Origin of the sequence: Bradyrhizobium sp. HKCCYLRH2047, from assembly GCF_051168175.1 — a bacterium.
Lineage (GTDB): Bacteria > Pseudomonadota > Alphaproteobacteria > Rhizobiales > Xanthobacteraceae > Bradyrhizobium.
Window position 1 is genome coordinate 1 of sequence record NZ_JBNPUM010000007.1, and the last position, 115,343, is coordinate 115,343.

A 115,343-nucleotide genomic window follows, 5' to 3' on the forward strand; every position below is an offset into this window, starting at 1 on the left:
CTGCAAAGGACATCCCCTCTTCACACCCCAAAACAACAACGCCGCGCTGAAACCTCAGCGCGGCGTTGTCGTTTGTCTCGGTGTCGTTTGTCTCGGTGCGGTCGTTCGCGCGGCGACATACTGTCTGGGTCGAAGCTCGAGCCCTGCCGAGATCTCGAGGCCAGCGTCCGCCGGCGACGACTCGCGGCGCGGCCGAGGGCAGGCTAGCGATGCGAGGATGACCATGCCGCATCGGTTCGCCTGCGCGGCCAACGCGATTGAAATGATCGAGAGGCGCGGATGGAAACGACCTCGGCGGCGCAGCCGCATCGCCTGAGCGCAATTGCGAGCTTTCATGCCCACATCTATTTCGATGATGCCACTCGAACCGAAGCCGCACAGCTACGGCAGTGGATGGCCGACCGCTTCCTCGTGACGCTCGGGCGTTGGCATGACGCGCTGGTCGGGCCTCACGAGCGGCCGATGTATCAAGTCGCCTTCGCGGTCGACGTGTTTCCAGTGCTGGTGCCATGGCTGATGCTCAATCATGGTCGCCTCAGCGTGCTCGTGCATCCGAACACGACCGAGCCGTTGGCCGATCACACCGCGCATGCGTTGTGGATCGGATCGCCGCTCGGCATCCGCAGTGAGAATCTTCCTTCGCACGGCGAGGCAGAGCTGGCGCGTGAGCCGAACACCACGCCGACGATCGCCGCCTGAGCTCGCGTGCCCACGGGTGACCGCTCCGTCTCGTCACGCTCGGAGCCTGGGCGGACTTGCCGGATTACAGCGTGCGCGCGAGATCGAACGCGCGGAGAATGACCTCGGCGGCATCGATGTCGAAATTGCTCGGGCCGAGCAGGCGCGGCGCCAGCGGGCGGCGGCCGGGCAGGGCATGTCCGCCACCTTCGACGCGATACAGCGACACGCCGCCGATCACCTGGCAATCGCGCCAGCTGAGTTGCGTGACGGAGGTGTCGCTGGCGAGATCCCGATGCGGCAGCGCGACGGCCTGGCGCGCGCCGCAACCGTCGCGCCGCGCAAAGAACTCCGCCGTCCTGTCAGCGCTCCACACCCGGCCGCGCCCGCCGCGCAGCCCGACCTCGCCGCCGCGATAGGGCACCATCGGATCAGCCGTGCCGTTGATCATCACCACCGGCAGCGGCCGCGCGGCGCAGGGCTCGATGCCTTCAGGCATGTTGGCGATCACCGTGCCGATGCCGGCAAACAGCTCCGGCGCCTTGCAGGCCAGGGTGAAGCTCATCATGCCGCCATTCGAAATGCCGGCGAGATAGATGCGCCGGGAATCGGCTGTGCCGTCAGCGACGAGCTGCCGCACCAGGGCGCGGATGAAACCGATATCATCGGGACCGCCGGAGCGGCCGTCGCGGCCGTCATTCCATTGCCGGTTGATGCCATCGGGAAAGACCGCGGCGAAGCCATGGGCCGCCGCAGCTTCGGCAAAGCCCGTCGTGCGGGCGGTGCCGGCGCCGCTGCCGAGCGCGCCATGGAGCACGATCACGGTCGGCTGCGGCGTCCTGCCCGCGGTCATCACCAGCGCATGGCGCGGACCGTCGCTTGTGTCGATGGTGATGCCGCGCTCCGCGGCGACGGCCGTGGTCGAGACGAGCAGAACGGCCGCCATGGCGGCCATGGACGATCGGAGATGTGACGTCATGAGCATCCTTCTCGGCTGTCGGGTGACTCCCGGCGGTGGCGCTTGTCTCCGGGGGCCGCGGTCAGCACGCGCAGCCGCGTGGCCCAGTTCCGCGCCGCCGTAAGGTCGCGGGCGATCGCAATCCATTCGCCAAATGCGATCCGCAACGGATTGAAGCTCGGTTCAACGCCGACGAGGCCATAGCGCAGCGTCTCGCCGGCCGGGGCCTCGGCGAAACTGCCGAACAGCCGGTCGAAAATGATGAGCACGCCGCCATAGTTGCGATCGAGACAGGACGCGTTGGCCGCGTGGTGGACGCGGTGATGCCGCGGCGTGTTCAGCACAGATTCGAGCGGACCGAGATGCGGCGCGAGCTCGGTATGGATGAAGAACTGGTAGAGCAGATTGACGCCGAGCATGGTGATGATGGCGAGCGGATGGAAGCCGAGCAGCGCCAGCGGCAGATAGAACAGGAAATGACCGGAGATCTCGCTCGTCCAGCCGAGACGAATCGCTGCGGTCAGGTTCAGACGCGTGGAAGAGTGATGCACGGCATGCGTGGCCCACAGCCAGCGAACCCGATGCGAGGCGCGATGGTGCCAGTAATAGACGAACTCGCTGGCGAGAAACAATGCGAGCAGGGCCAGCGGCCGGCTCGGATCGAAATCGAAGATCCTGTGGCGATAGGCGATGATGAAGGGAACGGCCGCGACGAGCGCGACCATTGCGCGGATCAGGTGCTGTCCGACCGCGACGGCGAACGAGGCTGCGGTCTCACGCAGGTCGTGAGTCTCGCGGCCGGCGAGCCGGCTGAGCCCATATTCCAGCGTCATGAAGCCGATCGCCGTCAGCAGCACGATCATGCGCGTCGACGGGGGCAGGGAAGAGAGGATGGGCATGGCGCGTGTCCGGCGTCATCGGATGGAGACGGCGCGCCGGCCCGCTCCGGAACAGCAGGCGGACCGGCGATGTCAATGCTTCCGGAGGGCCGCGGCCAGCGGCGCCGCGGCGTCCGCTCAGCGCGTGACGGTGCGGCTGTAGCTGTAGGAATTGCCGCGCGGTCCCGTGCCCTGGCCCTGCCGGGTGCAGCTGCCGTCGCTGCAGCTCGCGGAGCCGGAGCGCGACCAGCTGCGGCCGGCGGGACCTGTGCCGCCACCCTGCCAGGCGCAGGCGCCGCCGGAGCAGCTGCCGGAGCCGCCAAATGAGGTGGTGCCGCGCGGTCCGGTGACCGAGCCGCTGCGGGTCCAGGCATTCGCGTCGACCGCTGCTGCCGCCGAAAGCACTGCCACGAGCAGAAATGTCGCGATGGATGTCTTCACGTCAGTCTCCCAATTCGTTCGCGCGGGCGATCGCGTCGCCTGCAGAGGGATACTGCGCGTTCGATGTCGCGGCTTGATGCACCGCCGGTGTCGTTTGGTCGCGGTGATTGGCTGGATTGTAACGGCTTGTCACACGACGGCCGTCCGATGCCACGACATCGCGCGGGGCGGACTCCGGTCCGCCGCCCCCGACGCTCCGGCGCCCCTTCAGGCCGCTACCGGCCCGCCGTTGCGCTTCACCACCGGGTCTTGGTCGCCGTGTTGACGTTGATCACCGAAGTCGCCGTGTTGGACGTCGTCGTCGCCGTGGTGTTGATCAGGGTCAGAAGCTTGTAGTAGTCGACGACCTTGGCATTGGCGACGTACATCACGTCCTTGCTGCGCATCTGGAAGCCCGAAGCCAGCAGCATGCCGGAGGGATCGCGCAGGTTGATGTGATAGATCGTCGGGATGCGGTCGTAGATGAAGCGGCTGGTATCGACGCCGAGCTTCTGCAGCAGCGGGCGCTCCTCGTAGCGATACAGGAAGACCTCGGCCGGATCAGATTGCTGATCGTTCAGTCCGCCCGCCTTGCCGATCGCCTGGGCCAGCGTGAGGGTCTCGGTATCGAACGAAATCTCGGAATTGAAGCCGAAGACGTTCTGATTGAGGGCGCCGAGGGCCGTGAAAGTCGGGGATTCCCGCGTGATGTAGACGACGTCGTTCGGACGGATGAAGATGTTCTCGCGCGGATCCTGCACGACGCGGCTGAGCAGCACGCGCACGCGCTTGCCGTCCCGCTGCAGGGTCACATAGCTTTCGATGGCCTCGTGCTTCGGGCCGCCCGCACGTGCGATCACGGCCAGCAGGCGTTCGCCCACGCTGTTGAGGGCAAGCACGCCCGGCGTATTGACGTCGCCGAGCACGCTGACCACGCTGGAATGCTGCTGGTTCAGGCTGACCACGACCTGCGGCTCGAGCGCGCGCTTCTGCAGCCGGAAGACGATCTCCTGCTCGATCTGCGGCAGCGTCCGGCCGGCGGCGGTGATCTCGCCCGCATAGGGAACGCGGATATTGCCTTGCTGGTCCACCGCCTGCGCCGGCAGATCCACGAAGTTGCCCGGGCGGGCGCCGGCGGCCGTGGGCGGCGTGAACAGCCCGCCTGGGGCGGCTTCGAAAATGGAAACGTTCAGCACGTCACCAACGCCCGCGACCTGCACCGGCTTCGGCCGCTTGTCCGGGAATACGCCCTGGAACGTGATCAGATTGGGCTGCGACAGGAAGCCGATCGTTTCGGAGCTGACGTCGACCAGCGCATAGGGAAGCGCCGTGTTCGACCGCACGCTGGCCGTGGCATTGTCGTTCACGGCGTCGCTGGTCGGTCCTGTCCCGGGGAGCAAGGAACAGGCGGGCAGAAGCGCCAAGATCGCCAGGGTGAGGAGCGCGCGCGAGCGGCGGCAAAGGCCATGAAAGCTGCGCGGGTCCACTGTACTGCTGCGCACAGGAGACCCCCCGCCGCCGGTCGGCCCGGGCGGATTGATCAAGGCCTTCAAACGCGTCCCCGAATACAGCAAAAATACATTTCCCCACGCTGCTCCCTCCACCAAGAAGGGAGAACGTCCCACGTGTTTCAACCTACCCGGCGGCCATACTGGACGAAAGCGTACGGCCGTTCGGATTGGTCCGCTTTTGCCCGGCCGTGCCAATTAGGTCACAGTCTGACATCACCATATTACCGCCCCAAGCTGTCGGCGCCGCCGGAGGTCCCACGGTGAAGGGATGATCCATTCGACCTAACAGGGTCCGAACAATTTTAAGCACAAAGCCGTTGCGCAACGGTTAGCCCGAGTCGCTTGCTCGCGCAGGGGGCGACGACATCGCAGCCCGCGCAGCGCGTCGGTGAGCCGAGGCAGCCGGACAGCCGAGGGAGGCGGGACCGGCGCCGCCAAGGCGGCTGTAGCTGGCGAGATTCGAAGGCCGTGCGGGCGTCGGGACTGTAAGCGGCGGCCGGTTGTCCAAGGCCGCCGATCAAGTCTATGCTGCTGCGCCAGCCCTTGAGGCTCTTTTTGCAACGGAGCACGCAATTGTCGAACGTGATCAGGATCGCCGCAGCCGCTTTCGCGATCGCCTTCACGGGCCTATCCGATCCCGCGTCGGCGCGCGGCCTCTATCCGCTGACGGAGTGCGGGCCGGATCTCAGCAGACTCTGCCGGCTGCACGGGACATTCGAGGCCACTCCGTTTCATTATAATCTTGCGATTCATCCCGGGTGCATTCGGCGTGTCGCCGTCGAGACGCCCCAGGGCGTGCTGTACCGCCGCGCGGTGGTGTGCGGGGCGCCGGAGCGGCCCATGGTGTGGTAACCCGACCCCTTCCTCGTCGTCTCCGAAGGAGCTGGACGCTCCGCTCGGCCGAGTCATGGTCAAGCTTGGCGGCGAGGACTGATGAGGGCCGTGCTCGGCCGGTTCGGCCGCGTTCGGCAACGTCGATCGTCGCTCAGACGATTAAATGGGCAAGTTCCACACCGTATTCTTACGTAATCTAGAATTAAATTAATTGTGTAGAGACGATTCTGCACGGTCGGAGACATAAAAGGGTAGACTGAACAAACTAAAGCTTCAATTGTACCGGACGAAAGGTGCTTAAAAAGGTCTTTCTGGCAACGCGGTAGCATTTTACGGCAAACCGTAGCGAGTGCCAGAAGTATTTAATGTCTTGCTGTCAGATGGTAAATTAACTTGTCGCGAGTGGTTAATTTAATGCCGAAAATCGAATCCGTGCATCATCGCGATGACGGTTCGGCATTCGGGGAAGATGCCCTCAAAACTCGCCAACGAGTGGGGTCCGTCCTTGTGTGACGAGCTTGGTGCCGCGTTGATTGAGGATATTGAGATGGATGGCGGCGGTCGCGCTTTGAATGCCGTCCTGAAATCGCTGAATAAAATACGCCTTGCCAAATTACGTTTCGGCCGGCCAAGGTCGGGCCGTTCGCAGCAATCCGTGCTGCGGTCGCAGATCGAGCTTTGTGATGTCCTGCTCGATGAGATCCAATCCATCAGCACCAGCCTCGGCAAACGCGCGAAGAAGTCCGCGGCACCCAGGCGTCGCCCGATGGCCACGCGGCACGGCCGCGGGACGGCGCACGTGATTCCGCCCCGGCCGGCGGTGCCGGGTCGAACCAGGCAGCAGAAATAATCGCATCGGAATTTGATCGCTGCGGCGGCCGGCCGTCATGGCCGCGCCGCTTGCCGGCGCGAGGCGACAGCCGCTCGGCATTGACCCTGATGACGCGTCAGGTCGCCCCGTGCTGCTGTCGGCGGCCGCTCGACGGCCGGACGTCATCTGGACGTCCTTCAGCCGTCGTGTCGGGCAAGGACGGCGCTCCAAGACGGGCCCGAAACCATATCGCGGCGAGCCATGCGATGCGGCCGCTTCACCTGGCGCACAGGCCGCTGATGTCGCCTCCACGGACGATGACTTTGGACAACGGGTTTTCGGGATCGGCCGCCGGGTGTCCGCAGCCGTCCTCAACCTCACGGCCGATCGCAGCGGCAGTTAGTTCCGCTGCCGGTGTGTGCCTGTCTGACGCCGCGCGCCCCGCTGTCGGCGCGACGTGCGCAAGTCTGATCTGCGTGAGCGCACCTGAAGGATCCAATATTTAGGGAAGGCGTTTGATTCGCCGGAACGATGTCGGCTGCTTTGCGGCATATTCACGGTGGCGTGCTCAATTAAACCCGGTGGCGGCATTTTGTGCGCATGCAAAAATATCTCGATCCGGGTCTTCAGGGTGCTCGCTCGAAAAGGTTGTAAGTCCGTCGCGGCAGCTTTGAAAACCATGTCGTGGTGAGAATGTCAGCTATCAAATACGCGCAAGTTCGATCATCGAAACTACGTCACTTTGACGCGGTCTTGCCGTAGTATGCGACGAATCCGTTGCAGATCGTGTTGATTCGGTGGCTTCTTCCGGCGTGCAAACGAATGCTGCCGCAATCTCGAAGGCGGCGCGACATCGTTTCGGAAATGGGGTTGCGGGTTGAGTTTTATTTGAGTTACAACCATATGGCTTGGCCGGGTTGGTATAACTCAAATATTCAGTTTTTCCGACCGCGAGCCACTTGCGGAACGAAATACCGAATTATATGACGTTAATCCGGCAGGATAGAGATCACAGACAAAGGTCGCTGTATGTCCACCAAGAAGATCGATTTCGAGGCGATGTCTTTCGATGACCTCTGGTCTCTCCACGAGCAGATCAGTCAGATCCTTGCCGTGAGGATCACGTCGGAGAAGCGCGAGCTCGAACGTCGTCTGGCGGTTCTCAACCGCAGCCGCGGTGCCATCGAAGGTGCCGGCAGTGAGGGTGGGCAGTCCTACACCACGAGCGGCAAGGCGCGGCGCAAATATCCCCGGGTTCTCCCGAAGTATCGCAACCCGCAGACTTCCGAGACCTGGTCCGGCCGAGGCAAGCAGCCGCGTTGGCTGGTGGCGGCGATCAAGACCGGGCATCGGATCGAGGAGTTTGCGATCAATGGAGCGGCGGGCGGTTCGAAAAGTCGCCGTCAGCGGGCCTAATCGGGGCCGACTGAGTCAAGCCCGTCGATAGCCCGAGCGACGCGCAGCGTCGGTTCTGCACCTGATTCGCTCCCTCAACATCAGCGAACGACATGTGAGCGGTCTGACGCCCCCGCGTCGCGATCCGCAGTCTCGAGCCTGAGATCGGTCCGATCCGCCCGCACGGCTCCGCCGGTAGGCTTGCGATCATAATCCCTTGCGAATATGCGCTAATAGGCATTGTTGCCGCGGATCAGCTCGATCGGCGTCCTCAGCAGGATCGCGACGTCGAGCGACAGGCTCCAATTGTCGATGTACCAGAGATCGAATTCGACGCGCTGTTCGATCGACGCACGCGTGGGCGTCGGGCCGCGGCAGCCATGCACCTGCGCCCAGCCGGTCAGTCCGGGCTTGACGCGGCGACGGAATGCGTAGTTGCGCACGAGCTTGTCGAATTCGTTGTCGTGCGCCAAGGCGTGGGGGCGGGGGCCGACCAGCGACATGCTGCCGTCCAGAACGTTGAGCAGCTGCGGCAGCTCATCAATGCTGGTCCGGCGCAGCCAGGTCCCGAGCCGGGTGAACCGGCTGTCGCCGATCTGGGCCTGGACGATGGAGGGCCCGTCCTCGAGCACGGACATCGTGCGAAACTTGTAGATCTGGAACGCCCGGCCGTTGAATCCGCAACGCTGCTGCCGGAACAGCACCGGTCCGGCCGAGTCGAGCTTGATGGCGATCGCCACCAGCAGCAGCAGCGGCGACATCAAGGTCAGCGCGATGCCGGCCAGCATGACATCCATGAGCCGCTTGGTGGCGTGTTCGAGCGGGCTCAGCAGGCCGCGCTGCAGCTCGATGGAGACGGCATTGCCGAGCTCGCGGCACGGCCGCTTGAAGATGTCCGACGCCGCTCCGACCGGCACGAAGCTCACTGGAAACGGCAGGACTCTCAGCTCGGCGCCGAGCGTGCGCAGGTCGGACAAGGGTTCGGGATTGGCGCCGACGACGATCTCTTCGATGTCGGAGCCGCGCACATAGTCGATCACGCTGGACACGATCCGCTGCCGCTGATCCGGATCCGCACCGGGCTCGGGAAGCAGGAAATGCCGCTGGACGCGAAAGCCTGTGTCGGTGAGCACCTGGGTCAGCCCGGCGTTGTCCTTGCTTGCTTCATCGGTGATCAGAACGATGTTTCGGCCCGAGAACCGTCTCTCCGCCAAGCCCTTTGCCAGCAGATATGCGGTGGTGCGGCGATGCAGGATCAGCGCCGCGAGCCCGAACATCGCGAAGACGATGCTCGTGCCGCGCGAGAATTCGCTGCCGATCTTGAGCGCAAACAGGGCGCCGGCCAGCACGAGGAACGCCGTGACCCAGGTCAGGCAGGCCGCGCGGATCTGGCGCGGCAGGATCAGCAGCTCGGCCGGCCGGTACATCCCGCGGATCTTCATCAGCGAGACGAACAGCGCCGACACGAGGATCGCCAGGCCGAGCGATTTGCTGACGTCGTTGGCGCCCGCCGCATCCTGCAGGTGATACAGAAACCCGGACAGGACGCTCGACATGGTGATCGTCGCAATGTCCGCCACGATCGCGAACGGCTCCACCGAGTCGTAGTGGACGGGCCATTTGCGGCCCTGGAACTGCCGTTCCACTAGGACGGCCGGCATGCCGTTTCGATCGAGAGTCTCGGGCTGATCCACGTAATGCATGGGATGTCGGTGTTCGAAACTCGGTTAAATAGCGATTAGCCATTTATTATATGTTTTGGCATTTAATTTAAACAATGAAAAATTGCCATTGGAATTTATTCGCGCGGTCGGATTATCCCCCGATACCTGCGTCGCGGGCAGCGTGACGCCTGACGGTGGCGCTTAGGCGCCGAAAGATACCGCCCGTGCCCGCTACGGAAGCGGCTCCGGAAAATTAAGGTAGTAAAATTAATGTTTGAGGCGACGGATATTTCGATGCTTGCCGCCAAGAATGGCATTTAAAAAGAGATATAATTGGATTATTAATCCGGTGCCGGGCGCCCGTGACGCGGGTGGCGTCCGTAGCCGACCGGATGCGGAGGGAGTTTTTCCCTGCGCGGACGGAAGGGCGACACGAGGGCACGGCGAGCTGTCGTCGAGGCCCGCCGGCGAGGTTGAAGATAGTGCTGCTCATTTCAGAGATTGAGAACCCGAAGGACGTCGCGCCATGAAGGTCGTATTGTTCTGTGGAGGACTCGGGACGCGGATCCGGGAATATTCCGAGAGCATTCCGAAGCCGATGATTCCGATCGGCCACCAGCCGATCCTCTGGCACGTCATGCAGTATTACAGCCAGTACGGGCACCGGGATTTCGTTCTGTGCCTGGGCTACAAGGCTAATGTGGTGAAGGACTATTTCCTGAACTACAATCAGGCGGCGACCACCGACTGCACGATCTCGCAGTTCGGCAAGAAGGTCGAGCTATTGGGCGACCGCCCGCCGGACTGGCGGGTGTCGCTGGTCGACACCGGCATCTGGCGCAACATCGGCCAGCGACTGCGGGCCGTCCGGCACCTGGTCGAGGGCGAGGAGATCTTTCTCGCCAACTACAGCGACGGCCTGACGGACGCGCCGCTGCCGGAGATGATCGATCGCTTCAAGCGTAGCGGCAAGATCGGCTGCTTCATCGCCATCCATCCGCCGATCAGCTTTCACCTCGCCGAATTCGACGCCGACGGCACCGTGGGCCGCATGGCCGCGAGCAACGATTCCGATATCTGGATCAACGGCGGCTACTTCATCTTCCGCAAGGAGATATTCGACTACATCGAGGAAGGGGACGAGCTCGTCGTGCAGCCGTTCAAGCGGCTGATCGACCGCGGCGAGTTGATGGCCTACCGCTACGAAGGGTTCTGGCGGGCCATGGACACGCTCCGCGACCGCCAGGTGCTCGAGGAGATGATCGAGCGCGGCGACACGCCCTGGCATCTCGGCTCCAGTCTTCCGGCGGTGGTGAACGGATGAGGGCGTTGCAGCTCGCCGGTCGCGGCGACCGGCTGTCGGTCCTGTGTCTCGGCGCGCATTCCGACGACATCGAGATCGGGGCCGGAGGCACGCTGCTCTCGTGGCTCGACCAGGGCATCCGCCTGGATGTTCATTGGTGCGTGCTCAGCGGCAATGGCGAGCGCGGCGTCGAGGCGCGGGCGTCGGCCGATGATTTCCTCGCCGAGGTCGCCAGCCGCAATCTCGAGATCATGCAGTTCCGCGACGGCTTCTTCCCCGAGCAGGGCGAGGAGATCAAGGCCTGGTTCGAGCAGCTCAAGGGCCGGATCAATCCGGACGTCATTCTCGCGCACCGCCGCGACGACGCCCATCAGGACCATCGGCAGGTCAACCGCCTGGTCTGGAACACATTCCGCGATCATCTCGTCCTGGAATACGAGATTCCGAAATGGGACGGCGATCTCGGACGGCCCAACGTCTACATGCCCCTCTCCGAGCGGATCATGAAGCGGAAGGTCGCGCTGCTGATGACGCATTTCGGCAGCCAGCGCTCCAAGCAATGGTTCGATCCGGAAACGTTCATGGGCCTGGCGCGGTTGCGGGGCATGGAATGCCGCGCCGCCGAGCGCTACGCCGAGGCCTTCGTCGCGCGCAAGCTATCACTGGGGTGAACGGCGGCTGAAGCCGCCGCCTCGCCGCGAGGCCCTCGCACACGGTCTATCCATGCCCTATGGGCGAGGCGATGAGCGGCGCCCGGCCGCTTTGCCCGGCGGCGGCCTGCCGTCAGCCGGCCGCCCGCCGCGGAAGTTCGACGATCTCCTCTGCCGGCGGACGCTCGATCGCGGTGGCCGGCACCTTCTCCAGCCAGACCTCGCGCCACCATGCATAGATGCCGCGCGGGCAGAACAACCGGTTCTCGCTGTAGCGCGACTGGCAATAGACGCCGTCGAGGATGACGGCCGGTGTCTTCATCCGCCGGATGTAGCCGGTGCGCTCGTCGATGAACTTTTCGACCCGCGTCCGTACCCGGAACACCTTTCCGCAATAGGGCACCATCTCGGCGTCGAAGCCCATGCCGCGGTTGTTGGTCTGCTTGTCGATGGTGGCCAGGATCTCCTGGTGCGGGCGCACGCGGACGAGATCGCCGGGCTGCAGCCCGAGATCGGCGATCGGCGCGTCCTTGTCGGTCAGGAGGACGCCGCGCTTGCGCGGGAACGGTACGCCGCCCCACAGCGACTGGATGCGGTCGTAGATCCAGCGCGCGGGCCGGCCGAGCCGCGGACGGCGGGCCATGGTGGCGCCGACATAGGCGAAGTAGAGGAGGCCCTTGAACATCTTCGCGAGCGAGACATTGCCGGACGCGATGTCCTCGGCGTACTGCCGGGCATCCCACCATTTGAGCGGCTGGGTGTAGGTCGGGAGCTCGGTCGCCTGGCAGGCATAGCGGGGGCCTTTTCCCGGCTGCTGGTCCGGCGACTTGGTCGCATCCCACACCGCGCGCACCGTGCATCCGCCGGGCGGTTGAAGCGCAGCGGCGCGGTCCGGGATGGCCGCGGCGGGCTTGGCCGGATCGACCGGGGTCAGCCACGCCTCTTTCCAGAAGATCAGGCAGGCCGCCTGGCAGCCGCCATAGGCCTCGCCGTCGCAGCGATGCTCGAGATGCACGGCGTTGGGGAGGCGCCGTCCGAGCCACTCGCCGGTGTTGTATCCGGTGACCGTGTCGCAGGTCTTGTGGGCGCGCTTGTAGACCTGGAAGCGCTGGCCGCACCATTTGAACATCTGCGGCATGAACGGCAACCCTTCGAGGCGCCCGTTGGCATCGAGCGTCGCCAGGATCTCTTCCTTGCTGCGCACTTCGACCCAGTCGCCGGCGGATAGTGTCATGCTCTGTCTTTCAATGCTTCAATCAATGCGTCATCAGGCCGGGGCGTTCCCGCACGCGGGACGTCCTCATTTCCATGGATCGAATTAAAGCTGCCGAGATTTGCGGTCAACATTTGTTCCTATTGTGGCATTATTTAATTTGGTGGAATAAATTAAATGGGAGAGGTTGCCTGATGCCGCATCGATCGGCGCCGTCCGGATGGGGCACGGTAACAGGCGGATCGAGATGGCGGAGAAGGGATTTTTACCGAGTTTTGCGTATCCCGCCGGAGAAGGCGGGCGGCACCGCCGCTGCCGACGGATTCACTGGACGCCGGCTGGAATATTAAATTATAATCGATTGCAGGTGATTTAAATTTTGTTTTGGTTGGTATCGTAGAGGGTGAGATTTTGAAGGTCCTGATCACCGGAAACATGGGCTATGTGGGTCCGGTCGTCGCGCGGCATCTGCGGGCGCAGCGCCCGGATGCGACGCTGCACGGCTTCGACAACGCCTATTTCGCGCACTGCCTGACCGGAGCGCCCGTCGTTCCCGAGCGATATCTCGACGAGCAGATCCATGGCGACGTTCGCGACATGTCGCTCGACCTCCGCGGCTATGATGCCGTGGTCCAGCTGGCGGCGATCTCCAACGATCCGATGGGCAATCGCTTCCAGCAGGTGACGCTCGACATCAACCAGAACACCACCGTGTCGCTTGCCAGGAAAGCTGCGGCGGCCGGTGTGAAGAATTTCGTGTTCGCGTCGAGCTGCAGCGTCTACGGCATCGCCGACGGACCGCCGCGCAAAGAGGGCGATCCTCTCAATCCCATCACGGCCTACGCCAAGTCGAAGATCGGATCGGAGCAGGAGCTCGCCGCGATCGACACCGGCATGACCATCACCTGTCTGCGCTTTGCGACCGCCTGCGGCATGTCGGATCGGCTGCGGCTCGACCTCGTCCTCAACGATTTCGTGGCCTGCGCGCTCACCCGCCGCCAGATCAGCGTGCTCTCCGACGGCACGCCGTGGCGCCCCCTGATCGACGTGGCCGACATGGCGCGGGCGATCGACTGGGCGATCGACCGGCCGGCGGCGACGGGCGGCCGCTTCCTCACCATCAATGCCGGCTCGGACGACCGCAACTACCAGGTCAAGGATCTCGCCAACGCGGTGGCCGCGCGCGTGCCGGGGACCAGCGTGTCGATCAACACCTCCGCGCCGGTGGACAGCCGCTCCTACAAGGTCGATTTCGGCCTGTACCGCTCGCTGGCCCCCGATCATCAGCCGCAGGTCACCCTGGACCAGTCGATCCAGAACCTTGTCGATGGTCTCAAGAGGATGCAGTTCAAGGATGCCGAGTTTCGCTCGTCCGATCTGATCCGTCTCAAGGTCCTGCAGGACCACATGGAGACGGCCCGGATCAACGACAGGCTGCAATGGACGTGATCGCGCCGGCCGCGCCGGGCAGATGCTCGCCTCAGCCGGCAAGGACAGTGACGGAGACACCATGGAACTGACCCTTCCCACCGCCGTCGGCGTCGCGCCCAAGTGCCGGCACTGCGGCGACGACCTGACCCTCAAGCTGATCGATCTCGGCGCCTCGCCGGTCGCGAACGACTACATCGATCCGGCCAACTACATGCGGGCGGAGCCGTTCTATCCGCTGGAGACCTTCGTCTGCCGCGAGTGCCGTCTGGCGCAGACGCGCGACCTCCTGGCCGCGTCCGAGATCTTCCGCGCCGACTATGCCTATTTCTCCTCGCACTCGACCTCATGGCTCGAGCACGCGCGCCGCTATGTCGAAGCCATGGCCGATCGCTTCAAGCTCGGCCCGGCCTCGCGGCATGTCGAGATCGCGTCGAATGACGGCTATCTGCTGCAATACTCGCTCCAGAAGGGCATCAACTGTCTCGGCGTCGAACCCTGCGAAAGCGTTGCGCTGGCCGCGCGCGCCAAGGGCATCGAGACCCGGGTCGAATTCTTCGGCCGCGACTATGCGACCCGTCTCCGGGAGGAGGGCTGGTCGGCCGATCTCCTCACGGCCAACAACGTGCTCGCGCACGTTCCCGACATCAACGACTTCGTCGGCGGCGTCAAAATCCTGCTGGCGCCGGAGGGCGTCGCGACCTTCGAGGTCCAGCACCTGCTGACCTTGATGCAGCGGCATCAGTTCGACACCATCTATCACGAGCATTTCTCGTATCTGTCGCTGATCGCGGGCCTGCGCATCTTCGCCCAAGCGGGCCTGCGGGTGTTCGACGTCGAGCTTCCGGAGACGCATGGCGGCTCGATCAGGTTCTTCGTCTGCCACGCGGAGGCCGCTCATGCGGAGAGCCCGAACGTTGCCGATGTCCTGGCGCGGGAGCGGGCCTATGGGCTGCATGACGATGCCATCTACATGGCCTGGAACGAGCAGGTCAAAGAGACCAAGCGTGCGCTGCTCGAATTGCTGACGGCGCTCAAGCGCGACAACAAGAAGATCGTCGGCTACGGTGCCCCGGCGAAGGGTGTGACGCTGCTGAATTATTGCGGCATCCGCACCGATTTTCTCGACTTCACGGTCGATCGCGCCCCGTCCAAGCAGGGCCGCTATATGCCGGGTGTGCGCATTCCGATCCTGCCGCCGGAAGCGATCTTCGAAGCCAGGCCGGATTACGTCCTGATCCTGCCGTGGAACATCAAGAGCGAGATCAAGGCACAGATGGCGGCGATCCGCGACTGGGGCGGCCGCTTCATCGTGCCGGTCCCCAAGGCGACGATCGAGGAGTAGAGCAGGGCATTGCCGCACCATATGCGCGAAGAGTGTTGAGCCATGAGGTTTGTCCCGCTTGGACGGTCGGATGCGCGGCTGATCGAGCTGACCGTTCGCTCCGACGAGCGCGGCAGCTTCACGCGGACCTGGTGCGCGAAGACTTTTGCCGAGCAGGGCATCGCGTTCGTCCCTATGCAGGGCAACAGCTCGGTGACGCGTCTCCGCGGCAGCGTCCGCGGCATGCATTTCCAGCGTGCGCCGAAGCCTGACGCCAAGATCGTCCGCTGCAGCGCCGGGCTGATCCATGACGTCATCGTCGACATCAGGCCGAACTCGCCGACGCGCGGCGAGGTCTATGCCTGCGAGCTCGGCCCCTCGACGGCGCGGATGCTCTACGTTCCCGCCGGTTTTGCCCATGGATTCCAGACGCTGACCGACGACGTCACGGTCGAGTATCTGATGGGCGAAGACTATGTCGAGCAGCTCTCGGACGGCTTCCGGCACGACGATCCGATGATCGGCATCCGATGGCCGCAGCCGGTGACGGTGTTGTCAGCCAAGGATGCCGCTTGGCCCTCGCTTGCCGAACGGGGTCTTTGGTGAAGCAGCATGACGACAGCGCGGTATCCTGGGGGAGGGATCTGGCGGCCACGGAGCGGCCCGATCGTCTCGAACGTTCTGACGATTTGTCGAGGAGGATCACGGAATGACGAACATTTTCGTTGATGCCACGATGCCCGATGACGAGCGGCGCCAGAAACTGTATCAGGGCGCGCTGTTCCTGCATTCGCCGACGCCCTCGCTCAATGCGCTGGTCGCGTTCGCCAGGGAGCTGATCGAGGAGGCGTTTCATCCCTATGATCCCCGAACGGCGCAATTCGAGCTCCCGGTCGAGCGCTACGTCGAGATCCTCGCCAGGCTGAAGCCGTTCTTCATCCATCACGCCCGGTCGAAGGAGCTGGTGCAGGGCACGCTCCGCGAGTTCGGCTGCGATCCCGAGTTGACCTATTTCGACGTGCCGCGGCTGCGGTCGGCAACCAGCAACGACTATCTCACCACCGGGATCGCGTTCGCATTCCACCCTCATCGCGACACCTGGTACTCGGCGCCGCCGTGCCAGCTCAATTGGTGGCTGCCGGTGTATGACATCGCGCCGGACAACGGCCTTGCATTTCATCCGCGCTATTTCGATGAAGCGATCAAGAACGGCTCCAGGACCTATAACTACTACGAGTGGAACAGGACCTCGCGTGCGTCGGCGGCGCAGCACATCAAGACGGATACACGGGTGCAGCCGAAGCCGGAGCAGGAGATTGCACTGGATCCGCAGATCCGGGTGATCGCGCCGAGTGGCGGCGTCACAATCTTCTCCGGAGCGCATCTGCATTCGTCCGTCCCGAACACCTCGGGCGTGACGCGCTTCAGCATCGATTTCCGTACCGTGCATTTTGCCGATGTCAGCAGCCGGCGCGGCGCCGTCAACATCGACTCGGAATCGACCGGCACGAACCTGCGCGACTTCCTGCGGGTGGCCGATCTCGCGCGGCTGCCCGAGGAGATCGTCACGCCATACGATCAGGTGGAAGCTCCGGCGGAGCATCTGGTCTACCAGCCGACGATCGTGCCGCTGCCGGCCGGCGATCTCGCGGCCGATGCCGCGCAGGCGTCGGCCTAACCGATGAAGTAGGGCTGACGCGTCATGCTGGACATCCTCAAATCCCCGGCTGGTCCGAGAACGCCGGCGATCGATCTCCACGATCTGGTCGCCGAACTGTTTCCGATCAACCGCAGCCTCACCGGGGCGGGTGTCCGTCAGACGCTCGGCATCGTCGCGCGGAATGTCGGGCTTGCGATTCACGAGGTGCCGTCCGGCACGCCGGTCCTGGACTGGCACGTGCCGGCAGAGTGGAACATTCGTCGCGCGACGATCTCGACCCTGTCGGGCCGCGTTCTCGTCGACTTCGCCGACAACAATCTGCACGTGATGGGCTACAGCAAGCCAGTCCAGGCGGTGCTCAGCCGTGCCGAGCTTGCCAAGCACGTCCATACCTTGCCGGACCAGCCTGATCTCATTCCCTACCGGACCGGCTACTATGCCGACGATTGGGGCTTCTGCCTGCAAGATCGTCTGTGGCGGGGGATGACGGACGACAGCTACCGCGTCGAGATCGACAGCGAGCTCTCGCAGGGGGCGTTGACCTACGGCGAATTCTTCGTCCCCGGGCAGACGGACAAGGAAGTCCTGATCACCTGCCATATCTGTCACCCGAGTCTCGCCAACGACAATCTCTCAGGGATTGCCGTCATGACGGCGCTGGCGATGCGGCAGGCGCAGCAGCCGCGCCGACTCGGATACCGATTTCTGTTCCTGCCGGCGACCATCGGCGCGCTCGCGTGGCTCGACCGCAACGAGCGGAATCTCGGACGTGTTGAACACGGCCTCGTCCTCACCTGTCTCGGCGATTCCAGTGGATTTCACTACAAGCAGAGCCGGAGCGGGGCGAGCATCGATCGCGCCGTCGCGCATGTCCTGAAGCACTCAGGCCATCCTCATGAGATTCTGCCATTCAGCCCCTATGGATATGACGAGCGGCAGTTCTGCTCGCCGGGATTCGATCTGCCGGTCGGGTGCCTGATGCGCGGCGTGCACGGCACGTTTCCCGAATATCACACCTCGGCGGACAATCTGGATTTCGTCAAGCCGGACTGTCTCGAGCAGTCCTACGCGGTCATCGAGGAGGTGCTGGATCTGCTCGATCGCGACCGCATCTATGAGCGCGTCGATGGGCGAGGGGAGCCGCAACTGGGACGGCGCGGCCTGTATCGCGCGATTGCCGGCCAGCGCGAGGCGGGCGGGGCGACGCAGATGGACCTTCTATGGGTCCTCAACCTCGCGGATGGCAGGCACAGCCTGCTCGACATGGCAATCCGGGCCGACGTTCCGTTCGCGCGCATCGAGGCCGCTGCGCGGATCGCGCTGGACGCCGATCTCATCAGAACACCGGTTTCATCATCGTGACGTCGCCGCCTTCGTACAGCACCGTGCAAGTGGTCCAACAACACCAGAGTGAGGCGTCATGAGTTCGCAGCCGGGCAAGCCCCGTATCGCCGTCTTCTCACTCCGAAACATCTTCGGCAAAGCCCTCAACCGCGGTCCTCATGTCGAGTTCGAGGACATCATCTGCGAGGTCGATTCCGCCGAGCTGTTCGCGCCCGAACTCGACCCGTCGAGCCGACGGGCGAGCTTCGCGACCCGGCTGGGCTACCACGCGCCCGTGCTGCTGAATCCCGGGCTCACGCGGATCAAGCCGCAGCAGCAATACGACGTTCTGTTCGCGATCTGCGGGTTCCCGCAGGACCTGATCATGTTCGACGCGATCGAGGATCTGAGAGGTGCGTGCGGGACCTCGGTGTGTCTGCTGGACGAGCTCTGGATCAAGGAGATCGCCAAGCACCGGCATTTCCTGAAGATCCTCGCCAAGTTCGATGTCGTGATGCCGTTCCAGATCGGCACGGTGAAGCCGCTCGGCGAGGAGATCGGCAAGGCTTGCGTGCATCTTCCGCTCGCCATCGACGCGATCCGCTTTTGTCCCTATCCCGATCCGCCCGAGAGGGTCATCGACGTCTTCAGCATGGGGCGTCGCTCCCGTGTCACCCACCAGTCGCTGCTCGCGATGGCGCAGCAGAGCGGCCTGTTCTATCTCCACGACACGATCGGCGGCAGCCAGGCCATCGACCTCCGGGAGCACCGGACGCAGATGGCAAACCTCGCCAAGAGAAGCAGGTATTTTCTGGTCAATCCCGGCAAGTTCGACGAGCCGCAGGAGACCGGGCGGCAAGTCGAGTTCGGCTACCGGTATTTCGAGGGCGCGGCGGCGGGCGCCATCATGCTCGGCGAGCGTCCCGACAATGACCTGTTTCCGCGGCTGTTCGATTGGTCCGAGGTGATGATCGACGTGCCGCACACATCGCCCGACATCGACCGGGTCATCAGGGAGCTGGACGGCGATCCGGTCCGCCAGGACCGGATGCGGCGAACCGGCATGGCCCAGACCTTGATGCGGCACGACTGGGTGTATCGGTGGGAGACGATCCTGGAGGCCACGGGTCTGCAGCCGATGCCGGGCCTTGCTGCCCGCAAGGATCGGCTGAAGAGGCTGGCGGAGATGGCGGCTGGCTCGGGGATGGCTCGCGAGCAGGAATTAAATCGCATGCCGGTATTGTTGGCGCAGTGACGTTTCAATCCTTTCTCCGCCACAAAGTGGCGTCATCGCTCCAGCGGCCTCCGCGAGCTATTTTATACCGGCTGCGTTTTCGACGATCGGATTTTCATTGCCCTGGACGGATCTGTTTGGCCGTGACTGGGAACCGAAAGGTTGGTTACGATGATTGAAAGCGATTGAACGGAGATGTCGGAAGCCGTCGCCGCTTACTTCGAGGAACATCGGGAATCGAGCGATCTCGGACGCCGTGCGTTGCGCGGCGGCCTGATTTCCATCGTCATCCAATACGGCAATGCCGTGCTCCAGATCGGAGCGGCCATCGTCCTGGCCCGGCTGCTCGCGCCGGAGGATTTCGGGCTCGTCGCCATCGTCACCGTGCTGACGAGCTTCGCGCCGCTGCTGATCGACTTCGGCCTGCTCGATGCCACCGCTCAGCGCAGCAGGATCACGCCGGCCCAGGTCAGCGGCCTGTTCTGGGTCAGCACCGGCATCGGCGTTGCGGTGGCGATCGTCGTCGCGGCATCCAGCCCGCTGATTGCCTGGGTCTACGGTGATCCGCGACTGGAGCCGATCGCGCTTTGCGTCGCGATCACCTTCGTGCTGTCCGGGCTGACCAACCAGCATATGGCGCTGCTCCGGCGCACGCTGCAGTTCGGTCGCATCGGCCGGATCCAATTGTTCGGCACGCTGGCAGGGACGGTTGCCGCCGTCGCCATGGCGTTCGAGGGCTACGGCTATTGGGCGCTGGTCATTCGTCCCGTCGTGACATCGATTTGCGTCGTGGTCGCCGCGTGGTCGGCCTGTCGCTGGAGGCCCGGCGTCCCCGTTTTCGATGCTGAGGTGAGGTCGATGGTCCGGTTCGGGCTGCACGTGGTCGGCTTCACCGTGGCCTATACCTTGTCGCGGGCGGTGGACCGGATCGCGCTCGGGCTGCTCTACCGGCCCGATCAGGTCGGCTACTACCAGAATGCGATGAACCTGTACGACAACTCGATCTATGCGGCGCTCAATCAGACGCATGCGGTGGGAAGCTCGGCGCTGAGCAAGCTGCAGGCGAATCCGGCTGCGCTTCGGCAGAAGTACGAGGTGGCACTCTCGATGCTGGCGTTCTTCCTGATGCCGGCGGCGGCGATCCTCTCCGTCACCGCGGAGGACCTCACCGTCGTGCTGTTGGGGCAGAAGTGGCAGGCTGCGGGCGGGCTGCTCAGCATCATTGCGCTGCGCGGCATTTCGCACGTCGTCGAGGGCTCGCAGGGCTGGCTGCATCTGTCGCTCGGGAGGGCGGACCGCTGGCAGACCTGGGGCATCATCTCTCTCTTTGCGCAGGTCGTTGCGGTGCTGGCCGGACTGCCCTTTGGGCCGGTCGGCGTCGCCTGGGGCGTCGTGGCCGGATACTCGCTGATCGCTTTGCCGTCGGTGATGTATGCCGGACGTCCGATCGGGATCGGTGCGGAACTGGTGATCCGGGCCGTCGGTCCGCAGACCGTCGGCGCCGTTGCGACTGCGGCTGCGGGCTGGTGGATGCAAGCGGCGCTTCTCGGAGCCTATCCCGCGCTCGTGCGCATGGTTCTGTCCGGCTGCTTCTGCGGCTGTCTCTATCTCGCGATCGTGGTCGGAATGTTCCGGGTCCGCGAGCCGCTCAGGATCGCAGGTACGATCATCCATGATTTCGCCGGCAGGCGCTGAGATGGAACGAAGGGGCCTCGGACAGCACCGCACGTCGCGATTAACTATCGCAATCGTTAAATGCCACATATAAAATATCCCGTGATTTAAATGCTTTAAATGGTCATGGCCCGCGACAACCACCAAGGCTTGGATGTGATGGAGGTCGAGCCTGCGCCGCCGGCGCAGCGCGATCCCGAATGGTCGGTGGCCGGTTTCGCCGACCGACGGCGGCTCAGCATCCTCTGCGTCTCGCATATGCCGGCGAGCCCGCCGCGGTTCGGGGCACAGGCGCGCATGCACGGGCTGATGACCCAGCTCGCGCGCCGCCACGACCTCACGGCGGTGATGCTGGTCGATGACGCCTTCGACATCGACGAGTGCCGGCTGGCCATGCAGTCCTATTGCCGCGACGTGGTGCTGGTGCCGAACCCTTACGGCCGCGACGGTCTCGCGAAGCGGCTGCTGCAGCTGCGCTCGCTGGTCTCGGTGCGGAGCTTCGACCGGCTGCGCGTGGCCCTGCCGGAATTGCAGCGGGTGCTGGATCGGGTGCTGCGGTCCACGCGGTTCGACATCGTCAATCTCGAATTTCCCTATCTCGGTCACTGCCTGTTCCGTCAGGCGCCGGCAGGCGCAACGCCGCCGCGGCTGATCGTGGACTCGCATGAGATCGCCTACGATCTGGCGCGGCAGTTCGCGGCCACGGGGGCGAGCCTGGGCCGCCGGCTCTATGCCGGCGCGAACTGGCGCAAGCTGCGCCGCGAGGAGATCGCAGCCTATCGCCAAGCTGACGGCGTCTATCTCTGCAGCACGGACGATGAGAAGCGTCTGCATGACGACATTCCGAACGCCCGCACGGCGGTCATCCCCAATGCCGCCGATGTCGACTTCTATCAGCCGCGCGGTACAGATCCCGCGCCCGACGGCCGTACGCTGGTCTATTTCGGCCTGCTGTCGACGGTGCCCAACATCGATGCGGTCACGCATTTCGTGCAGGACATCTGGCCCCGCATCGCCGCGCGGCACCCGGATGCGCGCTGCAAGATCATCGGCGGCCGGCCGCCGCAGGCGTTGACGGCACTGGCCGGGCCGCGGATCGAGCTGACCGGTTTCGTGCCGGACCTGCGGACGCACCTCGCCGCCGCGGCGGCGGTGATCGTCCCGCTCCGTCTCGGTGGCGGCACGCGGCTCAAGATCGTCGAGGCCATGGCGATGGGCAAGGCGATCGTCTCGACCAGCCTGGGTGCCGAGGGCATCGAGGCCATGCCCGGGCGTGACATCCTCATCGCAGACGAGCCGGATGCCTTTGCAGATGCGGTCAGCGGGCTGCTCGCCGAGCCCGATCTCGCGGCGCGGATCGGCGGCGCGGCGCGGCAGGTCGCGGTCGAGAAGTATGCCTGGAGCGCGGCGGCGCAGGCGCTGGAAGACTTTTATTGCGAGATCCTGGAGGCAAGTTCGTGATGAAGGCCGTGCTCATCGGGGCAGGGCAGATCGCCCGCCAGCATCTTGCCTGCCTCAACACCTTGCCGGGCGTTCAGCTGGCCGGCATCTGCGACCTGTCGCCAGCGACCGCGGAGGCCGCGGCCGAGCGCTACGCGATCCCGTCCTGGTTCACCGATCATCGCGCGATGCTGCAGACGGTGCGGCCCGATGTGGTGCATGTGACGACGCCGCCGACCTCGCATTTCCGGCTCGCGATGGACGCGCTGGAGGCCGGAGCACATGTGATCGTCGAGAAGCCCGCGACCTCGACCTTCGACGAGTTGCAGACCCTGACGTTGCGCGCCAAGCAGACCGGCCGCCACGTCGTCGAGGACTACAACTACGTCTTCAACCGGGCGCCGCAGGACATCCTGCGCCGGATCGAGACCGGCGAGTTCGGCGCCGTGACCCATGTCGACGTGCTGATCTGCCTCGACATCCTCGGCCCCGACGGCTTTGCCGATCCGAACTCGCCGCATCCGGCGCTCAAATTGGCGGGTGGCGCGATCGCCGACTTCCTGCCGCATCTCGCCTCGCTGTCACATGCGTTCGTCGGCCCGCACCGCAAGGCGGAGACGGTCTGGAGCAAGCGCAAGCCGTCGCCGCTGCCGTACGACGAGTTTCGCTGTGTGGTCGAAGCCGAGCGCGGCACGGCGACGCTCGGCTTCAGCGCCAGCGCTCAGCCCGACGCGTTCTGGCTGCGGGTCTATGGCGAGCGGATGCAGGCGACCGCCAATCTGTTCGAAACGCGGTTGACCTTCGATGGCCCGCGCAACGTGCCGAAGCCGCTGCGCCCGTTCTTCAGCGGATTGGAGGAGGGCCGCGACATCCGCCGCGCGGCGCTCTCGACCCTGCTGCGCAAGTTCAAGGGCCCGGGCGCCTATGAGGGGCTGTGGGAGTGTCTGGCGCGCACCTATCAGGCGCTCGGCGCGGGAACGGCCCTGCCGATCACGATCGAGGACGTCCTCGCGGTCAATCGGATGGTCGAGGCAATGAAGCCGACCGAGCAGGCGGACATGAGGGAGCTGGCGATATGAGAGCCCTGGTCACGGGCGCCAACGGTTTTCTCGGCCGGCATGTCGTCGATGCGCTGCTCGCCCGCGGTATCGAGGTTCGTGCCATGGTCCGCCCGGCGACGCGCGTCGATGCGCTCGGCTGGCCGTCGTCGGTCGACGTCGTCAGGGCCGACCTGCGCACCTCGCGCGACCTTGTCGGCGCGTTCGAGAATGTGGACGTGCTGATCCATCTGGCGGCCGTGGTCTCCGGCGGCGAGGACGCGCAATTCGCCGGCACCGTGGGCGGAACCGAGCGGCTGCTCGAGGCGATGGCGGGCAGTGCCTGCCGCCGGCTCGTGCTGTGCAGCAGCTTCTCGGTCTACGACTACACGGCGACGCGCGATGTCCTCGACGAACGCGCGCCGCTGCAGCAGACACCTGACGTCTACACCCGTGGCGGATACACCGTCGCCAAATGGTGGCAGGAGCGGGTGACGCGCCGCTACGTCGAGACGCATGGCTGGGATCTCACCGTGCTGCGTCCCGGGTTCATCTGGGGTCGCGGCCACGGCTATCTCGCCGCGCTCGGCCAGCAGATCGGACGCCACCACGTCGTGATCGGGCCGCTGACCCGCATCCCGATGACCCATGTCGAGAACTGCGCCGACGTCTTCGCGCTGGCGGCCAGGGATTCGCGGGCGATCGGCCAGACGCTGAACGTCGTGGATGGTCCCGGCGAGCGGGTCTGGTCCTATCTGTCGGACTACATGCGCGGCACCGGCGCGCGCGGCTTGCGGTTGCCCATCCCTCATTGGCTGGCCAGCAGCGTCGTGCGGCTGGCGTTTGCGACCGTGTTCAGGCGGGCCACGAAAGTGCCGGCGATCCTGACGCCCAAGAAATTCGATGCGATGCTCAAGCCGCTGCGCTTCGACAATCGCAAGCTGAGGGAGACGCTCGGCTGGACGCCGCCGCTCGACTACGAACAATGCCTGGCGCGAACCTACGGTCCGCTGCCGGCGTCGGCACCAGCGCCGGCGTCCTGGTCGTCCGGAACGGCTGCTTCCATTTGAGGGCCGACAATGGTCCAGCGATGCCCGTGCCCTGTTAGTCCGCGATCTCGCGGGCGAGGCCATTCCGTGCCGTCCGTCATTTTGACGTCGCGCGTCTCAAACGGATTGTTCTGATGTGTGGCATCGCTGGGATCATCGGACGGGTGGACGACGACAACCGCGCCGCGCTGCAGCGGATGAACGACGCCATGCTCCATCGCGGTCCGGATGCCGGCGGAATTTGGACCTCGCCCGCGGACGAGCGTGGCTGGGGCGCGCTGCTGGCGCACCGCCGGCTCGCGATCCTCGATTTGTCGCCGGCCGGTGTGCAGCCCATGATCGACCCGGTCAGCGGGCACGTCATCGTCTTCAACGGCGAGATCTACAATTTCGCCGACCTGAGGCAGCGTCTGGTCGCCGACGGCCAGCATTTCAGCTCCACGGGCGATACCGCGGTGATGCTGCGCGCGCTCGGCCTGCATGGGCCGGAGGCGGTGGCGTGGCTGCGCGGCATGTTCGCGTTCGCCTGCTGGGATCCGAAGCAGCGCCGGCTGCTGCTGGCGCGCGATCCGCTCGGCATCAAGCCGCTGTACGTCGCCCGCGCCTCGAACCCGGACGCGGGGTGGTCGGTCGCCTTCGCATCCGAGCTGCGTGCTCTCCTGGCGTCGGGCCTTCTGGGCAGCGCCCAGCTCGATCCGCAGGCCGTCGCCAGCGGCGTCTGGAACGGTTTCGTGGTCGGCCCCGGTACCGCGGTGAAGGGCGTCGAGCTGCTGCCTCCCGGCCATCTCACCGCATTCGACGGCGTCGGCAACACCGTCCGCGATGAGGATTTCTGGTCGATCCCGGAGCGGGCTCCGGATCCGACGATGGATGAGGACCAGCTTGCCGAGATCCTCGAGGAGGGGCTGAGGCTGCACCTCGCCAGCGACGTGCCGCTGGCGGTGTTTCTCTCGGGCGGCATCGATTCCTCGGTCATGGCCAATCTGGCGCAGCGTGCGGCCAGGAGCCCGATCCACACCTTCACGCTAGCGTTCGAGGAGCAGGAGCTGAACGAGGGGCCGATCGCGCGACAGATCGCCGCCGCCATCGGCACCGAGCATCATGAGGTGGTGCTGACGGAGCAGCACTTCGTCGACAACCTCGATGCCGCGCTCGACAGCCTCGACCAGCCGACCTTCGACGGCTTGAACTCCTACTTCATGTCGCACGCCATCCGCGGCGCAGGCTTCACGGTGGCGCTGTCGGGGACCGGCGGCGACGAGCTGTTCGGCGGCTACACGTCATTTCGCGACCTGCCCATCCTGCAGCGATGGTCGGAGCGCACCGCCTGGGTGCCGGCCGGCGTCAAAGCCGCTGCGGCGAAACTGGCCGCGCAGATGCTGTCGCCGTCGCGCGGGACGGTGGCGCCGCAGACGCGCTGGGCCAAGCTGCCGGAGATGGTCCGGTGCGGCGACGATCTCCTGGCGCTGTACCAAATGGCCTATGCGCTGTTCCTCCCCGGCTTTCAGCGCGAGCTGCTCGCGCCTGATCTCGTCGACACGCTGAACGATGGGCTGCCCGCCGCGATGAGAGCGAAGATCACCGCGGAGACCCGTGCGCGCACCCCGCTGTCGGCGATCAGCGTCATGGAGCAGCGCCTGTTTCTCGGCGAGCGCCTGTTGCGCGACAATGACGTGGCGAGCATGGCGGCCTCGCTGGAGCAGCGGGTGCCGCTGGTCGATCAGGTGCTGTTCGAAAGCGTCGACCGGCTGCCCGATGCGACGCGCTACGCGCCGCTGCGAAGCAAGGCGATGCTCAGGCGGATCGGCCTGCGTGGCCTCGATCCGTCGTTGTTCGACCGGCCGAAGAGCGGCTTCGTGTTGCCGCTCGATCGCTGGATACGGCGCGGCCTGCAGGATGCGATGGACCGGACCCTGCGCGACCCGCAGGCGATTGCGCCGGTGGGGCTTGAGCCTGCGGCCGTGGAGCGCCTCTGGCGCGCCTTCCTCGATGGCGCGCCGGGGATCTATTGGTCGCGCGTCTGGTCGATCTACGTGTTCGTGCGTTGGTGCCACCGTCATCGCGTCTTCCACTGAGGCGCGATCGACATCAGGTGAGCGGGCTGCATCGAAGCGCGCGTGGTCAGGCTTCCGGCATGACGATTCCGCCGCACACTGGCACGCGAACGCCGGTCACGAAGCCGGCGAGGTCCGAGGCCAGAAACGCGATCATGTTGGCGACGTCCTGATCGTAGCCACGCCGCCCGAGCGGCACTGACCGCTCGTAGAGCGGCTGCACCTCGTCGCGGTCGCGGCGGTCCCTGTCGGAGATGACCCAGCCCGGGGCGACCTGATTCACCGTGATGCCATGCCCTCCGAGCTCCCGCGCCAGCGATCGGAGCATGCCGTCCATGGCGCATTTGGCCGCCGTGTATGGCGCGCGGTTGTGCAGGGCCAGGCTCGTCATCTCCGTGCCGAGAGAGATGAGGCGTCCCCATTTCCGCTCGATCATCGGTCCGGAAAACACCCGCGCGGTCGCCCAGGCCTGCAGGACCGAAGAGCGGAACACCTTGTCGAACTGGTCGGGTGTCTGCTCGACCACGGGACGTTCGTCGTACCATGTCACCGCATTGTTCACGACGATATCGACAGGACCGAGCGCGCGCTCGGTGGCGCGGCGCATGGCCTGCACGTCCTCGAGCTCGGCGACGTCGCCCGAGATCGTGCAGGCATGTTGCGGCTGAAGCTCGTTCAGCTCCTCGCACAGTCTTTCGGCGGCAGCCCGCGCCGTCAGATAATGGATCGCGACCTTCGCACCACAGGCCGCGAGCGTCCGGGCGATCGGCCGGCCGAGCTCTCCGGCCGCTCCGGTGACCAGCGCGACCTTGCCCGAGAGATTGATCTGGAGCGGGGACTTCAACGGGCGCAGCGCCGGATCGTCCGGCAGGGGACCGAGCGTGTTTCGCCGAATTCGTCGTGCAACCGCGCGCGCGATCCGCATCCACCCGTCCCCGAAAGTATTCATTCGCCCGGGTCGCAGTATTAAATGCGGGACTAATTATTTAAATTGCACAATTTGACGCATTTGTGCCGCAGCCGATCGAGCGGTGACGTGGGCCGATCCGCTCAGGATGCGCGCGGCGTCGGACTCTCGGCGAGACGGTTGCCGAGCGGCCAGTCTGCGCCGGACGCGTCATGCACCGCTCCGGCAGCAGGCGCAGGCCTGAACTTGTGCCGGAGCTGCCTGAAATACGGCTCGATGAAGCGCTCGATCGCCGCCGCGTAGATGACGGAGATCAGGAGCGCGAGCGGAAACAGGAGGTACGGCTTGGCGGCGATCGCGGGCAGGTTCTTGTCGATCGTTCGGATCACGACGTTGTGGATCAGATAGATCGCATAGGAATAGGTGCCGAGCGTCATCACCCAGGAGCGGTTGAGATCACGAAACAGCGGCGCGTCGGCGAAACGCACCGCGAAATAGAACAACGGCATCAGCGCCAGGCCCTGAAGGCTGTAGCGCGCGGTCTCCCGGAACACCGGATCACGGTAGACCAGCGAGACCAGCAGCGCCGCGACGGCGCCGGCCAGCAGCGCCCATTGGGCCGCCGACATCCGCCCCGAGGCAGAGCGCTGCCGCACCGGGTTCATGACCAGCGCCAGAATGCAGCCATAGGCGATCGAGTCGATGCGGGTGTCCGAGGCGTAATAGGTGCGGTCGGAGAAGAACCCAGGCGCATGCACGAGATGGAAGCGCCAGGCGAGGACGCCGAGACAGACGAGCCCGAGCAGCGCGCCGATGGTGCGCGGCCGCAGCGCCGATCCGAGCAGCAGCGTCATCAGCAAGGGATAAACGATGTAGAAATGCTCTTCGACCGCGAGCGACCAGAGAATGCCGGTGCCGTCGGGCACCGTGTTGCCGGGATCGAAGAACAGGCCGTAATAGTTGGCGAAATACAACACCTGGGCGGCCAGGCCCTTGACGGTCATTCCGCCGTCCAGCAGGCCGGCGGCGGTCAGGCCGTAGGCGATCGCCAGGGACAGCAGCAGAGGCGGCATCAGCCGGAACACGCGCCGCGCATAGAAACTGGGAACGTCGAGCCCCCCGGTTCGCTCATGCTCGGCCAGCATAAGCGTGGAGATCAGGAAACCGCTGAGGAAGAAGAAGATGGTGACGCCGAAGCCGCCGGGGACGATGGCCTGAAGTCCGGAATGGCCCAGCACCACGATCAGCACCGACAGCGCGCGGATGCCGTCGAGTGACGGAATAAGCGTGGATGCACTGCCCTTGATGTTCGTTCCGCGTGATGCCGCTGGCGCGGTCGCCCCGTCGCCGGGCGCCGTCATCGGCGGTAGAGCGGACGCGGCACGAAGGCGGCTGAGCTCGAGAATCTTGGCCATGCTGTCCAGACGGAGTCGGAGAAACACGTAGCTTCGTAATCGTCGTGTCAGTGCCGCGGCGATCGGTCGCCGAGCGTCATCGCGTGTCGGCCGCGGCGTGGCTGGCCCGCCAGAGCTGGGCCCGCTCCGCGTTGATCCGGGCGGTGGCGGCGCGCTTGCCCAGGCGCAGGCAGGCGTGCTGGTAGGCGCGGAGGAAGCGGCGGAATTCGAGATCGTCGTAGCGCGGCAGGCCCGTCAGCCAGCTCCGGAAATAGCCCCACAGCATCGCGGTGCTGCCGATCAGGGCGGGATAGGCCGGCAGGTGATAGACCGCCACCGCGAACTGATACAGCGGCGACGTTCCCATGAAGTACTGGCCAAAACCCTTGCGCAGCCGCCCGGTCCAGATGCCCTTGTGACTGGCGCCCTGCGGCCGCAGATGGATGAAGCGCAGCGCTTGGCTGTCGATGCTCTCGGCGATCCAGCCGAGCATGCGGCAGCGGTGGCAGTCGATGCCGTCCCACATCACCTGGCGCACGAAACCGCCGATCTCCTGGAAGCAGGCGACGCGGTAGAACTTGGTCATCCCGACCGACATCTCGTCGCCGCAGACCTCCGGCTCAAGCGCGCCGGTCTGGGGATGGACGAACCACGGCTTGCCCGAGGTGGTCCCGACCCGCGGATCGCTTTCCATCCGCTCCATCAGCAGCTCGAAGTAGCGCGCGGGCAGATCGAGGTCCATGTCGAGCTTGCAGAGATAGTCGAAATCCTCCAGCCGCACGCTCTCCAGCCCGGCATAGAACGCCTCGATCACGCCGGGCCCGACCTTGCGTCCGCCACGATCGGCGCGGCGGATCACGCGCAGATAGGGCAGGCGCTGGGCGTACTCGTCGAGAATGGCCGGGGTGTCATCGGTCGATCCGTCGTCCACCACGATCCACAGCGCCGGCGGCACCGATTGCGCAGCGACGCTGTCGAGAGTCCGGCGGAGGTATTGGGCCTCGTCCCGGCAGGGCGAGATGAGCAGGTAGCGGCGCGATGGCGTCACGTATCAAATCCCTTGCCGAAGGCGGAAGATTGCGACGAATCTCTGCCGAGCAGGGGCGTCGCCGGCCGCCTTTCAATAAATTAAATCGTGAATTAATATTATGTCAGGGCGCGTGTCAAAGTCATGGTGTTTTTAAATCGGCGCCCTCGTTCGCTGTGACCGGTCCTGCGAGAGGTTAACATGGATGGCATCGGCCCCGTGATCCCCGGCTGCACCCAGGCTTCGGCCCGGCCGGTCGCGCGTGGGACGCGCCGGATCGACGCCGCCTGCATCCGGGCGCTGCTCACGGCGGCGCTTGCCCTGCTGTCTGTCCGCGGCATTGCCGCAGCCGCCGAGCCGACCGCGTCCGCCGGGCCGTCACTGGCCGGCAATCTGCTGCCGGTGGAGCGTCTCGCAGCCTGGAATCCCGGGTTGATGTCAGCCGGCGGTATTCCGAACCGCACCATCATTTATCGCGCGCTGTCTCCGAGCGGGAGAGACGACAGCGGCGCGATCCAGGCCGCCCTGACCGCCGCGCCCGCCGGCCAGGTGGTGATGCTCGGCTCCGGGACGTTTATCGTCAACGAGCCGCTCCTGATCAGCCGGCCGGTGACGCTGCGCGGCGCGGGCGCGGGTGTGACCAGGCTGGTGAAAACCAACGGTGCACGGGCACGAACGTCGGCCGTGATTGCCGGCACCAAGGGAATCCTGACGCCGGTCGATCCGAGCACGTACAGCTATGATCCCAAGCCGATCATCATCGTCGGACCTTCGCGCTGGAACAATGGCCCCGACAGCAGCGCGTCGCAGGACCTGCTGGCCGACGGCGTTCAGGGAACGTCGACCGTGACCCTCGCCAACACCGCGAACCTGAAGCCGGGGGATTTCGTTCTGCTCGACGAGGTCTCAGGCGCATCGTGGCAGGCGACGCCGGCCGGCTTTCCGGCGGGAGCGAAGGTCTGGCAAGGCGATCGGGTCGCCTGGAACATGCACGATCCGGTTCAGCCGGGGGACGACAATGCCGGCGCGAATGCCGGAGGTCCATATGACCAGACCCCCGGTGTGCTGCCGAAGTCGATGTCGTGGTTCGCCCGGACCGACCGGGCGACCGCCGAGATCAAGGAGATCGCCTCGGTCACCGGCAGCACGGTGACATTCACCTCGCCGCTCACGATCAGCTATCGCAGGGATCACCAGGCGCAGCTCACGCCCTACAGCACCGACCCGAACAGCGGTCGCCACGCCGCCAATAATCGCGACATCCACGTTGCCAGGGTGGGTGTCGAAGATCTGAGCATCATCGGCGGGGCGGACGGCGCGTTGCGGTTCGAAGCCGCCGCTTATTCCTGGGCCAGATCCGTCGAGGTGACGCAATGGCTCGGCGAGGGCGTGGCGATCAACAATTCGTTCCGGATCGAGCTGCGCGACTCCTACATTCACGCCGGCTCGTGGCCGCAGCCGGGCGGGGCGGGCTACGCGATCAGCCTGGCGGCCGGCTCCTCGGAGGTCCTGATCGAGAACAACATCCTGGTCGATGTCTGCAAGAACATGGTGTTTCGGTCGTCAGGCGCGGGCAGCGTCGTCGGCTATAATTATGCCGACGACTCGTTCGATTTCGACAATCCCGGCTGGGTCGAGGTCGGCATCAACGCATCGCACATGGCCGGCGCGCATCACGTCCTGTTCGAAGGCAATCTGTCCCACAATGCCGACAGCGACTACACGCACGGCAACGCGATCTATCTCACTTTTTTCCGCAACCATCTCACCGGCCAGCGCCAGCGCTTCGTCGATCGCTCGGGCATCCGGGCCGTGGGTCTCGCCTACGGCTCGTGGTGGGATTCGTTCGCCGGCAATGTGCTGGGCCGACCCGGACGCATGGGCGGTTGGACCTACGACGATCCATCGATGCGGGACGGCACGGCCGCCTGGGGGCAGGGCGGTGTCGGCAACGTCTGGATGCTTGGCTACGACCCGGAGCGATGGACCATGGCGCCCGATCCGAAGACGCTGGCCACGGTGATCCGCGGCGGCAATTTCGACTATCTCACCGGCAAGGTGGTCTGGACCGACGCTCTCGCGGCGCAGCCGCTGCCGGCGTCGCTGTATCTCAGAGCCAAACCCGGCTTTTTCGGCGATCATCCGTGGCCCTGGGTGGACCCGACCAGCGATACCAAGCTGCATACGTTGCCGGCCAAGGCGAGATTCGAGGCGGGCGCGCCATTCGCGGCCGCGCCGGGATCAACGCAATAGAGCCGGCGTGAGACGTCCAACGGGTTTCCGTCAGGTGCGGACGCCGAGCCGCGGGCGCCAAGCCGGCCGTGCACGGCTCCAACGGGCAGGCCGCCTGTTCGCCGGCTGAGCGGCGGGCATGCTCTGTTGCGACCTCCGCCAGTATCGCGCGGCCTCGACCGTGACGAGCACGAACACCACCCAGGTCACGTCGAACGCGCGCAGCCACAGGGTTTCGAGCAGGTTGTAGAGCATGACGAACAGCGCGACGGACAGCAGGATCCACGCCCGCTTGTAGTCGTGCTTCATCACGCGGCCGATGACGTGAACGGTGGCCGCCAGAAAGACGAGGAGAAAGGCAAAGCCCACATAGCCCAGCTCCAGCATCGCATCGTAGTAGCCGTTGTGGGAGTTCGGCATGGCCTTCACCCAGCCGGGCGCATCGGTGATGCTTGGTGCGTCGGCGCCGACCAGCCAGAAGCTCTGATAGCCCCATCCCAGGAGCGGCCGCTTCGCGATCTCCAGATTCGAGAAGGCCCATATGGTCGTCCGGCCGGTGAAGCTGGAATCACCCGTCAGCAGATAGGCGATGCGGCCGGTCGTGAAGCCCGCGAGCTCGCCGACCACGAAGTAGCCGAGGATGATCGCCATCAGGATCAGAAGCGGTGCAACCCGCAGCGTTCTCGCAAGCGCCAGCGTCAGGACGGCCAGGATCGGGGCGACCAGAGCGAGGCCGAGCGCGGTCTTCGAACTGGACAAGAAGATCAGGACGACGGCAGCGGCGGCGACGATGATCCCAAGCGCGCGGCGCGTGCCGGGATAGAGCAGCTCGTGAACCGACAGCAGGAAGGCGATGGCAGCAAACTCGCCCAGCAGGTTCTTGCCCGAGAAGTAGCCCTGATAACCGATGTCGACCAGCGCGTTGCCGTACTGCGCGTAGGTCGCGTAGCCGCCGGGGATCAGCAGCACATTGAGGATCGCCCCCGCTGCAAAGCAGAGGAACATGCCGCGCAGGATGTCGGCGCTCGGCCTCGATAGCAGGGCGGGCAGCACGATGGCGGTGAGGACCATCGCTTCCTGGACGAAACGGACGAAGGCGAATTCGGGTTTGAATGCCCACGCAATGCTGGCGCCAGCCAATCCAAAATAGGCGCAGAGACTGATGATGTTGGGCGGAACGGCAAACCGCTCGCCGCGGGCGAGGCGTTGCATCGTAACGATGATGGCGACGGCCGCGAGAACAGGCCAGAAGACCCGGTTCTCGACCCTGCTCTCGAGCAAGCCCTGGAGTCCGGGCGATGGCGGGAAGCTGAAATAGATCAGCGGCTGAATGAGCGACGAGTAGGCGAAGGCGAGGACCGGAATCAGCGCGCAGACGTCGAACGTCCCCGCGGAGGCCTGCGGCCCGGCCGACATCGACGTGCTCGCTGCAATTCTCGGCATCAATCTCACTCGGATATTCGAACGGGGCGGCCCCCGGCAGCCGCCGGGAATACCGTCCATGATATTATCCAGAGATGAAATTAAATAAAAGAACCTTCGACGCGTGCTCGGAAGGTATCGCTGCGGACGCGCCGCAAATCTGCTCTGGCATTCACAAATAAATCGTATTAAATAAATCATGTGATTTAAAATTAAATAGTGGCTTTTAGGTCGCACGTTTTTCGGTCGGGGAGGTGCGGCAGGGGTCCGCGGCCCGGCATCCTCGTGCGGCGGGGCAGATTGAGGGAGAGCGGTTGATGCTGACCACGCATGAATTGCAGGAGCCGGGATCCTCCCTTTATCGCGTGGGGCGCTCCGGGGCGGGTCGCGATCGGCCGGAGGTCGATGCTGTCGCCCCGGCCGACGCCGCAATTCCCGACGACCTCGCGCGCGACGTCTATTGCGTCCTCGGAATACCGGTCGATGCCATCAACATGCGCGGCGTGCTGCGCCGCATCCGCGATGCTGCTCAACAAAGAACGCGGCTTCTCATTTCGACCCCCAATCTCAACTTCCTTGTCGCCAGCCAGTCGAACAGGAGTTTCAGGGAGTCGCTGATCCTGAGCGATCTCTGCACGGTGGACGGCATGCCGGTGGTCTGGATCGCCAGGCTGCTCGGGATTCCGATCAAGAGCCGGACGGCCGGCGCGGACATCTTCGACGCGCTGAAGTCGGAGGCCGCGCCGGCAAGCGCGCTGAAGCTCTTTCTTTTCGGTGGCCCGGAGGGGGCCGCCGAACGGGCCGCCCGGACGCTGAACGGTCAGTCGGCGGGATTGCAGTGCGTGGGCTGGTCGAACCCCGGTTATTTGTCGGCCGAGGAGCTGAGCCGGGATCACATCATCGACGAGATCAATTCCAGCGGGGCGGACTTCCTGGTTGCCTCGCTCAGCAGCGTGAAGGGACAATCATGGCTGCAGCGCAACCATGAGCGCCTCGAGATTCCAGTTCGCGCCCACCTCGGCGCCGCGCTCAACTTCCAGGCCGGCACCGTGAAGCGAGCACCGGCGTTCCTGCGCCGATCAGGCTTCGAGTGGCTGTGGCGCATCAAGGAGGAGCCCTATCTCTGGCGCCGCTACTGGAACGACGGCACGGCGATGCTCGGCCTCATGCTCACCCACGTGTTGCCGTTCGTGGTGTGGACCTGGTGGATGCGCCGCACGCATGAGCGGGGTGAGGCGCTGACCATCACGCAGGACTATGGGACACGCGCGGTCACGCTCAGCCTGTCGGGGCCCGCCGACTCGCGCCACGTCGACCGGGCCATTCCGGTTTTCCGCGCCGCGACGGCGTCCCGTAAGCCCGTCGCGGTCGATTTCTCCAACGTCTGCGCCATCGATGCGCGTTTCCTTGGATTGCTGCTGATGCTGAGGAAGCAGTTGGAAGCCCAGGGCTGTACCGCGACCTTCGTGGGCGTTTCGCCGCTGATGGCCCGCATCTTCCGCTTCGGCGGTCTGGACCGGCAATGAGAGGGGGAGGCCTGTCATCGGTGGCATCACGGCTTCAGCAGTCGATGGTTCGATGATCGCCGCCGCGACGCTTGCCCGCGTTGCGAAGGATTGTCGGAGTCGTCAGTCCCGCTGGCGCCCATCGGCCGATCGTCGCCCATGGTGCGGCGCATGTTCGGAGCTCGAGCGATGAGCGCAGCCGGCGGAAAGCGGCGCGAGCTTCTGATCGACTTCTATCGAAGCTGCGCGATGCTGTTCGTGTTCTATCATCACACGGCCAACGTCTTTCCGGACTCCGTCGATCTGTTCACGAAATTCAATCCCTTCGCCGAGCTGTTCGTCGTGATCTCGGGGTTCATGGTCGGGTACGTCTACCTGCACAAGGAGAGACACGGAGAACTCGTCGTCCGCGGCTTGAAGGTGCTCGCCGCCTATTTCGTCATCTCGGTGCCGGTCGCGATCGGCATGGCTGTTCTGGGGAACAAACGAGAGCCGGTGGGGCAGGCGATTTTCGACGTGCTGACGTTCCAGTCCGAGCCGACCGCCATCACGATCCTCAAATTCTACGGGCTGATCTTCCTGCTGCTGCCGGTGATCCTGCCGATGTTCAAGCGCAGCAGGCTCCTGGTGCTGGCGCTGTCTGCTGCGATCTTCGTGGCCTGCACCTGGTTCAGCAATACGAGCACGGCCGCCGAGCTCGAGAATCCGGCCGCCATACTGTTGCTGTTCTCGCTCCAGGCGCAGATGTTCTTCGTGGTCGGTATCTGGCTCGGAGATCTCCATCGGTCCAACCGTCTGATCGGACCCGCGTTCTACACGGCGCTGGCGGGGATCTTCATCTTCGGGCTGCTGCTCGATTACAGCCTCGGCTTTCCCAGCAACGGCGAAAAATACCCCTATCGGTTCGACAAGCTCCTCAACCTGCTTTGGACATTGCCGCTGCTGTTGGCGCTGCTGTGGGCGGTGTACGCGCGCACCCGGCGATCGCCGGCAGTCGCGCTCATCCTCAACGTCGGCCAGAACTCGCTGATCGCGTTCCTCGGGTCGGAGGTGGTGCGGCAATCGGTAAAACTCGCGCTCCTCCTGGGCGGCGTCCACCCGCAGGTTTACGGCCAGACCGTGATGGGTCTGTTCGATGTCGTCCTGGTGACCGCGGTGCTTTGGCTCTACCGGGCGCACTGGCAGAACCGCCAGACAATGCTGCACCCGCTCAGCGGGCCGTAGGCGCATCTTTCGCCTGAAAGTGTTGCTCCGATGCGCTTGTTCGAATCTTCCCGGGCGGCTTAGCTCATCGCTAACCATTGGCCGCTAGCCTCTCGAGACGCCCGAGGAGGCATGAACTGATGTGGGTGATAGCGCTTCATTTTGCAGCCGGAGTGGTTGCCGGGACGATGTTCACGGTGCGCACGCTGCTGGCGCTTGCCGCGATCGTCTTCATGGAGTGCATCGCCGCGTCGATCATCAGCGGGCTGCCGGCCGCGCTCTATGCCGGCGCCGGTCTGGTTGCAGTCCAGGTCGGCTATCTCTCAGGGATCTACGTTCGCAGCGCTCTGGAGCGTGCCGGCATCGCCCAGCCATCCATTCGCGCCGAGCACCAGCGCTGACGGCCGATCGATCTCCGTCATCGGTTGCCGTCCATGGCGCGCACCGGCCGGCGCGCGCCGATGGACCTACTCGGCCATCACGCTCCCGTAACGAGCATAGTATTTATGGTTGTAGTAGTCGCCGAAGTGATTGGCGTAGCGCTTCAGCGCCTTCATGTCGGTCTTGTTGAGCACGACGCCGAACAGGGCATCGTAGACGTTGGGCGCCGTGTTCAGCGCATGCTCGACCACCTCGGCGGGCGTCCGTCCCCATTCCACGACAAGGACGAAGCTGTCGAGCAGCGCCGAGATGGCCCGCGCATCGACGACGGGGGCGAGCGGCGGAAGATCGACGATGACGTAGTCATAGGCTTCGCGGAGCTGCTCGAACAGCTTGCGCATCTGCTCGTTGCCGAGGATATCGCTGGTGTCGCGCTGTGCGGCGCCCATTCCGGGCAGAAAATCCAGGCGCGTCACCGGGTCGGTCCAGACGGCGTCCGCGAGCTGACGCCCTCCCGAGACGATGTCGGCGATCCCGGTCCCGGCATCGGGGGCGAGCATGGCGGAGAGCGACGGATTCCTGAGGTCGCAGTCGACCACGATCACCCGCTTGCCTGAATTGGCGACCAACTGCGCCAGCGACGCGGCGATGACGGACTTGCCCTCGTTCGGCAGGGCGGACGTCAGTCCGAAGACCTTCCGCGACGTCCGGTTCGGGTCCTGGTCGATGGCGACTTTCAACGAGCGGATGGATTCGGCGAAGCGCGAAGTGGGCATCGCGGATGCGGCCCAGCAGGTCCCGGGGCCTCTTGAGACCATTCGCTGGCTGCCGTCCGGTTCGACCTTGGCGACGGCATTGGCCGTCGCTTTCTTGGTGAACTTGTCGACTTCGCCTCGTTTGAGCAGAGGGACGACCGAGAGGCAGGGCAGGCGCAGGCGATCCTCGACCTGGTCGGTCGTTCGAAAGCTGCGGTCCTTGGCCTCTGCGAGCAGGCCAAAGCCGCCCCCGAGCGCCAGGCCGCCGAACAGGCCGATCGCCATCAGCACGATGGACTTCGGCTTGATCTTCTTCTTCGGTGGTGTGGCGGCGGAGATCACACGCGCCTTGGCGATCGGGAAGGAGCCCTGCTGGACCGAGCCCATGTAGCGCTGAAGGAAGGTGTCGTAGAGCGCACGATAGCTCTTGGCGCTCGTCTCCAGCTCGCGGATGCTGACCTCCGCGGCCCTGGTGTCCTGCGACTTGCCAACGGCTTGCGCCAGCTGCCTCTCGATCTCCTGCTGCTGCTGCTTGGCCTCCGCATAGTCATGCTTGGCGACGTCGGCAAGGCGCCGCACCTCGTCGAGCATGGCCTGACGGATGCTCTTCATCGTCGCACGGATATTGACGACGGCGACGTGATCGTTGCCATATTTCGCAGCATATTCGTACTCGCGCTTGGCGTTATCGAGATATTGCTGACGCAGGCTGTTGATGATCGTCGTGCTGTTGGAATTGCTCAAGGAGAGGCCGTCCGGCGGATTGAGATTGCCGCTGAGTTCCGCCGGGGAGAAGTCGGAGACGGCGGCAATGCGGTCGACCGGCATATCGGCATTGCTCGTCGCGAGCATGTCGTCGAACCGATTGAGCCGGGTCATCAGCGAGGCGGTATGGGTGCGCGCCGCCACCAGACGGTTGGTGAGTTCTGTGACCTGCTGCTGGTCGATGAGCTTGCCGTCGGCCGAGACGATGTTGTACCGGCTCTTCAGCTCGTTCACGGCGCGCTCGGACCTCGTCGCATCGTTGCCGAGGTCCTGCAGGCGGTCGTGGAGCCAGGCCGTGATGGTGCGCTGCTCGTTGGCCTCCGCCTTCAGCTGCTGATCGAAATACTCCTTGGCGATGGCATTGGCGATCATCGCCGCCCGATGGGGATCGCTGGCGCTGAAATCGACCTCGACGACCGAGCTGGTGCCGATCCTGAAGGCGTTCATCCGGCGCTGGAATTCATCGAGGAGATCGTCCGCGGACGGCGTGCCGGGCTCTGCTGCCAAGCCGACGAGCCTGCGGACCGCGTTGACCGCATCATGCAGCGGGCTGCCTTTACCGTTGAAGTCGGGGTCGTCGGCCAGGTTCAACTGCTTGATGACGGCGGTCGCGATCGACTTGGATTTCAGGATCTCGATCTGCGATTCCATGTCGAGCGGCGGCTCGTCCTGAACCGCAGGTTGCGGCTGCACGGCCGCGGCCTTCGAGGTGCCCAGCATGATCTTGACGTCCGCCGAGTAGGTCGGCGGCAGGATTTTCAGCAGGGCGAAGCTGGCCAGGAGCGAAAGCACGGTGGTGATCGCAATCACCAGATAGTGCCGGCGCAGGAATCCCAGTGCCATGTCGAACGGCCCGGGTCCATTCCGGTCCCAGCCCTGCTCCTGCTGAGGGGGGTAGGCAGCCGTGCTCGCGTTGGGATTGTGCAGCATGTTTTGAAGCTTCATCAGTTGCGTTTCGGACGTCGGAGCCGTCCGATTGCCTGCGAGAACGAGAATTTATATATTCGGAGCCATTAAATGATCTGGGACTGCCGCTTAATTTAATTTATATTAAATAAGGTTTTGCTCAGCAAGTGGCCTTTCGAATTAAATATCGCCGGTGCGGAGCGCGCCCGCGCGCCCGCAAGGGCTTATCCGGCCGGCGGATACCGGCGTCCCGCTCGCCTGCGTCTCGGTATTTGGCCGTGGCGTAACGGTGGGTAACAGCCGTCGCCGGACCATTGCCAAGCCACGGGTTTTGGGCATCAGTCCTGGCGATGAGCATGCCTGCGGCCACGCTTTTGATGGTGGAGGACGACCCGGAGATCAGCCGGCTCGTGAGCGATTTCATGCGCCGGGAAGGGTTCGAGATCGAGGTCGCCGCCACGGCGGCGGCGATGGATGCCGTGCTGCGGCGGCTGCGGCCCGATCTCATCATTCTCGACCTGATGCTGCCGGGGGAGGACGGGCTTTCGATCTGCCGCCGGCTGCGGCAGAGCGACGACATTCCCATCCTGATGCTGTCGGCCAAGAGCGACGAGATCGATCGCGTGGTCGGGCTGGAGCTCGGCGCCGATGACTACATGGTCAAGCCGTTCGGGCCGCGCGAGCTTCTGGCCCGCGTCCGCGCCCTGCTGCGGCGCACCCAGGCGAGCCCGCCGCGAGACGCAAGCCGGCGGTTCGGTTTCGACCGCTTCGTGCTCGACGTCGATGCCCGCAGCATCGAGATCGTGGATGCGCAGGCCGCGCCGGTCCAGCTGACCTCGGCGGAGTTCGACCTGCTCGCCTGCTTCGTGCAGCGGCCGCGGCGGGTGCTGAGCCGCGACCAGATCCTGGACTGGACGCGCGGCCGCTCCGCCGACCCGTTCGACCGCACCGTCGACATGCTGATCTCGCGGCTGCGGCGCAAGCTCGAGGCCGCAAGCCCGGGAACGAACCTGATCACCACCGTCCGCAACGGCGGATACCTGTTCACGGCGACGGTGAGGCCGGTGGCGTGATGATGCGGCTGACGCTTGCGATGCGTATCGGCCTCATCGTCATCATCGGCCTGTTGGCGATCTGGATCGTCACCCTGGCGCGGTTCTACCGCGCCCGTACCGCGGAGCTCGAAGGCGCCACGCCGCTGCCGATGCGGCTGGCCGCGCTCACCGAGCTGATCGAGCGAACGCCCCGGACGGAGCGGGGCCGGGTCGTCGATGCCGTGTCCTCCGACCGCTTCGAGGTCCGGCTGGTCGGGGCCGACGCGGCGGTCCGGCTTCCGCGGACGGAGCCCGCGCGGGTCCGGTCCGGATTGCGCGAGGCCTATGCCGAGGCGCTCGGTGCGCGCCCGCTGGCCATCACCTCCGTGCCGGAGCCGGAGGGGCGGTGGTTTCCGCGGCTCTCGCGGGCGCCGCAGAATGCCCTGGAGTTTCGCATTGGCTTGAACGGCGGCGACGTGCTCGTCGTGGATTCGCGCTCGTCGCTGGTGCTGACGCAGCAGGGGCTGCCGATCGGACTCGGCGCGGGTCTGTTCGGAACGGTCGTCGCGCTGTTCGCGCTCCTCATCATGCAGCGCGAGACGCGGCCGCTGGCACGCCTTGCCGCCGCTGTCGACCGGGTCGACCTCGGCGGAGCGGCGGTGCCACTGCCCAACGTCCGCCGCAACGCGCCCGAGGTCCGCGCCGTGGTCACGGCGTTCGGGCGGCTGCAGGACCGGCTCGCCGATCTGATGCAGGCGCGCATGGCGCTGGTCGGCGGCATTGCTCACGACGTCCGCACCTTCGCCACGCGGCTGCGGCTGCGTATCGACCAGATCCCGGACGACGCCGAGCGGCAGCGCGCCGTGGTCGATATCTCCGACATGATCCGTCTGCTCGACGACGCGCTGCTCGCGAGCCGGGCGGGGGCCGGCGAACTGCCGCAGGAGCTCATCGCCTTCGACGAGCTGGTGCGGGCCGAGGTCGATGATCGCCGCGCGCACCGGGCGCGGGTGCGTCTCGACCATGCGGGCGATGGACGCGAGCTTCTGATGCTCGGTGACCGCGTCGCGCTGCGCCGGATCGTCGCCAACATCATCGACAACGCGCTCAAATATGGCGAGGCTGCACATGTCTCGCTGCAACGCCAGCCGGAGCACGCCGTGCTGACGGTCGATGACGAAGGGCCCGGGATTCCCGGCGACCAGCGCAAGGCCATGCTGGAGCCGTTCACGCGCCTGGACACGTCGCGCAATCGTGGCACCGGAGGAGCCGGGCTCGGACTGGCGGTGGTGCGGACGCTGGTGGAGGCCCATCGTGGCAGCATCGAGATCACCGACGCGCCGCGCGGCGCCCGCATCGTCGTGCGGCTGCCGCTGTTTCTCGACGGGCCCGGCGATGTGCATTCCGATCTGACGTGATCGATGGCAGCGTGGTGATCGGAGCACTGTCTTCAGGCGGTGGCAATTCGCCGTTCTTCTCGCAAAAGTTGAGACAGCGACGTAGCGGGCGGGAAGGACGCGGCGGCCTGGTCTTCGCCTTACGCGACGTCGACGATGCGCCCGCTTGATGATCGCGTGGAGATTGTGATAGGTATTCGATGCATCCTCATTGCATCGCCACGCGGATTGAACTGGGCGCGGCGCCGATTTTGTAAACCCATCGTACCGAATCTCATTCAACCGCACGGTCCGCGCGGACTGCGGACCCGTGCGCCGATGGACGACGTCGTTCCGGCCTAGCCGGGCACGAACGTCCGGGGGCAGGGCAGGATCATCGACATGGCAGCAAGAAAGACCCGCGTGGCGATATTGGGCGGCGGCATCGGCGCGTTGAGCGCGGCCTTCGCCTTGAGCGAGATCGATCCGCGCGGCGAGCTCTACGAGATCACCTTGTATCAGCTCGGCTGGCGTCTCGGAGGCAAGACCGCCAGCGGACGCAACGCCAAGCAGGGACAGCGCATCGAGGAGCATGGGCTGCATATCTGGGCCGGCTTCTACGAGAACGCCTTCACCATCCTGCGTGCCGCGCTGAAGGCACTCGATGCACCGCCGAGCGATCCGATCAGGACGATCGATGATGCATTCAAGCGGCAGAACGAGATCTTCTATGCCGAGTATACCGACGACCAATGGCTGCCCTGGCCATTCTGGTTTCAGCCGGATGTCGACGAATCGGTCTATCCCGGCCGGGATAGCCTGTGGGCGCCCGCCGACAACATCGTGCCACCGCTTTTGACCCTGCTGCTGCGGACCATCGCCAGCATCATCTTCAACCTGAACTACTATCTCGAGGATTGGCCGGGTGACCTGAATGCCGAACTGACGAAGGCGATCGCCGCCATGCCCGCCGAGCGGCGGGCCCGGCTGGCGGCCGTCCCGTCCAATGGCAAGGGCCATCCGCTGCTGCTGCTGGCTCACCGCGTCGGTGAGAAGCTGCACAGTGACGTCGAAGCGATCCGCCGCGATGCCCAGGGCGACATGGCGGCGCTGCTCCATGCGTTCCGCGGCATCGTCAAGGAGCATCAGAAGATCGATGGCCTCGAGGAAGGCCTGCGCCGGCTGTTGATCCTCACCAATCTCGGCATCTGCATGCTGCTCGGCATCATCGAGAACGACTGCCTGACGGACGGGCTGGAAGTCCTCGACAGGTTCGAATTCCGCAGCTTTCTGGCGCAGCAGGACGAAGAGGCTGCCAACAACGCCATCGTGACCGCTCTCTATGAATACATCTTCGCCTTTCGCAGCGGCTCCCGCGAGCCGTCGGAGCAGCAAGTGTCTGCCTGCTCGGCCGTTCAGGGACTGCTGCGGCTGTTCTTCACCTACAAGGGCGCGTTCTTCTATAAGTCCGTCGTCGGTATGGGGGATACGATCTGCACCCCGATCTACCAGCTGCTGGCGCGGCGCGGCGTGAACTTCAAGTTCTTCCACAAGGTCACGAGTCTCGAGCCGACCGAGGACGGTAGCAACATCGCGACCATCCATATCGACAAGCAGGTCGAGTTCGTCGATGGCAAATATGATCCGCTGGTCCTGGTGAAGAACTACTGGTGCTGGCCGTCCGAGCCCAAATGGCAGGAGATCGAGAACGGCGAGTACTACGCGCTGAAGGGCTATAATTTCGAGAACGCCTATGGTCCTCCCAACCCGCCGCAGCCGCCTCCGGCGGCACGGCTCAGCCTGCAGCTCGGTCAGGATTTCGACCAGGTGGTGCTCGGTATCGCGGTCGGCGCGCTCGATGAGATATGCCGGCCCTTGGTGCAGCAGAAGCCGGCCTGGGCCGACATGGTCGGCAATCTCCCAACCGTGCGCACCATGGCGCTGCAGCTCTGGCTCGACTGCCCGGTCGGGGATCTCGGCGGCCCCTATGTGGCGCCCGGACCGTCGCTGGAGACGATGGGGCCGATCGTCACCACCTGCAAGCCGCCGCTCGACACCTATTCCGACATGTCGCAACTGCTGCCGGCCGAGGACTGGCCGGCGCCGGGACCGCGCTCGATCGCCTATTATTGCGCCGTCATGAGCGACAAGAGCGCGCCGGACAACGAAGAGCTGGCGGCGGATTATGTGAAGAGCGCATCGAAGGACTGGATGACATCCTGGCTCGATACGTTGTGGACGAACATCGGCAGCGGCAGCTCGTTCCGATGGGATCTGCTGCACGCGCCGAGCGACATCAGCGGATCGGCGCGGCTCGATTTCCAGTTCTGGCGCGCCAACATCAATCCGAGCGAACGCTATGTGCTGAGCCTGCCTGGCACGCTGCGGCACCGGATGGAGCCCGGCAAGTCCGGCTACGACAATCTCTTCCTCGCCGGCGACTGGACCCGTGTGCCTGAGATCAACGCCGGATGCGTGGAGGTCGCGGCGATGTCCGGCCTTGCCGCGGCGTCGGCGCTGTCGGGCGTCTACATTCCGATCGTCTCCACCAGCCCCGAGCCGTACATCACCAACGCCTATGTTAACTACGCCGGATGGATCACGCTTCCGCCGGCGCCCTATCTCTGCAACGACTCGACCTTCTACGGCTTCGCCGTGCCGGCAGACCTCGGCGCCTGCCAGCGGTTTCTCGACCGCTCCTTCAACCGCGTCGCCGGCCGCGACCAGTTCCGCGTGATGCTGGACATGGCCTTCGTCAACGTCATCCAGGTGCGCAAGAGCCAGGCCGCGACGTCGCCCTTCGCGGAGCAGGGGACGATGTCCGAGACCGATATCGGGCTGTGGCTCTTGGTCGGCAGCTATGAGCGGGGTGCCCTGCTGCCGAAATCGATCGGCTTCGTGCCGGCCTATCTGTTCGTCGACAATGCCTGGTCGGTGGTTGCGGGGCAGGAGGTCTGGGGCTTTCCCAAATATCATGCGACCATCGTCCAGCCCGCCGGCGCGCCATCGAACGACCCGTTCGACGTCTCGGGGCTGGCGATTGCCTGCTACGGGCCGGATGCCCATGCCTGCCAGCAGCGCATCATCCGAATCGAAGGCACGGACGGATCGCCCCCGACCGCGACCGCGGTGGCCTCGCCGGCGGATGCGTTCCGGCGGCTCTGTGCCGGAGCCGACGACGAGCGGCTGAAGCAGGCGACGACCGGGCCCGGCATGGCGTCGTTCCTGGGCGGCGTCTGGGGCCTGCCGATTCCCGTGTTCTATCTCAAGCAGGCGCGGTCGGCGGACAGTCTCACCGCGGCGAGCTACAAGACGCTGTTGAACGGCGCGCTTGACCTGACGGCGCTGCGCAGCTGGCAACTGCAATCGGGCAACTGGACGATCGAGATGAGCGCGCTCGACAGCCTGCCGTTCATTCGCGACCTCGGGCTCGGCACGCCCGTCGACGGCAAGCTCGTCCTGACCGCGACCACGCGCATCTGGGCCGAGATCGACTTCACCGTCGCGACGGCCACCCCCATGGCCTGAACAGGTCGTCACGCCGATTGTCGCCTCGGCGCGTCATCATCGACGGCGGCGAGCCGCGCCGCCGCCCGGCGCAGGAACGCCGCCGCGCCCTGCGCCTCGGCCACCGTGACGGCCTCGCGCAGCGCGGCCGTCACCTGGCCCGGCGCATGATCCGGAACGGCGGCCAGGATATCGGCGCGCCGCCGATGCAGCGGCGACAGGAAATAGCCGTCGCCATAGCGCCGCGCGGCGTCGATCGCCGCATCGATCGTCTGCATCGCCTCGGCCGTGTTGCCGACGATCAGTTGCAGGCCGGCGACCTCGCCGAGATAGAAGCAGGAGAAATGCATCATGCCGAGCGTCTGGAATGCCGGCAGCGCCTCGCACGCCGCCGCCAGCGCCTCGTCTGGATTCCTGCCGAGATGGCCGCGGGCGTGCGCCTGCAGGCTGCCCGCCACCAGCTGATAGAGCGGATAGCCATGGTCGCGGCAGATGCCCAGGGCCTCCTCGGTGGCGAGGAGGACATCCTCATGGTCGCCGCGTGCGAGCTGATAGAAGGCGAGCCACGACAGCGCCCAGGCGAGGTCGAAGGGACGTCCGAGCCGGCGCGCATGCGCGATGAGGTCGCTGGCGACCGCGGCCGCACCAGCGTCGTCGCCCATCGCATGCAGCACCTGCAGCAGCGAGGCCTGGGCGGCGACCAGCGGATCCTGCGAGGACAGTTGCGGCAGCCGCGCGCCGTCCGACGCCTGATAGAGCTGCACCGCGGCGGCCAGCAGCCGGCGCGCGGCGGGGAGGTCGCCTCTGGCGAACAGAATGTAGCCCAGCGCGACGCCGCTCTCGATGCGATGCTCGGGAAGGCCGGTCTGCTCGCCGATTCCCAGGCACAGATGCGCCATCTCCTCGGCACCATCGAGATCGCCCGCGATGATCAGGAAACTGCAGATGCCGCGCAGCACGGCGAACAGGCCGGCGGTGTTGCCGAGTGCGTCGCAGATCGCCCGTGCCTCGGACAGGGCCTTGCCGACCTCGGGGACGGTGTAGCCGCGCGAGGCGGCGAGGCTGACGGCAAGCCCGATCAGGAGCTCGAGCTCCAAGTCGGCGCGCTCGCCGTCGGCGGATTGATGACGCAGCAGGTCGAGCGCCGTTTGCAGATGTCGCGCCGCTTCGACATGCGCGGCGCGCGAGGCGGCGCGCCGGCCCGCGGCCGCCCATAGCGGGATCGCTTCGGCGATCGCGCCGCTCTCGGTGAAATGGTAGGCCAGCAACTCCGGCTCGGTGTCCCGCGTCTCGGGAAAGCGATCGCGCAGCACCGCGGCGATCCTGCCATGCAATGTCTGGCGTTCGCGCCGGAGCAGGGACTCGTAGGCGGCGTCGCGGATCAACGCGTGCTTGAACGTGTAGAGGCCGTCGGGCGGCGCGCCGCTGCTCTCCACGAGGCCGGACTTGACGAGCTGATCCAGGCTCTCGCCGAGCCTGGCTTCGGGCTCCGCCACGATGGCCGACAACAGATCGTAGCTGAAGCGGCGGCCGATGGCGGCACCGAGATTGGCAATCCGGCGCGCCGGCCCCAATCGGTCGAGCCGCGCAACCAGGGAGTCCTGCAGCGAGGCGGGAATGGCCACGCTCGCATGGCCGTCCCGCGCGGGCGCCGCGGAGGCTTCGACGACGTACTTCGCCAGCTCTTCCAGGAATAGCGGAATGCCTTCGCCACGGCTGACGATCTGGCGCAGCGTCGCTGCCGGCAGCGCGGCCGAGGCGGCCACATGGGTGCAGATCCGCTCGGCGTCGCCGTGACTCAATCGCCCGAGCGGGAGCCGCGTGACCTGCGGGCTCGCGGCCCAGGGCGGCTCATATTCGAGCCGGGCCGTGACCACGATCAGCCAGCGGCGTTGTGCGGCGCGCCGGATCGCCCGATCGAGCAGCTCGAGCGTGGTCGTGTCGCTCCAATGCGCGTCTTCCAGCACCAGCAGCGCGGGCCCGGTCGGCACCATCATGTCGATCAGCCGGAGCAGCGTCTCCCGCGTGACCTCCGAGCGCTTCTCGACGGTCATCGTCTGCAGCGGACTGTCCGGCTCGGGAGCGACGCCCAGGATATCGGCGAGCACGGCGCGCGCCGTGGCGTCGCCGACGCCGTGCTCGTTCATGAAGCGATCGAGCTTGTCGCGACGCGTCGCTGCACCGTCGGAGCGGTCGAAGCCGGCGATGAGCGCGAGCTGCTCCGAGATCGGATACAGCACGCTGTCACAACGGGTGGGGCTGCAGTGCCAGATCATCTGGAGCTGGGAGACGTCGGCCACGCGCCGACGCAGCTCCTCGACCAGCCGCGACTTGCCGATGCCCGGCTCGCCATGGAGCAGCACCACCTGTCCGCTGCCGAACCGCGCCGCCGCCCAGCAATCGAATAGACGCGCCAGCTCCTGGTCGCGCCCGACCAGAGGGGAGCTTTCGCCGCGAATGCGGGCGTGGAAACGGCTCGCGACGGCGGCTTCCTCCAGCACCTCGAACGCCTCGACCGGTGCGGCGAATCCCTTCAGCGCGAACGTGCCGAGATCGCGGAAGTTGAACATGCCGCGCGCGATGCGCTCGGTGGTCCGGGCCACGACGATGCTGTCGGGGGCGGCGATCGATTGCAGCCGCGCCGCCAGATTCGGCGTCTCGCCGACGATGTCGACCGGGCGGCCGTCGGCGCGGGGCATGAGGTCGCTGACCACGACGAGGCCGGTGGCGATGCCGATGCGCAGGCGCAGCTTCTGTCCATGCGGGGCCTCGAGCCGGCCGACGGCGTCGCGCAGCGCGATGGCGGCGCGGATCGCGGTGGCTGCATCGTCTTCCCCCGCGCGCGGATAGCCGAAATAGGCGAGCACGCCGTCGCCGGCATATTGCGTGATGGCGCCGCCATGGTGGCCGATGACGTTTTCGCAGGTCGTCAGGAAGGCGTCGATGACGCTGGTCATATCTTCCGGATCGAGCCTGACCGTGAGCGAGACGGAGCCGACGAGATCGCAGATCAGCGCCGTGACCTGCCGCCGCTCGGCGCGATGCATGCCGAGCAGGCGCGAGCTCGTCGTCGTATCGGATGACGGCTGTCGCAACGCCCCGCCACACCCGCCGCAGACGTCCGAGCCCGGTGGATTGGGCCGACCACAGGTTTCACAATCCATCTGCGTTCGGGCTCCCGGACACGACTACGGAATGCGAATGAGCGCGAAGCGCGGAGCTTGCGATGAGGGCGCGATCGCGGCGCCCGTATCGACCGACGTCGCGCGCCGAGCGCGAAGCATCGGTTTGCGGTACTGGCATTTCGAGTGCGACCAGGACCGGCTGATCATGTTCAACTCATAGCGCATTCGTGGCAGAGTAGCAACGGTGCCGGATTGCTCGCGGTCGCTCCGGGGAGGGGGGAACGATGTCGGACGGCTCCCTCGGGTGTCCTCGATGCCGGCGGGACCGTTCAAGCCTGCGACGATTTGACATCAATGTGGAAGCATCAGGTCGCCTCGCTTGCGGAAAGGCGCGCATGATCGCGCGATCCCGCGGCGGATGGCCCGTCCGGGTGATGCGTCGTGAGGCCCTCGGAAAGCGTGAGGGCGCAGGGAAGGCCGGACCTCGACTGAGGCCCGTGGCCCGCCTGCGAAAAAAATGCAGGCGGCAGGTACCACAGGTCAGCCGGAAACCCGGCCCTCCCTGCGCGATGGTTGAACGGCTGCTTCGCGTTCTCCCTGGTGCGCCGGGCTTTCTGGCCACCATCCCCACGCGAAGCCAGGGCCTCGACGTGAGTTGATATCAGCATCGGGATATCAGGACCGCGCGACTTGACCGTGCGTGGCGAATTGTTCGTCGGCGCGAGCAACCCGCGCTGCAATCCACCCCGCCCACCGCTCCCCGCCTCGCATGTCGTGACGACCGCGATACGCCCCTCAGCTCGAGACGGGATGTAGGAATAGAACCATGATTTTCGGAAAAACGGAAGAGAAATATTTTCGGCGCGGGGACTGGACAGGCCAAATCAGCTTGATCGCGCAGCGGAAATCAGTTTCTCGGCGCATCGAGCATCCAACGATTGCGCCGCCCGTCCGAACCTCGGGATTTTCTGGTCCGACGCTGACGCGTCGTCCTGGACCGACAAGGAGGACGACCGAGGCGCCTGGCTGCGCCGCTCCGTCACGGCCAGTCGGCGAAGTTGAGGATGGCCCGCGGCTGGCCTTTGGTCCGCTGCGACGAAACGCCCTTGCGCCACGCGCCCGGTGATTGGCCGGTGTGCCTGACGAAGAAGCGGTTGAAATAGGCGCTGTCCTTGAAGCCGAGCGCGAAGGCGATCTGCTTGATCGTCGCGGTGGTGGTTTCGAGCCGGGTCGCCGCCTCCTGAATGACGCGTTGCTGAATCAGCGCGCTCGGTGACCGCTGCAGCACCCGGGTGCACAGCGCGTGCAGGCGATCCGGCGTCACGCCGAGCAACGCAGCGTAGTCGGCGACCCGCAGTTGCTGATGAAAGCGTTCCTCGACGAGCCGGCGAAAGCGGCTCAGGATCTCGGCGCTGGAGCCCTGCGCCTCGCCGGCGCTGTCGTCGGCAAACAGCCGCCAGAAGCGCAGCACGCACAGGGTCAGCTCCGATGACGTGATCGAGGCCGCGCCGCGCCGTGACGGATTTTCGATCTCGGCTGCGATCGCCGCCATCGAGCGCGCGATGACCGCGGCGAACTCGGCCGTGACCGAGAAGGCCAGGACGGCCTCGGTGCCTGCGAGGTCGAGATAGGCGGGCTCGGCGGAGGAGGGCAGGTGGCGGTGCCAGAGCCCGGAGCGCAGCCGCAGGAGATGGCCGGCCGAGCCGGCCGCGACGTCGAGATGCTCGGCCTCTCCCGCCGGCAGCCAGACCAGCGCCGGACCGGACCAGGTCTGGATTTCGTCATCGGCGAAGCGCGCCGAGGCAGCCCCGGCGGAGAGGCAGAGCAGGTGGACGAACGGCCGCGCGGCATCCGACCGCAGGGCCCAGCGCCGTGCCTCGAAATGCGTGGGAATGGCTTCGGCGCCGAGCGCTGCCGGGGTGCCGCGAGCCACCGGCGGCAGCGTCCGAGGCGCGGCATTACGCGCAGTCGTCGCCCCAGAAAAGTGCACTCTTTTGCCGGAACTGTCCATTGCGCCACCCAAGCCTGCGGTGTTTCCCTCGTCAAGTCCCGACGACCGCAAACAAAAAACCGCGGACGACGCCGGGGCAGAGGAACGTCACCGATTCACCCGCGCGGTCCGCGCGCGTGAACATGGGAGGAGGACAAGGACATGACTTCGACCAACCGTCGTCAGGTGCTACGGATCGCGGGAGCGGCGGCGATCGCAGCCGGCTTTGCCGTATCGGCCGCGCAGGCCCAGACACAGGACAAGATCCGCATCGGCTATGCGATCTCGAAGACCGGCCCCTATGCCGGCGGCGCCGGCATCACCACGCTGCCGAACTATCAGCTCTGGGTGAAGGACGTGAACGCGGCCGGCGGCATCAAGCTCGGCGACAAGCGGCTGCCGGTCGAGATCGTCGAATATGACGACCGCAGCTCGTCGGAAGAGGCGGTGAAGGCGATCGAGCGCCTCGCCAACCAGGACAAGGTCGACTTCATCCTGCCGCCCTGGGGCACCGGTCTCAACCTTGCGGTCGGTCCGACCTTGAACCGGCTCGGCTATCCGCATCTCGCGGTGACGTCGGTGACCGACAAGGCGCCAGAGCTCGCCAAGCGCTGGGCTAATGCCACCTTCTGGCTCGGCACGTCGGCGCAGATCTCCAACGGGCTCGCCGAGCTGCTCGGCAAGCTGAAGAGCGAGGGCAAGATCGGCGGCACCGTCGCGATGGTCAGCGTCGCCGATCAGTTCGGCATCGAGCTGGCCGCCGCCGGGCGCGAGGCCTTCAAGAAGGCCGGACTGACCGTCGCCTACGACAAGACCTATCCGATGGGCTCGCAGGATCTGCAGCCGCTGCTCAAGGATGCGATCGCGAGCAAAGCCGATGCCTTCGTCGCCTTCAGCTATCCGCCGGATACGATCGGGCTGACCGAGCAGGCGCAACTGCTCAAGTACAATCCGAAGGTCTTCTATGTCGGCGTCGGCACGGCGTTCCCGCTGTTCAAGGGCAAGTTCGGCGCGGGCAGCGACGGCGTGATGGGCATCGGCGGCTGGAATGCCGACGCGCCCGCGCTCAAGGACTATCTCGCCCGCCACAAGGCGGCGACCGGGCAGGAGCCGGATCGCTGGGCGAGCCCGATCACCTATGCCAGCCTGCAGGTGCTGCAGCAGGCGATCGAGAAGGTCGGCAAGGTCGACCGTACCGCGGTCGCCAAGGAGATCCGCGAGGGTTCTTTCGACACCATCATCGGCAAGGTGAAGCTGAAGGACGGCCTGCTGCAGGAGGTCTGGAGCGTCGGCCAGTGGCAGAACGGCGAGTTCTACGCCCTGGCGCCGGCCTCGCTGCCCGGCGCACGCGCCGCGGTCGTGCCGAAGCCCGAGTGGAAATAGCCGGAACCAGGTCGTGAGCTTGCGGACGCGCGTCAATGCGCGCGTCCGCGGGCCTCGCGCAAGAGGCACCATCCCATGCTGCTGTTCGACATCCTGCTGCCCGGTCTGGTGCTGGGGGGCATGTATGCCCTGATCGCGCTCGGCCTGACGCTGCAATATGGCGTGGCGCGCATCATGAACCTGTCCTATGGCGAGTCGCTGGTCGCGGCCGCGTTCGGCACGCTGTCGCTCTATTCCGGCCTGCAACTGAGTCCGCTGCTGGCGCTGCTGCTGGCGATGCCCGCCGCGGGACTGCTGAACTGGCTGCTCTACAGGCTGTTGCTGCAGCGCCTGATCCGCCGCGGCAAGGACGCCGGTGCCCAGGAGGTCGACAGCATCCTCGTCACCTTCGGCGTGCTGTTCGTGATCCAGGGCATCATGCTGGTCGCTTTTGGCGGGCAGTATTACAGCTACAGCTATCTCTCCATTCCCGTGACGGTGCTCGGCTCGACGCTCGCGGTGAACCGGCTGGTCGCGCTCGGTTTCGCCGCGCTGATCGGCACCGGCGTCTATCTCGCGCTGACGCGGACGAGGATCGGTACGGCCGTGCGTGCCGTCGCGGTCGATGCCAATGCCGCGCGGCTCGTCGGCATCGATGTCGATTGGCTCGCAGGACTGGCGTTTGCGTTCGGTGGTGGACTGGTCGCCGCCGGCGGGGTGCTCGTCAGCATGTTCCTCACCTTCAACGCCTCGATGGGCGTCGTCTTCACGATGAAGGCGCTGGTGGTCGTGATCATGGGGGGCGTCGGCAATGTCATGGGCGCGCTGGCCGCAGGGCTGCTGCTCGGCGTCGTCGAGACCGCGGTGGCGCGGCTGGTCGATCCCGGGCTGACCTTGGCCGCGACGTTCGCGATGTTCCTCGCCGTGCTGCTGATCCGGCCGACCGGACTGTTCGGAAAGGCGGCGTCGTGATCAGCCCTGGCAAGATTCTCGCCTGGTGCATCGGGCTCGTCGGCGTTGCCGCAGCGGTCACGCTGCCGCTCTATGCCAACGGCTACTATCTCGCGCTCGGCATCAGCATTCTCTATTTCACCGTGCTGGCAACCGCCTGGGCCATGTTTTCCGGACCGACCCGCTACGTCTCGCTGGCGACGGCTGCGTTCTTCGGCATCGGCGCCTATACGGCGGCGGCGACGGGCGAGACGCTGAGCTGGCCGCTGCAACTGATGACCGCTGCGGGTGTCGGCGCCGTCGTCGCGGCCATCACCGGCCTGTCGACGCTGCGGCTGTCCGGCATCTACTTCATCATCTTCTCGTTCGGCCTGGCCGAGCTGATCCGCCAGCTCGTGATCTGGTACGAGGTCAACATCCACAAATCGGTCGGCCGCTATTTGTTCAGCGGCATCACCCAGGAGATGCTGTACTGGCAGCTCTGCGCGCTGACGGCGCTGGTCTTCCTCACGGGCTTTCTGCTGACGCGCTCGCGCTATGGCCTCGCGCTGCGCGCGATCGGCGCCGACGAGACCGCCGCGCGCCATTCCGGCATCGATGCGACGGCGGTGAAGCTCGGGGTCTTCATCCTCAGCGCGATGTTCATGTCGGTGACCGGCGCGATCATGGCGCCGCGCTGGACCTATATCGATCCGGCGATCGCCTTCAATCCGATGATCTCGTTCCAGGTCGTGATCATGGCGCTGCTCGGCGGCGCCGGCTCGCTGATCGGCCCGGTGCTCGGCGTCATCCCGCTGGTGCTGCTGTTCGAGGTGCTGACAGCCGCGCTGCCGAACCATTTCAGCATCGTGCTCGGCCTCATCTTCATCGGCATCGTGATGGCGCTCCCGAAGGGCGTGATCGGGGTGGTCGATCGGGTCTGGCGGCGCGAGCCCAAGGTCGCCGGCGCCAAGCCGGAGCAGGGCGGAACGCTGCTCATCGCCGAGACCATCGGCAAATCCTTCGGCGGCCTGCGCGCCGTCGACAAGGTCAGTCTCGACGTCCGCGCCGGCGAGATCCTCGGCGTCATCGGTCCCAACGGCTCCGGCAAGACGACGCTGCTCAACATGCTCTCCGGCGCGCTGGTGCCGTCGGACGGCACCATCCGCTTTGACGGCACCGTCATCAACGGCATGGCCGCCCACCGGATCGCCCGGCTCGGGCTTGCCCGCACCTTCCAGTTGGTGCGGGTGATGCCGAACCTGACGGTCGCCGAGAATGTCGCGGCGGCGGCGTTGTTCCGCACGCGCCAGACCGGTGCGGCCGCGGAATCGATCCATGAGCTGCTCGCCCTGGTCGGCCTCGATGGCATGGCGGAGATGCCGGCGGGCGATCTCACTTACATCGACCAGAAGCGGCTGGAGCTCGCCCGCGCGCTGGCGTTGCATCCGCGTGTTGTGCTGCTCGACGAATGGCTGGCTGGGCTCAATCCGACCGAGCTGGAGACCGGCATCGGGCTGATCGCCTCGCTGCGCGACCGCGGCATCACCATCGTGATGGTCGAGCATGTGATGGATGCGATCCGCGCGCTGTGCGACCGCTGCGTGGTCATGAGCGCGGGCGTCGTGATCGCGCGCGGCACGCCGGACGAGGTGCTCGCCGATCCCGCCGTGATCACGGCCTATCTCGGAGAGCCCGATGCTTGAGATCGAGCGGCTGTCGCACGCCTACGGCAAGCACCAGGCGCTCACCGACGTCGCGCTCGGGGTCGCGCGCGGCGAGATCGTCGCCATCCTCGGCGCCAATGGCGCCGGCAAGTCGACCTTGCTGAAGGCGATCGCGGGACTGATCCGGCCGTCGCCCGGGGCCGTGATCCGGCTCGGCGGGACGGACATCGCCTCGCTCGCGCCGCATCTGATCGTCGAGCGCGGCATCGCGCTGGTGCCGGAAGGCCGCGGCGTCTTCGGCGATCTCACCGTCGCCGAGAACCTCCAGCTCGGCGCCTATCCGGCGCGCGCCCGCGACGGCGAGGCCGCGCGGCTCGCGCACGTGCTGCAACTGTTCCCGCGCCTTACCGAGCGCATGAGCCAGGCCGTGAGGACCATGAGCGGCGGCGAGCAGCAGATGGTCGCGATCGGCCGCGCGCTGATGTCGCGGCCCGAGCTGCTGCTGCTCGACGAGCCGTCGCTCGGACTGTCGCCGCTCTTGAGCCGCGAGGTGTTCCGGGCGCTCAAGACGATCCGCGGCGACGGCGTCGGCATCCTGATGGTCGAGCAGAACGCGCGCGCCAGCCTGGACATCGCCGACCGCGTCTACCTGATCGAGCAGGGGCGCAATGCCGGCGAAGGCGCGGCATCCGAGATGAAGAACAATCCCGACATCCAGCGCGCCTATCTCGGCCAGTCGCGCGCGCCGAAATCTCCAGCAACCTCCAGCGAATCCGGGAGTCTTCCATGAACGCGATCAATCTCCTGATTGGCGAAGGATCAGTCCGCCACCAATCAGCGCACCTTCCAGCGCCTCAATCCGATCAGCGGCGAGATCGCAACCATCGTCGCGGCGGCGTCGATCGACGACGCGCTGCGCGCCGCCGATGCCGCCGCGGCGGCGTTTCCGGCGTGGTCCCGGCTCGGCCCTGGCGAACGCCGCAAGCGGCTCAATGCGGCAGCCGATGCGCTGGCGCGCAATGCACCGGAGTTCGTCGCGCTGATGATGGCCGAGACCGGCGCCACCGCGGGCTGGGCCGGCTTCAACGTGCATCTCGCCGAGGGCATGCTGCGCGAGGCCGCGGCGATGACGACGCAGATCGCGGGCGAGGTGATTCCGACCGACGTGCCCGACAACATCGCGCTGGCGCATCGCCAGCCGGTCGGCGTCGTGCTCGGCATCGCGCCGTGGAATGCGCCGGTCATCCTCGGTGTCCGCTCGGTGGCGATGCCGCTCGCCTGCGGCAACACCGTGGTGCTGAAGGCCTCGGAGATGAGCCCGGGCGTGCATCGGCTGATCGGCGCGTGCCTGGCCGAAGGTGGTCTCGGCGACGGCGTCGTCAACGTCGTGACCAACGCGCCCGAGGATGCGCAGGCCGTGGTCGAGGCGCTGATCGCCCATCCCGCGATCCGCCGCGTCAACTTCACCGGCTCGACCCGCGTCGGCCGTCTCATCGCCATGGCCTGTGCCAGGCAATTGAAGCGCGCGCTGCTCGAGCTCGGCGGCAAGGCGCCGCTGGTCATTCTCGACGACGCCGATCTCGACGCCGCGGTGAATGCCGCCGCGTTCGGCGCCTTCATGAACCAGGGCCAGATCTGCATGTCGACCGAGCGCATCGTGGTCGACGACAAGGTGGCGGATGCATTCGTCGCGAAGTTCGCCGCCAAGGCCAACAGCCTGCCTTACGGAGATCCGCGCAAGGGCGACGTGGTGCTGGGCTCGCTGGTCAGCGCCGCCGCCTGCGACCGTGTCGGCGGCCTGATCGAGGACGCGGTGGCCAAGGGCGCGGTGCTGGCGGCCGGCGGCCGCGGCAGCGGCACGATCATGCCCGCGACCATCGTCGATCACGTCACGCCGGCGATGCGCATCTATGGCGAGGAGAGTTTTGGTCCCGTCGTCACCGTCGTGCGCGTCAGCGGCGTCGACGAGGCCGTGCGCGTCGCCAACGACACCGAATATGGCCTGTCGTCGGCGGTGTTCGGCCGCGACATCGCTCGCGCGATCGCTGTCGCCAAGCGGATCGAATCCGGCATCTGCCACGTCAACGCGCCGACGGTGCATGACGAGCCGCAGATGCCGTTCGGCGGCGTCAAGGCCTCCGGCTATGGCCGCTTCGGCGGCAAGGCCGCGATCGACGAGTTCACCGAGCTGCGCTGGATCACGGTGCAGACCGGCGAGCGGCACTACCCATTCTGAGGCGGGAACTCATCTGTGGCCCGGCTCTGGCGCATCGTTGGATGCAGCCGGAGCCGGTTGCATTCCGCGCGGCCATGCGCGGAAACGATTCGAACTGTGTCCGAGACATCGGCAGCAGCGACGTCGGCGCGCGACGTCGCGGCGGTGAGACGCGCCCCCGCCGGGCATCGATGGTGCGAGGTGCGATCGAAATTCACGTTGTAGCTCCGCTGGTTGCGGCAGATAGGCGCGCTACTTTAAAGAAATTCCAACGGCTTTAGATCGATTCAGTTTGCTGCGGCCCTTCTCTTGCCGGACGTTCGGCTCAACACGTGCAACGTCGATGACGAAGGGTGGGTTCGAGCGCATGCGGCTGTGGGTTCAGGTTCATACGTGGACGTCGCTGATCAGCATGATCTTCCTGCTGATGCTGTGCCTGACCGGGCTTCCGCTGATCTTCCATGAGGAAATCGATCATCTGTTCGAGGACGAGATCGCCGCGCCGGCGATGCCGGCCGACACGCCGCTGCTGCCGCTCGACCGCCTGATCGCGGCGGCCAAGCAGCAGTTGCCGCAGCAGCATGCGCTGTTCGTGAGCCTGAGGCAGGCGGAGCCGCTGATCGTGGTTGCGATGTCGCCGACCGCCATTCCGGTGCCCGGGCAGTTTCATCGGCTCACCGTTGATGCGCGCACCGGCGTCGTGCTCGGCGAGGAGGCGCCGCATCAGGACGTCATGGACGTGATCCTGCGCATCCACCGCGACATGTTCACCGGCCTGCCGGGCGAGCTCTTTCTCGGACTGATGGGACTGGTGTTCGCGGCGTCCATCGTCTCGGGCGTCGTCGTCTACTGGCCCTTCATGCGGCGCCTGCAGTTCGGCACGGTGCGGGATCGCTCGGCGCGGCTGAAATGGCTCGACCTGCACAATCTGCTCGGCATCGTCACGGTGAGCTGGGCGCTCGCGGTCGGTCTGACCGGCACCATCAACACGCTGGCGGTGCCGCTGTTCGACCTCTGGCGCGCAAAGACCATGCCGGCGCTGCTCGCGCCCTATCAGGGCAAGCCGCTGGCGGAAGCAAAGTCGATCGAGGCCGCCGTCGGCGCCGTCCGCACCGCATTCCCGGACCGGCTGGTGACGTCCATCACCCTGCCGACGACGACGCGGTTCGGCAGCCCGCAGCACCTGATGATCTGGACCAAGGGCCGCACGCCGTTCACCGCGCGCATGTTCAAGCCGGTCCTGGTCGACGCCCAGGACAGCAGCAAGATGGTCGTGCCCGAGCTCGCCTGGTACCTCACCGCGTTGCAGGTATCGCGGCCGCTGCACTTCGGTGACTACGGCGGCTTGCCGCTGAAGATCATCTGGGCCGCTCTCGACGTGATCACGATCATCGTGCTGTGCAGTGGACTCTATCTGTGGGCCGCCAAGCGCTGGGGCTTCCGCAGGAAGGCGTCAGGTGTCGTGGCATCGGCCGCGCCGGCAGTGGTGTCGACATGAGCTCCTCCGCTGCCTCGGCGACGCCGTCCTCCCGCGTCGCGCAACTCTCGACCTGGCAGGTGTTTCGTGCGCCGCTGCTGATCGGCCTCGTCGCCGCAGCCGGGCTCGCCTTCGGACTGTTCGGCGACGGCCTGTGGGATGGCCTGTGCTGGCTCGGGCTGTCGATTCCGATCCTGTTGTCGCTCGCCTACGGCACGAGACGGAGCCGCGGCGCGAAGGCCGGAACGCAGGATGGGCCGCTCTGAGCGCTGACGTCCGCCGCCGGTCGGCGGAAGACGCCCCGCATCATTGACCTCGATCCGGGCCGCGGGACTACGCGCTCGGCCGGCCAACGATCCCACGCATCTCTTCTCTTACGCGTCTTCTCTCGCGCGCCGCGTCATCGCGATGGCCGCACGCTGCGTCGGCGGCGCGTGATCGGTCTCGCGCAGTGAGCGCCGCCGCGAGCGGCGTCTCTCCGCCCCGGAAACAAACAGATACAACGGTCACGATGCTCTCTCCGATCTGCGCGCGGCGCGGCGGAGATGCGGCGCATTTGAACGCAAAGATTGATTCAAAAGTGGCAATGTGATTAGTTATCATCGTACGATTGATCGAAATGATTTCGATGAGTTCGAGACGATTGGTGTCCTGAGTTGTATCAGCCGACACGATCACGTCGGCCTTCCGCGCGACATGCGCTTCTTTGGAAGGCTTCAAAGAAGCGGCGGGAAAAAAATCTCGTAGTAGCGGCAATCTGTTGAGCTGACCGATTCGGCGAGACTGTCGCTCGTTAGACGAGTTCTACGTCGCGCGACGCCATCCTCAAATACCTGTGTGTTAGGACCACCGACGAGCCGAGTTGGAACTTGGAATGATCGGGGTGTCAGGATGGTTTGTCGCATTTGGGATAAAGACGTTGGATTGACGATGTCGTTGGGACTTGTGAGCTCATTGGCGCTCACGCTGAATGTCGGAGGCGTTCAACCGGCCTTCGCGCAGACCAAGCTCCCCGATGTGACCGTCGACGCGCCGAAGCCGAAAGTCCGGCAGACCGCCTCGAGACCGCAGGCGACCGCGACGCGAACCGTTCAGCGGCGCCGCGTCGCGCCGCGCAACCTGCCGCCGACCGCCCCGGTGGCCTACGTGACGCCGTCGACGGGAACGGTCGGCGCGCCGCCGTCGCCCTATGCCGGCGGCCAGGTCGCCAGCGGCGGCGGTCTCGGACTGCTGGGAAATCGCGGCGTCATGAACACGCCTTTCAACCAGACGAGCTTCACCTCGCAGCTCATCCAGAACCAGCAGGCGCGCACGATTCGCGACGTGCTGATCAATGATCCCTCGGTGCGGACGATCCAGGCGGCCGGCGGCGGCGCCGACAGCCTGTTCATCCGCGGCTTCTACTATGATAGCGGCGACTACGCCTTGAACGGCCTCGCCGGCATTGCGCCGTATTATTCGACGGGCGCCAATTTCATCGAGCGGGTTGAGCTGCTCAAGGGGCCGGCGGCTCTGCTCAACGGCATGACGGTCGGCGGCACCGGCGCCTCGAGCGGCGGTGCGGTCGGCGGCAGCGTCAATCTCATCACCAAGCACGCGCCCGACACCGACATCACGCAACTCACGGCGACCTTCGCGTCGCGATCGCAATTCGGCGAGGAGGTCGATGTCAGCCGCCGCTACGGCGAGCACAAGGAGTGGGGCGTCCGTCTCAACAGCAAGTATTCCAACGGCAATACGCCGTGGGACCGCCAGACCGACGAGTTCGGAAATGCTCACCTCGCGGTAGACTATCACGGCGAGAACGTACGCGTCGATGCCGATATCGGCTATCAGGCGGACAAGCTGAATCCGCCGCTTCGCTTCTTCACGGTCGGCCCGACCACGACCAGCATCGCGTCGCCGCCGCCGTCCGGCACCAACTTCCAGATGCCGTGGGCCTATTATGCGCCGACCGATTTCTTCTCGACGGTCAAGGGCGAGGTCGATCTCAGCGATCACATCACGGCCTACGCAGGGTTCGGCTATCACGACAGCAACATCAACTATCGCTATACGTCGCCGGTTCTCGGCAATAACGGCGTTCTCACCGGAACCCCGCTCACGGGGAGCGAGACCTATGAGACGTTGGCGGGCGAAGCCGGCCTTCGGCTGACCGCCGACACCGGGCCCGTCAACCACGCCATCAATGTCGGCTACTCCGTCACCGATCGCACCTATACCCAGCGTGTGGTCACGGGGACGCTGTCGGCGGCGACGCCTTGGAATCTCTATCGTGATCCCTCGAACATCGCGCTGCCGGGATTCTCGTCGACGCTGGCAGCCAATCAGATCGTCGGCGCGAATCTCTGGAGCGTCGGCGTCTCCGACACGATGTCCATTCTCGACAAGAGGATCCAGCTGACCGTCGGTGCGCGCCGCCAGACCGCGGGGACCGAGATAACGAATTTCGTCGCGCCGGGGTCGAGCAGGCCGTTCGCGGACACCTCGGTTTGGACGCCGGCCTATGCGCTCGTCGTCAAGCCGGTCCAGCAGGTCTCGCTCTACGCCAACTATATCGAGGGTTTGCAGACCCCGGCCGTCGTCACCGGCAATTTCAGCAATGTCGGCACGGTGTTCCCTCCGGGGCAGACCAAGCAGGTGGAGACCGGAATCAAGGTCGATTTCGGCCGCATCACGACGACGCTCAGCGCCTTCGACATCTCGCGCCCGAGCATCATCAGCGTCGCAACGGCAGGGGTGGCATTGCCCGCCCAGGTGCTCAACGGCTTGCAGCGAAATACCGGAGCCGAGTTCAATGTGTTCGGCGAGATCACGCCGGAGCTGCGCCTGCTCGGAGGCGCGGCCTACACCCACGGCGTGCAGGAGAAGACGCAAGGCGGCACGACGGACGGCAAGCGCGCCATCGGTGTGCCCGAACTGACGGTCAATCTCGGCGCCGAATGGGACACGCCGTTCGCACGCGACCTGACCCTGACGGGCCGGGTCGTCTACACGGCCGCGCAATATGTCAACGCAACCAATACGCTCTCGTTGCCAGATTGGACGCGAGTGGACCTGGGCGCGCGCTACAAGTTCACCTCGCCGTGGAACGGCAAGCCGATCATCGTTCGCGCCAGCGTCGAGAACGTGTTCGACAAGACCTATTGGGCGTCCGCCTATAGTGGCGTGATCACGCTGGGCGCGCCGCGCACCTACCTCGTTTCCACGACGTTCAACTTCTGAAGCGTCGACGTACATGAGGGCGACCAGGCCGCCGCACGGCAGATGTGCGGCGGCTTGGTTAGTTGGAGCGACGCGTAGAGTTGCATGTCCAAGCGACGGAGAGCGTGCGGTCCGTGGCGCGCATGCCAAGGCGGGCAAGCGAATGGAGCGTGATTCAACACCGAACTACACGGCAATTGCTGTGGAGCCGCCGGAATCGCCGACTTGAAGCCGATGCATCCAGATGTTGAGTCGTCACCTGCGTGTCACCTTGGAGAGATTAAAAACTTCGATCGGCGGTATCCTTTTGACTGTCATTATCAACTGCATTACTCGTAGTTCATCAACGTCGCTTGTTAGTAGGGAGTAGCCGGTCATGATGGTCTTCGACAGGGACGACGTCACCTTCACCGTCGTCGTGAATCACGAAGAGCAATATTCGATCTGGCCGACATTCAAGGACATTCCGAACGGGTGGACGGCCATAGGCGTCACCGGGAACAAGAAGGAATGTCTGGACCATATCGAACAGGTGTGGACCGACATGCGGCCGCTCTCGCTGCGGAAATTCATGCAGGAGAACACGCAGGCCTCTGCCGAATCCTGAAGCGAGGGAGGATGGCTGCCATGCGGCTGATCTGTTTGCCCCATGCCGGCGGCAGCGCCATGGTCTACGCGCGCTGGAGGAGAGGTCTTCCGTCCTGGATCGAGGTCCTGCCGCTGGAGCTTCCAGGACGCGGGGCGCGGATGGACGAGCCGCTGCAGACGGATGCGGCCGTGCTGGCCGATCAGCTCGCGTCCGAACTGATCGGGGCGCCGTTGGCGCAGCCCTACGCTCTGTTCGGGCACAGTCTTGGCGGCTTGCTCGCCTTCGAGCTCGCGCACCGGCTGCTCGCGCGCGGTGCGCCGGGGCCGCAGATGTTGCTCGTGTCCGGAACGGAAGCGCCGGCCGTGCGCGACGGCAGCCGCTGGCGCGAGCCGCTCGGCGACGACGCGTTGCGCGACGAGCTTCTCAGGCTGAACGGCACACCGCCGGAGGCGTTCGAAAGCATGGAGATCATGCGCAGCGCGCTGCCGATCCTGCGGGCCGACTTCCTGATGTGCGGGACCTACGTCTATCAGCGGCGCCAGCCGTTGCCCTGTCCGCTGCACGTGTTCGGCGGCGATCTCGACGAGACGCGCGCCGAGGCGCTGGAGGCGTGGCGGGCCGAGACCTCCGGCGCGTTCGGCCGCGACACGTTGCCGGGCGACCATTTCTTCATCCATAGCCGGCAGGCGGATCTGCTGAATCTCCTCGCCGCATTGCTGGCACGCGCGGCCCGGCCGGAGCTCGCCGTTGCTCGCGCGGGGCCTTGAGCGGCGTGCCGAAAGCGTGGCCCAGCCGGCGAGCCGGCTGGTGATGAGACTTCGATGCTGAAATCGACGGGAGACGGGGAGAGGTCATGTTCGCAATACAATCTAAAGTAGAACAAGAATCGTTGCCGTTCCTTCTGCGGGCCAGCCGCGAGCAGCAGCCGCTGATGGAGGCCGTCAGCGACGTCCGCGACATGATCGAGCGCCAGCTCTACGCCTGCGGCGGAATTCTCTTCCGTGGATTCCATCTCGATGGTGCCGAGGCGTTCAGGAGCTTTGCCGCGAGCTTCGGCCATCCGCTGCTGTCCTACGAATTCGGCTCGACGCCGCGATCGAAGGTCAGCGCCGGCGTCTACACATCGACCGAATATCCGCCGCACCAGAGCATCCCGCTGCACAACGAGCAGGCCTATACGCGCGACTGGCCGATGAAGATCTGGTTCTATTGCGAGCAGGCGGCGCAGCAGGGTGGCGAAACGCCGGTCGCCGACAGCCGGCTCATCCACCGCGACATGCCTGCCGCGATCCGCAACCGTTTCGCCGAGCGCGGCGTCATGTATGTCCGCAACTATGGCAGCGGTCTCGACGTCGACTGGCGGCAGGTGTTCGGCACGGAGTCGAAGGCCGAAGTCGAGGCCTATTGCGCCGCGCATGCCATCGCCTGCGAATGGAAGGATGGTGACGAATTGCGGACACGGCAGGTCTGCCAGGGGACCGCGGTGCACCCCGTGACCGGGGACATGGTGTGGTTCAATCAGGCGCATCTGTTCCACGTCTCCAGCCTCGCACCCGAGGTTCGGGAGAGTCTTCTCGACATCGTCGGCGATCCGCTCGAGCTGCCGCGCAATGCGTTCTACGGCGATGGTGCGCCGATCGAGGATGAGACGCTGGCCACGGTCCGCCGCGTGCTCGACCGGCACAAGATCGTCTTCCCGTGGCAGACCGGCGACGTCGTCATGCTCGACAACATGCTGACGGCGCACGCGCGCGAGCCGTTCAAGGGGCCGCGCAGGGTGATCGTCGCGATGGCGCAAGCCCATCGCGTGAACTGAAGCCGCGCAATCGACCACCAGCCGCTATCGGACCTCCGCAAGATGCCGCCACAGACCCTCGTCGAACGACTCCGTGAGCATGCCGCCTCGCGCGCCGACCATCCGGCGTTGCGCTTCATCGAAGGTGACGACGTCGTCGACGAGCTGTCATTCGCGGCGCTGGACCTGCGCATCCGCGCTCTTGCCGCGCATCTGCAGGAGCGCGCGCGAGCCGGCGAGCGGGCCGTGATCCTGCTGCCGAACGGGCCGGACTATGCAGTCGCGTTCTACGCCTGCCTCTATGCCGGGGTCATCGCCGTGCCGGCCTATCCGCCGGAGGCCGGCAGGGAGCGCTACGCGAGCCGTCTCGACGGCATCCTGCGCGACGCCGCGCCGCGGCTCATTCTTACCCAGGCGCGGCTTCGCGACGCCGTCACGGCCTGTGTGGGCCAGATCCGGGCCGATGTCGTTGCCGTCGACGAGGTGCCGGTCGGCGCGGCCGTCTCCTGGCGCGAGACGGAGCTGAACGGCGATGCGATCGCGTTCCTCCAATATACGTCGGGTTCGACATCGCAGCCGAAGGGCGTCTGCGTCACCCACCGAAACCTCGTCGCCAATGAGATTGCGATGGAGGCGGTGCTCGGCGGCACCCGGGATGACGTGTTCGTCAGCTGGCTGCCGCTCTATCACGACATGGGATTGATGGGCGGATTGCTCAATCCGCTGTTCACCGGTTTCACCGCGGTGCTGATGACGCCGCGCAATTTCCTCGAGCAGCCGCGGCGATGGCTCGAGGCCATCGATCGCCACGGCGGCACCTGCAGCGGCGGGCCGGACTTCGCATTCGCGCTCTGCGCGGACCGGATCTCGGATGCGGCGATCGCGCACCTGGACCTTAGCCGCTGGCGCTTCGCGTTCTCCGGCTCGGAGTTCGTGCGGCGCGCGACGCTGGATCGCTTTGCCGCGCGCTTCCGGCCCGCGGGCCTCGATCCTCGCGTTCTGACGCCTTGCTACGGCCTTGCCGAGGCGACCTTGCTGGTGACCGCAGGCGACAGCGCGAGCCTGGCGGCTTGTCATATGCTCGATTCCGCAGCACTCGCTGGCGGCCGTGTTGCCGATACCGACGCAGGGACGGACCTGATGGTCTGCGGCACCGTGGCCGACGGTCACGCCGTCCGCATCATGAGAACCGATGCGTCCGCCCAGGCCGAGGCGAACGAAGTCGGAGAGATCTGGGTCGCGGGTCCGAGCGTCGCGCAGGGCTATTGGAACAATCCCGAGGCGACGCAGCAGACGTTCGTCCTTCGCGACGGCGCGCGCTGGTTGCGGACCGGCGACCTCGGATTCGTCCGTGACGGCGAGCTCGTCGTCACCGGGAGGCTCAAGGATCTGCTGATCGTTCGCGGCCAGAACATCTATCCATTCGACCTGGAGCAGGCTGTCGAGTCCGACGTGGCCTCGGTCCGGAAGGGGCGCGTCGCGGCCTTCCCGGTCGAGATCGATGGCGCCGAAGGCATCGGCGTGGCGGCCGAGTTCAGCAGGGCGGTGCTGCGGCGGACGCCGGCCGATGTGCTGATCAAGGCGATCGGCGATGCGGTCATGCGGCAGACGCAAGATTATCCGGCGGTGGTCGTGCTGCTGAACCCGCAGGGCATGCCGTTGACCACCAGCGGCAAGCTGCAGCGCTCCGCCTGCCGCGCCGGGTGGGCGCACGGCACGCTCGACAGTTTTAGGGTGTTCGAGCGGCGGCGTGAGGCGGCGGACCGGTCGCCGTCCTCGGAGCTTGCAACGGAAACCGAACGCCGTCTTGCGCTGATCTGGCGGGATGTGCTCCGGGTCACGGCCGTCGGCTGCGGCGACGACTTCTTCATGCTCGGCGGCAATTCGGTCGCAGCCGCCCAGGTCGCGGCTATGGTGCGCGAGCAGTTCGGAATCGAGCTCGCGCTGCGCAGCTTCTTCGATGCGCCGACGCTCGCAGCGCTTGCGGCGCTGGTCGATGCGGCCGGCACCGATGCAAGAGCGCTGGCGCCGCTGCAGCCGGCCCCGGCGGGCGTGCGCGAACTGCTGTCGCCCGCGCAGGAGCGGCTGTGGTTCCTCTGGAGCATGGACCCGGCCAGCACGGCCTACACCATCGCCTGCACGCTCCGCTTCGACGGCGCGCTCGATCAGGCGCTGCTGGTGCAGGCGCTGACCGAGATCATTGCGCGACACGAGACGCTGCGCACCAGCTTTGCCGCGCCGGACGGTCGTGTCGTGCAGGTGATCCATGCGGCAACCGAGATTCCCGTCGCGGTCGAGGATCTACGGCGCAGGCCGGCAGCGGAGCGCGCGTCGCGGGCCGCGGCGCGGACACGCGAGGAGCTGGCGCGGCCGTTCGATCTCGTCGATGGCCCGCTGCTGCGCGCGGTGCTGATGCAGCTCGCGGACGATCGCCACGAACTGCTTTTGTCGGCGCATCACATCGTCGCCGATGGCCTCTCGCTCGACGTGCTGCTGGCTGAGATCGCTACGCTTTATGACGGGCTCCGGCGCGGAGCAGTCGCGCTGCCGCCGCCATCCGCCATCCAATATGCCGACTACGCCGCCTGGCAGCGGGAGTGGCTCGCCGGCCCCGAGGCCGCGCAGCAGCTCGCCTATTGGCGCGGGCGGCTCGGCGATGCGGATACGCCGCTCGCCTTGCCGTTCGACCGGCCGCGACCGGCGGTGCCGAGCTATCGCGGCGACACCATCCACCTCGCGATCCCGCCCGATCTGGCGCTGAAGCTGCGCGCGCTCGCCAGGGAGCATCGCGTCAGCATGTTCATGCTTTTGCTCGCCGCCTATCAGTTGCTGCTGTTCCGCTACTCCGGCCGCTCCGACCTGCGCGTCGGCGTGCCCGTCGCCGGCCGCCGGCAGGCCGAGCTGGCATCGTTGATCGGCTGCTTCGTCAATACGCTGGTGTTGCGGGCCGACGTGGCCGACGGCATGAGCTTCGCCGAACTGCTGGCGCAGGCGAAAGAGGAGGTCATCACCGGGCTCGCGCATCAGGATCTGCCGTTCGACCGTCTCGTCGATGCGCTCAAGCCGGCCCGCTCCGGCGGCCACAATCCGCTGTTCCAGGTCAAGTTCAACTACATGGCCGCGCCGGCCGGACTTGCGCTCGGCGACGGCCTGCGCGCCGAGACGCGGATCGTCGATCTCGCCGGCTCGCATTTTGATCTCGCGCTCGACATCGTCGACAGCCCGGCGGGCATGGATGCGAGCCTGAATTTCGCGACGGATCTGTTCGATGCTGCCACGGTCGAGCGGATCGGCGGCCAGCTCGTCGATTTTCTGCGGCAGATCGCGGCCGGTCCCGACCGGCCGCTACGCGACTTCGCGATCGCGCGGGACGTCAGGCAGACCGTCGCAGCGGAGGCGAAGAGCTTCCCCGCGACGGATATCCTCGATCTGATCGGCGCTGCGTTTGCGGGCCGCGACGACCGGGTCGCGCTACGTCAGGGACAGAATACTGTCAGCGCAGCCGAGCTGGCGCGCTGGTCGGACCATATCGCGGGCGCGCTCGTCGCGGCCGGCGTCACGCGCGAGACGCCGGTGGCGTTGTGGATCGAGCGGTCGCCGGCCTTCGTCGCGGCGCTGCTCGGCGTCCTCAAGGCGGGCGGCGCCGTCGTGCCGCTCGATCCGGCGTGGCCGGTGGCGCGCGTTGCGCGCATCCTTCGGGACGGCGAGATTGGCATCCTGATCGCAACCGGCGAGCATCTGGCTGCGGCGAGGGCGCTGGCCTGTCGTACACTCGACGGCACTGAGCGCGGCGATGCGTCCGCGTTCGATGCCCCGCGGCCCCATCCGGCGCAGACCGCCTACATCATCTACACCTCGGGTTCGACCGGCGCGCCCAAGGGAGTTGCCGTCTCGCACGGCGCGCTCGCCAACTACGTGCAGGCGCTGCTGTCCCGACTGCAGCCGCCTGCCGGCGGCGGCATGGCGATGGTCTCGACGGTCGCCGCCGATCTCGGCCACACCGTGCTGTTCGGCGCGCTCGCGAGCGGTGTGACCTTGAACCTGCTGCCGGCCGATGCTGCGTTCGATGCGGATGCGTTTGCGCAAGCGATGCGCGATGGCGAGATCGGCGTCCTCAAGATCGTGCCGAGCCATCTGCGCGGCCTGTTGCGGGCGCGGCGCTCGGCCGACATCCTGCCACGCGACGTGCTGATCCTCGGCGGCGAGGCCTGCGATCCCGGCCTGATCGCAGAGGTCCGTCGGCTGCGGCCGCACTGCCGGATCGTCAATCACTACGGCCCGACCGAGACGACGGTCGGCGTGATGACCCATGAGTGGACGGACGCCGACGCCGAAGGTGTGGTGCCGGTCGGATTGCCGCTTGCGAACCTGCGCGCCTACGTTCTCGACGATGCGTTGAATATCGTGCCGGCCGGTGTCGCTGGTGAGCTCTACATCGGTGGCGCCGGGCTGGCGCGCGGCTATCGCGGCGCGCCTGGACAGACGGCCGAGCGCTTCGTCCCCGATCCGTTCGGAGTCTCAGGCGAACGCCTCTACCGCACCGGCGATTTGGTGCGCTGTGATCAGGCGGGTCGGGTCGTGTTCGTGGGCCGGCGCGACGATCAGGTGAAGCTGCGCGGCTACCGCGTCGAGCCCGCCGAGATCGGCCGCGCCGTCTGCTCGTTGAATGGCGTCGCCGATGCCGCCGTCGTGGTCCGCGCCGTCGACGCGGAGCGGGAACGCCAGGAGCTCGTGGCCTATTGTGTTGCCGCGACAAACGTCGTGTTGCAGCCGGAGGCGCTGCGGCACCAGCTCTCGGCGATGCTGCCGGACTACATGGTGCCCTCGCGCTTCGTCGTGCTCGAGCGGCTGCCGCTGACCGCCAACGGCAAGCTCGACCGCGCGGCGCTGCCGCAGCCGGACGAGGACGTCGTGCTGTCCTATGCCGCCCCTGTCGGCGCGGTGGAGCAGGCGATCGCGGAGGTCTGGCAGGACGTGCTCGGCCGCGAGCGGATCGGCCGCAATGACAATTTCTTCGAGTTCGGCGGCGACTCCATTCTGAGCCTCCAGATCATCGCGCGGCTGCGCAAGCGCGGCGTCAGGCTGACGCCGAAGCAGATGTTCGCGCAGCAGACGATAGCGGCGCTGGCCGGTGTGGTTGCGACCACCTCCGCACCGGCCATGACGCCGCCGGCAGCAGCACGCAACGCAATGAACGCCTGCGCTGCGGAGCTGCTGCCGATCCAATTGCGCTTCTTTGCCGACGACATTCCCAACCGCGATCACTTCAACCAGGCGGTGCTGCTGATCCCGCGGGACCGGATCGACTGGAGCGTGCTGCAGCGGGCGCTCGATGTCGTGGTGAGGCATCACGACGCGCTTCGCATGACGTACCGTCAGGTCGCGGGCGAATGGCAGGCGGCGCCGGCCGATCTGCCTGCCGACGCGGAGCTGCTTTGGAGCCGCACGGCCGTCGAGCCGGCCGACATCGACGCGATCGCGTCGGCGGCACAGGCGAGCCTGTCATTGGCCTCGGGATCGCTGCTGCGCGCGGTCGGGTTCGACATGGCCGACGGCAGCCAACGGCTGCTGATCGCGATCCATCATCTCGCCGTCGACGGCGTGTCATGGCGGATCCTGCTCGAGGACATCGCGATGGCCTATGAGCAACTGGCAGGGCAGGCGGCCGCCGTCACCCTGCCGTCCACGAGCTCCGCGCCGTCGTCGTGGGCGCAGCGGCTGCGCGCGCATGCGGCGTCCGATCGGCTGGCTGGCGAGATGGCCTTCTGGCTGGCGTCCTCGCGCGGCCGCGCGCTGCCCTGTGACGACGATCATGGCGGCGCCGATGTCGAGGCCGAGGCCGAGGAGGTCGTGCTCAACGTCGAGGCGGAGCTGACCGAACAGCTGCTCGATGCCGCGCCTGCGGCCTATCGCACGCAGGTCAACGACCTGCTGCTGGCGGCGCTGGCGCGTGCGCTCTGGAATTGGAGCGGGATCGATGGCGTCGCGATCGAGCTCGAGGGCCACGGCCGCGAGGATGTCTTTGCGGACGTCGATCTCACGCGGACGGTGGGCTGGTTCACCACCGCATTTCCGGTCTGTCTCGACGGCGGCAGCGAGACCGACCGTGCGCTCATCGCCCGCGTCAAGGAGAGCTTGCGCGCCGTGCCCGACCGTGGGCTCGGCTATGGCGTCCTGCGCTATCTCGGCGCGAAGGAGCAGCGTGAGGCGCTATCGCAGACGCCAAGCCCGCGCATCGTCTTCAACTATCTCGGCCGCTTCGATGGGCAGCTCGGCGCGTCGGCGCCGTACCGGATCGCGCCGGAGAATCCGGGACCGATGCGGGCCGCAGACACGCCGTTGCGGGCCTGGCTCACCATCAATGGCGAGGTGCGCGACGGGCAACTGCGTCTCGGCTTCCGCTATGGCAGCCGGCGCTATCGGCGCGCCACCGTCGAACGGCTCGCGGAGCTCTATCGCGCGGCGCTGCATGGTCTCGTCGATCACTGCCTCGGCGCTGCCGGCGGTCTGACCCCGTCCGACGTTCCGCTCGCGGGGCTCGATCAGGCGGCGTTGGACAGGCTCTGCGCGACGATCGACAGTCGCTCCGTCGAGGACATCTATCCGCTGTCGCCGATGCAGCAGGGCTTGCTGTTCCATGCGCTGCGCGACGGCGCAGATGATGTCTATGTCAACCAGCTCTCGATCGAGCTCCGCGGGGTGACGCCGTCGCAGGTGCGTGCGGCATGGCAGGCGGCGAGCGCGCGGCATGCGGCGCTGCGGACGGGGTTTGTCTGGCAGCAATTGTCCGGCGCGGCCCAGCAGATCGTCTACCGCCAGCTCGACGTGCCCGTGGTCGAGGAGGATTGGCGTGGCCGTATCGCTGATGGCGCCGCCGCGGCGGAGATCGATGCGGCGCTCGCGGAGGCGGCGGTGCACGAGCGCAAGCCTGGCTTCGACATCACGCGGCCGCCGCTGCAGCGGCTGCGGCTGATCCGGCTCGGCGAAGACAGGCTGTGGCTGATCTGGACGCATCATCACATCGTGCTTGACGGCTGGAGCTCGGCGCGGCTGCTTGCCGACGTCCTTCAGCAGATCGGCGGCCATGCGCCGTCGGCGGCGCAAGGCAGCTATCGTGACTACATCGCCTGGCTGCAGACGCGAGACCAGGCGGCAGCCGCGGATGTCTGGCGCGAGACGCTGCGCAATTTCGAGCCCACGCCGCTGGCCGGTGCCTTGCGCGCCAGCCGCGCGATCGACGCTGCGAGCGGCCATGGCCGGCTGACTTTGCGCGTGGACGGCGATCTCGCGGCTCGCCTGCGGCGGTTCGCGACACAGCAGCGCATCACGATGAACACGCTGCTGCAGGGGACCTGGGCGCAATTGCTGCGGCAGTATACCGGGCAAAGAGCGGTCTGCTTTGGCGTCACGGTCTCGGGCCGTCCGGCCGAGCTGGCCGGCGCCGAGCACATCGTCGGCCTCTTCATCAACACGCTGCCGCTGATCGACCGCGCGCATCCGCACACCGCGACCGGCGACTGGCTGCGCGCGCTGCAGGCGCACAGCGTTGCGGCGCGCGACTATGAGTGGCTGCCGCTGCACGAGATCCAGCTCCTGGCCGACAGGGCAGGGCAGCCGCTGTTCGACAGCCTGATGGTGTTCGAGAACTATCCGATCGATCGGGCGCTCACCGCGCGCGACGGAGCCGGGCCGCAGATCGGGCGCGTCGACCACGTGACGCCGACCAACTATCCGATCGCGATCATCGTGTTCGACGGGCCGGAGGGGCTGCGCCTCGACTTCAATTACGATCGTGCGCAGTTGGACGATCATGCGGTTCGCCAGGTGAGCGCATCGTTGCGGGACTGGCTGACGCAGATATCGGCGGATGCCACCCGTCCGGTCGGCAGCCTTCGAATGGTCGACGGTGAGACACTGGCGTGCGTCCTGCGCTGGAGCGGAGCAGCGGTCGGCGAGACCTCATGCCGGCCGCCGTTCAGCGATTTGGTGCCCGGCCTTGTGGCGCAGATCGAGACGCGCGCGAAGGCCATCCCGGACGCGGTTGCGATCGTCAGCGGCGACCGCCGGATCAGCTACGGCGAGTTGAACGCACGCGCCAACCGGCTGGCGCGGCGACTGCGCGCGCGCGGGATCGGCGCCGATGTCCTGGTCGGACTGGCGCTGGAGCGCGACGCCGAGATGATCGTGGCGCTGCTCGCCGTGCTGAAGGCCGGCGCCGCCTACCTGCCGCTCGATCCGGACTATCCCGCCGAGCGCCTCGCCCACATGCTCCGTGATAGCGGCGCGAACTTGCTGCTGACGCAGGCCCCGCTACAGGATCGGTTCACGCGCGCGCTGGCCGACGGCGGAGTGGAGGCCTGGCTGCTGGATCGTGCCGACGAGGGCGGCGACACCGACAATCTCGACCTTTCCATTCATCCTGAGAGCCTTGCCTACGTCATCTATACCTCGGGCTCGACGGGCTTGCCCAAGGGCGTGATGGTACGCCACGGCGCATTGACGAACTTCCTGGCGACCATGGCCGAGCAGCCGGGGATCACGTCCGACGACCGCGTGCTGGCCCTGACCTCGTTGTCGTTCGACATCGCGGTGCTGGAGCTGTGGCTGCCGCTGACACGGGGCGCACGCATCGTGCTGGCCGACCGGGCGTCGGCGCAGGATCCGGCGGCGCTGAAGGCGATCGTGGCCAGGCACGGCGTGACCTTGATCCAGGCGACGCCGTCGAGCTGGCACATGCTGCTCGATCATGACGGGGCCGCGAGGCTGCCGCTTGGCTGTCGCGCGCTCAGCGGCGGCGAGGCGCTGGCTCCCGATCTGGCGCGGCGGCTCGTCGCGCTGAGCGGCGAGGTGTGGAACCTGTATGGGCCGACCGAGACCACGGTGTGGTCCGCGCGTCACCGGCTGGACTCCGATGATCCAACGCCGGTGCTCGGCGGTCCGATCGGCAACACCACGCTTTACGTGCTGGACGCCAATCTCAATCTGCTGCCGCCCGGCGTGGCCGGCGAACTGTTCATCGGCGGCGAGGGATTGGCCCGCGGTTATTGGAGGCGCGCCGGGCTCAGCGCGGAGCGCTTCATTCCGGATCCGTTCGGCCGCCCCGGTGCGCGGCTGTACCGGACCGGCGATCTGGCGCGCTGGCGTGCCGATGGCGCGCTCGACTATGTCGGCCGCGCCGATCACCAGGTGAAGATACGCGGACATCGCATCGAGCTCGGCGAGATCGAGGCGCGGCTGCGCGCGCTGCCCGGCGTCCGCGACAGCGTCGTGGTCGCGCAGGAGTTCGGCGGCGGCAGGACCCTGGTCGGCTATGTCAGCAGCGAGAGCATGCTGGATGGCGGCGAGCTTCGCGCGGCGCTCGCGGCCGTGCTGCCGGACTACATGGTGCCGTTGCGCGTCGTCGTGCTGCCGCGGCTGCCGCTGACGCCGAACGGCAAGATCGACCGCAAGGCGCTGCCGACGACGTCGCAAGGCGAGGCGCGGGACGACCATCAGGCTCCGGTCGGCGAGATCGAGAGCACGCTGGCCGGCATCTGGGCGGAGCTGCTCGGTCTCGACCGTGTCGGGCGGGCGGATCACTTCTTCAAGCTCGGCGGCCACTCTCTGCTGGCGGTACGGCTGCTCAGCCGCGTCGCGCAGGAGTTCGGCACGTCGATGCCATTGTCCGAGCTGTTCGCTCATCCCGAATTGGCGGAGTTCGCGCGCGTCCTCTCGATCAGGCTGATCGAGCAGGAGTTCGCCGAAGGTGAGCTCGAGGACCTGATGACGGCGGAGCTATCATGAGCGGACAATCAGGACAGCCTCGACTGCGCGACCTCGATCCGGACGCATTGCGCCAGCTGGCTTCGCGCGCACGGCAGCGCGGCCGCAACGCCGGCAGACGCGACGTCAACACCATCCCAAGCATCGATCGCGGGGGTCGGCTACCGCTCTCCTTCGCGCAGCAGCAGCTCTGGCTGCTGGCACAGCTCGAGGGCGGAGGCACGAACTATCACATCGACGTCGCGCTGCGGCTGCGGGGCCGGCTCGACATCGGCGCATGGCGCCGCAGCCTCGATCGGCTGTTCTCCCGCCACGAGGCGCTGCGGACGGTCTTCGTTGCCGAGCAGGGCGAGCCGCGAGCCATGCTGTTGCCGCCGGATACCGGCCTGCCGCTGGAGATGCACGATCTTCGCAGCCGGCCGGACCGCGAGACGCGGCTGGCCGACCTGCTGAATGCGTGGACGCGCGCGCCGTTCGATCTCGCTCGGGGTCCGTTGATCCGCGGCCACCTGATCAGTCTCGGCGATGATGATCACGTCTTTCTGCTCAGCCAGCACCACATCATCTCCGACGGATGGTCGATGGGCGTCATCGTTCGCGAGCTCTCGGCGCTGTATGGCGCCTTCGCCGCAGGCGGCGACGATCCGTTGCCGCCGCTGGCGATTCAGTATCCGGACTATGCAGCATGGCAGCGCCATGCGCTCACGGCAGATCGGTTGCAGCGGCAGCTCGATCATTGGACCGCCGTGCTGCAGGGCGCGCCATCCGTGCTGGCATTGCCGACGGACCGTCCGCGTCCCACGCCGCGATCCGACGCTGGCGCAGCGGTGCCTGTCGAGATCGACGACGGTCTTTCGGCCGATATCAGGCAATTGAGCGTCGCGCTCGGCGCCACCCCGTTCGTCATCGTGCTGGCGGCCTGGGCGATCGTGCTGTCGCGGCTGGCCGGCCAGCAGGATCTCGTCATCGGCACGCCGACGGCCAATCGGATGCGTTCGGAGCTCGAAGGCCTGGCCGGCTTCTTCGTCAACATGCTGGCGCTGCGGCTCGACCTCTCGGATGATCCTGCTGTGGTCGAGCTGATCGAGCGAGTGAAGACGGCCGTTCTTGCGGCGCAGGATCATCAGGACCTGCCATTCGAGCATCTTGTCGAGGCGCTCCAGCCGCCGCGGCATCCGGAATACACGCCCGTGTTCCAGGTGGTGTTCGCATGGCAGAGCCATGATATCGGCTCATTGGCGCTGCCCGGCCTGGCGGTCGAGCGCCTTGCGACCGAGCAGCACAAGGTCAAGTTCGATCTCGAGCTCGATCTCAGTGAGAGCCGTGGCCGCATCTCCGGCAAGATCAACTACGCGACGGCGCTGTTCGACGCCGAGACCGTGCGGCGCTATCGCGGCTATCTGCTGGCTACGCTGCGCGCCATGGTCGCTGACACCAGCCAGCCGGTCGACCGCATCGAGCTGCTACCGGCCGAGGAACGTGCGCTGCTGCTGGACAGCTGGAATTGCACCCGATCGTTCACGCCGGCCGACTGCTGCATCCAGGATCTCATTGCCGAGCAGGCACGCCGCCGGCCGTCAGCGGTGGCGCTGGTCCATGACGAGGTCAGACTGACCTATCGGGAGCTCGAGCTGCGCGCCAATCGCCTCGCGCATCACCTCGTCGCGCTGGGCGCCGGTCCGGACCGGCTGATCGCGATCTGCCAGCAGCGCGGCGTCGATACGATCGTCAGCGTGCTCGCGGTCCTCAAAGCCGGCGCCGCCTATCTGCCGCTGGATCCGACCTATCCGCCGCAACGGCTGCGCGAGATCGTGGCCGATGCCCAGCCGATGCTGCTGCTCCGTGACCGCGAGAGCGCCGGTGCGCTCGGCGACGTGGCATGCCCCGTGGTCGATGTGGAAAGCGATGCACCGGCCTGGAGCGGGCTGCCGGACAGCGCGCCGGATGTTGATGCCCGCGGCGTGACGCCGCGCAATCTCGCTTATGTCATCTACACCTCGGGCTCCACCGGGCGGCCGAAGGGGGTGATGATCGAGCACCATGGCCTGGTCAATCTCGCGCAGGCCCAGATCGGGCTGTTCGACACCGGTCCGGACAGCCGGGTCGCGCAGTTCGCCTCCTTCAGTTTCGACGCAAGCGTGTGGGACATCGTCATGGCGCTCTGCGCCGGCGCCGAGCTGCATCTGCTCGGAAGCCGCGAGCATCGCGACGCAGCCGAGCTGTTGAACTATCTCGCCGACCATCGCATCACCCACGCCACCCTGCCGCCCGCGATGCTGCAGGGCCGCTCGGACCTCGCGCGGCTCTCCGGGCTCGAGGTGCTGGTTCTTGCCGGCGAGTTGCCGAAGTCGGAGCTGTTCGAGGTTTTGCCGTCGGAGATTGCGGTCTTCAACGCCTACGGCCCGACGGAAGCGACCGTCTGCGCCACCGCGTGGCGTCGTCCAGCCGGCTTTGCCGGCGGTATCGTCCCGATCGGGCGCCCGATCGCCAATGCGCGCATCTATCTGCTCGACGCCCAGGGCATGCCGGTGCCGCGCGGTGCCGTGGGTGAGATCTGGATCGGCGGGGCAGGGGTTGCGCGCGGCTATCTCAACCGTCCGGATCTGTCGGCGCAGCGCTTTGCTGCCGATCCCTTCGGGCTGTCGGCCGACGCGCGGATGTATCGAACCGGTGACCTCGGCCGCCATCTGGCCGACGGCAATATCGAATTTCTTGGCCGCAACGACCATCAGGTGAAGATCCGCGGCTTCCGTATCGAGCTCGGTGAGATCGAGCATCGGCTGAATGCGCAAGCCGCCGTGCGGGACTCGGCGGTGCTGGCGCGGCGCGATGCGCAGGGCGATCTCAGGCTCGTCGCCTATGTGGTGCCGGCAGACGACACCGATGACGCCGCCGCATGGGCCGCGCAGCTGCGCGGGCAATTGCAGGCGTGCCTGCCGGATTACATGGTTCCCTCGGCGATCGTCCGCCTCGATGCGTTTCCGCTGACACCCAACGGCAAGGTCGATCGGCAGGCGCTGCCGGCGCCGGACGACGAAGCGTTCGGCCGCGGCGCCTATGATCCACCTCGGGGCGAAATCGAACAGGCCCTCGCGGCCATCTGGCGCGAGCTGCTGGGCATCGAGCGCGTCGGCCGCAACGATCATTTCTTCGAGCTCGGCGGCCATTCGCTGCTCGTCGTCCGCATGCTGGACCGGCTGAAGCGCCATGCACTGACGGTCGATGCGCACATGGTGTTCGCCAGGCCGGTGCTGCGCGATCTCGCGGCCAGCCTGCGGCCCGGCGAGGAGATTGCGATCCCCGCCAACCTGATCACGCCGGAGAGCGCGGCCATCACGCCGGACATGCTGCCGCTGATCGCGCTGAGCCAGCCCGAGATCGACCGCGTGGTCGCCCAGGTGCCGGGCGGCGTCGCCAACGTCCAGGACATCTACGCGCTGTCGCCGTTGCAGGAAGGAATCCTGTTCCATCATCTGCTGGCGACCGAGGGCGATCCTTACGTGCTGGTCGCACAGATGGCATTCGCGGGCCGCGATCTGCTGGATCGTTATCTCGCCGCGGTTCAGGACGTGATCGACCGGCACGACGTGCTGCGGACGTCGTTCCTCTGGGATGGGTTGTCGGTTCCGGCGCAGGTGGTCTGGCGCCACGCACCGCTGAGCGTCACCGAAGTCGCGCTCGAAGGTCACGCGCCGGCTCAGGTCGAGCTGGCCCGCCGCTTCGATCCGGGATCCTGCCGGCTCGATCTGACCCGGGCGCCGTTGCTGCGTCTGGTTGTCGCCCGTGACGAGGAAAATGATCGCCTGCTGCTGCTGGTCCTGCTGCATCACATGGTCGGCGACCATACCACGCTGCAGGCGTTGCATGAGGAGGTGCAGCTGATTCTGTCGGGGCGCCGCGCTGATCTGCCTCCGCCGATTCCATTCCGCAATCTTGTCGCCGAAACGCGCAAGCCCGCCGGGCAGGATGCGCAGCAGCGTTTCTTCCGCGGCATGCTCGCCGACATCGATGCGCCCACGGCACCGTTCGGATTGATGGAGGTGCGCAGCGACGGCGACGGCGTGCGCGAGGCAAGGCTGCCCCTGCCGGCCGCGCTCGACGCGCGGCTGCGTGCACAGGCGCGGCGCCTTGGCGCGAGCCTCGCCAGCCTCTGTCATGTCGCCTGGGGGCAGGTGCTGGCGCGCAGCAGCGGGCGCGAGCAGGTCGTGTTCGGCACCGTGCTGCTCGGCCGCATGCAGGCCGGTCACGATACCGGCCGCAGCCTGGGCCTGTTCATCAACACGCTGCCGGTGCGGCTCGATCTCGACGGCACGTCGGTGGAGGACAGCGTTCGCGCGGCGCATGCGCGGCTGGCGGAGCTGATGGCGCATGAGCATGCCTCGCTGGCGATGGCCCAGCGCTGCAGCGGTGTCGCACCGCCGACGCCGCTGTTTTCCGCGATCTTGAACTATCGGCACGGCCGGAGACAGGATGCGCAGGTGGATGCTGAGCTCCCGCAAGGCGTCGAATGGCTCGGCGGCGAGGAGCGCACCAACTATCCGCTGATGCTGGCGGTGGACGATGACGGCCATGGGCTTCACCTGACGGTCCAGGTCGCGGCGCCGGTCGCGCCCGAGCGGGTCGGCGCGATGATGCAGCAATCGCTCGATCAACTCGCGTTGGCACTGGAAGAGGCGCCGCATACGCCTGTGCGCCGGATCGACGTCGTTCCGGACGATGATCGCGCGCGGCTGCTGCAGGCCTGGAATGCGACGGCGACCAGCGGTGCAAGTGCGCTCTGCGTGCATCGGCAGTTCGAGGTGCATGCGGCGCGAACGCCGGATGCGGTCGCGCTGGTGCATGGACCGGAGACGATCAGTTACGGCGCGTTGAATGCGCGGGCGAACCGGCTGGCGCGGCGGCTGCGGGATCGCGGCGTCGGCCCCGATGTGGTGGTCGGGCTCGCGCTGGAGCGCGGCGTCGCGATGATGGTGGCGCTGCTCGCGGTGCTCAAGGCGGGCGCGGCCTATCTGCCGCTCGATCCGGACTATCCCGCCGAGCGTCTCGCGCACATGCTGAACGACAGCGGTGCCAAGCTGCTGCTGACACAGGCCACGCTGCACGACCGGTTCGCGCCGGTGCTGGAGCGGAGCGAGGCCGAGGCTTGGCTGCTCGAGGTCGCGGCCGGCGATGGCCTCGGCCAGACCGACAATCTTTCCGTCGACGTGCACCCCGAGAACCTCGCCTACGTCATCTACACCTCCGGCTCGACCGGGCTGCCGAAGGGCGTGATGGTGCGCCATGCCGCGCTGACGAACTTCCTGGCGACGATGGCCGAACAGCCGGGCATCGCGGCCGGCGACCGCGTGCTCGCGCTGACGTCGTTGTCCTTCGACATCGCCGTTCTGGAGCTGTGGTTGCCACTCACAAATGGCGCCCAGGTCGTGCTCGCCGACCGTGCCGCGGCCCATGATCCCGAGGCCCTCAAGGCGATGGTCGCACGGCACGGCGTGACCATGATCCAGGCGACGCCATCGAGCTGGCGCATGCTGCTCGATCACGACGCGGCCGATCCTGATCCATGGCTGCCGAAGGGCTGCCGCCTGCTGAGCGGCGGGGAGGCGCTGGCCTCGGATCTGGCGCGGCGGCTGAACGCAGAGAGCTGCGAGGTCTGGAATCTGTATGGGCCGACCGAGACCACGGTGTGGTCGGCGCGCCACCGCCTCGATGGCGCGAATCCGGTGCCGCTGCTCGGCAGCCCGATCGGCAACACCGCACTGTACGTGCTCGACGGCGAGCTCAACCTCGCGCCGGTCGGCGTCACCGGCGAGCTCTTCATCGGTGGTGACGGGCTCGCGCGCGGCTATTGGAAACGCGCGGCGCTGAGTGCCGAGCGCTTCATTCCGGATCCGTTCGGCGACGACGGCGCGCGGCTGTACCGGACCGGGGACCTCGCGCGCTGGCGGGCCGATGGCGTGCTCGACTATGTCGGCCGCGCCGATCATCAGGTGAAGATCCGCGGGCATCGGATCGAGCTCGGCGAGATCGAGGCGCGGCTGCGGGAGCAGCCGGGCGTGCGCGACAGCGTCGTCGCCGCGCACGAGCTCGGCGGCAGCCGTCAGTTGGTCGGTTATGTCGGCGGCGAGGCCCCGCTCGATGGCAGTGAGCTGCGCGCCGCGCTCGCAACGGCGCTGCCGGACTACATGGTGCCCTCGCGCGTCATCGTGCTGCCGGAGCTGCCGCTGACCCCGAACGGCAAGATCGACCGCAAGGCGCTGCCGCGGCCGGATGCGACGCCGCCGGGGGCGCGGCGCGTCGATCCGCGCAATCCGACCGAGGCTGCGCTCGCGGGGATCTGGGCCGAGCTGCTGCACAGGCCGGAGGTCGGCGTCACCGATGATTTCTTCGAGCTCGGCGGCGACTCGCTGGTGGCCGTCCAGCTCGTCGGCCGCATCAAGCGTGATCTCGCGCGGGAGCTGCCGCTGAAGCGGCTGTTCGAACTGACCACGGTCGAGACCATGGCGTCCGCGCTCGCCGCGGACGCGCCGATGAGCAGGCGCAACGATGACATCGCCGCCATGTTCGATCTGCTTGAAGAAGTCGAGTTCGCCAATGAATGATCAGTCCGGACTTCAGGCCCAGCAGCTCAGCGAGATCGCGCGCCGGTTGGTGCGTCTCGACGCGCCAAAGCAGCGCGCCTTCCTGACGCAGTTGGCGGCCAAGGGCATCGATCTTTCGATTCTGCCGATCGCCCGGCAGCAGCTGCAGCGCGCGCTGTTGTCGTTCGCGCAGGCCCGCCTCTGGTTCCTGTGGCGGATGGATCCGGACGGCTCCGCCTACAACATGCCGGTCGCGATCCGGCTGCGGGGCCGTCTCGATGCCGCCGCGCTTCAACGGGCGCTCGACGAGCTGGTCATGCGCCATGCCGCGCTCCGCACCACGTTCCGGCAGGACGGCGGCGAGCCGGAGCAGATCGTGGGACCGCCGGCGCCGGTCGCGCTTCGCCGCATCGAGATTGCCGGCGATGATTGCGAGCAGCAGGCGCGCCGGCTGCTGCGTGAGGAAGCGGCGCTGCCGTTCGATCTCGAATCCGGACCGCTGCTGCGCGCGGCGCTGCTGAGGCTCGACGAGCACGACCATGTTCTCTCGGTGACGCTGCACCACATCGTCGCCGATGGCTGGTCGATGCAGGTCCTCACCGACGAGTTCTGGCAGCTCTATCGCGCAGCCGTCCGCGGCGAGACCGCCTCGCTGCCGGCGCTCGAGATCGACTACGCCGATTTCTCCGCCTGGCAGCGGCTGTGGCTCGGCGCGGTGGAGGAGGAGCGGCAGCTCCGCTACTGGACCGGCCGGCTGCACGACACGGCGATGCTGCAACTGCCGTTCGATCGGCCGCGTTCGGCCCAGACCGACCAATCCGGCGGTGCCATACGCCTGTCACTCGGCGCCGAGCTTTCCGATCGTCTGCGCGAGCTTGCGCGGCAACATCACACGACGCTGTTCGTCGTGCTGCTCGCGGCACTGAAGCTGGTGCTCTATCGCTACAGCGGCCAGGACGACATCAGCATCGGCGTTCCCCTCGCCAATCGCGATCGGCCGGAAACGCGGCGCCTGATCGGGCTGTTGGTCAACACCCAGGTGCTGCGGACGCGGATCGACAGCCTGGGGACGATCGCCGACGTCGTCGAAACGCTGCGCGCGGCTTCGCTCGAGGCCAGGGATCACCAGGACCTTCCGTTCGAACGGCTGCTCGACGTGTTGCAGCCACAGCGCAGCCTGAGCCAGACGCCGCTGTTCCAGGTGCTCTACAACCATCAGCATCGGCGCGGGCCGGCGCATGCGCCGGCTAGCTCTGAATTGCAGATCGAGACGATCGCGGCCGAGATTGAGACGGTGAAATTCGACCTCGCGCTCGACAGCGAGGAATTGCCGTCGGGGGACGTCTCGGCGCTGTTTTCCTTTGCCACCGCGTTGTTCGAGCGGTCGACCATCACGCGGCTCGCCGGCCATTGGCTGACGATCCTGCAGGAAATGGTCGCAGATCCCACGCGCCGGATCGCGGCGCTGGAGCTGTTGTCGGACCGGCAGCGCGACGACGTCAGGCAGTGGAATGCCTGCGCGCCCGCGCGCGCGGCCTTCCAGTCGGTGCACCGGATGTTCGCGCGGCACGCCAAGGAAACGCCGGGCGCGACAGCCCTGGTGTTCGGAGCCGAGACGATCAGCTATCAGGCGCTCGATCGCCGCGCCAATGCCATCGCGCAGCATCTGCTGGCGCTCGGCGTTCGACCCGGCGAGCTCGTCGCGCTCTCGATGCAGCGTTCGCCCGATCTCGTCGCCGGTTTCGTTGCCGTCCTCAAGGCCGGCGCCGCCTATCTGCCGCTCGATCCCGATCATCCACCGGCGCGGCTTGCTGCAACCGTTCGCGATGCCGGCGCGCGCGTCGTGCTGGTCGATGCGGCGGGACGATCGCAATGGCCGCCGATGCCGGGCATCGCAGTCGTCGATCTCGGCGTGATCCCGGCCGAGACGACGGAGATTGATCCCGCGGTCGATGTCCATCCCGCGAGCCTCGCCTACGTGATCTATACGTCCGGCTCCACCGGTGTACCGAAGGGCGTCGCGGTCGCGCATGGACCGTTCGCGATGCATTGCGACGCCACGGCCGGTCTCTACGAGATGGGCCGGCAGTCGCGCGAGCTGCACTTCCTTTCCTTCACTTTCGACGGCGCGCATGAGCGGTTGTGGACCGCGCTGAGCTGCGGCGCGGCCTTGGTGATGCGCGACGCCGATCTCTGGTCGGCGGAGAAGACGCTCGAGGTGATGCGCGCGGAGCGCGTGACCAATGCCGGCTTTCCGCCGGCCTACCTGCAGCAGCTCGCCGAATTCGCGGCGTGGCGCGGCGATCCGCCGCCCGTGTCGCTGTATTCGTTCGGCGGCGAGGCGATGCCCAAATCGGGCTTCGACAAGGTCAGGCAGGCGCTGCGGCCGCGCAAGCTGATCAACGGCTACGGTCCGACGGAGACGGTGGTCACGCCGCTGGTCTGGAAGGTCGACGCCGATGCCGAGATCGACTGCGCCTATGCGCCGATCGGCCGTCCGGTCGGCCGGCGCTCGGCCTATGTTCTCGACGGCGATCTGAACATCGTTCCGGTCGGCGTCATCGGCGAGCTTCATATCGGCGGCGAGGGGCTCGCGGCCGGCTATTGGAATCGGCCGGCGCTGACGGCGGAGCGCTTCATCCCCGATCCGTTCGGCGCACCCGGCGCGCGGCTGTATCGCACGGGCGATCTGGCGTGCTGGCGTGCCGACGGCGTCATCGACTATGTCGGCCGGTCCGATCATCAACTCAAGATCCGTGGCTTCCGCATCGAGCCGGGCGAGGTCGAGGCACGGCTGACGCGGCAGGCGGGCGTTCAGTCGGCGGTGGTGGTGGCGCGCGAAATCGGCGGACGCCAGCAGCTCGTCGGCTATGTCTGCGGCGAGGATGGCCTCGACGAGGCCGCGTTGCGCGCGGCGCTATCGGAGGAACTCCCGGACTACATGGTTCCGGCTCGCATCGTGCCGATGTCGCAGATGCCGCTCACGGCGCATGGCAAGGTCGATCGCGACGCCCTGCCGGTGCCCGAGTCATTGTGTGCCGAGACAGACTATGTCGCGCCGCAATCGGCCGTGGAATTGGAGCTGGCGGCGATCTGGGCCGAACTGCTCGGCCATTCGCGGATCGGGCTCACCGACAATTTCTTCGAGCTCGGCGGCGATTCCATCATCTCACTGCAGGTGGTCGGCCGGGCGCGGCAGCGTGGCCTGTCGATCGAGCCGCGCGATCTGTTCCGGCATCAGACGCTGCAGGAGCTGGCGCGGGTCGCGCGCCGCGATCGGGCGGTCATTGTCTCCGCTGAGCCCGGCGCGCGCGACGGCGATCCGGTGCCGCTGTTGCCGATCCAGCGCCGCTTCTTTGCCGAGGACGCGGGCGAACGGCATCACTGGAACCAGGCCTTGATGCTCGTACCCTCGGCGCGGTTCGACTGGCGCGTGATAGCGCGGGCGGTCGATGCCGTGGTGGCGCATCACGATGCCCTGCGGCTGCAATTCGAGCAAAGCGACGGCACGTGGCACGCGAGATACGGCAAGATGCCGGCGAGCGCCGATCTGCTCTGGATCCGCACTGTTCAGGACGCGGCGGAGATCACCTCGGTTGCGGCGGCCGCGCAGGCGAGCCTGTCCTTGCAGGGGCCGTTGCTGCGCCTCGTCGGCATGGACGTTGCGGACGGCAGCCAGCGGCTTCTGATCGTCGTGCATCATCTCGTCGTCGATGGCGTGTCGTGGCGCGTCCTACTCGAGGACATCGCCGCGGCGTATCGACAGGCGGCGCAGGGCGCGGCCGCGATTGTTTTGCCTCCCAAGAGCCAGTCCGTGGCGTCGTGGGGCAAGAGGCTCGAAGACTACGCCGCGAGCAAGGAGCTGGCCGACCAGCTCGTCTATTGGAGACAGCGCAGCGTCGCTGACGATCTGCCGTGCGACGACGATCACGGGGAGACCGATCGCGTCGCCGACGGCGAAGACGTCGCCGTGTCGTTCGATGCCGACGTGACCGGGCAACTGCTCAAGCAGGCGCCCGCCGCCTACAGGACCCAGGTCAATGATCTGCTGCTGGCGGCGCTGGCCCGCGCGGTCAGCCGCTGGTGCGGACTCGGTGAATGCCTGGTCGAGCTCGAGGGCCATGGACGCGAGGATCTGTTCGAAGGCATCGACCTGTCGCGCACGGTCGGCTGGTTCACGACAGCATTTCCGGTTCGGCTCTCCGCTGGCGCGAGCGACGACGCCACCCTCATCAGGTCGATCAAGGAGGAATTGCGGGCCATCCCGGCGCGCGGGCTCGGCTACGGCGTGCTGCGGTATTGCGGCAGCTCCGAGCAGCGCGCCGCCCTGGCGGATGGAGCCGAGCCGCGGATCGTCTTCAACTATCTCGGCCAGTTTGGCGCCGGCTCCGACCTTGCCTTCGCGCTCGCGCCGGAAGGCGCGGGGCCGTCGCGCAGCGCCAGCGCGCCGCTCGGCCGCTGGCTCAGCATCAACGGCCAAGTGCTCGACGGCCGGCTGAAGCTGACATTCAGCTTTGGCCGCCGCCGCTATCGCCGCGCGACGATCGAGCGGCTGGCCGCGTGCTACTCCGCGGCGCTGCGCGAGCTGGTCGCGCATTGCACCGGTGACGCACACGGCCTCACGCCGTCGGACGTTCCGTTGTCGCGCCTCGGCCAGCCGGAGCTCGATTTGCTCGGCGCGACGCGTGATTGGCGCGATGTCGAGGATATCTATCCGCTGTCGCCGATGCAGCAGGGCATGCTGTTCCACACGCTGCGCGACGGCGACAGTGGCAACTATGTCAGCCAGATCGCCGTCGACGTCGAAGGCGCGGACGCGGCGCGCCTGCGCGCGGCGTGGCAGGCGGTGACGGCACGACACGCGGTGCTGCGGACCGCGTTCGTGTGGAGGGAATTATCGAGCGCGCCGCAGCAGGTCGTCCATCGGCAGGTTCCTGTTCCCTTCGTCGAGGAGGATTGGCGCGACCGTGCGGACTCGATGGATCGAGCCACGCGTGACGCGGCGCTGGCCGAGGTGGCGGCGGCCGAATGGCGCGCCGGCTTCGACCTGTCACGGCCGCCGCTGCAGCGGGTCCGTCTCATCGATCTCGGCGGCGGCGTTTGCCGCCTGATCTGGACCCATCATCACATCCTGCTCGACGGCTGGAGCGCGGCGAGGCTGATCGGGGAGATCATGCAGCATGTCGGCGGCGCGTCGCTGGGCGCACCGCGCGGCCGCTATCGCGATTACATTGCCTGGCTGGAACGACAGGATCGCGAGGCGTCGATTGCGTTCTGGTCGCGCTCGCTCTCGACGCTCGGCGAGCCGAGCCTGCTGGCCGATGCGCTTGGCGGGCCGGCCGCACCAGCCGAAGGCCATGCCTCGATCGACCTCGTCATCGATGCAGCGAAAACCGAGCGGCTGCAGCTCGTGGCACGGCGCGAGCGGGTGACCTTGAACACGCTGCTGCAGGGGGCCTGGGGCCAGCTGCTGCGGCGCTTGACCGGGCAGGATGTCGTCTGCTTCGGCGCCACGATTTCCGGCCGGCCGCCCGAGATCGCGGGCGTGGAGGAGATGGTCGGCCTGTTCATCAACACCGTTCCCGTGCTCGAGGACGCGCGACCGCAAACGCTGGTGGGCGACTGGCTGCGCAGCCTGCAGGACCGCAACGTCGACCTGCGCGAGCACGGCTGGATGCCGTTGCACGAGATCCAGCGTCTTGCCGGCCGGGCCGGCCGGCCGCTGTTCGACTCCATCTTCGTGTTCGAGAACTATCCGGTCGACGCGGCGATACGCGATCAGGCCGGCGAGGGGCCGCGCGCCAGCCGCGCCGAGCAGATCTCGATCACCAACTATGCGCTGACGGTCGCGGTGTTCGCGACCGACGCCGGCATCCGGCTCGGATTCCGTTACGATCGCAGCCGGTTCGACCGGCCGCAGATCGAGCGGATGCAGGCGGCGTTCGCCTGTCTGCTCGCGCGCATCGCCGACGACAGCAGCCGCCCGGTCGCGGAGCTGCATGGCCTCGACGCCGACGCTTTGCAACGGGTGCTCCGCTGGAGCTCGGGGCCCGCCGCGCCGACGGCGAAAGACGGCTTCGTCGACGTCATGACGCAGATCGAACAGCAGGTCGCACGGTCGCCCGCGGCCGTCGCCCTGATCTCTGATCAGGAGGGGATCAGCTACGCCGAACTGAACGCGCGGGCCAACCGACTGGCGCGACAGATCAGGCAGGCCGGCGTCGCTCTTGATGCTCCCGTCGCCCTCGCATTCGAGCGTAGCGCCGATCTGGTCGTGGCCGTGCTGGCGGTGCTGAAGGCGGGGGCCGGCTACCTGCCGCTCGATCCGGATTATCCGAGCGGGCGACTCGCCGCGATGCTGGGCGACAGCGGCGCGCGACTGGTGCTGACGCAGCCGCAGTTGCACGATCGGCTGATGGAGATCACGGCAGGGGCGGGCGCCGAGCTGATCGCCGTCGACGACAGCCGCGCTTCGCACGGGATCGATGCCGGCAATTCGGATCTCCGCAGTCCGAACCACGCCGAGAGCCTCGCTTATGTGATCTACACGTCCGGCTCGACCGGCATGCCGAAGGGCGTGGCCTGCACGCGTGGCGCGCTGGCGGCACGGCTGGCCTGGATGCAGCGGGAGTACGGGATCGTTCCTAGCGAAACGCTGTTGCAGAAGACGCCGTTCAGCTTCGACGTCGCGGTGTGGGAAATCCTGTGGCCGCTGACGGTCGGCGCACGGCTTGCGATCGCAGCGCCGGGCGCCCATCGCGAGCCGAAGCGCTTGATCGATGCGGTCACCACGCATGGCGTCACCACGCTGCATTTCGTGCCCCAGATGCTCGCGCAATTCGTGGCCGAGCCCGAGGCTCGCCGATGCGTGAGCCTGAAACGCCTGTTCTCCGGTGGCGAGGCTCTGCCGGTCCAGCTGAAGGACCAGGTCTACGCGATATTCCCCGCGATCCGGTTCGACAACCGCTATGGGCCGACCGAAGCGCTCATCAATGCCAGCTTCTGGAGCTGCCGCGAGGCGAGCGGGCCACGCGTGCCGATCGGCGTGCCGATCCTGGGTACGATCCTGCGCATTCTCGATGCCGACCTCAATCCGGTCGCCGAGGGTACGACGGGCGAGCTCTATATTGGCGGCGACGGGCTGGCGCGCGGCTATCTCGGTCGCGCGGCGCTGACGGCCGAGCGCTTCATTCCCGATCCGTTCGGACCTCCCGGCGCGCGGCTGTACCGGAGCGGCGATCTGGCGCGCTGGCGCAGCGACGGCGCCATCGACTATGTCGGCCGGGCCGATCACCAGGTGAAGGTTCGCGGCTTCCGCATCGAGCTCGGCGAGATCGAGGCGCGGCTTCGGCAGCAGCCATCGGTCACTGCGGCCGTCGTCATCGCCAGGGAATTCGGGGCAGGCCGCCAACTGATCGGCTATGTCTGCGGTGACGGCACGCTCGATGCTGCGGTGCTGCGCGACGCCTTGTCCGCGACGCTGCCGGACTACATGGTGCCGGCGTGGATCGTGGTGCTCGATCGTCTGCCGCTGATGGTGAATGGCAAGGTCGATCGCAATGCGCTGCCAGCGCCGGAGGCGCCCGCATCAGTCACGCGGATTGCGCCGCGGACGGCGGCCGAGGCTGCGCTGGCGGCCATCTGGGCCGAGCTGCTGCATCAGCCCGATGTCGGCATGACCGACAATTTCTTCGAGCTCGGCGGCGATTCCATCATCTCGCTGCAGATGGTCAGTCGCGCGCGGCGAGCCGGCCTTCTGATCGAGCCGCGCGACGTCTTCAAGCATCAGACACTGGAAGCCCTGGCGCGCGACGCGCGGCAGATCGCTCGGCTGGAGACGACGGCGGAGCAGGGCCTCGTCTCCGGGCCACTGCCGTTGTTGCCGATTCAGCTCCGCTTCTTCGAGCAGGAGCTGGACGCGCCCGATCACTGGAACCAGGCCTTGCTGCTGCGGCCGCAGCAGCGGCTCGACTGGGACGTGCTGCGGCGCGCGGCGGTGGCCGTCGTCACCCATCATGATGCGCTGAGGCTGCGCTTCCAACGCATCGACGGCACTTGGCGCGCCGAGCACGCGTCGGCGCCGGCCGCCGTCGGTCTGTTCCGATCGTGCAAGCTGGCTGACGGCGAGGCGGTCACCGCGCTGGCCGCTGAGGTCCAGGCGAGCCTCTCGCTCGCGCAGGGTCGTCTGGTGCAGATGGTCGGCATCGATCTGCCGGACGGCGGGCAGCGCCTCCTGATCGTAATCCATCACCTCGTGATCGACGGCGTGTCGTGGCGTGTGCTGCTGGAGGATCTCGCGGCGGCCTATGCGCAGCTCATGCGTGGGCAGGAGGCGACGCTGCCGCCCAAGACGCACGCCTATGCCCAATGGGGCGCAGCACTGCACGCGCACGCGTGCTCGGATGTGCTGGCTGCCGAGCTCGATCATTGGTCCGGTCTCCGGCAGACGGATGACCTGCCGTGCGATGTCGATCATGCGGATCGGGATACGAGCGCCGACGCTGACGACGTGCTGCTCGCGATCGACGCGGAGCTGACCGCGCGCCTGCTGGGCGCGGCGCACGGCGCGTACCGAACCCAGGTCAATGATCTGCTGCTGTCGGCGCTGGCGCGTGCGTTGTGGCAGTGGTCGGGCCGTGAGATCATGGCGATCGAGCTCGAAGGCCACGGCCGCGAGGATCTCGGCGACGGGCTCGATCTGTCGCGAACCATCGGCTGGTTCACAACCGCCTTTCCGGTGCAATTGACGGCTGGATCGCAGCCGCCCGCCGAGCTGATCAAGGCGACCAAGGAGATGCTGCGGTCCGTCCCCAACCGGGGACTTGGCTACGGCGTGCTGCGCTGCCTGGGGTCTGATGCCCAGCGTGCGGCGCTGAGGACGGGCGTGCAGCCGCGCATCGGGTTCAACTATCTCGGTCAGGTCGATGGCAGCGCGGACGAGACGGCGCTGTTCTCGATCGCGCCCGAGAGCGCAGGACCTTCGCGTGCGGCGTCGAGCCCGCTCCGCCACCATATCGCGATCAATGCGAGGGTGCTCGACGGCCGTCTGCAGTTGTCGTTCGGCTTCAGCAGGAAGCGCTATCGACGCGAGACCGTGACCTGCGTCGCCGGTTGTTTCGAGGAAGCGCTTCGTGAACTGGTCGATCATTGCACGAGCGGCGTCCATGGCGTGACGCCGTCCGATGTGCCGCTGTCGAAGCTGAGCCAGGCCGAGCTCGATGCGCTGGCGCTGGATTGGCACGAGATCGAGGACATCTATCCGCTGTCGCCGATGCAGCAGGGCATGTTGTTTCATGCGCTGCACGACGACGGCGCCGGGGTCTACGTCAACCAGGTTGCAGCCGAGATCCGCGGCCTCGACGCCGGTAAGCTGCATGCTGCTTGGCAGGCCGTCAGCGACCGTCATACCGCGCTTCGCACCGGTTTCCTGTGGCGTGAATTGTCCGGACCGCCGCAGCAAATCGTTTATCGCAATGCCGACGTTGCCTTCGTCGCGGAGGATTGGCGGGAACGTGCGGCGGGACTTACTCCGTCGGCGCTGGAGGCTGCGCTCACGGCGGCCGCGGACCGCGAGCGCGCCGACGGCTTCGATCTCTCGCGGCCGCCGCTGCAGCGCGTGCGGCTGGTCAGGATCGACGACGACCGGCATTGGCTGATCTGGACCCATCATCACATTCTGATGGACGGCTGGAGCTCGGCCCGCTTCATTGCCGAGGTGGTGCAGCAAGAGGGGCAGGGGGCGCTGCAGGGACCGCCGCCGCGCTACCGTGACTACATCGGATGGCTGCAGGCGCAGGACCACGGTGCGGCGGTCGAGTTCTGGCGAGCGGCGTTGGCTGGACTCGACGAGCCGAGCCTGCTGTCGCAGCCTGCGGCCGGCGCTCGCGTCGGCCATGGCTCGCTCGCCATGGCGGTGGACGCCGATCTCAGCGAGCGGCTGCAACGCTTCGCGACCCGCGAACGGGTCACGCTGAACACGGTGGTGCAGGCGGCATGGGCGCACTTGCTCCGTCGGTTCACCGGCCAGCCTACGGTCTGCTTCGGCGTGACGGTATCGGACCGGCCCGCCGGGCTCGCCGGCGCCGAAGAGATGGTCGGCCTGTTCATCAACACCTTGCCGGTGGTCGACACCGAGAATCCGGAGCAGCGCGTCGGCGCGTGGTTGCGGGACCTGCAGGATCGCAATCTCGGCCTGCGGGACCACGGCTGGATGCCGCTGGCCGACATCCAGCGGATCGCGGGCCGGGCGGGGCGTCCGCTGTTCGACAGCATCCTCGTGTTCGAGAACTATCCGGTGGACGCGGCCTTGAAGACCCGAGATGGCCGTCTGAGCGTCAGCCGGACGAGGATCCTCGAAACCAGCAACTACCCGCTGTTCGTGAGCGTCGGTCTCGAAAGCGAGCTACGGTTGGTGTTCAATTTCCAGCGGCAACATTTTGACGACGTCCAGATTTGTCGGCTGCAGAAGGCGTTCGTGCAAATGCTCGCGGCCATCGCTGGCGATGCGGAGCAGGCGGTCGGCTGCCTTGCGGCTGATGATCCCGCTGATATCGCGCTGCTCGCACGGGTGAACGCCACAGCGGCCGCCGTGATATCGCCCGGTGTCGTCGCTCAATTCGAGGCGCAGACGGAGCGCGCACCCGATGCGATCGCGCTCGTGCACAATGAGGAGACGCTCAGCTACGCCGCGCTGAACGCGCGCGCGAACCGGCTGGGCCAAAGGCTCAGGGAGGGCGGCGTCGGTCCCGATGTGGTGGTAGGGCTGGCGCTGGAGCGCGGTGTCACGATGATGGTGGCGCTGCTCGCGGTGCTCAAGGCGGGCGGGGCCTATCTGCCGCTCGATCCCGACTATCCGGCCGAGCGTCTCGCGCACATGCTGACCGACAGCGGCGCCAAGCTGCTGCTGACGCAGGCGACGCTCCGCGATCGGCTCGGTCCGGTGCTGGCGGACGGCCACGCCGAGGTCTGGCTGCTGGACGAGGCGCCTGGAGAGGAAGTTGCCGACGTCGGCAATCTCGATGTCGCCGTCCATCCTGAAAACCTGGCTTACGTCATCTACACCTCGGGCTCGACCGGCCTGCCCAAGGGGGTGATGGTGCGCCATGGCGCGGTGACGAATTTCCTGGCGACCATGGCTGAGCAGCCGGGCATTGCGCGCGATGATCGCGTGCTCGGTTTGACCTCGCTGTCGTTCGACATCGCGGTGCTCGAACTCTGGTTGCCGCTGACTCATGGCGCGCAGATCGTGCTGGCGGACCGCGCCTCGGCGGCCCATGATCCCGCGGCGTTGAAAGCGATCGTGGCCCGTCACGGCGCGACAATGATCCAAGCCACGCCGTCGAGCTGGCGCATGCTGCTCGACCATGACGACGGCGCGCATGGATGGCTGCCTCAAGGCTGCCGCCTGCTGAGCGGCGGCGAGGCGCTGGCGCCCGATCTGGCGCTCCGGCTGCTCGCGCTCGGCGGCGAGGTCTGGAATCTGTTCGGGCCGACCGAAACCACGGTGTGGTCGGCACGTCATCGGCTCGATGCGCGCGATCCCGCACCCGTCCTCGGCGGCCCGATCGGCAGCACCACGCTGCACGTGCTCGACGGCGATCTCAACCGCGCCCCTGTCGGCGTGACAGGCGAGCTCTTCATCGGCGGCGAAGGCCTGGCCCGCGGCTATTGGCGCCGGGCGGCGCTCAGCGCCGAGCGCTTCGTTCCCGATCCATTCGGCGATCGCGGTGCGCGGCTGTACCGGACCGGCGATCTGGCGCGGTGGCGCGCCGATGGACTGCTCGACTATGTCGGCCGTGCCGACCATCAGGTGAAGATTCGCGGCCACCGCATCGAGCTCGGCGAGATCGAGGCGCGGTTGCGCACGCAGCCCGGCGTCCGCGACAGCGTCGTGGTGGCGCAAGAGCTCGGCGGCGGGCGGCAGCTCGTCGGCTATGTCAGCGGCGACGATGGGCTCGACGGAGCTGAGCTGCGCGCGACGCTCGCGTCGGCGCTGCCGGACTACATGGTGCCGTCGCGCGTCATGGTGCTGCCGCTTCTGCCGCTGACGCCGAACGGCAAGATCGATCGCAAGGCCTTGCCATTGCCCGACACCCGGCCCGCACAGGGACAGCGCATCTCGCCACGTAGTCCCGCCGAGGCCACGCTCGCCGCGATCTGGGCCGAACTGCTCCACCAGCCGGACGTCGGCGTCGCCGACAATTTCTTCGAGCTCGGCGGCGACTCGATCATCTCGCTGCAGATGGTCGGTCGCGCCCGCCGGGCTGGTCTCGTGCTGGAGCCGAGAGACGTGTTCCGGCTGCAGACGGTCGAGCTGCTCGCGCCGGCCTGCCGAGCGGCGCGGAAAGATCAGCCCGTGATTGCCCTCGCGCGCGGCGCATTGTCCGGGCTGACCAGCGACGAGCTCGCTCGGCTCGGGGTCGACTGGGACCGCATCGAGGACGTCTACCCGCTCTCGCCGATGCAGCAGGGCATGCTGTTCCACAGCCTGCGCGATGCCGGCAGCGGTGTCTACGTCAACCAGATCAGCGTCGAGATCCGCGGGCTGGACGTCGAGCGGCTGCGCAGCGCGTGGCAAGAGGTCTCTGACTCTCATCCGATGCTGCGCACGGGTTTTCTCTGGCGCGAGCTGTCCGGTGCACCGCTGCAGGCCGTCCATCGTGCCGCGAACGCGCCGTTCGTGATGGAGGACTGGCGCGGGCAGGTCGTCGATGAAGCGCGGCTGTCGTCGGCCCTGGCCGCGGAGCGTAACGTCGAGTTCGATCTCGCGGTGCCGCCGCTGCAGCGTGTCCGGCTGCTGCAGCTCGACCACGAGCGCCATCGCCTGATCTGGACCTACCATCACATCCTGATGGATGGCTGGAGCTCGGCCCGCTTCATCGGCGAAATCCTGCAGCGCTATTCCGGGCGGGCGCTCACGGCTCGTTCAGCGCATTATCGCGACTATGTTGCCTGGCTGCTGGCCCAGGACGCGCAGGCCGCCGAGCGCTTCTGGCGCGGACAGCTCACGGCCTTCGACCAGCCGACGCAACTGGCCGATGCCTTCGGAGCACGGCGCCACGATGGGCACGGGCACCAGCGCTGCTACACGCGGCTCGACGAAGATGCGACCGCGGCCTTGAAGGCGTTTGCGCGGCGCGAGCGCATCACCCTGAACACGCTCATCCAGGGCGTCTGGGCGCTGCTGCTGCAACGCTACACCGGCCAGCAGACCGTCACCTTCGGTGTCACCGTCGCCGGCCGTCCGGCTGGTCTCGACGGGGCCGAGCAGATGATCGGCCTGTTCATCAATACGCTGCCGGTGATCGAGACGCCGTCGCCGGCCACCACGATCGGCGACTGGCTGCGTGCCATGCAGGACCGTAACGCGGCGATGCGCAATTTCGAGCAGACGCCGCTCTACGACATCCAGAGCTGGGCCGGCCGTGCTGGCGAGAGCATGTTCGACAGTATCATCGTGTTCGAGAACTATCCCGTCGACCGGGGCCTGCTGCAGGGCGACGGCTCGCTTCAATTCGGCGAGCTGCGCAATGTCGACGTCACCAACTATCCGATGGACCTGTCCATCATGGTCGAGGATTCGCTGCAGGTCGAGTTCACCTATATGCCGAGCCACTTCACGCCGGATCAGGCGGAGCAGGTGAGGGCGCAATTCGAACATCTGCTCGCGGCTATCATGCGAAGTCCGGAAGCCGCGCTCGGCGCGATCGATGCGGCCACCGCTCAGGATGTGCAGCGCGCAGTCGCCTGCAATGGTCGGGCTGCGTCTTCCGCGACGCGTCCGCTCGTGCACGAGATGATCAGCGGTCATGCCCAGCGCGACCCGGAACGTGTCGCCCTCACGATCGGCGGCAGGAACGTGTCCTACGGTGAGCTCGATCGTCGTGCCAACCGGCTCGCGCTCCGCCTCGTCGGCGCCGGGCTCCAGCCAGACCAGCGCGTCGGCGTCGTCGTCGCGCGCAATGAAGCGACGATGGCCGCGCTGCTCGCCGTGCTGAAGGCCGGCGGAGCCTATGTGCCGCTCGATCCCGAGCTGCCGCCGGACCGCATCGCCCATCTGATGCGCGATTCCGGGATGAGCATGCTGCTGTCCGGCGCGCATGAGATCGTCGCCATCGAAGGCGTCCAGGCCGTCGATCTGGCCTCGTTCGATTTCGCCAGCGGTCCGCACCATGCGCCAAATCCGGGCCTGCATCCGGAGAATCTCGCTTATGTGATCTACACGTCCGGCTCGACCGGGCGGCCGAAGGGCGTCGCGGTCGCGCATGGACCGCTGGCGATGCATTGTCGGGCGACCGCTGCGCTCTACGAGCTCGACGAGCACGCAACCGAGCTGCATTTCCTGTCGCTGGCCTTCGACGGCGCGCATGAACGGTGGCTTACCGTGCTGTCGCAGGGCGCTCGGCTGGTCATGCGCGATGCGGAGCTGTGGACGCCCGAACAGACCGTTGCAGAGCTTCATGCGCAGCGCGTGACGCATATCGGCCTGCCGCCGGCCTACCTTCAGCAGGTCGCCGAATGGGTGGAGCAGACCGGAAATCCCCCGCCGGTGAGGTTGTATTCGTTCGGCGGCGAGGCCATGCCCAAGGCCGGCTTCGACAAGGTGAGGCGCGCGCTGAAGCCGCGGATCCTGATCAACGGCTATGGTCCGACCGAGACCGTCGTGACACCGCTGGTGTGGAAGGTCGATGGCAACACGGCATGCGACAAGGCCTATGCGCCGATCGGCATTCCTGTCGGGCGCCGCACCGCCTACATCCTTGATGGCGCGCTGAATCTCGTTCCGGCAGGCGCAGCCGGCGAGCTCTATGTCGGCGGCTTCGGGCTCGCGCGCGGCTACCTCGCCAAGCCAGGCATGACGGCGGAACGCTTCGTGCCGGATCCATTTTCGACGGAGGAGGGCGCACGTCTCTACCGCACCGGCGATCTGGCCCGATGGGATGCGAGCGGCACGATCGAATATCTCGGGCGCAGCGATGACCAGGTGAAGGTCAGCGGCTTCCGGATCGAGCTTGGCGAAATTCAATCGGCGCTGCTGAGCGAGCCCGCAGTCGCGCAGGCGGCCGTGCTCGCGGTGGCGGGGCCGGGAGGAAATCAGCTCGTGGCTTATGTGGCGCCACGCGCTCCGGGCGACGCCGCCGCTGCTCCGGCCGAGCGGCTGTCTGCAACGCTGACGGCGGCGCTGCGCCGGACATTGCCGGCCTACATGGTGCCGGCCCGCATCATCGTCCTCGAGCGCCTGCCCACGCTGTCGAGCGGCAAGGTCGATCGCAAGGCGTTGCCCGCGCCCGATATTGCAGCCGAACGTGCCTTCGTCGCGCCGGCAAGTCCGGCCGAGGTCGCGATGGCAAAGCTGTGGGCGGAGGTCCTCGGCGTCGCGCAAGTCGGTGTCACCGACAACTTTTTCGAGCTCGGCGGCAACTCTATTCTCAGCCTCAAGGTGATCGCGCGGCTTCGCCGCGACCCGGTCCTCGATGGCGAGATCAAGCTGCGGGATCTGCTGCGGAAGCCGACCATTCGCGCCTTGCTCGGCACTGCCGCAGCATCCGCGTTGCCGTCGGCGCTGCTGCCCCTGAGTTCGCCGGTCGATGGCGTGGCGCCCGTGTTCTGCCTTCACGGCGGCTTCGGCACGGTGTTCGACTATGCGCCGCTGGCGCGTCGTCTGGAGGGAGAACGGCAACTGATCGGTCTGCAGTGCCGGACGCTGATCGAGCCGTCCTTCACCGATCGCTCGCTGGCGGCGATGGCCGTGGACTATGCCGATGAGATCGTACAGACGCAGAGCGAGGGGCCCTATCATCTGATCGGCTGGTCGCTCGGCGGGCTGCTCGCGGGTCTGGTTGCCGCCGAATTGGAACGGCGCGGCGCGCGGGTCGAGCGTCTGGCGCTGATCGACAGCTTCGTTCCGCATGGCGGCCAGCAGCCGTCGCTGCATTGGACTGACGACTTGCTCGCGCTGCTCTCGGTCACGGCGCCGGGCGTGCAATTGTCAGCGATCGCGTCGCAGGTGACGGCGATCCGCTCCGCCGATGCGCCGGCGACGGACGAGGTGATCCGGGGCCTCGTCGCCGATGCGATCGGCATGGCACCGCTGCAGCCGCGCGACGGCCTTCTCGGCATCGACGACATCGTCGCGGCCTTCAGGGTCGGACGCCATCTCGCGCAACTGGCGCAAACGGCCGAATGGCCGGCTGATCTCGCTGTCGCGCCCGGCTGCTGGTGGACCTCGGGCCGGCTTCGACAGCGCGATCGGCTCGCGGCGCGGCTGCCGCAGGCGGCAGACCTCGGCGTGATCGGCGACGATCACTTCGCGATCCTGAGCAACGAATCCTTCCTGATGGCGCTCGGCGCGTGGCTGGAGCCGGACGAGGCGGCGCAGACATCGCCGGCGCTGCAGTCCGAACCGGCTGAATGAGGTGGTCATGAGCCTTCACCCTGATATCGCCGCGCTGCTCGAGATGATCCAGCTCGGAACCGAAACCGGCGCGCGCATCCCGTTTCCGCAACTCACGCCGGCGCAGGCGCGCGCCGATTTCGACGCCTCCTCGCCGCTGCTGGATGTCGATCCGCCGCCGCTGGCGTTCGAGAGGCAGCTTGCGCTGCCGATGCGCGACGGGACGGAGATTGCAGGGCGGCTCTATGCAACGCGGCCGTTGGATGTCGCCGATCCGACGCCCGTGCTGCTCTACATGCATGGCGGCGGCTTCGTCGTCGGCAGCCTCGACTCGCACCAGCCGCTGTGCCGCGGCCTCGCGGATGACAGCGGCGCGGCGGTGCTGTCGATCGACTATCGGCTGGCGCCGGAGCATCGGTTTCCGACGGCGTTCGAGGATTGCGTCGATGCGCTCACCTGGATCGGGGGCGAGGGGCCGGCGCTTGGCTTCGACCCGCGGCGAGTCGCGATCGGCGGCGACAGCGCGGGCGGAACGCTGGCCGCGGCGCTGGCAATCGCCGCGCGCGACGACCGGGCCTTGCCGCAGCCGATCCTTCAGGTCCTCGCTTATCCCGGGCTCAGCCCGCAGCAGATCTCGGACTCCTACGAGAACTACGGCTCGGGCTATCTGCTCGAGCGCGAGACCGTCGACTGGTTCTTCGACCACTATCTGCCCGAAGGCACTGATCGCCACGACTGGCGATTTGCGCCGCTGGCGGCCTCCGACCTCACGCGCGTCGCACCCGCGCTGATCGTGCTGCCCGAGTTCGATCCGCTGGTCGACGAGGGGCAGGCCTATGCCGCACGCTTGCGCGAGGCCGGCGTCGCTGTGGACTTGAAGGTCTATCCCGGCATGGTCCACGAGTTCCTGCGCATGGGCAGCGTCGTGCCCGACGCCCTCCAGGCCCGCGCCGACATCGGCGACAAGCTCGCCGCTGTCTTCGCCACACGAATGGGAGCCGGCGGCCGATGATGACGCCATCCAATCTGGCAATCGCCAACGTCGGAAGCCTGCTGCGGCCGTATTGGCTGCTGCTGGCGGCAGCCATCCTGCTTGGCCTGCTCGGCGGCGCCAGCGTTGCGGGTCTGCTCGCCGTGGTGAACCGCGGCCTTTACGCAGGCGCAGGCGACGTCGGCGGCCTGATTGCCTCGTTCGCGGGTCTCTGCATCCTGATCGTGATCGGGTCGGTTGGCTCTGACATCAGCGCCAATATCGTCGGGCAGCGGATCGTGGCCTCGTTGCGCAAGTCGCTGGCCGCCAAGATCCTGATGGCGCCGATCGACCAGCTCGAAGCCTATCGGTCGCACCGCCTCATCCCGGTCCTGACCAAGGACGTCGATGCCATCAGCGATTTCGCCTTCTTCTTTCCCGCCTTCCTGGTGTCCGGCGTCATCGTCGCCGGCTGCCTGATCTACCTCGCGGTGCTGTCGTGGCCGTTGTTCCTGGTCACGGCAATCTTGATCGCGCTCGGGTCGTTCGTCCATTACCTCGCCCGCAAGCGCGGAATGACGGGCTTCAATCTCGCGCGCCAATACGAAGACGATCTGCAGAAGCACTACCGCGCGATCTCCGACGGTGCCAAGGAGCTCCGTCTTCATCGCCAGCGCCGGCGCCATGTCCATGTCGATCTGATCGGACGGACGGTCGACCGGATCGGCGACGTGCAGATCAAGGCGATCAATCTGCTGGTGACGGCGCGTGCGCTCGGGACGGTTCTGCTGTTTCTGGTGATCGGGACCGCGCTGGTGCTGCGTCCACTGCTGTGGCCCGACAGCCCGGCCTCGGTGTCCAGCGGCTTCGTGCTGGTGCTGCTGTTCATGCGCGGACCGATCGACCAGTTGATCGGCATGCTGCCGTCGCTCGGCCGCGCCCAGGTTGCGATGCGCCGGATCGCCGAGTTGTCGGAGCGTTTCACCGCCGCAGAGGCTGAACTGCTCGATGATCCCCAGGATCGGACCGCTGAGCAGATCGAATCCATCGAGCTGCGCGGCGTCTCCTACGCATTCCCTGCGTCGTCATCCGAACGCCCTTTTGTCATCGGACCGATCGACCTTCGCATTCGCCGCGGCGAGATCGTCTTCATCGTCGGTGAGAACGGCAGCGGCAAGACGACGCTGATCAAGCTGCTGCTTGGACTCTATGTGCCGGACCGCGGCGTGCTGCTGCGCGACGGCAATCCCGTCGTCAGCGAGACCCGCGATGACTATCGGCAGCTCTTCACCACGATATTCTCGGACTATTTCCTGTTCGACACCCTGGCGCAGCAGAGCAACCAGCCGCCTGACCTCGCACATCGCTATCTCGACCGACTCGAGCTCGCTCACAAGGTCTCGATCCATGGCGGCGCGTTCTCCACCACCGACCTGTCGACGGGCCAGCGCAAGCGGCTCGCCTTGATCAATGCCTGGATCGAGGGACGGCCGGTGCTGGTGTTCGACGAATGGGCGGCCGATCAGGATCCGGCGTTCCGCCAAATCTTCTACACCGAGCTGCTCGCCGACCTCAAACGTCTCGGCAAGACGATCATTGTGATCTCGCACGACGATCGCTACTTCCACTGCGCCGATAGGATCGTGCGTCTGCGCGACGGTCGGATTGACGCCAGCGACGCCGCGGAACGCCGCGAGCCGGCACAAAGGCAACGCACGCTCACGACTGTTCTGCATGAACCCGCTGCATCGCTTGGAGCATCGAAGCCGTGAGCCGTACCTTTGTAGTTAATCTAAAAACAGCGCTACGGACTTTGTTGTCTTCGTCGTGCCGGCCGATCTACATCCTGAGCGGGAGTGGACAGAGATGACGCCCGTGCAGATCAATGAGAGGGAGGGAGTTCGCATGAGCGCGACCGCGAGCATTACGGGCAGTATCCGGACATTCCCTGTCGCAACCGACGCGACAATGTCGGTCGTTCGCGACGATGACGGGCTTCGGGTGATCGCGGACGGCGCGCCACTGCTGGCGCTTCGGCCGGATGGCGAACTGACGCGTCTGATCGTGCACGACGGGGTCGATGATTGGCGCCGGCTGTCGCGCGGAGCCGCGGCAATGGCCGAAGCGGTCTTTGCCTGGACGCCGTCACTGCAGAGGCTCGACCTTGCACTCGACGACAACCCGGCAGCAGCATCGGCCCTTGCGAACGATGGCCTCGCGGTGGTGACCGACGGCAGGCTGGCGCTGTATCCGGACATGGTGATGCAGTTTCGCGAGAACTGGCTGACGGACGCCGCGCGCCCGGCGTTTCCACAGTCCTACGCGATGACCGACGGCAGGCGCCATCCGCGGCGGCCGCCCAAGCCGGTCGGCACCGTCTACGCCCGTTTCATTCCCTGGCTGTCCGACGTCGTCAGCTTTCGCGTCATCGACATCGCTCACGATCTCCCGTTGGTCCACCGCTGGCTCAACGATCCGCGGGTGGACTCGTTCTGGAACGAAGCGGGGGACATCGACAAGCACCGGCAATATCTGTCACGGATCATGTCGGACCCGCACATGGTGCCGCTGATCGGCTGCTTCGGAGATCAGCCGTTCGGCTATTTCGAGCTCTACTGGGCGAAGGAAAATCGTATCGCACCGTTCTACGACGCGGCGGACTATGATCGCGGCTGGCACGTGATCGTCGGCGAGGACGGTTTCCGGGGCCGCCGCTTCATCACGGCCTGGCTTCCCTCACTCATGCACTACATGTTCCTCGACGACTGTCGCACCGAACGTGTCGTCGGCGAGCCGGCGGCGGCACATTCCCAGCAGCTTCGCAACCTGGATCTGGCGGGGTTTGCCCGGCTCAAGAATTTCGACTTCCCACACAAGCGGGCAACCCTGGTCATGTTGCTGCGCGAGCGCTTCTTCGGCGACCGGCTGTGGCAGCCGGCGGCCAAGGAAGCACCCACAGAAGCCTAGCGCGGACGGAGCATCACCATGTCGTATCATCCTGCCCCTGACTATGATATCGTCGGCGTCGGCTTCGGGCCATCGAACCTCGCACTGGCGATCGCGCTCGACGATTGCTTCAGACAGCAGCGTCTGAAATGCCGGTCCTTGTTCCTGGAAAAGCAGCGGGACTTCAAATGGCATGGCGGAATGCTGCTGCCCGGCAGCAACATGCAGATCTCCTTCCTCAAGGACCTGGTATCGCTGCGCGATCCGACCAGTCCGTTCACCTTCGTCAACTACCTGCATAAATCCGGCCGGCTGCTCGACTTCACGAACTGCAAGACGTTCTATCCCAGTCGGATCGAGTTCAACGACTATCTCCGATGGGTCGCCGGCCAGTTCAGCACCACGGTTGCCTACGGAGAAACGGTCGAGTCTGTCGAGCCCGTGCATAGCGGTCAATCCGTCACCGCGCTTCGTGTGCTCACGCGCATGGCTGACGGAAAAGAGCGATCACGCGTCACGCGTCACCTCGTGGCGGCCGTCGGCGGCGTGCCGCACATCCCTTCCATATTTCAACCGATCGCGAGGGATCCGCGGGTCGTGCACACCAGCGGCTATCTGAGTTCATCGCTTGCGGCAGGATCGGATGGCCGGTCGCCGCGGGTGGCGGTCATCGGCGGTGGACAAAGTGCGGCTGAGGTCACGCTCGATCTGAGCGAGCGGCTTCCGGACGCCCGGATCGATCTGGTCTTCCGTGGGCACGCGCTCAAGCCGGCGGACAGCAGCCCGTTCGTGAACGAGATCTTCAATCCGGACTACACCGATTATTTTCATTCGCGGTCCGATCGGCAGCGCGAGACGATCGTCCGCAGCTTCCGCAATACCAATTATGCGGTGGTCGACCCCGACCTGCTCGATCAGCTCTACCGGATGACGTACCAACAGCGGGTTGCGGGCGCTCGGAAACTGGCTCTCCATCCGCGCAGCGAGATCGTCGCAGCCTATGCTTCCCCTGAGGGGATGGTGCTCGAGATCGTCAACAAGGACGAAGAGGTCCGCCGCCGGGCCGCGTACGATGCTGTCGTGCTCGCCACCGGCTACGAGCGATCTCCGATTCCGGCGTGTCTTGGTCCGATCAGCCGCTACATCGAATCGGCGTCGCTCGACCGCGACTATCGTCTGCAGATGAGCCCCGCGTTTCGTCCGCAGGTCTACGTGCAGGGCTGCGCCGAAACCTCGCACGGCCTCAGCGACACACTCTTGTCGGTGCTGCCGATGCGGGCACAGGAGATCACACAGTCGCTGGTGTCGGCAACAGCGAGAGAACAGGACGCGGCGCCGTCTCACGACCAGGCTGAGCGCGTGTATTCGTGATGGACGGCCGAATGCAAGCCGCGAGGAGCGCGCCGCGCGCGGCGTCATGAAATGAGACGAAACGATCGGGCCTTCCCTGGCGTGTCGCGGTCGAATTGTCATCGGGGGCGCCGTGCCTGCAATTGCTGGATTGCCGACATCTCGGGTCGGCCGGCGGGCGCGGTGGAGTGCAGGAATGGAAATGGGTGAGCCGCATCTGCCTGAGCGGGCCGTAACCTTGCTGGTGTCGAGTGAATACGCGCGGCTCGTCGGGCGGACCATGTCGGAACGGCTCGACTACATCGTCGACATCGCCTCGCTGCATACGCGCGACGAGTTGGTGCGGCGGCTGGACCTCGGCCGCGTGGTCGTGCGGCAGGTCGAGAAATGGCTCGCGTTCCATGGACGCCGTTTGCGGCGTCCGAATGAAAGCATCGATATCGTCATGTGCGGATTGGAGTTTCGGAAGCGGCGTGTCCGGCGCTCCCGGGTGGCGGTACGAACGCGACGATTGAACGGCAGGACGCTCCCCAGGGAGCCAGGCCGAGGCGGCTGAACGGCTCGGGCTCTGCCTGAGCGGCGAGCCCACCGGAGACTCCCATCGAGGCACTGACGGGACCGCGATGCACACGGAATGCACCGCGGGCGTTATCGCGTCGCATCATGGAAAATGAGACTCGTCGTCAAGGTCGAGGCGGGGCGGGTTGCGCGGGGGCTCGGCTCATCCGCTAGCCTCCGCGGTCGATGGGGGCTCACCGTCGCTCGTCAGAGATGACGCGAGGCGACGGGAAGGGCCACTGCCAACATGGCCAAGAAAACAGTGGCCGGCACACGCTCGTGTGCCCCAGCAATGGGCGACAAGGGAGGAGTTCGATGCACATGCGAAGTGTAGGTATCGCCGTGTTCACGGCGCTTTTGCTGTCCAGCACAGCGTTCGCGCAGGAGAAGATCAAGGTCGGCGTCACCGCGACGCTGGAGGGCACCTATACCGTGCTCGGCGAGGACGGAATGCGCGGACATGTCACCGCGCTGAACGTGTTGGGTAAGAAGGTCGGCGACAAGGAGCTGGAATTCGTCGTCGCGTCGACCGACGCCACGCCGGACTCGGCCGTCCGTGCCGTGCGCAAGCTGATCGAGCAGGACAAGGTGCAGATCCTGCTGTCGCCGCTGTCGGGCGACGAGGGCATCGCCGTCAAGAACTTCGCCAAGACGCACCCCGAGCTGACCTTCGTCAACGCCGCGTCCGGTGCGCAGGAGACCACCTATGTCGATCCTGCGCCGAACTTCTTCCGCTTCAACATGGATGGTGCCCAATGGCAGGTCGGCCTCGGCAAATACGCCTATGAGACCAAGGGCTACCGCAAGATCGCGACCGTCGGCGAGGACTATTCCTTCATCTACACCCAGGTGTTCGGCCTGGCGCTGGAGTTCTGCGGCCTGGGCGGCAAGATCACCAGCCGGCAATGGGTCCCGCTCGGCACCAAGGATTTCGCGTCGGTGATCGCGGCGCTGCCCGATGATGTCGATGCGATCTATCTCGGCCTCGGCGGCGCCGATGCCGTCAACTTCCTCAACCAGTATCAACAGGCCGGCGGCAAGGCGCACCTGATGGGCGGCTCGATCATGATCGACCAGACCATCCTGTCGTCCAAGGGAAATGCCAAAAACGCCCTGATCGGTACGATTGCAGCATCGGGTCAGGCCGATACCTGGGAGGATCCGCGCTGGCAGAAGTTCGTGAAGGCCTATCAGGACTCGTTCCCGCCGGAGAAGCGCTTCCCGAGTCCGTCGCTGCTGGCGACCAACTATTATGGCTCGACCATGGCGTTGATCCTGGCGCTGCGCGAGGTCAATGGCGATCTGTCGAACAACCAGGCCAAGCTCAAGGCGGCGCTGGCGAAGATCGAGATCGATGCCCCCAACGGCAAGATCAAGCTCGACGCCAACCGCCAGGCCATCGGCACCAACTTCGTCACCGAGGTGGTCGACGACGGCAAGGGCGCGCTGTTCAGCAAGGTCGTGAAGGTGATCCCCGACGTCAACCAGACGCTGGGATACGACGCCGCGACCTTCGCCAAGATCGGCCTGCCGAGCCGCACCGTGCCTGAATGTAAGAAGTACTGACCTTTCGACAGGGAGCGGCGCGGCTCGAGCAGGCTCGGGCCGCGTCGTCGCGTCGCTTGCTTTCTGACATGCAATGATCGACGCTGACGAATAATAAAAGCCATTTCGGTGAGGAAGTGATGAGTAGGGCGCTCGCCGTCTTTCATGCTCGCTTCGGCCGTGCGACGGTTTATCAGCTCAATCGGCCATTCAATGTGCATGCCCATCGCGAGGGACATCTGATCTTTCACGTTGGTGGGACGCCGGCCGACATCGACGTCTGCGACCAGCACTATCAGATCGGCGAGGACTGGATCGTCGCGGTCAATCCGTGGGAACCGCACAATTTCCTGCCGAACGACATCGACAACGGCGCCATCTTTTTTGTGCTCTACGTCAATGCGGAGTGGTTCACGCCCTCGGCTGCGCGCGAGCAGGGCCTGCGGTTTGGCCGTACCTGCTTCCGGCGGACTGCCGCGCTCGATCGCTGTATTCGCCGCACCGCAGCGTTGGTATGTGGCGCGCCATCGCTCGGCTGTCTCGACGGCGAGCTGAGGCAGCTCATCGACAGTTGCTACGAGGAAAGCTGGCGCGTCTCGGAGCAGATGCCCGAACGGCCATGCGCGGAAGTGACGGACTTTCGTGTTCGCAAGTGCATCAAGCTGATGTCGGACAGTCCGTGCGCCGAGATCGAGCTCGATCACATCGCCCGCGAATCAGGACTGTCACGGCCTCATTTCTATCGGCTGTTCCGCAGCCAGACCGGTGTGACGCCCAATCTCTATCTGAATACGCTGCTGATGGAGCGAGCGCTCGATGCCGTCGTGGCAACGGAAGCGCCGATCGCCGATATCGGCTTCGATCTCGGATTCACCTCGCAGAGCGGCTTCACGCGCTTCTTCGCCGGCAATGTCGGCATGGCGCCGACCGACTATCGCCGCGCTGCAAAAGTGCTGCGCGCCTGACCTGCTGCTGCGCGTCGCGCGAAAAGAGACTGTCGATCAAGTGCGCACTCTCGTCTGCCGCTACACTCTGGGCAACGTGATCCGCAGAAGGATCCGACGAGGGAGGACGAGCGATGGCCGGCAGACCCGGCGATCTTCGGCTGAATGCGCCTTTCCGCTGTGACGACGGATCCGTCCCTCGTATCCTGAGGGAGGGGTGATGAGCCGCTTCATCGAGCGTCACCCGATCTGGTCCCTCATCATTCTCCTCGCCTTGGCGCTGCTGGCGTGGCTGATCTTCGCCGTGTGGCCGCCGGGGCTCGAGGAGGCGATCGGCCGCAAGAAGGTGTTCCTGAGTGCGGTTTTCAACGGCATCACGCTGGGCGGACTGTATTTCCTTGTCGCGAGCGGATTCACGTTGATCTTCGGCCTGATGCGCAACGTCAATCTTGCGCACGGCTCGCTCTATCTGCTTGGCGGCTATGTGGGCTACGGCGTGTCCGCCGCGACGGGGTCGTGGATCCTCGCCTTCGTCGCCGCCTTCATCGTCGTCGCGGCCATCGGTGTTCTCCTGCAACTGCTCGTCTTCCGCCGCATGGAGGGGCAGGACCTGCGCCAGACCATGGTGACGATCGGCCTCTCGATTGTGTTCGCCGATCTGATGCTGTGGGCGTTCGGCGGCGACTTCTATCAGATCCAGACGCCGGCCTGGCTGATCGGGCCGGTGCAGCTGCCGCTGATGACGGCGATGAAATCGTCGGGCGAGGCGGTGTTCCTGCAATATCCGCTGGTGCGGCTGGTGATCTTCTGCGGCTCGGTCGTGATCGGCATTGCGATGTGGCTCGCGCTCAACCGCACCCGCGTCGGCATGATCGTGCGGGCCGGCGTGGATGATCGCGAGATCCTGGCGGCAACCGGCGTGCAGATCCAGCTCGTCTTCGTGCTGGTGTTCGCACTGGGCGCGGGGCTGGCCGGCATTGCCGGCGTGGTCGGCGGAACCTTCCAGTCCATCTCACCCGGCGAGGACACGCGCTTTCTGCTGGCCTCGCTGGTCGTCGTCATCGTCGGCGGCATGGGATCGATCCCGGGAGCCGCGCTCGGCGCGCTGGTCATTGGGCTCGCCGAGCAGCTCGGCTCGGTCTACATCCCAACCTATGCGATCGTCGTGACCTTCCTGATCATGGTGCTGGTGCTCGCGCTGCGGCCCCAGGGCCTGCTGGCGAGGCGATGAGATGTCGCTGATCCAGGAGGCACGTGCGCGGGAAAGCATGCTGGCAGGCGGCGCCGCAATGCAGCCGGTCGCGTGGTCGGCCACCGAGCAGCCCTGGGCCTGGGCGGTCGCCGCGCTGCTGCTGATCATGCCGCTAATCGCCAACGGCTTCTTCCTGATCGAGATCTTCGGCACGACCCTGATCCTCGGCACCATCGCGCTGAGCCTGATGTTCCTCGCCGGCTATGGCGGCATGGTCAGTCTGATGCAGCTGACGATCGCGGGCTTTGCCGGCTACATGGTTGCCGTTTTCGGCGTCAGCGGCAACGCCAATATCAGCCTCGGCTGGCCGTGGTGGTTGGCGACGCCGGTGGCGCTGGTGCTCGCGGTGCTGTTCGGCACGCTGGGTGGTGCGCTGGCGGTGCGCACCGAGGGCATCTACACCATCATGATCACGCTCGCGATCGGCGCGGCGTTCTATTATTTCACCAACCAGAACTGGGCGATCTTCAACGGCCACACCGGCATCAACACGATCGCCACGCCGCATGTTCTCGGCGTCGATTGGCGCACGGATATCGCGTTCTATTACCTGACGCTGGCGGTGGCCGCGCCGTGCTATTTCGCTGTGCTCTATCTGTCGCGCGCGCCGTTCGGCCTGGCGCTGCAGGGCGTGCGCGACAATCCCAGGCGCATGGCCGCGCTCGGCTTCAACGTCAATGCGCATCGCATCGCCGCCTATGCGTTCGCGGCCCTGATCGCCGGCATGGGTGGCGTGCTGCAGGTCTGGAACTATCGGCAGATCTCGCCCGGATCGGTCGCGGTCGAGCGCTGCATCGACATTCTCATCGTCGCCGTCGTCGGCGGCATCACCCGGCCGGTCGGGCCCTATATCGGCGCGTTCATCTTCGTCATCCTGCGCACCTTCGCGCTCGACTTCCTGGTCAAGGTCGGGCTCGACGGCAACCGGTTCCGGCTGCTGATCGGGCTCGGCTTCCTCGCCATCGTGTTCTGGTCCTCCGACGGCGTCATCGGTCTCTATGAGCGGTGGCGCAAACGCGGCCAGCGCACGGAGGAGCGGCCCCGTCCGGGAGGTCACGGCCATGAATAGGGTCGCGGACCGGCTCTCAGCGCTCGGCTCGACCTCAGCCCTCGAATTGCGCGGCGTGACGCGGATGTTCGGTGCGCTCGCCGCGCTGACCGACATCACGATCACGGTGCGGCCTGGCGAGCGGCGCGCGGTGCTCGGTTCGAACGGCGCCGGCAAGACCACCTTGTTCAACTGCGTGACCGGCGACTTCCTGCCGACGTCAGGCACGATCCGTTTCTTCGGCGAGGACATCACCGCCTTTCCGCCCTACGAGCGGATCCGCCGCGGGCTGCGCCGCACCTACCAGATCTCGGCACTGTTCCTCGGCCTGTCGGTTCGCGACAATGTCTATCTGGCATGCCGTGGCGTCTCGCGCGCGCGCTTCTCGATGCTGCGTCCCAGCGCCAATGACGCCCTGATGCAGGCGGCCGAGCGCCTGATCGAGGCCGTGCATCTGACGTCGGTGCGTGATCAACTGGTTTCGGAGCTCGCCCATGGCCAGCAGCGGCAGCTCGAGATCGCGCTGGCGCTGGCCGGCGCGCCCCGATTCATCCTGTTCGACGAGCCGGCGGCGGGTCTGTCGCCGACCGAGCGGCGCGAGCTGGTCGAGATCCTGACGTCGCTGCCGCCGCACATCGGTTACATCATCATCGAGCACGACATGGACGTGGCGCTGCGCGTCGTCGAGAGCGTGACGATGATGCACAACGGCCGCATCTTCAAGGAGGGCGCACCGCAGGAGATCGAATCCGATCCGGAGGTGCAGGAGCTCTATCTCGGAGGCGGCCATGAATGATATCCGCCGCTCCGCGCCTGCGCTCGAGGTCCGCGGCCTCGACGTCTACTACGGCCATTCGCATGCGCTGCAGGGCGTCGACCTCCGGCTCGACAGCGGAGTGTTCTCGCTGGTCGGCCGCAACGGCATGGGCAAGACGACGCTGTGCAAGGCCATCATGGGCCTGCTGCGGCCGTCCGGAGGGACGGTGCGGCTGCGGGGAGAGGATATCACGGGCCTCAATCCCGCGCGCATCGCGCGGCTCGGCGTCGGCTACGTGCCGCAGGGGCGGCGTCTGTGGCGCTCGCTCAGCGTCGACGAGCATCTGCGGCTCGCGGCCGGCCAGCGCCGCGGCGCCTGGACTGTCGAGCGCGTCTACGAGACGTTTCCACGGCTCGCCGAGCGCCGCAACAATGGCGGCGGGCAGTTGTCCGGCGGCGAGCAGCAGATGCTGGCGATTTCGCGCGCGCTGCTGACCAATCCGCAGCTGCTGATCATGGATGAGCCGACGGAGGGCTTGGCGCCGGTGATCGTCGCCCAGGTCGAGGAGATGCTGATCCGGCTCGGCCAGGACGGCGACATGGCGGTGCTCGTGATCGAGCAGAACATCGGCGTTGCAACCGCAATCTCGGCCCGCGTCGCGATCATGGTCAATGGCCGCATCAACCGCATCATCGACTCGGCCCGGCTCGCCGCCGACCGCGAGCTGCAGCAGCGCCTGCTCGGCGTCGGCCAGCATGCCGGCGACGAGACGGATCTCGGCACGGGGCAGGACGGCGACGCGCCCGCCGCACGTGCGGCGGTGCCAACGACGCCGAAGGCTGCGCCCGTCAAGGTTTACGTCTCCAATCCCGTGCTGCCGACGCGCTGGTCGCAGCCGGTGCCGATCGCGCAGATCGAGGCCAAGGCGCGCACGCTCTCCACCAGCGTCAGCCGGCTTGACGAGGCCGCGCGCCAGGGCCGTGAGCGCGCCGTGCCGATCGCGTCAGGTCCGCCCGCGGTGATCGTCGCCGGCACGCTCGACACCAAGGGTGACGAACTGCGCTTCATTCGCGATCTCGTCGCGAGCCACGGGCTGCGCACCCGGCTGGTCGACGTCTCCACCAGCGGACGCCATACGAGCTGCGACGTCTCGGCCCAGGAGATCGCGCTCAATCATCCGCGCGGCGGCTCCGCCGTGTTCGGCACCGATCGCGGTGCATCCGTCACCGCGATGGCCGACGCGTTCGCGCGCTGGCTGCGCCGGCAGGACAATGTCGCAGGTATCATCTCGGCGGGCGGCTCCGGTGGAACGTCGCTGGTCGCACCTGGCATGCGCGAGCTCCCCGTCGGCGTGCCCAAGCTGATCATCTCCTCGGTCGCCTCGGGAGACGTCGGCGCCTATGTCGGGCCGGCCGACATCGCGATGATGTACTCGGTCACCGACGTCCAAGGACTCAATTCGATTTCGCTGATGGTGCTGAGCAATGGCGCGCATGCGCTTGCCGGCATGGTGATGGCGCGCGAGCAACGGTCCGCTGTCGCTGATCGCACCCGACCGCAACGTCCCGCGATCGGCATCACCATGTTCGGCGTGACCACGCCGGCGGTGCAGAAGCTCACCGCCGAGCTGCGCGACGACTACGAGTGCCTCGTCTTCCACGCCACCGGCGTCGGCGGCCGCTCGATGGAGAAGCTGGTCGATTCCGGCATGCTCGCCGGCGTCATCGATCTCACCACGACTGAGGTCTGCGACCTGCTGATGGGCGGCGTGTTTCCGGCAACCGAGGATCGCTTCGGCGCGGTCATCCGCACCCGCGTGCCCTATGTCGGCTCGGTCGGCGCGCTCGACATGGTCAATTTCGGCGCGCCCGAGACCATTCCGGAGCGCTATCGCGGCCGCAAGTTTCACGTCCACAACCCGCAGGTCACGCTGATGCGGACGACGGCGGCGGAGAACGCGCAGATGGGGCGCTGGATCGGCGAGCGGCTCAACCGCATGGACGGGCCGGTCCGGTTCTTCCTGCCCGAGAAGGGCGTGTCGGCCCTCGATGCACAGGGACAGCCGTTCTTCGATCGCGAGGCGGACGAGGCGCTGTTTCGCAGCCTCGAACAGACGGTGCGGCAGACGTCGAGCCGGCGCCTGATCCGCGTGCCGCATCACATCAACGACAATGAGTTCGCAGCAGCGATCGTCGGTGCCGTCAGGCCGTTGCTCGGGCGGCTGCCGGCGCGGCGCAGACAGGCGAGGTGATGGTGATGCCGAGATATGAGCGCGCACCGCTGCTGAAGAAGTTTCGCGACATGGTACGCCGTGGCGTGCCGATCATCGGCGGCGGCGCCGGCACCGGCCTGTCTGCCAAATGCGAGGAGGCCGGCGGCATCGACCTGATCGTGATCTACAATTCCGGCCGCTATCGCATGGCCGGCCGCGGCTCGCTCGCCGGCCTGATGGCCTATGGCGACGCCAATGCCATCGTGGTCGAGATGGCCAGCGAGGTGCTGCCGGTGGTGAAGTCGACCCCGGTGCTCGCGGGCGTCAACGGCACCGACCCGTTCCGCGACATGGATGTGTTCCTCGACGAGCTGAAGTCGCTCGGCTTCTCCGGTGTGCAGAACTTCCCAACCGTCGGCCTGATCGACGGCACTTTCCGCGCCAACCTCGAGGAGACGGGCATTTCCTACGCGCTGGAGATCGACATGATCGGGCGCGCGCACGACAAGGACCTGCTGACGACGCCTTACGTCTTCAATGAAGCCCAGGCCGCGGGCATGGCGATCGCGGGCGCGGACATCATCGTCTGCCATCTCGGTCTGACAACCGGCGGCTCGATCGGCGCGCAGACCGCGCCCAAGCTCGAAGACTGCCCCGGCCTGATCGACAGCTGGGCCTCGGCCGCGCTCAGCGTCAACCCGGAGATTCTGGTTCTGGCCCATGGCGGCCCGATCGCGGAGCCGTCCGACGCCGACTTCATCATGAAGCACACCAAGAACTGCCACGGCTTCTACGGCGCCTCCTCAATGGAGCGGCTGCCGGTGGAGCGCGCGCTGACGGAGCAGGTACGACATTTCAAGGCAATCAGCGCGCGGCCACGCCGCGTCTGAGGTGACAACACGAGATCCGGCACCCCTGGCGCCTGGCGCCACGCTGGCCGGACGGAGACTGAGGGAGGAATGAGATGTCCGGGGTTCTGATCGGTGAGCTGATCCTTTGGCTGATCATCGCGATCATCGTCATCGTGGTCGCAGTCTACATCGTCAACTGGCTGTATCATCGTTCGTCGAAGGAGGTCTCCTTCGTCCGAACCGGTTTCATGGGTGAGCGCGTCGTCATCAATGGCGGCGCCTTCGTGATGCCGTTCATTCACGACTATACGCCGGTCAACATGAACGTGCTGCCGATGGGAATCACGCGCGCGAAGCAGGACGCTGTGATCACGCGTGACCGCATGCGGGTCGACGTCGAAGCCGACTTCTACGTGCGTGTGCAGCCGACCAGGGAAGCGGTGTCGATTGCGGCCGCGACGCTCGGCCGGCGCACGCTCGAACCGGAAAAACTGCACGCGTTGCTCTCCGGCAAGTTCATCTCCGCCCTGCGCGCGGTCGCGGCCGAGATGACGATGGAGCAGATGCACGAGGAGCGCGGCGACTACGTGTCCCGCGTGAAGGCGGCTGCCTCCGAGGCGCTGGCGCAGAATGGCCTGGAGCTGGAATCGGTCGCGATCACCGATCTCGACCAGACCGACCTCGAATTCTTCAACCCCTCGAACCGGTTCGATGCCGAGGGCCTGACGCGGCTGATGGAGGACATCGAGAGCAAGCGCAAGCTGCGCAACGACATCGAGCAGGACTCGATGATCAAGATTCGCACCCGCAACCTCGAAGCCGAGCGCGAGGCGCTCGATATCGAGCGCGAGAGCGAGACGGCGCGGCTGGAGCAGGAGCGCGACATCGAGATGCGCCGCGCCCTGCAGCGGACGGAAGTGGCGCGCGAGCGGGCGCTGCGCGAGACCGAGGCCGAGCAGGCACAGATCATGGCGCGCGAGGCGATCGAGAAGGCGCGGATCGCGAACGAGCTGACGATTGCCGAGGCCCGAATCGCGGCCGAGCGCGACACGCGGCAGCGCGAGATCGAGCGGACGCGTGCCGTCGAAGAGAGGGAGCTGCTGGCGCGCGAGGATATCGAGAAGGCTCGTATCGCCAATCAGCGGGCCATCGATGCCGCGCGGATCGAATCCGAGCGCGAGGTGCGCCAACGCGATATCGAGCGGACCCGCACCATCGAGGAAGCAGAGATCGCGGCGCGCGAGGCGGTCGAGAAGGCGCGGATCCAGCAGGATCGCGTCGTCTCCGATGCGCGCATCGCCAATGACGAGGAGACACGCCGCCGCGAGATCGAACGCACCCGCGCGGTCGAGCAGGCGGAGATCGCCGCGCGCGAGGCGACCGAGAAGGCGCGCATCGCGCAGACCATGATCGTCAATCTGGAGCGCATCAGCTCCGACGAGCGCACCCGCGCCACCGAGATTGCCCAGGTGCGCAACATCCAGGAGGCCGAGATCGAAGCGCAGAAGGCGGTCGAGGCCGCCCGGATCGCGCGCGAGCAGGCATTGTCGGCGGAACGGATCGCTGCCGAGCACGCCACGCGCAAGCTGGAGATCGAGCGCAACCAGGGCATCGAGATCGCCGGCATCGCCGCGCGCGAGGCGACGGAAGCCAGCCGCATCGCGCAGGAGGAGCGGGTGCGAGCGCTGGAGATCGCGCGCATCCGGACCATCGAGGAGGCCGACATCGCCTCGCGCGAGGCGATCGAAGCGGCCCGCATCGCCCAGGAGCTAGCTGTAACAGCCAAGCGGATCCAGTCGGAGAAGGAGACGCGCAGCCTGGAGATCGAGCGCACGGAGGCCGTTGAGGCCGCCGATCTGAAGCGTCGGGAGGCGGTCGAGCGGCGTCGCATCGAGGTCGAGCTGGCGCTGGAGGCCGAGCGCATCGCCTCGTCGCGGACGCGCGAGGTGCTCAACATCGACCAGAAGAAGGCGATCGAGCTCGCCGACGAAACCCGCGTGATCGAGCTCGCTGCCAAGCGCGCCGAGCGCATCGATGCGGATCGCCAGGTCAAGGAAGCCGAGATCGTTGCGCGCAAGCAGGTCGAGACCGCCGATGTCTCGCGCGAGCAGGCGCTGGAGGCTGTCCGGCTGGAGCGTCGCCGGGCGATCGAGCAGCTCGAGGTCGCGCGCGTCCAGTCGCTGCAGGAGGCCGAGATCGCGGCCCGTGAGGAGGTCGAACGCGCCCGCATCGCCTCCGATCGTGGTCTCGACGAGGCCCGTATCGGCCGTGAGCGCGAGCTGCGCAAGCTCGAAGTGAACCGCGAGAAGGACGTCGAGACGGCGCTGATGGAGAAGGCCATCGCGCTGTATCAAAAATCGCTGGAGGAATCCGCGGCCAAGGTCGCCGCCGAGGAGGCGCGCTCGCGCGCTACGGAAGCGGCGGAGAAGGTCGTCACCGCGCGCGAGAGCGAGATTGCCCGCCGCCGTAAGACGGTCGAGGTGCTGCTGGCCGAGAAGCAGGCCGAGGAGACGCGGATCGGCGCAGAGGCCGAGCGGATTCGTGCCGCGGTTGAAGCGGAGGCGCAGAAGCTGCTCAACGAGGCCGAGAACGTCCTGACCGATCAGGCGCGCTACTCGCTGTTCCGGCGCAAGCTCCTCGACCGCATCGAGGGCATCGTGCGCGAGAGCGTCAAGCCGATGGAGAAGATCGAGGGCATCCGCATCCTGCAGGTCGACGGCTTGAACGGAAATGGCGGCAACGGCAATGGCGGCCGCAGTGCGACCGACGAGGTGATCGACTCCGCGCTGCGTTACCGCGTCCAGGCGCCGCTGATCGACTCCATCCTCTCTGACATCGGAGTCGAGGGCGGCAGCCTCGCCAAGATGCCGGGCCTGATCCGCGAAGCGAGGGACATGCAGGGCATCCGGAAAGAGACGTCGGCGCGCAAGGACGCGGGCGGCGGAGGTGGAGCAAATGATGCCAGCGCATCCGAGCCGCCAGCGGACCGCGGTCCGCGCAAGAAGGGTTGATGCACCATGGCGAGAGTCTACGTCTCCACCGTCGTCAATGCCCGCAACGACCGGGTGTGGGCGCGCGTGCGCGACTTCAACGGCCTGCCGAACTGGCATCCGGCGATCGCCGAGAGCCGGATCGAGGGCGGCGAGCCCGCCGACAAGATCGGCTGTGTCAGGGATTTCCGCTTACGCAATGGCGACCGCATCCGCGAGAAGCTGCTCGGCCTGTCCGACTACGACATGTTCTGCACCTATTCGATTCTGGAATCGCCGATGGGGGTGTCGAACTATGTCGCGACCCTGCGGCTGACGCCCGTGACGGATGGCGACAAGACCTTCCTGGAATGGACCGCCGAGTTCGACTGCGCCCCGGAGCGCGAGGCCGACCTTGTCGGCTCGATCGGCGGCGGCGTGTTCCAGGGCGGCTTCGATGCGCTCAAGCGGGCGTTCGGAGGCTAGGCCGTGCCGCACGTCGTCAAGAGCACCATCATCGACGCGCCGACTGACCGGGTGTGGGAGGTGCTGCGCGACTTCAACGGTCATGATCGCTGGCACCCGGCGGTGGCGACCTCGGCGATCGAGCGCTCGCAGACGTCCGACAAGATCGGCTGCGTCAGGCGCTTCCGGCTCAAGGACGGGTCGGAGTTGCGCGAGCAACTGCTGGCGCTGTCCGATCTCGAGCAGAGCTTCAGCTACTGCCTGCTCGACACGCCGATCCAGCTGTTCAACTACGTCGCCCATGTCCGGCTGCTGCCGGTCACCGATGGTGATCGCACCTTCTGGCACTGGGAGAGCCGCTTCACGACGCGGCCCGAGCAGGCCGAGGCTCTGACGCGCATGGTGGCGGAAGACATCTACCAGGCCGGCTTCGAGGCGATCCGATCGCATCTGAAGCAGGCGGCATGAGCAAGAGGTGAACCGATGCCGGTCACGGTGAAGACGTTTCAGGCCGCGAGCGACGCGGCGTCGGCGCTGTCGTCCGATCGCGCAGCCCGCTATCTCGGCGGCGGCACGCTGGTGATGCGCGATCTGAACGAGGGCGACGTCTCGATTGCGACCGTGGTCCGCGCCACCGACCGCGCGCTGCAGAGCATCGATACGGCCGGCGCGCGCATCCGCATCGGTGCCGCGGTCACTTTTGCCCGCGTGCTGGCCGAGCGCGAGCTTGCGCTCCTGCATCCGGCGGCGCGCTCGATCGGCGGGCCGGCGGTCCGCAACATGGGCACCGTCGGCGGCAATTTGTTCGCGCCGGCGCCGTTCGGCGATTTCACCGTCGCGCTGCTGGCGCTGGACGGCATGGTCTCGGTGCAGGGCGGCTTCGGCGTCAGGGACATGCCGCTGGAAGAGTTTCTGCAGTCGCGCGATCGCCAGGCTGGTGCGCTGGTCGTTGCGGTCTCCTGCATTCGGCCGGCATCGGTGGATGCGTTCCGGTATCGCAAGATCGCCCGCATCAAGCCGAAGGGCGGATCTGTGATCACGATCGCGGCGCATGTTCCCCTCGGCGGCGGTCGCGTGACGGGGGCCCGGATCGCGTTGGGATCGATGGCCCCGACCGCCATCCGCGCCAAGGCGGCCGAGCGCGCGCTCGAAGGCCGTCCGCTCGATGCCACCGCGATCAGCGCGGCGGCTGCGGCGGCGGGCGAGGGGACGGCTCCCACGGACAATTCGCTGGCCAGCGCGTGGTACCGCCGCGAGGTCGTGGGCGTGCATCTGCGGCGGCTGTTGTCGGGGCAGGAGAGCTAGGCCATGACAAAGACTCCCCTTCAATTCCGGCACAACGGCCGCGACGTCGCGCTGTTCGTCGAAGGTGGTACCAACCTCCTGGTCGTGCTGCGCGAGATGATCGGCGACGTCACGCCGAAATTCGGCTGCGGC

General features: G+C 66.6%; 69 protein-coding genes (1 of these 69 running past the window's edge). 55 read left to right on the forward strand and 14 right to left on the reverse strand.

From position 1 onward, the window contains the following. Positions 1-279: 279 nt before the first annotated feature. Positions 280-699, forward strand: coding sequence for a DOPA 4,5-dioxygenase family protein (locus ACQR1D_RS17670; protein ID WP_434838901.1), 420 nt, complete (start codon positions 280-282; stop codon positions 697-699). 64 nt (positions 700-763) lie between these two features. Here ACQR1D_RS17670 and ACQR1D_RS17675 read toward each other — a convergent pair whose 3' ends face one another. From ACQR1D_RS17675 to ACQR1D_RS17690, 4 genes are all read right to left on the reverse strand, one after another. Continuing rightward, on the reverse strand, positions 764-1,657 hold the full coding sequence (locus ACQR1D_RS17675) for an alpha/beta hydrolase family esterase (RefSeq protein WP_315802898.1): 894 nt from the start codon (positions 1,655-1,657) through the stop codon (positions 764-766). Further along, positions 1,654-2,535, reverse strand: coding sequence for a sterol desaturase family protein (locus tag ACQR1D_RS17680; protein WP_434838902.1), 882 nt, complete (start codon positions 2,533-2,535; stop codon positions 1,654-1,656). The genes ACQR1D_RS17675 and ACQR1D_RS17680 overlap by 4 nt, the downstream gene beginning before the upstream one ends. Positions 2,536-2,652: 117 nt before the next feature. Next, a complete protein-coding gene (locus tag ACQR1D_RS17685; RefSeq protein ID WP_315717381.1) occupies positions 2,653-2,955 on the reverse strand; it encodes a hypothetical protein in 303 nt (100 codons plus the stop codon). A gap of 236 nt (positions 2,956-3,191) precedes the next feature. Then, positions 3,192-4,301 carry a polysaccharide biosynthesis/export family protein gene (locus tag ACQR1D_RS17690; protein WP_316237939.1) on the reverse strand — a complete coding sequence of 370 codons (1,110 nt, stop codon included), beginning with the start codon at positions 4,299-4,301 and terminating at the stop codon, positions 3,192-3,194. A 669-nt stretch (positions 4,302-4,970) separates the two neighbouring features. On the opposite strand from ACQR1D_RS17690, the gene ACQR1D_RS17695 reads away from it, so the two are divergent. The 3 genes from ACQR1D_RS17695 (at position 4,971) to ACQR1D_RS17705 (ending at position 7,506) form a co-directional block, all read left to right on the forward strand. Then, positions 4,971-5,297 (forward strand): hypothetical protein, encoded by a 327-nt coding sequence (locus tag ACQR1D_RS17695; protein ID WP_316180484.1) that lies wholly within the window; start codon positions 4,971-4,973, stop codon positions 5,295-5,297. Positions 5,298-5,724: 427 nt separating this feature from the next. Beyond that, on the forward strand, positions 5,725-6,129 hold the full coding sequence (locus ACQR1D_RS17700; RefSeq protein WP_315802901.1) for a hypothetical protein: 405 nt from the start codon (positions 5,725-5,727) through the stop codon (positions 6,127-6,129). Positions 6,130-7,119: 990 nt separating this feature from the next. Next, positions 7,120-7,506, forward strand: coding sequence for an H-NS histone family protein (locus ACQR1D_RS17705; protein WP_315802902.1), 387 nt, complete (start codon positions 7,120-7,122; stop codon positions 7,504-7,506). Between the two features lie 209 nt (positions 7,507-7,715). Here ACQR1D_RS17705 and ACQR1D_RS17710 read toward each other — a convergent pair whose 3' ends face one another. Further along, positions 7,716-9,188, reverse strand: a complete 1,473-nt coding sequence (locus ACQR1D_RS17710) for an undecaprenyl-phosphate glucose phosphotransferase (protein ID WP_315802903.1) — start codon at positions 9,186-9,188, stop codon at positions 7,716-7,718. A 487-nt stretch (positions 9,189-9,675) separates the two neighbouring features. On the opposite strand from ACQR1D_RS17710, the gene ACQR1D_RS17715 reads away from it, so the two are divergent. Both ACQR1D_RS17715 and ACQR1D_RS17720 read left to right on the forward strand, forming a co-directional pair. Next, positions 9,676-10,473 (forward strand): glucose-1-phosphate cytidylyltransferase, encoded by a 798-nt coding sequence (locus tag ACQR1D_RS17715; protein WP_315802904.1) that lies wholly within the window; start codon positions 9,676-9,678, stop codon positions 10,471-10,473. Beyond that, positions 10,470-11,123: a PIG-L deacetylase family protein gene (locus tag ACQR1D_RS17720; RefSeq protein WP_316237937.1), complete on the forward strand. Its 654-nt coding sequence runs from the start codon at positions 10,470-10,472 to the stop codon at positions 11,121-11,123. The genes ACQR1D_RS17715 and ACQR1D_RS17720 overlap by 4 nt, the downstream gene beginning before the upstream one ends. A gap of 112 nt (positions 11,124-11,235) precedes the next feature. On the opposite strand, the gene ACQR1D_RS17725 is transcribed toward ACQR1D_RS17720, so the two are convergent. Next, a complete protein-coding gene (locus tag ACQR1D_RS17725; RefSeq protein ID WP_316180490.1) occupies positions 11,236-12,336 on the reverse strand; it encodes a hypothetical protein in 1,101 nt (366 codons plus the stop codon). 390 nt (positions 12,337-12,726) lie between these two features. Here ACQR1D_RS17725 and ACQR1D_RS17730 point away from each other — a divergent pair, with 390 nt between their 5' ends. From ACQR1D_RS17730 to asnB, 11 genes are all read left to right on the forward strand, one after another. Continuing rightward, entirely contained in the window at positions 12,727-13,764 is a 1,038-nt protein-coding gene (locus ACQR1D_RS17730) for an NAD-dependent epimerase/dehydratase family protein (protein WP_434838903.1), read from the forward strand. Between the two features lie 61 nt (positions 13,765-13,825). Next, positions 13,826-15,088 carry a class I SAM-dependent methyltransferase gene (locus ACQR1D_RS17735; RefSeq protein WP_315802908.1) on the forward strand — a complete coding sequence of 421 codons (1,263 nt, stop codon included), beginning with the start codon at positions 13,826-13,828 and terminating at the stop codon, positions 15,086-15,088. A gap of 42 nt (positions 15,089-15,130) precedes the next feature. Further along, the gene (locus ACQR1D_RS17740; RefSeq protein ID WP_316180494.1) at positions 15,131-15,673 is read left to right on the forward strand and encodes a dTDP-4-dehydrorhamnose 3,5-epimerase family protein; all 543 of its coding nucleotides are present in this window, start codon (positions 15,131-15,133) and stop codon (positions 15,671-15,673) included. 103 nt (positions 15,674-15,776) lie between these two features. Next, entirely contained in the window at positions 15,777-16,745 is a 969-nt protein-coding gene (locus tag ACQR1D_RS17745; RefSeq protein ID WP_316180496.1) for a phytanoyl-CoA dioxygenase family protein, read from the forward strand. Between the two features lie 24 nt (positions 16,746-16,769). Continuing rightward, the gene (locus ACQR1D_RS17750) at positions 16,770-18,089 is read left to right on the forward strand and encodes a DUF4910 domain-containing protein (RefSeq protein ID WP_434838904.1); all 1,320 of its coding nucleotides are present in this window, start codon (positions 16,770-16,772) and stop codon (positions 18,087-18,089) included. 58 nt (positions 18,090-18,147) lie between these two features. Further along, positions 18,148-19,305: a glycosyltransferase family protein gene (locus ACQR1D_RS17755; protein ID WP_434838905.1), complete on the forward strand. Its 1,158-nt coding sequence runs from the start codon at positions 18,148-18,150 to the stop codon at positions 19,303-19,305. Positions 19,306-19,479: 174 nt separating this feature from the next. Next, entirely contained in the window at positions 19,480-20,979 is a 1,500-nt protein-coding gene (locus ACQR1D_RS17760) for a lipopolysaccharide biosynthesis protein (RefSeq protein ID WP_434838906.1), read from the forward strand. A gap of 138 nt (positions 20,980-21,117) precedes the next feature. Continuing rightward, positions 21,118-22,419, forward strand: a complete 1,302-nt coding sequence (locus tag ACQR1D_RS17765) for a glycosyltransferase family 4 protein (RefSeq protein WP_434838907.1) — start codon at positions 21,118-21,120, stop codon at positions 22,417-22,419. Then, positions 22,419-23,477 (forward strand): Gfo/Idh/MocA family protein, encoded by a 1,059-nt coding sequence (locus tag ACQR1D_RS17770; RefSeq protein ID WP_434838908.1) that lies wholly within the window; start codon positions 22,419-22,421, stop codon positions 23,475-23,477. Before ACQR1D_RS17765 ends, ACQR1D_RS17770 begins: the two co-directional genes overlap by 1 nt. After that, positions 23,474-24,505, forward strand: a complete 1,032-nt coding sequence (locus ACQR1D_RS17775; protein ID WP_316216143.1) for an NAD-dependent epimerase/dehydratase family protein — start codon at positions 23,474-23,476, stop codon at positions 24,503-24,505. The genes ACQR1D_RS17770 and ACQR1D_RS17775 overlap by 4 nt, the downstream gene beginning before the upstream one ends. A 113-nt stretch (positions 24,506-24,618) precedes the next feature. After that, positions 24,619-26,559: an asparagine synthase (glutamine-hydrolyzing) gene (asnB, locus tag ACQR1D_RS17780; RefSeq protein WP_315802917.1), complete on the forward strand. Its 1,941-nt coding sequence runs from the start codon at positions 24,619-24,621 to the stop codon at positions 26,557-26,559. Between the two features lie 46 nt (positions 26,560-26,605). Here the strand turns inward: asnB and ACQR1D_RS17785 are convergent, their stop codons facing one another. The 3 genes from ACQR1D_RS17785 to ACQR1D_RS17795 form a co-directional block, all read right to left on the reverse strand. Next, positions 26,606-27,382 (reverse strand): SDR family NAD(P)-dependent oxidoreductase, encoded by a 777-nt coding sequence (locus ACQR1D_RS17785; RefSeq protein ID WP_315802918.1) that lies wholly within the window; start codon positions 27,380-27,382, stop codon positions 26,606-26,608. A 206-nt stretch (positions 27,383-27,588) separates the two neighbouring features. Then, complete coding sequence (locus ACQR1D_RS17790; RefSeq protein ID WP_315802919.1) at positions 27,589-28,860, reverse strand: acyltransferase family protein; 1,272 nt, start codon at positions 28,858-28,860, stop codon at positions 27,589-27,591. Positions 28,861-28,936: 76 nt separating this feature from the next. Then, positions 28,937-29,887, reverse strand: coding sequence for a glycosyltransferase family 2 protein (locus tag ACQR1D_RS17795; RefSeq protein WP_434893922.1), 951 nt, complete (start codon positions 29,885-29,887; stop codon positions 28,937-28,939). Positions 29,888-30,067: 180 nt separating this feature from the next. Here ACQR1D_RS17795 and ACQR1D_RS17800 point away from each other — a divergent pair, with 180 nt between their 5' ends. Beyond that, complete coding sequence (locus tag ACQR1D_RS17800; protein WP_434893923.1) at positions 30,068-32,119, forward strand: pectate lyase; 2,052 nt, start codon at positions 30,068-30,070, stop codon at positions 32,117-32,119. A 30-nt stretch (positions 32,120-32,149) separates the two neighbouring features. Here ACQR1D_RS17800 and ACQR1D_RS17805 read toward each other — a convergent pair whose 3' ends face one another. Further along, the gene (locus ACQR1D_RS17805) at positions 32,150-33,541 is read right to left on the reverse strand and encodes an O-antigen ligase family protein (RefSeq protein WP_434893924.1); all 1,392 of its coding nucleotides are present in this window, start codon (positions 33,539-33,541) and stop codon (positions 32,150-32,152) included. 473 nt (positions 33,542-34,014) lie between these two features. On the opposite strand from ACQR1D_RS17805, the gene ACQR1D_RS17810 reads away from it, so the two are divergent. The 3 genes from ACQR1D_RS17810 to ACQR1D_RS17820 all read left to right on the forward strand — a co-directional run bounded on the left by ACQR1D_RS17810 (position 34,015) and on the right by ACQR1D_RS17820 (position 36,629). Next, complete coding sequence (locus ACQR1D_RS17810; protein ID WP_316237929.1) at positions 34,015-35,046, forward strand: WecB/TagA/CpsF family glycosyltransferase; 1,032 nt, start codon at positions 34,015-34,017, stop codon at positions 35,044-35,046. 168 nt (positions 35,047-35,214) lie between these two features. Continuing rightward, on the forward strand, positions 35,215-36,249 hold the full coding sequence (opgC, locus tag ACQR1D_RS17815) for an OpgC domain-containing protein (protein WP_434893925.1): 1,035 nt from the start codon (positions 35,215-35,217) through the stop codon (positions 36,247-36,249). Positions 36,250-36,368: 119 nt separating this feature from the next. Continuing rightward, positions 36,369-36,629, forward strand: coding sequence for a hypothetical protein (locus ACQR1D_RS17820; protein ID WP_316180516.1), 261 nt, complete (start codon positions 36,369-36,371; stop codon positions 36,627-36,629). Between the two features lie 66 nt (positions 36,630-36,695). Here ACQR1D_RS17820 and ACQR1D_RS17825 read toward each other — a convergent pair whose 3' ends face one another. Beyond that, positions 36,696-39,059 carry a polysaccharide biosynthesis tyrosine autokinase gene (locus ACQR1D_RS17825; protein WP_434893961.1) on the reverse strand — a complete coding sequence of 788 codons (2,364 nt, stop codon included), beginning with the start codon at positions 39,057-39,059 and terminating at the stop codon, positions 36,696-36,698. A 326-nt stretch (positions 39,060-39,385) separates the two neighbouring features. On the opposite strand from ACQR1D_RS17825, the gene ACQR1D_RS17830 reads away from it, so the two are divergent. The 3 genes from ACQR1D_RS17830 (at position 39,386) to ACQR1D_RS17840 (ending at position 44,973) form a co-directional block, all read left to right on the forward strand. Further along, the gene (locus ACQR1D_RS17830; protein ID WP_434893926.1) at positions 39,386-40,108 is read left to right on the forward strand and encodes a response regulator; all 723 of its coding nucleotides are present in this window, start codon (positions 39,386-39,388) and stop codon (positions 40,106-40,108) included. Next, entirely contained in the window at positions 40,108-41,487 is a 1,380-nt protein-coding gene (locus ACQR1D_RS17835; RefSeq protein ID WP_434893962.1) for an ATP-binding protein, read from the forward strand. The genes ACQR1D_RS17830 and ACQR1D_RS17835 overlap by 1 nt, the downstream gene beginning before the upstream one ends. 360 nt (positions 41,488-41,847) lie before the next feature. After that, positions 41,848-44,973 (forward strand): NAD(P)-binding protein, encoded by a 3,126-nt coding sequence (locus ACQR1D_RS17840; protein WP_434893927.1) that lies wholly within the window; start codon positions 41,848-41,850, stop codon positions 44,971-44,973. A gap of 8 nt (positions 44,974-44,981) precedes the next feature. Here ACQR1D_RS17840 and ACQR1D_RS17845 read toward each other — a convergent pair whose 3' ends face one another. Beyond that, complete coding sequence (locus tag ACQR1D_RS17845) at positions 44,982-48,047, reverse strand: ATP-binding protein (RefSeq protein ID WP_434893928.1); 3,066 nt, start codon at positions 48,045-48,047, stop codon at positions 44,982-44,984. 1,069 nt (positions 48,048-49,116) lie between these two features. Beyond that, positions 49,117-50,010 (reverse strand): helix-turn-helix domain-containing protein, encoded by an 894-nt coding sequence (locus ACQR1D_RS17850; protein WP_434838914.1) that lies wholly within the window; start codon positions 50,008-50,010, stop codon positions 49,117-49,119. Between the two features lie 219 nt (positions 50,011-50,229). Here ACQR1D_RS17850 and ACQR1D_RS17855 point away from each other — a divergent pair, with 219 nt between their 5' ends. The 7 genes from ACQR1D_RS17855 to ACQR1D_RS17885 all read left to right on the forward strand — a co-directional run bounded on the left by ACQR1D_RS17855 (position 50,230) and on the right by ACQR1D_RS17885 (position 57,984). Next, on the forward strand, positions 50,230-51,450 hold the full coding sequence (locus ACQR1D_RS17855; protein ID WP_315802931.1) for an amino acid ABC transporter substrate-binding protein: 1,221 nt from the start codon (positions 50,230-50,232) through the stop codon (positions 51,448-51,450). A 75-nt stretch (positions 51,451-51,525) separates the two neighbouring features. Then, the gene (locus ACQR1D_RS17860) at positions 51,526-52,401 is read left to right on the forward strand and encodes a branched-chain amino acid ABC transporter permease (protein WP_434838915.1); all 876 of its coding nucleotides are present in this window, start codon (positions 51,526-51,528) and stop codon (positions 52,399-52,401) included. Then, complete coding sequence (locus ACQR1D_RS17865) at positions 52,398-54,065, forward strand: branched-chain amino acid ABC transporter ATP-binding protein/permease (RefSeq protein WP_434893929.1); 1,668 nt, start codon at positions 52,398-52,400, stop codon at positions 54,063-54,065. The genes ACQR1D_RS17860 and ACQR1D_RS17865 overlap by 4 nt, the downstream gene beginning before the upstream one ends. Then, positions 54,058-54,816 carry an ABC transporter ATP-binding protein gene (locus ACQR1D_RS17870; protein ID WP_434846665.1) on the forward strand — a complete coding sequence of 253 codons (759 nt, stop codon included), beginning with the start codon at positions 54,058-54,060 and terminating at the stop codon, positions 54,814-54,816. Before ACQR1D_RS17865 ends, ACQR1D_RS17870 begins: the two co-directional genes overlap by 8 nt. Positions 54,817-54,834: 18 nt before the next feature. Further along, on the forward strand, positions 54,835-56,262 hold the full coding sequence (locus tag ACQR1D_RS17875; RefSeq protein WP_434838918.1) for an aldehyde dehydrogenase: 1,428 nt from the start codon (positions 54,835-54,837) through the stop codon (positions 56,260-56,262). Positions 56,263-56,608: 346 nt separating this feature from the next. After that, positions 56,609-57,739, forward strand: coding sequence for a PepSY-associated TM helix domain-containing protein (locus ACQR1D_RS17880; RefSeq protein ID WP_434839086.1), 1,131 nt, complete (start codon positions 56,609-56,611; stop codon positions 57,737-57,739). After that, complete coding sequence (locus ACQR1D_RS17885; RefSeq protein ID WP_434838919.1) at positions 57,736-57,984, forward strand: hypothetical protein; 249 nt, start codon at positions 57,736-57,738, stop codon at positions 57,982-57,984. The genes ACQR1D_RS17880 and ACQR1D_RS17885 overlap by 4 nt, the downstream gene beginning before the upstream one ends. Before the next feature lie 67 nt (positions 57,985-58,051). Here ACQR1D_RS17885 and ACQR1D_RS17890 read toward each other — a convergent pair whose 3' ends face one another. Beyond that, the gene (locus ACQR1D_RS17890) at positions 58,052-58,396 is read right to left on the reverse strand and encodes a hypothetical protein (RefSeq protein ID WP_316180539.1); all 345 of its coding nucleotides are present in this window, start codon (positions 58,394-58,396) and stop codon (positions 58,052-58,054) included. Between the two features lie 252 nt (positions 58,397-58,648). Between ACQR1D_RS17890 and ACQR1D_RS17895 the strand changes: the two genes are divergently transcribed. The 24 genes from ACQR1D_RS17895 to ACQR1D_RS18010 all read left to right on the forward strand — a co-directional run. Further along, positions 58,649-60,943 carry a TonB-dependent receptor gene (locus tag ACQR1D_RS17895; protein WP_434838920.1) on the forward strand — a complete coding sequence of 765 codons (2,295 nt, stop codon included), beginning with the start codon at positions 58,649-58,651 and terminating at the stop codon, positions 60,941-60,943. 355 nt (positions 60,944-61,298) lie between these two features. Beyond that, entirely contained in the window at positions 61,299-61,529 is a 231-nt protein-coding gene (locus tag ACQR1D_RS17900; protein WP_315802938.1) for an MbtH family protein, read from the forward strand. A 20-nt stretch (positions 61,530-61,549) separates the two neighbouring features. Continuing rightward, complete coding sequence (locus tag ACQR1D_RS17905; protein ID WP_434838921.1) at positions 61,550-62,278, forward strand: thioesterase II family protein; 729 nt, start codon at positions 61,550-61,552, stop codon at positions 62,276-62,278. 122 nt (positions 62,279-62,400) lie between these two features. Continuing rightward, positions 62,401-63,327 carry a TauD/TfdA family dioxygenase gene (locus ACQR1D_RS17910; RefSeq protein WP_316180544.1) on the forward strand — a complete coding sequence of 309 codons (927 nt, stop codon included), beginning with the start codon at positions 62,401-62,403 and terminating at the stop codon, positions 63,325-63,327. A 42-nt stretch (positions 63,328-63,369) separates the two neighbouring features. Then, positions 63,370-73,089 carry an amino acid adenylation domain-containing protein gene (locus tag ACQR1D_RS17915; protein WP_434838922.1) on the forward strand — a complete coding sequence of 3,240 codons (9,720 nt, stop codon included), beginning with the start codon at positions 63,370-63,372 and terminating at the stop codon, positions 73,087-73,089. Beyond that, on the forward strand, positions 73,086-79,667 hold the full coding sequence (locus ACQR1D_RS17920; protein WP_434838923.1) for an amino acid adenylation domain-containing protein: 6,582 nt from the start codon (positions 73,086-73,088) through the stop codon (positions 79,665-79,667). Before ACQR1D_RS17915 ends, ACQR1D_RS17920 begins: the two co-directional genes overlap by 4 nt. Next, complete coding sequence (locus ACQR1D_RS17925; protein ID WP_434838924.1) at positions 79,660-96,060, forward strand: non-ribosomal peptide synthase/polyketide synthase; 16,401 nt, start codon at positions 79,660-79,662, stop codon at positions 96,058-96,060. Before ACQR1D_RS17920 ends, ACQR1D_RS17925 begins: the two co-directional genes overlap by 8 nt. A gap of 7 nt (positions 96,061-96,067) precedes the next feature. Beyond that, positions 96,068-97,051, forward strand: a complete 984-nt coding sequence (locus tag ACQR1D_RS17930) for an alpha/beta hydrolase (protein WP_434838925.1) — start codon at positions 96,068-96,070, stop codon at positions 97,049-97,051. Then, on the forward strand, positions 97,048-98,781 hold the full coding sequence (locus ACQR1D_RS17935; protein WP_434838926.1) for a cyclic peptide export ABC transporter: 1,734 nt from the start codon (positions 97,048-97,050) through the stop codon (positions 98,779-98,781). The genes ACQR1D_RS17930 and ACQR1D_RS17935 overlap by 4 nt, the downstream gene beginning before the upstream one ends. Before the next feature lie 133 nt (positions 98,782-98,914). Next, positions 98,915-99,976 (forward strand): GNAT family N-acetyltransferase, encoded by a 1,062-nt coding sequence (locus ACQR1D_RS17940; RefSeq protein ID WP_434838927.1) that lies wholly within the window; start codon positions 98,915-98,917, stop codon positions 99,974-99,976. An 18-nt stretch (positions 99,977-99,994) separates the two neighbouring features. Then, on the forward strand, positions 99,995-101,326 hold the full coding sequence (locus ACQR1D_RS17945) for a lysine N(6)-hydroxylase/L-ornithine N(5)-oxygenase family protein (RefSeq protein ID WP_434838928.1): 1,332 nt from the start codon (positions 99,995-99,997) through the stop codon (positions 101,324-101,326). Between the two features lie 181 nt (positions 101,327-101,507). After that, on the forward strand, positions 101,508-101,861 hold the full coding sequence (locus ACQR1D_RS17950) for a hypothetical protein (protein ID WP_315803163.1): 354 nt from the start codon (positions 101,508-101,510) through the stop codon (positions 101,859-101,861). Positions 101,862-102,178: 317 nt separating this feature from the next. After that, positions 102,179-103,429 (forward strand): ABC transporter substrate-binding protein, encoded by a 1,251-nt coding sequence (locus ACQR1D_RS17955; protein WP_315802947.1) that lies wholly within the window; start codon positions 102,179-102,181, stop codon positions 103,427-103,429. Between the two features lie 119 nt (positions 103,430-103,548). Further along, positions 103,549-104,373 carry an AraC family transcriptional regulator gene (locus ACQR1D_RS17960; RefSeq protein WP_315802948.1) on the forward strand — a complete coding sequence of 275 codons (825 nt, stop codon included), beginning with the start codon at positions 103,549-103,551 and terminating at the stop codon, positions 104,371-104,373. Positions 104,374-104,572: 199 nt separating this feature from the next. Beyond that, positions 104,573-105,583 (forward strand): branched-chain amino acid ABC transporter permease, encoded by a 1,011-nt coding sequence (locus ACQR1D_RS17965; protein WP_434838929.1) that lies wholly within the window; start codon positions 104,573-104,575, stop codon positions 105,581-105,583. A gap of 1 nt (position 105,584) precedes the next feature. Further along, positions 105,585-106,673, forward strand: coding sequence for a branched-chain amino acid ABC transporter permease (locus ACQR1D_RS17970; protein ID WP_434838930.1), 1,089 nt, complete (start codon positions 105,585-105,587; stop codon positions 106,671-106,673). Then, complete coding sequence (locus ACQR1D_RS17975) at positions 106,666-107,448, forward strand: ABC transporter ATP-binding protein (protein ID WP_434893930.1); 783 nt, start codon at positions 106,666-106,668, stop codon at positions 107,446-107,448. The genes ACQR1D_RS17970 and ACQR1D_RS17975 overlap by 8 nt, the downstream gene beginning before the upstream one ends. After that, entirely contained in the window at positions 107,441-109,660 is a 2,220-nt protein-coding gene (locus tag ACQR1D_RS17980; RefSeq protein WP_434838932.1) for an ABC transporter permease, read from the forward strand. The genes ACQR1D_RS17975 and ACQR1D_RS17980 overlap by 8 nt, the downstream gene beginning before the upstream one ends. Positions 109,661-109,665: 5 nt before the next feature. After that, complete coding sequence (locus tag ACQR1D_RS17985; protein ID WP_315802951.1) at positions 109,666-110,511, forward strand: phosphoenolpyruvate hydrolase family protein; 846 nt, start codon at positions 109,666-109,668, stop codon at positions 110,509-110,511. 74 nt (positions 110,512-110,585) lie between these two features. Further along, positions 110,586-113,483 (forward strand): flotillin domain-containing protein, encoded by a 2,898-nt coding sequence (locus ACQR1D_RS17990; protein ID WP_434838933.1) that lies wholly within the window; start codon positions 110,586-110,588, stop codon positions 113,481-113,483. Positions 113,484-113,489: 6 nt separating this feature from the next. Further along, complete coding sequence (locus ACQR1D_RS17995) at positions 113,490-113,927, forward strand: SRPBCC family protein (protein ID WP_006609919.1); 438 nt, start codon at positions 113,490-113,492, stop codon at positions 113,925-113,927. Positions 113,928-113,930: 3 nt separating this feature from the next. Next, positions 113,931-114,374: an SRPBCC family protein gene (locus ACQR1D_RS18000; RefSeq protein ID WP_315802954.1), complete on the forward strand. Its 444-nt coding sequence runs from the start codon at positions 113,931-113,933 to the stop codon at positions 114,372-114,374. Positions 114,375-114,389: 15 nt separating this feature from the next. Then, the gene (locus tag ACQR1D_RS18005) at positions 114,390-115,211 is read left to right on the forward strand and encodes an FAD binding domain-containing protein (RefSeq protein WP_434838934.1); all 822 of its coding nucleotides are present in this window, start codon (positions 114,390-114,392) and stop codon (positions 115,209-115,211) included. A 3-nt stretch (positions 115,212-115,214) separates the two neighbouring features. Beyond that, a protein-coding gene (locus ACQR1D_RS18010; RefSeq protein WP_434838935.1) for a (2Fe-2S)-binding protein crosses the window boundary here: on the forward strand, positions 115,215-115,343 show its 5' portion. It continues 351 nt past the right edge of the window; the window shows 129 of its 480 coding nt (coding positions 1-129); its start codon is at positions 115,215-115,217; the stop codon falls past the right edge of the window.

Coding starts and splice junctions, on each gene's coding strand:
- ACQR1D_RS17810 (WP_316237929.1), top strand. CDS start 34,015: ATGCGCGGCGTGCTGCGCCGCATCCGCGATGCTGCTCAACAAAGAACG.
- ACQR1D_RS17765 (WP_434838907.1), top strand. CDS start 21,118: ATGGAGGTCGAGCCTGCGCCGCCGGCGCAGCGCGATCCCGAATGGTCG.
- ACQR1D_RS17905 (WP_434838921.1), top strand. CDS start 61,550: ATGCGGCTGATCTGTTTGCCCCATGCCGGCGGCAGCGCCATGGTCTAC.
- ACQR1D_RS17760 (WP_434838906.1), top strand. CDS start 19,480: ATGTCGGAAGCCGTCGCCGCTTACTTCGAGGAACATCGGGAATCGAGC.
- ACQR1D_RS17955 (WP_315802947.1), top strand. CDS start 102,179: ATGCACATGCGAAGTGTAGGTATCGCCGTGTTCACGGCGCTTTTGCTG.
- ACQR1D_RS17740 (WP_316180494.1), top strand. CDS start 15,131: ATGAGGTTTGTCCCGCTTGGACGGTCGGATGCGCGGCTGATCGAGCTG.
- opgC (WP_434893925.1), top strand. CDS start 35,215: ATGAGCGCAGCCGGCGGAAAGCGGCGCGAGCTTCTGATCGACTTCTAT.
- ACQR1D_RS17885 (WP_434838919.1), top strand. CDS start 57,736: ATGAGCTCCTCCGCTGCCTCGGCGACGCCGTCCTCCCGCGTCGCGCAA.
- ACQR1D_RS17995 (WP_006609919.1), top strand. CDS start 113,490: ATGGCGAGAGTCTACGTCTCCACCGTCGTCAATGCCCGCAACGACCGG.
- ACQR1D_RS17840 (WP_434893927.1), top strand. CDS start 41,848: ATGGCAGCAAGAAAGACCCGCGTGGCGATATTGGGCGGCGGCATCGGC.
- ACQR1D_RS17715 (WP_315802904.1), top strand. CDS start 9,676: ATGAAGGTCGTATTGTTCTGTGGAGGACTCGGGACGCGGATCCGGGAA.
- ACQR1D_RS17915 (WP_434838922.1), top strand. CDS start 63,370: ATGCCGCCACAGACCCTCGTCGAACGACTCCGTGAGCATGCCGCCTCG.
- ACQR1D_RS17825 (WP_434893961.1), bottom strand. CDS start 39,059: ATGCTGCACAATCCCAACGCGAGCACGGCTGCCTACCCCCCTCAGCAG.
- ACQR1D_RS17935 (WP_434838926.1), top strand. CDS start 97,048: ATGATGACGCCATCCAATCTGGCAATCGCCAACGTCGGAAGCCTGCTG.
- ACQR1D_RS17725 (WP_316180490.1), bottom strand. CDS start 12,336: ATGACACTATCCGCCGGCGACTGGGTCGAAGTGCGCAGCAAGGAAGAG.
- ACQR1D_RS17750 (WP_434838904.1), top strand. CDS start 16,770: ATGCTGGACATCCTCAAATCCCCGGCTGGTCCGAGAACGCCGGCGATC.
- ACQR1D_RS17720 (WP_316237937.1), top strand. CDS start 10,470: ATGAGGGCGTTGCAGCTCGCCGGTCGCGGCGACCGGCTGTCGGTCCTG.
- ACQR1D_RS17820 (WP_316180516.1), top strand. CDS start 36,369: ATGTGGGTGATAGCGCTTCATTTTGCAGCCGGAGTGGTTGCCGGGACG.
- ACQR1D_RS17870 (WP_434846665.1), top strand. CDS start 54,058: ATGCTTGAGATCGAGCGGCTGTCGCACGCCTACGGCAAGCACCAGGCG.
- ACQR1D_RS17770 (WP_434838908.1), top strand. CDS start 22,419: ATGAAGGCCGTGCTCATCGGGGCAGGGCAGATCGCCCGCCAGCATCTT.
- ACQR1D_RS17710 (WP_315802903.1), bottom strand. CDS start 9,188: ATGCATTACGTGGATCAGCCCGAGACTCTCGATCGAAACGGCATGCCG.
- ACQR1D_RS17980 (WP_434838932.1), top strand. CDS start 107,441: ATGAATGATATCCGCCGCTCCGCGCCTGCGCTCGAGGTCCGCGGCCTC.
- ACQR1D_RS17745 (WP_316180496.1), top strand. CDS start 15,777: ATGACGAACATTTTCGTTGATGCCACGATGCCCGATGACGAGCGGCGC.
- ACQR1D_RS17680 (WP_434838902.1), bottom strand. CDS start 2,535: ATGCCCATCCTCTCTTCCCTGCCCCCGTCGACGCGCATGATCGTGCTG.
- ACQR1D_RS17950 (WP_315803163.1), top strand. CDS start 101,508: ATGGGTGAGCCGCATCTGCCTGAGCGGGCCGTAACCTTGCTGGTGTCG.
- asnB (WP_315802917.1), top strand. CDS start 24,619: ATGTGTGGCATCGCTGGGATCATCGGACGGGTGGACGACGACAACCGC.
- ACQR1D_RS17880 (WP_434839086.1), top strand. CDS start 56,609: ATGCGGCTGTGGGTTCAGGTTCATACGTGGACGTCGCTGATCAGCATG.
- ACQR1D_RS17695 (WP_316180484.1), top strand. CDS start 4,971: ATGCTGCTGCGCCAGCCCTTGAGGCTCTTTTTGCAACGGAGCACGCAA.
- ACQR1D_RS17855 (WP_315802931.1), top strand. CDS start 50,230: ATGACTTCGACCAACCGTCGTCAGGTGCTACGGATCGCGGGAGCGGCG.
- ACQR1D_RS17835 (WP_434893962.1), top strand. CDS start 40,108: ATGATGCGGCTGACGCTTGCGATGCGTATCGGCCTCATCGTCATCATC.
- ACQR1D_RS17960 (WP_315802948.1), top strand. CDS start 103,549: ATGAGTAGGGCGCTCGCCGTCTTTCATGCTCGCTTCGGCCGTGCGACG.
- ACQR1D_RS17675 (WP_315802898.1), bottom strand. CDS start 1,657: ATGACGTCACATCTCCGATCGTCCATGGCCGCCATGGCGGCCGTTCTG.
- ACQR1D_RS17990 (WP_434838933.1), top strand. CDS start 110,586: ATGTCCGGGGTTCTGATCGGTGAGCTGATCCTTTGGCTGATCATCGCG.
- ACQR1D_RS17920 (WP_434838923.1), top strand. CDS start 73,086: ATGAGCGGACAATCAGGACAGCCTCGACTGCGCGACCTCGATCCGGAC.
- ACQR1D_RS17735 (WP_315802908.1), top strand. CDS start 13,826: ATGGAACTGACCCTTCCCACCGCCGTCGGCGTCGCGCCCAAGTGCCGG.
- ACQR1D_RS17755 (WP_434838905.1), top strand. CDS start 18,148: ATGAGTTCGCAGCCGGGCAAGCCCCGTATCGCCGTCTTCTCACTCCGA.
- ACQR1D_RS17945 (WP_434838928.1), top strand. CDS start 99,995: ATGTCGTATCATCCTGCCCCTGACTATGATATCGTCGGCGTCGGCTTC.
- ACQR1D_RS17805 (WP_434893924.1), bottom strand. CDS start 33,541: ATGCCGAGAATTGCAGCGAGCACGTCGATGTCGGCCGGGCCGCAGGCC.
- ACQR1D_RS17860 (WP_434838915.1), top strand. CDS start 51,526: ATGCTGCTGTTCGACATCCTGCTGCCCGGTCTGGTGCTGGGGGGCATG.
- ACQR1D_RS17895 (WP_434838920.1), top strand. CDS start 58,649: ATGTCGTTGGGACTTGTGAGCTCATTGGCGCTCACGCTGAATGTCGGA.
- ACQR1D_RS17900 (WP_315802938.1), top strand. CDS start 61,299: ATGATGGTCTTCGACAGGGACGACGTCACCTTCACCGTCGTCGTGAAT.
- ACQR1D_RS17970 (WP_434838930.1), top strand. CDS start 105,585: ATGTCGCTGATCCAGGAGGCACGTGCGCGGGAAAGCATGCTGGCAGGC.
- ACQR1D_RS17930 (WP_434838925.1), top strand. CDS start 96,068: ATGAGCCTTCACCCTGATATCGCCGCGCTGCTCGAGATGATCCAGCTC.
- ACQR1D_RS17705 (WP_315802902.1), top strand. CDS start 7,120: ATGTCCACCAAGAAGATCGATTTCGAGGCGATGTCTTTCGATGACCTC.
- ACQR1D_RS17670 (WP_434838901.1), top strand. CDS start 280: ATGGAAACGACCTCGGCGGCGCAGCCGCATCGCCTGAGCGCAATTGCG.
- ACQR1D_RS17975 (WP_434893930.1), top strand. CDS start 106,666: ATGAATAGGGTCGCGGACCGGCTCTCAGCGCTCGGCTCGACCTCAGCC.
- ACQR1D_RS17830 (WP_434893926.1), top strand. CDS start 39,386: ATGAGCATGCCTGCGGCCACGCTTTTGATGGTGGAGGACGACCCGGAG.
- ACQR1D_RS17940 (WP_434838927.1), top strand. CDS start 98,915: ATGAGCGCGACCGCGAGCATTACGGGCAGTATCCGGACATTCCCTGTC.
- ACQR1D_RS17790 (WP_315802919.1), bottom strand. CDS start 28,860: ATGGCCAAGATTCTCGAGCTCAGCCGCCTTCGTGCCGCGTCCGCTCTA.
- ACQR1D_RS17775 (WP_316216143.1), top strand. CDS start 23,474: ATGAGAGCCCTGGTCACGGGCGCCAACGGTTTTCTCGGCCGGCATGTC.
- ACQR1D_RS17700 (WP_315802901.1), top strand. CDS start 5,725: ATGACGGTTCGGCATTCGGGGAAGATGCCCTCAAAACTCGCCAACGAG.
- ACQR1D_RS17800 (WP_434893923.1), top strand. CDS start 30,068: ATGGATGGCATCGGCCCCGTGATCCCCGGCTGCACCCAGGCTTCGGCC.
- ACQR1D_RS17965 (WP_434838929.1), top strand. CDS start 104,573: ATGAGCCGCTTCATCGAGCGTCACCCGATCTGGTCCCTCATCATTCTC.
- ACQR1D_RS18005 (WP_434838934.1), top strand. CDS start 114,390: ATGCCGGTCACGGTGAAGACGTTTCAGGCCGCGAGCGACGCGGCGTCG.
- ACQR1D_RS17985 (WP_315802951.1), top strand. CDS start 109,666: ATGCCGAGATATGAGCGCGCACCGCTGCTGAAGAAGTTTCGCGACATG.
- ACQR1D_RS17925 (WP_434838924.1), top strand. CDS start 79,660: ATGAATGATCAGTCCGGACTTCAGGCCCAGCAGCTCAGCGAGATCGCG.